Annotated in this window: 116 protein-coding genes, 5 tRNA genes and 10 pseudogenes (1 of these 131 running past the window's edge); 70 read left to right on the plus strand and 61 right to left on the minus strand. The window is 44.4% G+C overall.

Annotation, left to right across the window (positions count from 1 at the left end):
• The first annotated feature begins 847 nt into the window (after positions 1-847).
• From ONZ52_RS08385 to ONZ52_RS08405, 5 genes are all read left to right on the plus strand, one after another.
• Entirely contained in the window at positions 848-1057 is a 210-nt protein-coding gene (locus ONZ52_RS08385) for a cold-shock protein (protein WP_024024079.1), read from the plus strand.
• A gap of 175 nt (positions 1058-1232) precedes the next feature.
• Entirely contained in the window at positions 1233-1745 is a 513-nt protein-coding gene (locus ONZ52_RS08390; RefSeq protein ID WP_265218196.1) for a DUF2058 domain-containing protein, read from the plus strand.
• A 402-nt stretch (positions 1746-2147) separates the two neighbouring features.
• The gene (locus ONZ52_RS08395; protein ID WP_265218197.1) at positions 2148-3086 is read left to right on the plus strand and encodes a porin; all 939 of its coding nucleotides are present in this window, start codon (positions 2148-2150) and stop codon (positions 3084-3086) included.
• Between the two features lie 258 nt (positions 3087-3344).
• Positions 3345-3983, plus strand: coding sequence for a cupin domain-containing protein (locus tag ONZ52_RS08400; RefSeq protein ID WP_265218198.1), 639 nt, complete (start codon positions 3345-3347; stop codon positions 3981-3983).
• A 29-nt stretch (positions 3984-4012) separates the two neighbouring features.
• Positions 4013-4720, plus strand: coding sequence for a fumarylacetoacetate hydrolase family protein (locus ONZ52_RS08405; protein WP_265218199.1), 708 nt, complete (start codon positions 4013-4015; stop codon positions 4718-4720).
• Here the strand turns inward: ONZ52_RS08405 and ONZ52_RS08410 are convergent.
• From ONZ52_RS08410 to ONZ52_RS08420, 3 genes and pseudogenes are all read right to left on the minus strand, one after another.
• Positions 4710-5168: a DTW domain-containing protein gene (locus ONZ52_RS08410; RefSeq protein WP_346433233.1), complete on the minus strand. Its 459-nt coding sequence runs from the start codon at positions 5166-5168 to the stop codon at positions 4710-4712. The genes ONZ52_RS08405 and ONZ52_RS08410 overlap by 11 nt on opposite strands.
• 130 nt (positions 5169-5298) lie before the next feature.
• A pseudogene (locus tag ONZ52_RS08415) lies at positions 5299-6510 on the minus strand (ammonium transporter).
• Positions 6494-6643 (minus strand): hypothetical protein, encoded by a 150-nt coding sequence (locus ONZ52_RS08420; protein ID WP_265218200.1) that lies wholly within the window; start codon positions 6641-6643, stop codon positions 6494-6496. Before ONZ52_RS08420 ends, ONZ52_RS08415 begins: the two are co-directional and overlap by 17 nt.
• A gap of 304 nt (positions 6644-6947) precedes the next feature.
• Between ONZ52_RS08420 and ONZ52_RS08425 the strand changes: the two genes are divergently transcribed.
• Both ONZ52_RS08425 and ONZ52_RS08430 read left to right on the plus strand, forming a co-directional pair.
• Positions 6948-7160, plus strand: a complete 213-nt coding sequence (locus ONZ52_RS08425; protein ID WP_111608974.1) for a cold-shock protein — start codon at positions 6948-6950, stop codon at positions 7158-7160.
• A 121-nt stretch (positions 7161-7281) separates the two neighbouring features.
• A complete protein-coding gene (locus tag ONZ52_RS08430; protein WP_265219369.1) occupies positions 7282-7932 on the plus strand; it encodes a glutathione S-transferase in 651 nt (216 codons plus the stop codon).
• A 10-nt stretch (positions 7933-7942) separates the two neighbouring features.
• Here ONZ52_RS08430 and ONZ52_RS08435 read toward each other — a convergent pair whose 3' ends face one another.
• On the minus strand, positions 7943-8785 hold the full coding sequence (locus ONZ52_RS08435) for an outer membrane protein assembly factor BamD (protein WP_265218201.1): 843 nt from the start codon (positions 8783-8785) through the stop codon (positions 7943-7945).
• Positions 8786-8945: 160 nt separating this feature from the next.
• On the opposite strand from ONZ52_RS08435, the gene rluD reads away from it, so the two are divergent.
• The 3 genes and pseudogenes from rluD (at position 8946) to clpB (ending at position 13460) form a co-directional block, all read left to right on the plus strand.
• The gene (rluD, locus tag ONZ52_RS08440) at positions 8946-9929 is read left to right on the plus strand and encodes a 23S rRNA pseudouridine(1911/1915/1917) synthase RluD (protein ID WP_265218202.1); all 984 of its coding nucleotides are present in this window, start codon (positions 8946-8948) and stop codon (positions 9927-9929) included.
• A gap of 85 nt (positions 9930-10014) precedes the next feature.
• Positions 10015-10761 carry a peptidoglycan editing factor PgeF gene (pgeF, locus tag ONZ52_RS08445; protein ID WP_265218203.1) on the plus strand — a complete coding sequence of 249 codons (747 nt, stop codon included), beginning with the start codon at positions 10015-10017 and terminating at the stop codon, positions 10759-10761.
• Positions 10762-10876: 115 nt separating this feature from the next.
• Positions 10877-13460, plus strand: a pseudogene (gene clpB, locus ONZ52_RS08450) (ATP-dependent chaperone ClpB).
• 95 nt (positions 13461-13555) lie between these two features.
• Here the strand turns inward: clpB and ONZ52_RS08455 are convergent.
• The 14 genes and pseudogenes from ONZ52_RS08455 to ONZ52_RS08520 form a co-directional block, all read right to left on the minus strand.
• Positions 13556-14161, minus strand: coding sequence for a TIGR04219 family outer membrane beta-barrel protein (locus ONZ52_RS08455; RefSeq protein ID WP_265218204.1), 606 nt, complete (start codon positions 14159-14161; stop codon positions 13556-13558).
• A 119-nt stretch (positions 14162-14280) separates the two neighbouring features.
• Positions 14281-14355: transfer RNA gene (locus ONZ52_RS08460), tRNA-Gln, on the minus strand.
• A gap of 13 nt (positions 14356-14368) precedes the next feature.
• A tRNA-Met gene (locus ONZ52_RS08465) sits at positions 14369-14445 on the minus strand.
• 31 nt (positions 14446-14476) lie between these two features.
• Positions 14477-14551 (minus strand) — tRNA-Gln (locus ONZ52_RS08470).
• A 13-nt stretch (positions 14552-14564) separates the two neighbouring features.
• Positions 14565-14641: transfer RNA gene (locus ONZ52_RS08475), tRNA-Met, on the minus strand.
• 10 nt (positions 14642-14651) lie between these two features.
• Positions 14652-14726: transfer RNA gene (locus tag ONZ52_RS08480), tRNA-Gln, on the minus strand.
• A 114-nt stretch (positions 14727-14840) separates the two neighbouring features.
• The gene (gene ychF / locus ONZ52_RS08485; RefSeq protein ID WP_265218205.1) at positions 14841-15932 is read right to left on the minus strand and encodes a redox-regulated ATPase YchF; all 1092 of its coding nucleotides are present in this window, start codon (positions 15930-15932) and stop codon (positions 14841-14843) included.
• A gap of 25 nt (positions 15933-15957) precedes the next feature.
• Positions 15958-16541, minus strand: a pseudogene (pth, locus tag ONZ52_RS08490) (aminoacyl-tRNA hydrolase).
• A gap of 19 nt (positions 16542-16560) precedes the next feature.
• Positions 16561-17139: a 50S ribosomal protein L25/general stress protein Ctc gene (locus tag ONZ52_RS08495; RefSeq protein ID WP_265218206.1), complete on the minus strand. Its 579-nt coding sequence runs from the start codon at positions 17137-17139 to the stop codon at positions 16561-16563.
• Positions 17140-17208: 69 nt separating this feature from the next.
• On the minus strand, positions 17209-18156 hold the full coding sequence (locus ONZ52_RS08500) for a ribose-phosphate diphosphokinase (RefSeq protein WP_265218207.1): 948 nt from the start codon (positions 18154-18156) through the stop codon (positions 17209-17211).
• An 85-nt stretch (positions 18157-18241) separates the two neighbouring features.
• A complete protein-coding gene (gene ispE / locus ONZ52_RS08505; protein WP_265218208.1) occupies positions 18242-19096 on the minus strand; it encodes a 4-(cytidine 5'-diphospho)-2-C-methyl-D-erythritol kinase in 855 nt (284 codons plus the stop codon).
• A 6-nt stretch (positions 19097-19102) separates the two neighbouring features.
• Entirely contained in the window at positions 19103-19681 is a 579-nt protein-coding gene (lolB, locus tag ONZ52_RS08510; RefSeq protein WP_265218209.1) for a lipoprotein insertase outer membrane protein LolB, read from the minus strand.
• The gene (locus tag ONZ52_RS08515; RefSeq protein ID WP_265218210.1) at positions 19678-20295 is read right to left on the minus strand and encodes a tetratricopeptide repeat protein; all 618 of its coding nucleotides are present in this window, start codon (positions 20293-20295) and stop codon (positions 19678-19680) included. Before ONZ52_RS08515 ends, lolB begins: the two co-directional genes overlap by 4 nt.
• Before the next feature lie 44 nt (positions 20296-20339).
• A complete protein-coding gene (locus ONZ52_RS08520) occupies positions 20340-21452 on the minus strand; it encodes a tetratricopeptide repeat protein (protein WP_265218211.1) in 1113 nt (370 codons plus the stop codon).
• Positions 21453-21672: 220 nt separating this feature from the next.
• On the opposite strand from ONZ52_RS08520, the pseudogene hemA reads away from it, so the two are divergent.
• The 4 genes and pseudogenes from hemA to prmC all read left to right on the plus strand — a co-directional run bounded on the left by hemA (position 21673) and on the right by prmC (position 24925).
• A pseudogene (gene hemA / locus ONZ52_RS08525) lies at positions 21673-22940 on the plus strand (glutamyl-tRNA reductase).
• A 3-nt stretch (positions 22941-22943) separates the two neighbouring features.
• Positions 22944-24032: a peptide chain release factor 1 gene (gene prfA, locus ONZ52_RS08530; protein ID WP_265218212.1), complete on the plus strand. Its 1089-nt coding sequence runs from the start codon at positions 22944-22946 to the stop codon at positions 24030-24032.
• Positions 24033-24083: 51 nt separating this feature from the next.
• Positions 24084-24329 carry a class I SAM-dependent methyltransferase gene (locus ONZ52_RS24665; RefSeq protein ID WP_321160289.1) on the plus strand — a complete coding sequence of 82 codons (246 nt, stop codon included), beginning with the start codon at positions 24084-24086 and terminating at the stop codon, positions 24327-24329.
• Positions 24290-24925 carry a peptide chain release factor N(5)-glutamine methyltransferase gene (prmC, locus tag ONZ52_RS08535; RefSeq protein WP_321160330.1) on the plus strand — a complete coding sequence of 212 codons (636 nt, stop codon included), beginning with the start codon at positions 24290-24292 and terminating at the stop codon, positions 24923-24925. The genes ONZ52_RS24665 and prmC overlap by 40 nt, the downstream gene beginning before the upstream one ends.
• Positions 24926-24971: 46 nt before the next feature.
• On the opposite strand, the gene yaaA is transcribed toward prmC, so the two are convergent.
• Complete coding sequence (gene yaaA, locus ONZ52_RS08540) at positions 24972-25754, minus strand: peroxide stress protein YaaA (protein WP_265218213.1); 783 nt, start codon at positions 25752-25754, stop codon at positions 24972-24974.
• Positions 25755-25845: 91 nt separating this feature from the next.
• Between yaaA and ONZ52_RS08545 the strand changes: the two genes are divergently transcribed.
• The 3 genes from ONZ52_RS08545 (at position 25846) to ONZ52_RS08555 (ending at position 28637) form a co-directional block, all read left to right on the plus strand.
• Positions 25846-26031 (plus strand): hypothetical protein, encoded by a 186-nt coding sequence (locus tag ONZ52_RS08545; protein ID WP_111608957.1) that lies wholly within the window; start codon positions 25846-25848, stop codon positions 26029-26031.
• A 54-nt stretch (positions 26032-26085) separates the two neighbouring features.
• On the plus strand, positions 26086-26997 hold the full coding sequence (locus ONZ52_RS08550) for a hypothetical protein (RefSeq protein WP_265218214.1): 912 nt from the start codon (positions 26086-26088) through the stop codon (positions 26995-26997).
• 92 nt (positions 26998-27089) lie between these two features.
• Complete coding sequence (locus ONZ52_RS08555; protein WP_265218215.1) at positions 27090-28637, plus strand: methyl-accepting chemotaxis protein; 1548 nt, start codon at positions 27090-27092, stop codon at positions 28635-28637.
• A 73-nt stretch (positions 28638-28710) separates the two neighbouring features.
• On the opposite strand, the gene ONZ52_RS08560 is transcribed toward ONZ52_RS08555, so the two are convergent.
• The 5 genes and pseudogenes from ONZ52_RS08560 to hemC form a co-directional block, all read right to left on the minus strand.
• On the minus strand, positions 28711-28896 hold the full coding sequence (locus ONZ52_RS08560; protein ID WP_265218216.1) for a hypothetical protein: 186 nt from the start codon (positions 28894-28896) through the stop codon (positions 28711-28713).
• 118 nt (positions 28897-29014) lie between these two features.
• Complete coding sequence (locus ONZ52_RS08565) at positions 29015-29941, minus strand: heme biosynthesis HemY N-terminal domain-containing protein (protein WP_265218217.1); 927 nt, start codon at positions 29939-29941, stop codon at positions 29015-29017.
• A gap of 15 nt (positions 29942-29956) precedes the next feature.
• The gene (locus ONZ52_RS08570; RefSeq protein ID WP_265218218.1) at positions 29957-31192 is read right to left on the minus strand and encodes a uroporphyrinogen-III C-methyltransferase; all 1236 of its coding nucleotides are present in this window, start codon (positions 31190-31192) and stop codon (positions 29957-29959) included.
• 1 nt (position 31193) lies between these two features.
• Positions 31194-31846 (minus strand): annotated as a pseudogene (locus ONZ52_RS08575) (uroporphyrinogen-III synthase).
• 119 nt (positions 31847-31965) lie between these two features.
• Positions 31966-32889: a hydroxymethylbilane synthase gene (gene hemC, locus ONZ52_RS08585; protein ID WP_265218221.1), complete on the minus strand. Its 924-nt coding sequence runs from the start codon at positions 32887-32889 to the stop codon at positions 31966-31968.
• Between the two features lie 156 nt (positions 32890-33045).
• Between hemC and argH the strand changes: the two are divergent.
• Positions 33046-34447, plus strand: a pseudogene (argH, locus tag ONZ52_RS08590) (argininosuccinate lyase).
• Positions 34448-34774: 327 nt separating this feature from the next.
• On the opposite strand, the gene ONZ52_RS08595 reads toward argH, so the two are convergent.
• The gene (locus ONZ52_RS08595) at positions 34775-36397 is read right to left on the minus strand and encodes a methyl-accepting chemotaxis protein (protein WP_265218222.1); all 1623 of its coding nucleotides are present in this window, start codon (positions 36395-36397) and stop codon (positions 34775-34777) included.
• Between the two features lie 314 nt (positions 36398-36711).
• Between ONZ52_RS08595 and ONZ52_RS08600 the strand changes: the two genes are divergently transcribed.
• The 3 genes from ONZ52_RS08600 to ONZ52_RS08610 all read left to right on the plus strand — a co-directional run bounded on the left by ONZ52_RS08600 (position 36712) and on the right by ONZ52_RS08610 (position 39117).
• A complete protein-coding gene (locus tag ONZ52_RS08600; protein WP_265218223.1) occupies positions 36712-36993 on the plus strand; it encodes a hypothetical protein in 282 nt (93 codons plus the stop codon).
• Positions 36974-38374, plus strand: coding sequence for a GNAT family N-acetyltransferase (locus ONZ52_RS08605; RefSeq protein ID WP_265218224.1), 1401 nt, complete (start codon positions 36974-36976; stop codon positions 38372-38374). Before ONZ52_RS08600 ends, ONZ52_RS08605 begins: the two co-directional genes overlap by 20 nt.
• A 257-nt stretch (positions 38375-38631) precedes the next feature.
• Complete coding sequence (locus ONZ52_RS08610) at positions 38632-39117, plus strand: DedA family protein (RefSeq protein ID WP_265218225.1); 486 nt, start codon at positions 38632-38634, stop codon at positions 39115-39117.
• A 20-nt stretch (positions 39118-39137) separates the two neighbouring features.
• Here the strand turns inward: ONZ52_RS08610 and ONZ52_RS08615 are convergent, their stop codons facing one another.
• The 4 genes from ONZ52_RS08615 to ONZ52_RS08625 all read right to left on the minus strand — a co-directional run bounded on the left by ONZ52_RS08615 (position 39138) and on the right by ONZ52_RS08625 (position 43417).
• Entirely contained in the window at positions 39138-40853 is a 1716-nt protein-coding gene (locus tag ONZ52_RS08615) for a SulP family inorganic anion transporter (protein ID WP_265218226.1), read from the minus strand.
• A 12-nt stretch (positions 40854-40865) separates the two neighbouring features.
• Positions 40866-41996 carry an NAD(P)/FAD-dependent oxidoreductase gene (locus tag ONZ52_RS08620; RefSeq protein WP_321160290.1) on the minus strand — a complete coding sequence of 377 codons (1131 nt, stop codon included), beginning with the start codon at positions 41994-41996 and terminating at the stop codon, positions 40866-40868.
• Positions 41932-42462 carry a protein tyrosine phosphatase family protein gene (locus ONZ52_RS24670; RefSeq protein WP_321160291.1) on the minus strand — a complete coding sequence of 177 codons (531 nt, stop codon included), beginning with the start codon at positions 42460-42462 and terminating at the stop codon, positions 41932-41934. The genes ONZ52_RS08620 and ONZ52_RS24670 overlap by 65 nt, the downstream gene beginning before the upstream one ends.
• A 73-nt stretch (positions 42463-42535) precedes the next feature.
• Positions 42536-43417, minus strand: coding sequence for an MBL fold metallo-hydrolase (locus tag ONZ52_RS08625; protein ID WP_265218227.1), 882 nt, complete (start codon positions 43415-43417; stop codon positions 42536-42538).
• 224 nt (positions 43418-43641) lie between these two features.
• On the opposite strand from ONZ52_RS08625, the gene ONZ52_RS08630 reads away from it, so the two are divergent.
• The 4 genes from ONZ52_RS08630 to ONZ52_RS08645 all read left to right on the plus strand — a co-directional run bounded on the left by ONZ52_RS08630 (position 43642) and on the right by ONZ52_RS08645 (position 46463).
• Positions 43642-44850, plus strand: a complete 1209-nt coding sequence (locus ONZ52_RS08630; protein ID WP_265218228.1) for a sigma-54 interaction domain-containing protein — start codon at positions 43642-43644, stop codon at positions 44848-44850.
• Between the two features lie 58 nt (positions 44851-44908).
• Entirely contained in the window at positions 44909-44992 is an 84-nt protein-coding gene (locus ONZ52_RS08635; protein WP_265219371.1) for a hypothetical protein, read from the plus strand.
• A gap of 140 nt (positions 44993-45132) precedes the next feature.
• On the plus strand, positions 45133-45666 hold the full coding sequence (locus ONZ52_RS08640; protein WP_265218229.1) for a YbhB/YbcL family Raf kinase inhibitor-like protein: 534 nt from the start codon (positions 45133-45135) through the stop codon (positions 45664-45666).
• A gap of 23 nt (positions 45667-45689) precedes the next feature.
• Positions 45690-46463, plus strand: a complete 774-nt coding sequence (locus ONZ52_RS08645) for an AraC family transcriptional regulator (protein ID WP_265218230.1) — start codon at positions 45690-45692, stop codon at positions 46461-46463.
• Here the strand turns inward: ONZ52_RS08645 and ONZ52_RS08650 are convergent.
• The 9 genes from ONZ52_RS08650 to ONZ52_RS08690 form a co-directional block, all read right to left on the minus strand.
• Entirely contained in the window at positions 46432-47616 is a 1185-nt protein-coding gene (locus ONZ52_RS08650) for an ABC transporter permease (protein WP_265218231.1), read from the minus strand. The two genes, ONZ52_RS08645 and ONZ52_RS08650, sit on opposite strands and share 32 nt — an antisense overlap.
• Position 47617: 1 nt before the next feature.
• Positions 47618-48559 carry an ABC transporter ATP-binding protein gene (locus ONZ52_RS08655; RefSeq protein WP_265218232.1) on the minus strand — a complete coding sequence of 314 codons (942 nt, stop codon included), beginning with the start codon at positions 48557-48559 and terminating at the stop codon, positions 47618-47620.
• Positions 48556-49503 (minus strand): HlyD family secretion protein, encoded by a 948-nt coding sequence (locus ONZ52_RS08660; protein ID WP_265218233.1) that lies wholly within the window; start codon positions 49501-49503, stop codon positions 48556-48558. The genes ONZ52_RS08655 and ONZ52_RS08660 overlap by 4 nt, the downstream gene beginning before the upstream one ends.
• The gene (locus tag ONZ52_RS08665; protein WP_265218234.1) at positions 49500-50180 is read right to left on the minus strand and encodes a TetR/AcrR family transcriptional regulator; all 681 of its coding nucleotides are present in this window, start codon (positions 50178-50180) and stop codon (positions 49500-49502) included. Before ONZ52_RS08665 ends, ONZ52_RS08660 begins: the two co-directional genes overlap by 4 nt.
• A 225-nt stretch (positions 50181-50405) precedes the next feature.
• Entirely contained in the window at positions 50406-51413 is a 1008-nt protein-coding gene (locus ONZ52_RS08670) for an NADP-dependent oxidoreductase (RefSeq protein ID WP_265218235.1), read from the minus strand.
• Positions 51410-51805: a hypothetical protein gene (locus ONZ52_RS08675; protein WP_265218236.1), complete on the minus strand. Its 396-nt coding sequence runs from the start codon at positions 51803-51805 to the stop codon at positions 51410-51412. Before ONZ52_RS08675 ends, ONZ52_RS08670 begins: the two co-directional genes overlap by 4 nt.
• A gap of 4 nt (positions 51806-51809) precedes the next feature.
• Positions 51810-52628, minus strand: a complete 819-nt coding sequence (locus ONZ52_RS08680) for an oxidoreductase (protein ID WP_265218237.1) — start codon at positions 52626-52628, stop codon at positions 51810-51812.
• Between the two features lie 69 nt (positions 52629-52697).
• Positions 52698-53480 (minus strand): SDR family NAD(P)-dependent oxidoreductase, encoded by a 783-nt coding sequence (locus ONZ52_RS08685; protein WP_265218238.1) that lies wholly within the window; start codon positions 53478-53480, stop codon positions 52698-52700.
• A 96-nt stretch (positions 53481-53576) separates the two neighbouring features.
• Positions 53577-54662: an alkene reductase gene (locus ONZ52_RS08690; protein WP_265218239.1), complete on the minus strand. Its 1086-nt coding sequence runs from the start codon at positions 54660-54662 to the stop codon at positions 53577-53579.
• 243 nt (positions 54663-54905) lie between these two features.
• On the opposite strand from ONZ52_RS08690, the gene ONZ52_RS08695 reads away from it, so the two are divergent.
• A complete protein-coding gene (locus ONZ52_RS08695) occupies positions 54906-55352 on the plus strand; it encodes a TetR family transcriptional regulator (RefSeq protein WP_265218240.1) in 447 nt (148 codons plus the stop codon).
• 115 nt (positions 55353-55467) lie between these two features.
• Here the strand turns inward: ONZ52_RS08695 and ONZ52_RS08700 are convergent, their stop codons facing one another.
• Complete coding sequence (locus tag ONZ52_RS08700) at positions 55468-56505, minus strand: methyl-accepting chemotaxis protein (protein WP_321160331.1); 1038 nt, start codon at positions 56503-56505, stop codon at positions 55468-55470.
• Positions 56408-57091 carry a cache domain-containing protein gene (locus tag ONZ52_RS08705; protein WP_265218241.1) on the minus strand — a complete coding sequence of 228 codons (684 nt, stop codon included), beginning with the start codon at positions 57089-57091 and terminating at the stop codon, positions 56408-56410. Before ONZ52_RS08705 ends, ONZ52_RS08700 begins: the two co-directional genes overlap by 98 nt.
• 309 nt (positions 57092-57400) lie before the next feature.
• Between ONZ52_RS08705 and ONZ52_RS08710 the strand changes: the two genes are divergently transcribed.
• From ONZ52_RS08710 to ONZ52_RS08725, 4 genes are all read left to right on the plus strand, one after another.
• Complete coding sequence (locus ONZ52_RS08710) at positions 57401-57811, plus strand: hypothetical protein (RefSeq protein WP_265218242.1); 411 nt, start codon at positions 57401-57403, stop codon at positions 57809-57811.
• Positions 57774-58535: a methyl-accepting chemotaxis protein gene (locus ONZ52_RS08715; RefSeq protein ID WP_428981172.1), complete on the plus strand. Its 762-nt coding sequence runs from the start codon at positions 57774-57776 to the stop codon at positions 58533-58535. The genes ONZ52_RS08710 and ONZ52_RS08715 overlap by 38 nt, the downstream gene beginning before the upstream one ends.
• Positions 58536-58540: 5 nt before the next feature.
• Complete coding sequence (locus ONZ52_RS08720) at positions 58541-59398, plus strand: nitrate- and nitrite sensing domain-containing protein (protein WP_265218244.1); 858 nt, start codon at positions 58541-58543, stop codon at positions 59396-59398.
• Between the two features lie 68 nt (positions 59399-59466).
• Positions 59467-60300 carry an SDR family NAD(P)-dependent oxidoreductase gene (locus ONZ52_RS08725; protein WP_265218245.1) on the plus strand — a complete coding sequence of 278 codons (834 nt, stop codon included), beginning with the start codon at positions 59467-59469 and terminating at the stop codon, positions 60298-60300.
• Here ONZ52_RS08725 and ONZ52_RS08730 read toward each other — a convergent pair.
• The gene (locus tag ONZ52_RS08730; RefSeq protein WP_265218246.1) at positions 60288-61301 is read right to left on the minus strand and encodes an alpha/beta hydrolase; all 1014 of its coding nucleotides are present in this window, start codon (positions 61299-61301) and stop codon (positions 60288-60290) included. The genes ONZ52_RS08725 and ONZ52_RS08730 overlap by 13 nt on opposite strands.
• Positions 61302-61319: 18 nt before the next feature.
• The gene (locus ONZ52_RS08735; RefSeq protein ID WP_111608575.1) at positions 61320-61607 is read right to left on the minus strand and encodes an HlyU family transcriptional regulator; all 288 of its coding nucleotides are present in this window, start codon (positions 61605-61607) and stop codon (positions 61320-61322) included.
• A gap of 187 nt (positions 61608-61794) precedes the next feature.
• Here ONZ52_RS08735 and ONZ52_RS08740 point away from each other — a divergent pair, with 187 nt between their 5' ends.
• The 12 genes from ONZ52_RS08740 to ONZ52_RS08795 all read left to right on the plus strand — a co-directional run bounded on the left by ONZ52_RS08740 (position 61795) and on the right by ONZ52_RS08795 (position 71606).
• A complete protein-coding gene (locus ONZ52_RS08740) occupies positions 61795-62790 on the plus strand; it encodes a LacI family DNA-binding transcriptional regulator (RefSeq protein WP_265218247.1) in 996 nt (331 codons plus the stop codon).
• Positions 62791-62939: 149 nt separating this feature from the next.
• Positions 62940-63227: a hypothetical protein gene (locus ONZ52_RS08745; RefSeq protein ID WP_265218248.1), complete on the plus strand. Its 288-nt coding sequence runs from the start codon at positions 62940-62942 to the stop codon at positions 63225-63227.
• Positions 63172-64155 (plus strand): ABC transporter substrate-binding protein, encoded by a 984-nt coding sequence (locus ONZ52_RS08750; RefSeq protein WP_265218249.1) that lies wholly within the window; start codon positions 63172-63174, stop codon positions 64153-64155. The genes ONZ52_RS08745 and ONZ52_RS08750 overlap by 56 nt, the downstream gene beginning before the upstream one ends.
• Before the next feature lie 124 nt (positions 64156-64279).
• Positions 64280-65185 (plus strand): carbohydrate ABC transporter permease, encoded by a 906-nt coding sequence (locus ONZ52_RS08755; protein WP_265218250.1) that lies wholly within the window; start codon positions 64280-64282, stop codon positions 65183-65185.
• Positions 65186-65368: 183 nt separating this feature from the next.
• Positions 65369-66088, plus strand: coding sequence for a carbohydrate ABC transporter permease (locus ONZ52_RS08760; RefSeq protein WP_265218251.1), 720 nt, complete (start codon positions 65369-65371; stop codon positions 66086-66088).
• A gap of 3 nt (positions 66089-66091) precedes the next feature.
• On the plus strand, positions 66092-66961 hold the full coding sequence (locus ONZ52_RS08765) for an ABC transporter ATP-binding protein (protein ID WP_265218252.1): 870 nt from the start codon (positions 66092-66094) through the stop codon (positions 66959-66961).
• A complete protein-coding gene (locus tag ONZ52_RS08770) occupies positions 66948-67166 on the plus strand; it encodes a TOBE domain-containing protein (protein WP_265218253.1) in 219 nt (72 codons plus the stop codon). Before ONZ52_RS08765 ends, ONZ52_RS08770 begins: the two co-directional genes overlap by 14 nt.
• A gap of 39 nt (positions 67167-67205) precedes the next feature.
• Positions 67206-67970, plus strand: a complete 765-nt coding sequence (locus ONZ52_RS08775) for a sugar phosphate isomerase/epimerase family protein (protein ID WP_265218254.1) — start codon at positions 67206-67208, stop codon at positions 67968-67970.
• Positions 67967-69106 (plus strand): Gfo/Idh/MocA family protein, encoded by a 1140-nt coding sequence (locus ONZ52_RS08780; RefSeq protein WP_265218255.1) that lies wholly within the window; start codon positions 67967-67969, stop codon positions 69104-69106. The genes ONZ52_RS08775 and ONZ52_RS08780 overlap by 4 nt, the downstream gene beginning before the upstream one ends.
• 9 nt (positions 69107-69115) lie before the next feature.
• Entirely contained in the window at positions 69116-70171 is a 1056-nt protein-coding gene (locus ONZ52_RS08785; protein ID WP_265218256.1) for a sugar phosphate isomerase/epimerase family protein, read from the plus strand.
• Positions 70172-70175: 4 nt separating this feature from the next.
• Positions 70176-71312, plus strand: a complete 1137-nt coding sequence (locus ONZ52_RS08790; RefSeq protein WP_265218257.1) for a Gfo/Idh/MocA family protein — start codon at positions 70176-70178, stop codon at positions 71310-71312.
• Positions 71313-71387: 75 nt separating this feature from the next.
• Positions 71388-71606, plus strand: coding sequence for a VF530 family protein (locus ONZ52_RS08795; protein WP_265218258.1), 219 nt, complete (start codon positions 71388-71390; stop codon positions 71604-71606).
• Here the strand turns inward: ONZ52_RS08795 and ONZ52_RS08800 are convergent.
• The 5 genes and pseudogenes from ONZ52_RS08800 to ONZ52_RS08810 all read right to left on the minus strand — a co-directional run bounded on the left by ONZ52_RS08800 (position 71603) and on the right by ONZ52_RS08810 (position 74246).
• Positions 71603-72325, minus strand: coding sequence for a GGDEF domain-containing protein (locus ONZ52_RS08800; protein WP_265218259.1), 723 nt, complete (start codon positions 72323-72325; stop codon positions 71603-71605). The two genes, ONZ52_RS08795 and ONZ52_RS08800, sit on opposite strands and share 4 nt — an antisense overlap.
• 46 nt (positions 72326-72371) lie before the next feature.
• Positions 72372-72602: pseudogene (locus ONZ52_RS25345) on the minus strand (hypothetical protein); the annotation flags it as partial.
• A 37-nt stretch (positions 72603-72639) separates the two neighbouring features.
• Positions 72640-73173: a GGDEF domain-containing protein gene (locus ONZ52_RS08805; protein ID WP_265219374.1), complete on the minus strand. Its 534-nt coding sequence runs from the start codon at positions 73171-73173 to the stop codon at positions 72640-72642.
• A 65-nt stretch (positions 73174-73238) separates the two neighbouring features.
• A pseudogene (locus tag ONZ52_RS25030) lies at positions 73239-73688 on the minus strand (GGDEF domain-containing protein); the annotation flags it as partial.
• Positions 73689-73769: 81 nt separating this feature from the next.
• Complete coding sequence (locus tag ONZ52_RS08810; RefSeq protein WP_265218260.1) at positions 73770-74246, minus strand: NYN domain-containing protein; 477 nt, start codon at positions 74244-74246, stop codon at positions 73770-73772.
• A gap of 165 nt (positions 74247-74411) precedes the next feature.
• Between ONZ52_RS08810 and ONZ52_RS08815 the strand changes: the two genes are divergently transcribed.
• Positions 74412-74789, plus strand: a complete 378-nt coding sequence (locus ONZ52_RS08815) for a DUF4870 family protein (protein ID WP_265218261.1) — start codon at positions 74412-74414, stop codon at positions 74787-74789.
• Between the two features lie 10 nt (positions 74790-74799).
• Here ONZ52_RS08815 and ONZ52_RS08820 read toward each other — a convergent pair whose 3' ends face one another.
• On the minus strand, positions 74800-75732 hold the full coding sequence (locus ONZ52_RS08820; protein WP_265218262.1) for a hypothetical protein: 933 nt from the start codon (positions 75730-75732) through the stop codon (positions 74800-74802).
• A 60-nt stretch (positions 75733-75792) separates the two neighbouring features.
• On the opposite strand from ONZ52_RS08820, the gene ONZ52_RS08825 reads away from it, so the two are divergent.
• On the plus strand, positions 75793-77223 hold the full coding sequence (locus ONZ52_RS08825; RefSeq protein ID WP_265218263.1) for a ribonuclease J: 1431 nt from the start codon (positions 75793-75795) through the stop codon (positions 77221-77223).
• Positions 77224-77262: 39 nt separating this feature from the next.
• Here ONZ52_RS08825 and ONZ52_RS08830 read toward each other — a convergent pair whose 3' ends face one another.
• Positions 77263-78210: a LysR family transcriptional regulator gene (locus ONZ52_RS08830; protein WP_265218264.1), complete on the minus strand. Its 948-nt coding sequence runs from the start codon at positions 78208-78210 to the stop codon at positions 77263-77265.
• A gap of 125 nt (positions 78211-78335) precedes the next feature.
• Here ONZ52_RS08830 and ONZ52_RS08835 point away from each other — a divergent pair, with 125 nt between their 5' ends.
• From ONZ52_RS08835 to ONZ52_RS25355, 8 genes and pseudogenes are all read left to right on the plus strand, one after another.
• A complete protein-coding gene (locus ONZ52_RS08835) occupies positions 78336-79289 on the plus strand; it encodes a tripartite tricarboxylate transporter substrate binding protein (protein WP_265218265.1) in 954 nt (317 codons plus the stop codon).
• Between the two features lie 219 nt (positions 79290-79508).
• On the plus strand, positions 79509-79751 hold the full coding sequence (locus ONZ52_RS08840; RefSeq protein ID WP_265218266.1) for a hypothetical protein: 243 nt from the start codon (positions 79509-79511) through the stop codon (positions 79749-79751).
• Positions 79752-79775: 24 nt separating this feature from the next.
• Positions 79776-80642, plus strand: a complete 867-nt coding sequence (locus tag ONZ52_RS08845; protein WP_265218267.1) for a tripartite tricarboxylate transporter permease — start codon at positions 79776-79778, stop codon at positions 80640-80642.
• A gap of 40 nt (positions 80643-80682) precedes the next feature.
• Positions 80683-81276: pseudogene (locus ONZ52_RS08850) on the plus strand (tripartite tricarboxylate transporter permease); the annotation flags it as partial.
• Positions 81269-82066 carry an amidohydrolase family protein gene (locus tag ONZ52_RS08855; RefSeq protein ID WP_265218268.1) on the plus strand — a complete coding sequence of 266 codons (798 nt, stop codon included), beginning with the start codon at positions 81269-81271 and terminating at the stop codon, positions 82064-82066. The pseudogene ONZ52_RS08850 and the gene ONZ52_RS08855, both read left to right, overlap by 8 nt.
• Positions 82067-82101: 35 nt before the next feature.
• Complete coding sequence (locus ONZ52_RS08860; RefSeq protein WP_265218269.1) at positions 82102-83199, plus strand: amidohydrolase family protein; 1098 nt, start codon at positions 82102-82104, stop codon at positions 83197-83199.
• Between the two features lie 101 nt (positions 83200-83300).
• Positions 83301-83846: a Bug family tripartite tricarboxylate transporter substrate binding protein gene (locus ONZ52_RS25350; protein ID WP_418138343.1), complete on the plus strand. Its 546-nt coding sequence runs from the start codon at positions 83301-83303 to the stop codon at positions 83844-83846.
• The gene (locus ONZ52_RS25355; protein WP_428981173.1) at positions 83837-84265 is read left to right on the plus strand and encodes a tripartite tricarboxylate transporter substrate-binding protein; all 429 of its coding nucleotides are present in this window, start codon (positions 83837-83839) and stop codon (positions 84263-84265) included. The genes ONZ52_RS25350 and ONZ52_RS25355 overlap by 10 nt, the downstream gene beginning before the upstream one ends.
• 63 nt (positions 84266-84328) lie before the next feature.
• Here the strand turns inward: ONZ52_RS25355 and ONZ52_RS08870 are convergent, their stop codons facing one another.
• Positions 84329-85228 (minus strand): LysR family transcriptional regulator, encoded by a 900-nt coding sequence (locus ONZ52_RS08870; protein ID WP_265218270.1) that lies wholly within the window; start codon positions 85226-85228, stop codon positions 84329-84331.
• 150 nt (positions 85229-85378) lie between these two features.
• On the opposite strand from ONZ52_RS08870, the gene ONZ52_RS08875 reads away from it, so the two are divergent.
• The 9 genes from ONZ52_RS08875 (at position 85379) to ONZ52_RS08915 (ending at position 94050) form a co-directional block, all read left to right on the plus strand.
• The gene (locus ONZ52_RS08875) at positions 85379-86392 is read left to right on the plus strand and encodes a hydroxyacid dehydrogenase (protein WP_265218271.1); all 1014 of its coding nucleotides are present in this window, start codon (positions 85379-85381) and stop codon (positions 86390-86392) included.
• Positions 86393-86395: 3 nt separating this feature from the next.
• Positions 86396-87073 carry an RraA family protein gene (locus ONZ52_RS08880; protein WP_265218272.1) on the plus strand — a complete coding sequence of 226 codons (678 nt, stop codon included), beginning with the start codon at positions 86396-86398 and terminating at the stop codon, positions 87071-87073.
• 126 nt (positions 87074-87199) lie between these two features.
• Positions 87200-88153 (plus strand): Bug family tripartite tricarboxylate transporter substrate binding protein, encoded by a 954-nt coding sequence (locus ONZ52_RS08885; RefSeq protein WP_265218273.1) that lies wholly within the window; start codon positions 87200-87202, stop codon positions 88151-88153.
• A 60-nt stretch (positions 88154-88213) separates the two neighbouring features.
• Positions 88214-88672, plus strand: coding sequence for a tripartite tricarboxylate transporter TctB family protein (locus tag ONZ52_RS08890; RefSeq protein WP_265219376.1), 459 nt, complete (start codon positions 88214-88216; stop codon positions 88670-88672).
• Positions 88673-88684: 12 nt separating this feature from the next.
• A complete protein-coding gene (locus tag ONZ52_RS08895; RefSeq protein ID WP_265218274.1) occupies positions 88685-90184 on the plus strand; it encodes a tripartite tricarboxylate transporter permease in 1500 nt (499 codons plus the stop codon).
• A gap of 123 nt (positions 90185-90307) precedes the next feature.
• Complete coding sequence (gene dctP / locus ONZ52_RS08900; protein WP_265218275.1) at positions 90308-91279, plus strand: TRAP transporter substrate-binding protein DctP; 972 nt, start codon at positions 90308-90310, stop codon at positions 91277-91279.
• Positions 91280-91281: 2 nt separating this feature from the next.
• On the plus strand, positions 91282-91803 hold the full coding sequence (locus ONZ52_RS08905) for a TRAP transporter small permease (RefSeq protein ID WP_265218276.1): 522 nt from the start codon (positions 91282-91284) through the stop codon (positions 91801-91803).
• Positions 91803-93095: a TRAP transporter large permease gene (locus ONZ52_RS08910; RefSeq protein WP_265218277.1), complete on the plus strand. Its 1293-nt coding sequence runs from the start codon at positions 91803-91805 to the stop codon at positions 93093-93095. Before ONZ52_RS08905 ends, ONZ52_RS08910 begins: the two co-directional genes overlap by 1 nt.
• Before the next feature lie 4 nt (positions 93096-93099).
• Positions 93100-94050: an SMP-30/gluconolactonase/LRE family protein gene (locus ONZ52_RS08915; RefSeq protein WP_265218278.1), complete on the plus strand. Its 951-nt coding sequence runs from the start codon at positions 93100-93102 to the stop codon at positions 94048-94050.
• A gap of 90 nt (positions 94051-94140) precedes the next feature.
• On the opposite strand, the gene epmB is transcribed toward ONZ52_RS08915, so the two are convergent.
• Positions 94141-95157 (minus strand): EF-P beta-lysylation protein EpmB, encoded by a 1017-nt coding sequence (gene epmB / locus ONZ52_RS08920; RefSeq protein WP_428981174.1) that lies wholly within the window; start codon positions 95155-95157, stop codon positions 94141-94143.
• Positions 95158-95370: 213 nt separating this feature from the next.
• Between epmB and efp the strand changes: the two genes are divergently transcribed.
• Both efp and ONZ52_RS08930 read left to right on the plus strand, forming a co-directional pair.
• On the plus strand, positions 95371-95946 hold the full coding sequence (gene efp / locus ONZ52_RS08925) for an elongation factor P (protein WP_265218280.1): 576 nt from the start codon (positions 95371-95373) through the stop codon (positions 95944-95946).
• 162 nt (positions 95947-96108) lie between these two features.
• Entirely contained in the window at positions 96109-97779 is a 1671-nt protein-coding gene (locus tag ONZ52_RS08930; protein ID WP_265218281.1) for a diguanylate cyclase, read from the plus strand.
• A gap of 127 nt (positions 97780-97906) precedes the next feature.
• Here ONZ52_RS08930 and ONZ52_RS08935 read toward each other — a convergent pair whose 3' ends face one another.
• Positions 97907-98344 carry a DoxX family protein gene (locus ONZ52_RS08935; protein ID WP_265218282.1) on the minus strand — a complete coding sequence of 146 codons (438 nt, stop codon included), beginning with the start codon at positions 98342-98344 and terminating at the stop codon, positions 97907-97909.
• Between the two features lie 254 nt (positions 98345-98598).
• On the opposite strand from ONZ52_RS08935, the gene ONZ52_RS08940 reads away from it, so the two are divergent.
• Positions 98599-99327: an SDR family oxidoreductase gene (locus tag ONZ52_RS08940; protein ID WP_111607087.1), complete on the plus strand. Its 729-nt coding sequence runs from the start codon at positions 98599-98601 to the stop codon at positions 99325-99327.
• A gap of 175 nt (positions 99328-99502) precedes the next feature.
• Here ONZ52_RS08940 and ONZ52_RS08945 read toward each other — a convergent pair whose 3' ends face one another.
• From ONZ52_RS08945 to ONZ52_RS08950, 3 genes are all read right to left on the minus strand, one after another.
• Positions 99503-100210 carry an NADP-dependent oxidoreductase gene (locus ONZ52_RS08945; protein WP_321160292.1) on the minus strand — a complete coding sequence of 236 codons (708 nt, stop codon included), beginning with the start codon at positions 100208-100210 and terminating at the stop codon, positions 99503-99505.
• An 8-nt stretch (positions 100211-100218) separates the two neighbouring features.
• Positions 100219-100419, minus strand: a complete 201-nt coding sequence (locus ONZ52_RS24675; RefSeq protein WP_321160293.1) for a hypothetical protein — start codon at positions 100417-100419, stop codon at positions 100219-100221.
• Positions 100420-100524: 105 nt separating this feature from the next.
• Complete coding sequence (locus ONZ52_RS08950) at positions 100525-101949, minus strand: aminotransferase-like domain-containing protein (RefSeq protein ID WP_265218283.1); 1425 nt, start codon at positions 101947-101949, stop codon at positions 100525-100527.
• 208 nt (positions 101950-102157) lie between these two features.
• Between ONZ52_RS08950 and ONZ52_RS08955 the strand changes: the two genes are divergently transcribed.
• From ONZ52_RS08955 to ONZ52_RS08980, 6 genes and pseudogenes are all read left to right on the plus strand, one after another.
• Complete coding sequence (locus ONZ52_RS08955) at positions 102158-103072, plus strand: EamA family transporter (protein ID WP_265218284.1); 915 nt, start codon at positions 102158-102160, stop codon at positions 103070-103072.
• Positions 103048-103689 (plus strand): LysE family translocator, encoded by a 642-nt coding sequence (locus ONZ52_RS08960; RefSeq protein WP_265218285.1) that lies wholly within the window; start codon positions 103048-103050, stop codon positions 103687-103689. The genes ONZ52_RS08955 and ONZ52_RS08960 overlap by 25 nt, the downstream gene beginning before the upstream one ends.
• A gap of 45 nt (positions 103690-103734) precedes the next feature.
• On the plus strand, positions 103735-104712 hold the full coding sequence (epmA, locus tag ONZ52_RS08965) for an EF-P lysine aminoacylase EpmA (protein ID WP_265218286.1): 978 nt from the start codon (positions 103735-103737) through the stop codon (positions 104710-104712).
• Positions 104713-105815: 1103 nt separating this feature from the next.
• A pseudogene (locus ONZ52_RS25595) lies at positions 105816-107059 on the plus strand (PAS domain-containing sensor histidine kinase).
• Positions 107059-108417 (plus strand): sigma-54-dependent transcriptional regulator, encoded by a 1359-nt coding sequence (locus ONZ52_RS08975; protein ID WP_111638879.1) that lies wholly within the window; start codon positions 107059-107061, stop codon positions 108415-108417. Before ONZ52_RS25595 ends, ONZ52_RS08975 begins: the two are co-directional and overlap by 1 nt.
• 145 nt (positions 108418-108562) lie before the next feature.
• Positions 108563-109291 carry a sulfite exporter TauE/SafE family protein gene (locus ONZ52_RS08980; RefSeq protein WP_265219377.1) on the plus strand — a complete coding sequence of 243 codons (729 nt, stop codon included), beginning with the start codon at positions 108563-108565 and terminating at the stop codon, positions 109289-109291.
• Between the two features lie 26 nt (positions 109292-109317).
• Here the strand turns inward: ONZ52_RS08980 and ggt are convergent, their stop codons facing one another.
• From ggt to ONZ52_RS09010, 6 genes are all read right to left on the minus strand, one after another.
• On the minus strand, positions 109318-110793 hold the full coding sequence (gene ggt / locus ONZ52_RS08985) for a gamma-glutamyltransferase (protein ID WP_265218287.1): 1476 nt from the start codon (positions 110791-110793) through the stop codon (positions 109318-109320).
• Positions 110762-111076 (minus strand): hypothetical protein, encoded by a 315-nt coding sequence (locus tag ONZ52_RS08990; RefSeq protein ID WP_265218288.1) that lies wholly within the window; start codon positions 111074-111076, stop codon positions 110762-110764. Before ONZ52_RS08990 ends, ggt begins: the two co-directional genes overlap by 32 nt.
• Positions 111077-111303: 227 nt before the next feature.
• Entirely contained in the window at positions 111304-112917 is a 1614-nt protein-coding gene (locus tag ONZ52_RS08995) for a TRAP transporter large permease (protein WP_265218289.1), read from the minus strand.
• 15 nt (positions 112918-112932) lie between these two features.
• Positions 112933-113610 carry a TRAP transporter small permease gene (locus ONZ52_RS09000; protein WP_265218290.1) on the minus strand — a complete coding sequence of 226 codons (678 nt, stop codon included), beginning with the start codon at positions 113608-113610 and terminating at the stop codon, positions 112933-112935.
• 156 nt (positions 113611-113766) lie between these two features.
• Positions 113767-114759: a TRAP transporter substrate-binding protein gene (locus tag ONZ52_RS09005; RefSeq protein ID WP_265218291.1), complete on the minus strand. Its 993-nt coding sequence runs from the start codon at positions 114757-114759 to the stop codon at positions 113767-113769.
• A gap of 271 nt (positions 114760-115030) precedes the next feature.
• Positions 115031-115343 carry the 3' portion of a hypothetical protein gene (locus ONZ52_RS09010; RefSeq protein WP_265218292.1) on the minus strand. Its footprint extends 5 nt past the window's final position, so the window shows 313 of its 318 coding nt (coding positions 6-318); its start codon lies off the right edge, out of view — the gene reads right to left on this strand; it ends in the stop codon at positions 115031-115033.

Below are 115343 nucleotides of genomic sequence, written 5' to 3' on the forward strand. Positions count from 1 at the left end.
CCTACACTTGGTTCAGGTTTTTGTAGGTCGTGGCTTTAGCTCGACAAGACGTGATGTGTTGTCGCGAGCTTTTTTGACGGCCTGAAGACCGACCTACAGGGGTTTAACTATATATCACCCTGGTATTCGCTTCGCTTGCGCCTGTTTCGTAGGCTCACAACGTGGCAGAGCGATTCCAACCTAAGGCAATTGTTATATATTTTTTCAAAATTTTGATTTATATAGTTTTTGTCGATCGTGGCTTTAGCCCGACGCAGCATGAGATGCCTTTTTGTCGAGACCGAGACATATTATCTTATCCAAGATAACTGACTATCTTCTGCCTACAACATAGCAACAGTGGTTTTGCAGTTTAGTTAGCGAACTTGTAAATCTTGGTTCTGTGGGTCTCTTGAGGGAGGCCTAATCATGATCAGGCATGCTCTATAGCTTGCGAATGTTTTATACACATAACACTTAACGTAACTCTAAATTTAACTATGTAATAGCTAATGGTGATACTTTTGAAGTCAAGTAGCATTTATGTTTTTTGAAATTATTATTCTTCAATTTTTAACCTATAAAACCATTAAATACAATGAGATAGGATCGACTTTTGGAGATTTAAGGGCATTCTTTGTGCTGTTTTATTAAAAATTGTTCAAAACTTGATTGACCCAGCGACTGAAAGCGGACTACAATCAGTTTCGTTTAAAAGAGTTGGCAATATTTATGTCCAGAGTTGCGAATATTACGTCATGTATGTTCGGTCCTGTTAAGTCATAAGTAATACCGAGTTTTTTTAGCACTATAACGTAGGCGACTAGCGCCTGCGTATAAATTAACTTAACCTACAGGATAAACAGACATGTCTGACGTAGTAACTGGTACAGTAAAATTTTTCAACGAAACTAAAGGTTTCGGTTTCATCACTCAGGATTCTGGTCCTGATGTTTTTGTTCATTTCTCTGCAATCAACACTTCTGGTTTCAAAACTTTGGCTGAAGGCCAAAAAGTTGAATTCCAAGTAGCTCAAGGCAAAAAAGGCCCAGAAGCTCAAAACGTTACACCTTTATAAGGTAACGTTGCTGAGGTTATACTCAGCAGTGCGAATGCTAAAAAGCGACTTCTAAGTCGCTTTTTTTGTTTTTGTAGGCTGAACTTTTTAAGTACAGTATTGATTTGAACTATTGATTTTAGAAACGTGAGGTGACGTTTTATGGCTGTTAAGTCATTGCAAGAGCAGTTATTGGGTGTTGGATTTCGTTGATAAAAAGAAAGTTAAAAAGCTAAAAGCTGAGACGCTTCAACAGAAGCAAAAAATTAAAAAAGGCAAGATGCTTGCCACTGATGATACTGAGCGACAGGAGTCTCTAAAGCAACAAAGACTTGAGAAAGCAGAGAAAGATAGAGCATTAAATTTAGAGCGCCAAAAACTTGCTGAGCATAAGGCAATTCAAGGTCAGATTAGACAGATGATAGAGCAAAACCGTATTCGGAAAGAGGACGGTGACATTGCCTATCATTTTACAGACAGTAAAAAAGTGAAGCAGTTATATATAAGCCAGTCAATGCATGATGATTTAAGTCGGGGTCGTTTGGCTATTGTTAAGCTTGAACAGCAGTATGAGATTGTCCCTGAGCCTGTGGCTGTCAAGATTAATGAGCGTGATGCTTCTTACGTACTTGTTTGTAATAACCGTGTTGAAAGTGTTGATGATGACCCTTACGCTGACTTTAAAATTCCTGATGATTTAATGTGGTAACAGCGTTTTTTTCCTCTAAGAGGGTTTTTTTGCCCTCTTTGCCCTTATTTTTCCGGTCCTTATTCATCTTAATTTTCTCTTAAAGCAAGATTTCCCTTCTGTATTGACGAAAAATTTTCGAACTGATTTGATTTTTTTGTTTCTTCATATGCACATTATCTCGCGCTTTTTTATAAATCATTGTTATTTAATGGTTTTTTAATTTGTCTGGTATGAAATAGTGATGGGAAATCCTTTTTATATGTAATATTTCACAAAAATAGCACACATAGCGGATACTTGATGCAATTAGCTTGCACTAGGTTGTCAATTTCTGTGGAAAGTTTAGATTGTTTGACTGTTGCTTGCACATATCAAGCGCCTACAAGAAAAAGCGTACAAACATTTAAAAGGGAAACGAGAATGAAAAAATCGATTATTGCTATTGCTGTATCTAGCGCAGCTCTTGCGTCTGTATCTGCTTATGCTGCTGAAGGTTCTACAGTAGATGTTTACGGTAACATTCAATACGCCTATGCAGATAAAGATGCTGGCGGCAACTTTGAAGATAACGGTTCTACTATTGGTTTAAAAGGCGAGACTAAAATCAATGATGATTTGACCGCTTTCTTCAAGTACGAACTAGAATTTGATGCAGACCAAAAATCGGGTGCTGAAGACAATGGTAAAGCTGACTTAGACCAAGCTTTTGTTGGCTTGCAAGGTAACTTTGGTAAAGTTCAAATTGGTTCATTCGACACAATCTACAACAATGCGATTCAAGATGCGGTTGATCAATATGAATACCTAGGCTTTACAAATGCGGCAAAAACGTCTGAAGGCGATACCATTGCTTACTTCTCTCCTTCTGTAAACGGTTTTGAAGTGCAAGCGGCGGTGCAAGTTAAAGGCGACGCAAGCGAAGGTCAAGCTACGAATGCTAATTATGACAAATCTTCTTCTATGATGGTTGTTAAGTATTCTACTGGTATCGTGTCTGCTGCATTGGGTTACGATACTCGTGACAATACTGCTGATGCAGAAGCGACTACAGGCCTAGCTATTACAGTGACTCCTTTGGAAAACTTGTCTGTTACAGCTAAATACGAAACCACAGAAGATACTCGAGACATTCTTGGTTTAGCAGCACGTTACGGTTACGGTGCTGGTGATGTGTACGCTTCTTACCAAAATGTTGATCCTGATGCAGCAGGTTCTGATGACTTCAATGAATACGCGGCAGGCGTGACTTACAGCCTAGCATCAAATATCTATGTGTTTGGTGAAGTTGGTAAGTTTGAAAGTGCTACTAGCAGCGACACTGATACTCAAACAGCTGTTGGTGTTTACTACGGTTTCTAAGATCTTCTCATAGACGATTTTATTTACTCTAAGGCTCCTTCCTACCCAATAAGGTGGGAGCCTTATGTTAAGTACGATCATTCAAGGTTCCATATATCTCTCTTGTAGGCGGATTGTTGGAACATTTTTGGCACCAGGTGGCAGCACCCGGTGCTTTTTTTTGCTTTGTATTTGTAGCTTAATGAATTTACGAAAAACTTGATTGTTATTTGACCAAACCGTTACACTTATTTTTCAATTATTTGGTGGCGGTTAATCATGCTTAATATGAACTTTGCTCAAGCGGTATTTATTGAAACAGATAAGGTCGATTGGGTTGCCAGTCCTATGTCTGGTGTTCATAGAAAACCATTAGCTAGAGAAGAGGCTGAACGTGGCCATGCGACTAGCTTGGTCCGCTACGATGCTGGTTCAGTTTTTCGGCCACATCCACATCCTCTAGGAGAAGAGATCCTTGTCCTAAAAGGTATTTTTTCTGATGAAAAAGGCGATTTTAAAGCCGGCAGTTACTTTCGTAATCCACCAGGTAGTAGCCATGCCCCACACAGTATTGATGGTTGTCTTTTGTTAGTGAAGTTGCACCAGTTTCAAACTTCAGATCTTAATCAGGTATATATTAGTACGCCTAAGATTTGGTCTTCTACAGCGTCTGAAATATTCCCTCTTTATCAATTTGGTAATGAGCGGGTTTGGCTTGTTCGTATTCAGAATAGTGAGAATCTGTTAAGTGAATTAGACTTATCTGATTCGGTTGAGTTATTTATGATATCGGGCCAAGCTAATTACGACGGCTTGTTAATCTCCTCAGAGGGGTGGTTGCGAGAGCCTAATTTTTTGCTGAGCCATTGGCGTGTCGAATCCGATTGTTTTATTTGGATTAAATCAGGACATTTTTAGTTTTTATTAAGCGGTATATTGGGGTTTCTGTGAAGCATATTGTACCCGAACAAAAGCGAGTATTTTTACCTGTAGTAGACAGCAATCAGCTGTTTCCTGTCGGCCGAGTTTATTGTGTTGGTCGTAATTATGCGGAGCATTCTAAAGAAATGGGAGACGATCCAGAAAGAGATCCACCTTTCTTTTTCAAGAAGGATGCATCGTGTGTCGTGCCTGTTACTTATTCAAATGTTACGCCTATCTCTTACCCGATGGCCACGTCACAGTTTGAATATGAAGTTGAGTTAGTTGTTGCTATCGGTAAAGGTGGTCGCCATTTAACGATGCAGCAAGCGAATGATGCCATTTTAGGTTATGCCGTTGGGTTAGACATGACTCGTCGTGATTTACAAGCACAAGCCAAAAAGAAAAGTCGTCCATGGGAGGTAGGTAAATCTTTTGATGAGTCCGCTCCGATAGGTCCTATTTCCTTAAAAAATGCTCAACTTACTGGTGATATATCAAAAGCGGAAATTGGCTTAAAAGTAAACGGGGGTACCAAGCAAATTAGTCATATTTCTAATTTAACTTGGTCTATTGAAGAAGTGATTTGCAAAATATCTGAGGTCTTTGAGTTACGTCCAGGTGATTTAATTATGACAGGCACACCCGAGAATGTCGGTGCTGTTGTTATGGGTGACATCATGCAGGCTTGGGTTACACATTTGGGAGAAATCCGAGTAAGTATTACTGATTAAATACAGTAAACTTTTCTAATAGGCTTGATGCTGCTGGGTGTTTGTATTCGGTTAGCAAGTGAATGGCTACTTCAGCAGTGCATAAGCCTATATTTTTTTGATTACGACGCTTTTGGTACAAAGATGTGATGCCTTTAATTTCGTAATGTGCGAATGCTTTTAAGTAAGGCGATTGGTTGTATATTTTCTTAGCTTGTTGCCAAGTGCCATCAATAATAATGATGTTGTCGACTGTTAGTGTCAGGTCAATTAAAGATGTCTGTTGCTGGTTTTCACATGGATATACCAGTATGGTGTTAGCGGGTGGTAGAGCTAATATTGCTGTGCTTGGATCCACTCTGGACCACACAATAATTTCGCACTCGCTTTCTAACGTCTCTTTTACTATTTTGCCTGTTCCAGATGTTTTTTTTAGTTCTTCACTGTGTGTCAGTAGCCAAATCTTCATGTTTATTTTTGCTTCAATTGAGTGAGTGCGAATGCTTTGGTTATTATACTGCTACTGACATGAACAAAAAATAAAAAAGCCTAACGCCAATTTTACAGTGTGGCGTCAGGCTTTTTTGAATGGTAGAAGGTTATTCTTTACCAATAGAGCCTATTTTATGGATGGCTAAATCCGCTCCGTTAAACTCATCTTCCTCACTTAGTCTTAGGCCGCTCACCGCCTTGACTATTCCATATACGATGAATCCACTCAGTGTTGCTATTATAATACCACCTAAGCTTCCTAGCAGCTGAGAGATAAGACTTACGCCACCTAGTCCACCAAGTGCTTCGGAACCAAAGATACCGGCTGCAATGCCCCCCAAGCTCCGCAGACGCCATGAAGTGGCCAAACGCCAAGTACATCGTCAGTATGCTTAAATTTCTGCTGAATAACGGTAAACAAGATTGTGAAGATCATCCCCGCAATGGCCCCCGTGGCTAGCGCCCCAATGGGGTGCATGATGTCGGAGCCTGCGCATACGGCGACTAAGCCTGCTAGTGGGCCGTTGTGTATGAAGCCTGGGTCATTTTTTCCAAATAGCATAGCAGCGATGATTCCTCCTACCATCGCCATCAAGGAATTAACCGCAACTAGTCCACTAATGCCTTCTAATGTTTGAGCAGACATGACGTTAAAGCCAAACCAACCTATGCATAAGATCCAAGCTCCTAACGCTAAAAAGGGGATGTTTGATGGTGCAAAGGCGACAAGTTTGCCATTTCTAAAACGTCCTTTTCGAGTGCCTAGTAATAAAATGGCCGTTAAGGCGACCCAGCCCCCAAATGCGTGGACAACAACAGACCCAGCAAAATCATGAAAGCGGCTCACCATATTGTGTTTCTAGCCAGCCCTGTATTCCATAATTACCATTCCAAACTATGCCTTCAAAGAGTGGGTAGGCGACACCAACAATCACAGCGGCAGAGATTAGCATGGGATAAAATTTTGCTCGTTCAGCCACGCCACCAGATATGATGGCAGGGATAGCGGCTGCAAAAGTCATTAAAAAGAAAAACTTCACGAGACTGTAACCGTGTTCCTGAGACAGCACTGCGGCGCTGTCAAAGAAGTTAACCCCATAGGCTATTTGATAGCCGATAAAGAAATAAACAAGGGCTGATATGGCGAAATCAGTCATTATTTTGACTAAGGCGTTGACTTGGTTTTTATGGCGAACGGTACCGACTTCTAAAAAAGCAAACCCAGCGTGCATGGCAAATACCATGATAGCTCCGAGTAAGATGAAGAGGGTGTTTGAGCTAGATACTAGCATTTCTACTGCACTATTTGAGGGTGTCACGGATTACTCCTAATGGTTTTTCTGCACCAAAATGGTTTTGTTTGTTTGTTTTTTTGCCCAATAGTTGGGCTATTTTATGTATTTTCTTTGTTAAAAATCCGTTTGCTCCATTTTCTAGCAATAAATGTTCCATTTTTGCTTTTTTTTGGTGCTTTCTTTTGCTTTTGTGTATTAGTGCACCATTGTGGTGTTTGAGTGGGGTTATTATTGCTTCAAGAGAGATTTTTATTGACTCTGGTTATCTATGGGGAATATTACTTTTTTTAACAATACTTGCTTTTCATCTGCTTTCTATTTTACTTTCTAAGACATATTATATTTAGAAGTGTGTTTTTTATGCTAACGCGAATTAATATACTTAACGTTAAGTCCTTGCTTATTTAAGCTTAGTTATAAAGACTGCTCATTAAGAGCAGCAAAAATAAAATGAGGTTGTTATGTCAGGTCAATTAGTATCAGGTATTGTTAAATGGTTTAATGACGAAAAAGGATTTGGTTTCATTGCTCGTGAAGGCGGTCCTGATGTTTTTGTTCATTTTCGTTCTATAAATGGCAATGGTCGTCGTACTCTACAAGAAGGTCAGAAAGTGACATTTGAAGTGACTCAAGGCCAGAAAGGTCCTCAAGCTGAGAATGTTACACCAGTGTAACTGGTGCTTTAATTGGCTAAAAACCATGCGTTTAACTGCTTATTTTAGGTAAGATGTTAATGATGAGCATGGTTTTTTTATGTCTATTGTTTTTCATTTATAGGAGGGTGTTTTGTTACCTGTGTTGTACTCGTTTCGGCGTTGCCCTTACGCTATTAGAGTCAGATATACACTTGCTTTTTTAAACGTGTCTGTCTATCTGCGAGAAGTGATTTTAAAGGCAAAACCGGACGCACTCTTATCATTAGGTGGTCGATCCACCGTCCCTCAGTTGATTGATGTTGATGGTGCGAGATATGCGGAGAGTTCCGATATTATTTTTTGGGCGCTTTCGAAGTCCAGTATAAAAAATAGATCTCAGCAGTTGTGGCCATCAGAAATAAAGCAAAGAAATAACATGCAGGCGTGGATTGCTTATAATGACCACTTTTTTAAATATTGGCTTGATCGTTATAAATACGCAGATAGGTATCCTGATTTTTCGGAAGTATATTACCGCTCTAAGGGGGAAATATTCTTACAAAGACTAGAAAATCGTTTAAAAAAGCGAAGTTATTTGTTTGGGGAGAGCGAAACCTTGCCTGACATTATGATTTTTCCATTTGTTCGTCAGTTTGTGGCCGTAAACCAAAGTTGGTTTGATATTTCTCAATATAATAACGTAAAAGTCTGGCTGGCCAGATTTATCAATTCTGCTTTGTTTCAATCTGTCGTAATGATTAAACACTCGGCTTGGCAAGCGGGGCAGGCGGAAGTGCCTTTCCCCGCTTAAACCGTAAGCTTTACTCTATCAAGCCAAAGGTTACCCAGTATAAGAAGCTAGGATCAGCATCATTAGGTTGTTGTATTGGAACGAACTGACCTTGCTTGCTAATATAGGAAGAATTGGGGAAGTTTTGTTTTAACACGGAAAAATTGGTTTCAGCTAGATCGGTTTTTTCCAAGTCATTATAAGACTGTACGCTTATTGCTAGAGCCTCTTCCACAGACTGTGAACTTGGATAATTTTGAATGACCTCTTGGCTACGACGGAGTGCAGAAAGCGGTGCTTTTCTTTTTAGGTAGTAGTGAGCCACTTGTAATTCATGACGAGCGACCATTTCACGTAAATAGTACATACGCGCTTTTCCGTCTGGTGCATAGGCGCTGTTTGGAAAACGAGAGGTAAAATCCGCTAATTCGTTGAAGGCCTTAGACAGTTCTTTCGAGTCTCTTTCACTGGGGTCTAAGTTTAAGTAGCGAGACATTAGACTTTCTGCCCCCTTGTAAGTAGATAAGGCACGCATGTAGTAAGCGTAATCAATCGAATCATGCTCAGGGTGGTTTTTGATAAAGCGTTCCGCTGCCGCGTGAGCAGCAATGAAGTCGCTTGCTTCCATTTGGGCATAGATGAGATCTAATTCTGCGCGTGTGCTGAATTCGCCAAATGGATAGCGTGAATCCAAGTCTTTGAGGTGTTTTATTGCAGTGGATGGCAAGTTTTCTTTCAGTGCCTGTTGCGCTTTATCATAATAAACGCGTTCAGGCAGGTCTGGTTCTTGTACTTGCTTACTTGAACAAGCCACAATTAATAAAGAAAAACCAACTATTCCAGAGAATCGGAGCAACGAGTGATGAAATCCCATGTATAATCAAAACCTTGATATGGTAGTAGATTAGCCTCAATCGGCATTTTGTAGCGTTAAATTGCGAAAGATGATGAAGTGCAAGGCGCTACACGTTTTTTCACTTTCAGACTCTATGATAAATTTAATGAGCTGAAAACAACAGATTAAAGTACATTGTATGGCAGAGCGCATAGTAAAAGAAGCCCAAGTTCCTTTCGATTTGGGTGGTAATCGATTTGATCAGATCGCAACAGAGCTGTTTAGTGACTATTCTCGCTCACGAATTCAGAGCTGGATTAAAGAAGGTGCCTTAACGGTTGATGGTAAACTGACTAAACCGAAAGAAAAATTGTTTGGTGGTGAGTTGGTGTCATTGGACATAGTGATCGAAGCTCAAGAAGAGCATGAAGCGCAAGAAATGGCGCTAGATGTCGTTTATGAAGATGACGACATTATGATCATCAACAAGCCTGCTGGATTGGTTGTGCATCCAGCTGTGGGTAATCGCGATGGTACCTTGATGAATGCGATCCTTCACCATGCGCCTGAAACAGCTCATCTGCCTCGCGCGGGTATTGTACATCGCTTAGATAAAGAAACCACAGGGTTGATGGTCGTGGCTAAAACATTGGCAGCGCAGACCGATTTGGTTATGCAGCTGCAAGAACGCAGCATGGGACGTGAATATGAAGCCGTTTCGATTGGCGTGATGACCGGTGGTGGCGTTGTTGATCAGCCTATCGGCCGTCACCCACACAATCGTCAAAAACAAGCGGTTGAGCCTGTTAATGGTAAGGAAGCTGTGACCCATTATCGCTTGGTGGAACGTTTTAAAAACCATACGCATATTCGCTTGAAGTTGGAAACGGGTCGTACCCATCAAATTCGTGTGCACATGGCATTTATTCAGTATCCATTGGTCGGTGATCCTCAATATGGTGGTCGTCTAAAAATGCCAAAGGCTTGTTCCCCTGAATTACAAGACGAGTTGAGACACTTTCGTCGTCAGGCGTTGCATGCAAAAAAACTCGAGCTTGCTCATCCTATTACCAGGAAATGGATGGAATGGGAAATTGATTTACCCGACGATATGAAAAAATTGTTGGATGCGCTTCGAAAAGATACGGTGGAGTCCGGTAGTAACGATTCTGAGTATTTTTAATGCGATACGATTAAAAAAAGGCAGCCTAGGCTGCCTTTTTATTTAAAAGATAGTGGTTTTAAACAAAGCGGTTTTGGAGATTTTTATGGTGTCTCATAGTGATTCTTTCATTTGTCCAAATTGGCCTGCGCCTTCTTCGGTACGGGCTTATGTGTCGACTCGCATGGGTGGTGTGAGTGAACGGCCATTTAATGAGCTTAACCTCGGGGCGCATGTTGGTGACGACATGAATCATGTGACCGAAAATCGTCGTTTGTTTGCGAATGCCATCGGCATGCCTCAGTCGGTTCAATGGCTCAATCAAATCCACGGCACTGATGTTGTGTGCTTGCCTTGTCGTGATTTGCCTGACAGTGGTGATGCCGCGGTGTCTGAGCAACTGAATCAGGTGTGTGCGGTTTTAACGGCAGATTGCTTGCCAGTCTTTTTTTGTGATAAAGCAGGTACAAAAGTAGCGGTTGCCCATGCTGGCTGGCGCGGTTTATGCGCTGGAATTTTAGAGACAACGTTAAAACAGTTTGATGAACCAGAAAATGTCTTAGTGTGGTTGGGGCCTGCCATTGGTCCTAATGCGTTTGAAGTGGGCGATGATGTTCGTGAGGCATTTATGGCTGAGCGGCAAGAGGCGCAATTGGCTTTTGTGGCGACAAAGAAAGGCAAATGGCTTTGTAACTTATACCTGCTTGCAAGGCAGCGATTACTGGCCAAAGGCGTGGTTGATATCTCTGGTGGTCAGTATTGTACCTTGACTGACAAAGATCGTTTTTATTCGTATCGCCGTGACGGAAAAACCGGACGTATGGTGTCTGTTATCTGGCTAGAGAATAAATAAAGTAAGTTTTATTGACCGGTGTCAAAAAAATGACACCCGTCTATTGAAAAGCGACTAAGCGCACTTATTAAGTGGGAAGTGTCTGTGTTTTATTATTTTTGGTCAGGAGGTTCCTATGCGAATCGATCGTTTAACCAGTAAATTACAACTTGCTCTTTCTGATGCGCAATCTATCGCGCTTGGCCACGATCATTCTTATATCGAGTCATTGCATTTAATGATGGCATTGCTCGATCAGCAAGGCGGCAGTACTCGACCGATTTTGCAGCAAGCGGGGGTTCAGGTTGCTAAGTTTCGTGAGGGTTTAAATAATCTTTTGACTAAGCTGGCGACGGTCAAAGATCATGATGGCAACGTGCAAATGTCACCAGAGTTAGGGCGTTTGCTAAACTTGGCCGATAAAGAAGCGCAAAAACGTAAAGACCAATATATTTCTTCCGAATTGGTTTTGATGGCAATGTTTGACGGTAAGGATGACTTAGCAAAGGCACTTAAAACGACTGGTGTTACAAAAGCCGATATTGCTACCGTGATTGATCAGGTGCGCGGTGGGGAGTCAGTGAATGATCCAAATGCCGAAGAAAGTCGCCAAGCATTGGATAAATATACGGTTGATCTCACCGCAAGAGCGGCACAAGGTAAGCTTGACCCTGTTATAGGTAGAGACGATGAAATACGTCGAACAATTCAGGTTTTACAGCGTCGCCGTAAGAATAACCCCGTTTTGATTGGTGAACCTGGGGTGGGAAAAACCGCCATTGTAGAAGGTACTCGCTCAACGAATTATTAATGGTGAAGTGCCTGAGGGGCTAAAGAATAAGCGGGTATTATCACTTGATATGGGCGCTTTAATTGCTGGGGCGAAGTATCGTGGAGAGTTTGAAGAGCGTCTAAAGGCTTTGCTGAATGAGCTTTCTAAGCAAGAAGGTCAGGTGATTTTATTTATTGATGAAATTCATACCATGGTTGGCGCAGGCAAATCGGAAGGTTCGATGGATGCTGGCAATATGCTCAAGCCAGCCCTTGCACGTGGTGAATTGCATTGTGTTGGTGCGACAACACTTAATGAATATCGTCAATACATTGAAAAAGATGCTGCGTTAGAGCGCCGCTTTCAAAAAGTGCTGGTGGAAGAGCCTAGCGTACTCGATTCTGTCGCTATTTTGCGTGGTTTGAAGGAGCGTTACGAAGTTCATCATGGTGTTGATATTACCGATTCGGCCATTATTGCCGCTGCCAAGCTGTCGCAACGTTACATTACAGACCGCCAGTTACCAGACAAAGCGATCGATTTGATTGATGAAGCTGCAAGCCGTATTCGTATGGAGATGGATTCAAAGCCTGAAGATATGGATCGTTTAGAGCGTCGTTTGATTCAATTGAAAATTGAAAAAGAAGCGCTTAAGAAAGAAAAAGACAAGGCGTCTAAGCTAAGACTTGATGAATTGGACAGTGAAATAAACACCCTGCAAAAGCAGTTTTCTGACTTAGAGGAAATCTGGAATGCAGAAAAAGCAGCAGTTCAAGGTGCGCAAAAGCTTAAAGAGGATTTAGAAGCGGTTCGCCATGAAATGGAAGAGGCGCGTCGTAGTGGTAATTTGGCGAAAATGTCTGAGTTGCAATACGGTGTGATTCCTATGCTTGAGACGGAAATAGAAAAAGCCAGTCAAGCAGAAGAAAACACCGCGACGCGTCTATTGAAGCGACGCGTTACGGAAGAAGAGATCGCTACCGTTGTGTCTCGTTGGACTGGAATCCCTGTGGATAAGATGCTGGAGGGAGAGCGGGATAAACTGTTGAGAATGGAAGACGCACTCCATGAATCTGTCATGGGGCAGAATGAAGCCGTCTCAGCCGTCTCTAACGCGGTTCGCCGTTCCCGATCAGGCTTAGCGGACCCGAATAGACCAAACGGCTCTTTTCTTTTCCTAGGCCCCACAGGCGTTGGTAAAACAGAACTTTGTAAGTCTTTGGCGAGGTTTTTGTTTGATACCGAGCAGGCAATGGTGCGTATCGATATGTCGGAGTTTATGGAGAAGCACTCTGTTGCTCGTTTGATTGGGGCACCACCGGGTTATGTTGGGTATGAGGAGGGAGGTTATCTAACGGAAGCGGTTAGGCGTCGACCTTACTCCGTTCTGCTGCTTGATGAGGTGGAAAAGGCACATCCTGATGTGTTTAATATTCTTCTCCAAGTATTAGACGATGGTCGTTTAACGGATGGCCAAGGTCGCACGGTAGACTTTAAAAATACCGTTATTGTTATGACCTCTAATTTGGCTTCGGATTTGATTCAGGAGTATCAATCTGCAGATCAATATGAAGAAATTAAAGCCAAAGTGATGGAAGTGGTTGGCATGCATTTTCGGCCAGAGTTTATCAACCGAATTGATGAGGCCGTGGTGTTTCATCCGCTGATGAAATCTCAAATTAAAGGCATTGCAACGGTCCAACTTTCTCATTTGAATGAGCGATTGGCAGAGATGGGGATGTCTTTAGTGTTAACAGAGGCCGCATCAGATCAATTGGTTGAGGTGGGCTATGATCCGATCTACGGGGCTCGCCCATTAAAACGTGCCATACAGCGATGGATTGAAAACCCTTTGGCAAATGAGTTGTTGGCCGGACATTTTGTTACTGGAGATCGTATTGTGGCGGATGTCTCTAACGGTGAAATTACTTTCTCAAAAGTCAGTTAGCTTTCGAGGCGTCAGGTTCATATATAAAGCAGAAAAGCCCGCTAAAGTATCGCGGGCTTTTCGTTTTTTTGGAGATTAGCTCTTAAAATCAGTGCTTAAAAATCGACGAAAGCACCAATGAACACACCTGTAAACTCAACATCAAAACTTGAGTTGTCGATGTCGTCAATATCTTCACTTACTTTGCGGTAACCTGCTTCGATACCAGTGAAGTAAAATGGCTGATATTTAACCTTGAAAGTTGAGTCTGTGATGCTAGCATCGCTACCGCCACCACTTTTGAATTCACCACCTACGGATAGGCTTGTTCCTGGAAATGTCACATAAGCTGATAAGTAGCCAAGTGGGTAAGAGTCGCTTACATCCGTTGAACCAATAGAGCCATCGATACTGCGTAGTGTAAGACCAGCATCTAGATCTAACCACAAAAGACCGTCTAAGAATTCGTAGTATAGCGTGTAGTCATTATAAGACGTGTCTATTTTAGTATTAGAGCTATAAAATTTGCCTTCTAGATCTTGGTGTTGGATGCGAAAATTCGGGATAAGTGGAATGGGGTGTTCTACTGCGACACCGTAGTAGGTATTGAAATCTTCGCCATCATTAGTGATGTACGAGCCTGCTTCTGCTGTTAAACCAAGTACATCAGCGTGGGCAGCGCTTGCTAGCAAAGCAGTCGAGAGTAAAAGAGCTGATTTCATAATTAGTTTCCATATATCATCATGTATAGTAAATTTTGTCTGATTATAAGTTGAAGAGAGACAAAAACCAATGAAATAAGGAGAAGATATGGAGTAATGTGTAGAATATTTACAATAGATGGCTGGGGTAGCTGGATTCGAACCAACGCATGACGGGATCAAAACCCGTTGCCTTACCGCTTGGCGATACCCCAATATGTCGAATTATGGTGGCTATAACTAGATTCGAACTAGTGACCCCATCATTATGAGTGATGTGCTCTAACCAACTGAGCTATATAGCCTTGCATATATGTTTTTGCTAAGAAGCATCGATGGCTGGGGTAGCTGGATTCGAACCAACGCATGACGGGATCAAAACCCGTTGCCTTACCGCTTGGCGATACCCCAACATATCGAATTATGGTGGCTATAACTAGATTCGAACTAGTGACCCCATCATTATGAGTGATGTGCTCTAACCAACTGAGCTATATAGCCATTTGTCTGTTGGCTGGGGTAGCTGGATTCGAACCAACGCATGACGGGATCAAAACCCGTTGCCTTACCGCTTGGCGATACCCCAACAGACTAACAAAAAAACAGTTTACATAAAATGATCGACTGCCTCTGTGGCGCGATATTATTCATATAACTTGTTAATGGGTCAAGTCTTTTTCTTAAAATGTTTTATTATCTCTTAAACATTAAAGCGGAAATGCATCACATCGCCGTCTTTTACGACGTAATCTTTCCCTTCTAAGCGCCATTTTCCAGCTTCTTTGGCACCACTTTCACCCTTATATTGAATGAAATCATTGTAACTGATTACTTCAGCACGGATGAAACCTTTTTCAAAGTCTGTGTGGATCACACCTGCAGCTTGTGGGCCTGTTGCGCCTTTTTTGATGGTCCAAGCACGGACTTCTTTGACGCCTGCTGTAAAGTAGGTCTGAAGGCCTAGTAATTCATAGCCGGCGCGAATGACTCGATCCAATCCAGGCTCTTCCATACCCATTTCATCTAGGAATTCTTGCATCTCTTCTGCGTCTAGCTCAGAGATTTCTGCTTCAAGCTGATTACAGATAGGAACGACCATGGCACCTTCTGCCTCTGCAATGGCGCGTACTTGGTCAAGATGTGGATTATTTTCAAAGCCATCTTCTGCTACGTTTGCGATGTACATGGTTGGTTTTGTGGTTAAGAGATGAAGTGAGCGAACTTCTTTTTTCTCTTCATCAGACATGTCCATAGCGCGAACGGGCAAGCCATTTTCTAAATGTTCTTTGATGCGCTCAAGAAATGCTTTATGGGCGATGGCATCTTTGTTGCCACTTTTCGCATTTTTGGCTGTACGGAAAAGTTGTTTTTCGATGGATTCGATATCGGCAAAGATTAACTCAAGATTGATGACTTCAATATCTAGTTTTGGGTTAACGTGATTTGAAACGTGAATAACATTGTCGTCTTCAAAGCAACGAACAACGTGAGCAATGGCATCGGTTTCACGAATGTTGGCAAGGAACTTGTTGCCAAGGCCTTCGCCTTTTGAAGCGCCTTCTACTAGGCCTGCAATGTCAACAAACTCCATCGTTGTTGCCAATACACGCTCTGGTTTCACTATGGCAGCTAAAGCGTCTAGACGTGGGTCTGGCATGGCAACCACACCAGCATTTGGCTCTATGGTACAGAAGGGGAAGTTTTCTGCGCCAATACCTGCTTTGGTTAATGCATTAAATAGAGTCGATTTACCAACGTTAGGTAGCCCAACGATGCCGCAATTAAAACCCATAGTGAGATTCCTAATAATTAAATGATTATGCTTTGAAGCTATGAAGCTGATTCATGACGGCATTTAACTTGCCGCATACAATGTCATCAACATAACGTAATGATTCGTCGATTGTTTGTTCTATTTTTGCATAGTCGTCTGGCGCCGCTTTTTTTAACACGTAATTGGCGACTTGGCTTGCATGGCCAGGATGCCCTATGCCAATTCTTAGGCGGCCGAATTCTCTATTATTTGACAGCTTTGCAATAATATCTTTTAGTCCGTTGTGCCCACCATGTCCACCACCTTGCTTTAATTTAACTGTGCCCTGGGGAATATCAAGTTCATCGTGAATCACAAGGATTTCTTCAGGAGGGATTTTATAGAATTGACATACGGCCTGAACCGCTTTACCGCTTAAATTCATATAGGTGGTGGGAATCAGGAGATAGCACTCTTCACCAGCTATATAAACTTTACCAAATTGGCCAAAAAACTTTTTTCTAGGCGAAGAGCGCATTGGCTCTGACGAGCCAATGCCTCAATCCACTGAGCGCCTGCATTGTGGCGAGTATTCTCGTACTCGCTGCCTGGATTTCCCAAGCCGACTAATAATCTAAAACCTGCCACAATGCTGCCTTCAATGATCTTAACGTTTAGACTTACCGATACGAGCGATAGGTTGGTCATGATCTTCGCCTTTAAGCAAAGACACAAGCTCTACGCCTTCTGGAAGGATAACATCAGACAAGTGGAAAATTTGATCAAGTTGGCCTTTGATCACGTCTACAACCAATACTTCAGGAAGGTTAGCTGGCAAACAACGCACTTCAGCTAGCTTAGATTCGATAGTCAAACGACCACCTTGGCTCTTAACACCTTCACTTTGTGCCGCGTTGATGAAGCTTAAAGGAACACGAGTAGTGATCACTTTGTCAGCTTGAGCGCGTTGTAGGTCCATGTGCATTATAGCACCGCTTGATGGGTGGCGTTGCAATGCTTTAACAAGAACTTGTTCAGTTTTACCTTCAACTGTTACTTCAACTAGGCCAGTTAAGAAGCCTGGAGTAGCAACGGCTTTAAGTAGCTCGTTGTCTTTGAAAGAGATAGATACTGGAGCAGTATCACCGCCATAAATAACAGCTGGCACTAGGCCTTCGTTACGAAGGCGGCGGCTCGCACCTTTACCTTCTTGAGTACGTGCTGCGGCATTAATAGATAATGACATGGTATTTTCCTAATAATTAATAAAGTTTGTGCCCAGAAATGCGACCCGTTCCGAGCGTTAGTGTTTGGCTTAGGCCCCAAACATGGCGCTGATAGACTCTTCATTGCATACGCGACGAACAGCCTCCGCCATAATGTCAGACATCGACAATTGGCGTATTTGAGGGCAATTAAGCGCCTCTTGTGTCAATGGGATGGTATCAGTCACGACCAACTCATCAAGCACGGAATTTCGGATGTTTTCAATGGCTTTGCCAGACAGTACTGGGTGAGTACAGTAAGCCAATACTTTTGCGGCACCGTGTTCTTTTAGCGCTTTAGCGGCAGCGCATAATGTGCCACCTGTGTCACACATGTCATCCACTAAAACACAAGTTTTGCCTTCTACGTCACCGATCAAGTGCATGATTTGGGCTTCGTTAGCGCGAGGGCGTCGCTTGTCTATGATGGCTAAATCCGCATCATCTAGTAATTTTGCAAAAGCGCGAGCACGAACAACACCGCCAACATCAGGAGAAACCACCGTAATGTTTTCATGGCCTTGGCGCTGCAAATCGTCAAGCAGCAAAGGTGTGGCGTAGACGTTATCAACTGGGATATCGAAAAATCCTTGGATTTGGTCTGCGTGTAAATCCACCGTTAACACACGGTTGATGCCCACGGCAGAAATCATGTCGGCAACCACTTTTGCTGTAATAGGTACCCGTGCAGAACGCACACGACGATCTTGGCGAGCATAACCAAAATATGGAATAACGGCTGTTACTCGAGTCGCAGAGGCGCGACGTAAAGCGTCGGCCATGACGATCAATTCCATTAAATTGTCATTGCTAGGGGCGCATGTCGATTGAATAATAAAAACGTCTTTACCTCGAACGTTTTCATTGATCTCGACCGTAATTTCACCGTCGCTAAATTTACCTACGGTCGCGTTGCCAATAGGTAACCCTAGGCGGCGTACCACCCTGCGAGCGAGTTCAGGGTTTGCATTACCGGTAAAAACCATCAACTTGGACACTGTATATACCCTTTGTATTTTATAGCGATGACTATTGATTAGCCAAGAAAAGACTGGCTGGGAAAAGTGTGTTTATACAGGCACACTAGCTCCTATTTTGCTCAATCCACTGGTTTAGCACATCGTGTGTTGGAGAAGTGTTACAGCCACGGCAAATCCAACTTTGCCACTTTGTCGGTGTAGACGATCTTACTCGCTCAGCGTCGTGCATATTATCGAAGGCGAGAAAGAGACAAGCGCCTGTCCCTGTTAGCTTTGCGTCACCATGGTCTTTCAACCACGAATACGCTTCACTTACTTCAGGATAGTGCTTTATCACCACGTCCAAGCAATCATTATGCCCACCCAGCTTCAAGGCGTGCGATATTCTGAGGGGAGGGGTGTCTCTTGTCAAATATTTATCGGTAAAAATTTGACCAGTTGAGACATGGCAATTGGGCTTAACAAGCAAAAAATAGGGCGTATCTAGCTCGACTTTTTGCAGTTTTTCTCCAACCCCTTCAGCAAAGGCTGAAAAACCCATAACAAATACCGGGATGTCGGCACCTAGTTTGACACCAAGTATCGCTAGTTCTTCTAATGATAAATGGCATTCCCAAAGGACATTTAAAGCCAGTAAAGTTGTGGCTGCGTTTGAGCTGCCACCGCCGATTCCTCCTCCCATAGGTAATTGTTTTGTCAGAGTAATATCTATACCGAAAGAGGGATCTTTTTTATATGGTGTGAGCAATTTTGCTGCCTTATAAACAAGGTTATCTTCGGTAGGTAATTGCTCAATAATAGGTGAAATAGTGATCTGGTTGTTGTGTGTTAAGGCAAAGTCGAGTGTGTCACATAAATCAATAAACTGAAATACGGTTTGCAGCTCATGGTAGCCGTCTTCTCGTCGCCCTGTAATGTGTAAAAATAAATTTAATTTCGCAGGAGAAGGTAGTTGCATTTTTAGTTACTGAATAGTCCATTGATTGATAATTAAATTGACCCTAAAAGGCGGATTCGATACCTGCATTCTTTGAGGTAAGGATAAACCGTCGATTTTTGTAAAGTTATTATAGGTGATTAACCAGCCATCTTGTTGAATAGTGTTGGGCAATTTGCTGATTGGGTCTTGAGATATGCGTGATGGTGAATTGGGTGCCGCCAGACCTCTAATCCAATAAGTAACCTGCTCAACTGGGAACTCCCAACCAAGTTCTTGTTGTAACAAGGTAGCAGGGTCAGTGCCTGTTACGACCGTATCTTCGTAGGCCAAGGTGACAACACCATCTTGATTTTTGTCTAGCTTAGTGGCCCCTTGGCCAAAGGGTCCTACAATACTTAGGGCGAAAGTCTTTGGGTCTTTTTGCCAATTAAAATTACCTGACACTGCGTCTTCTTTAGTTCGTATACCCACTCGACCGGATGTTTCCCATTTTGAAATAGCGGCCACACTATCCGGTGGCGGTATAACCGGTCCTGTTGGTCTGGAGCTACAGGCACTGATAAGGATAGTAAGAGCGAAAAGGCTGAGTAAGCGATAGTTCATGATGGTGTATCCTGTTGTGATTCTTCAAGTAGTGACGGTGAAAGTCGCTTAATTGTATCAAGTAAAAGTGGTGTATCTGGTGATGCCTCTAAAGCGGTTTTCCAAATTTCTAGGGCTTCCTTGTAATGTCTTTGCTTCCATAATGATTCACCATAGTGTGCGGCAATTTCAGCATCAGGTAAAATAGACCATGCTTTTTTTAGATAGTAAGAAGATTGCTCTAATTCGCCTTTCAGGAAAAAGCCCCAGCCAAGACTGTCAATAATGGCAGGATCGCTGTCCGCTTTTTCATAAGCAGATTCTATATAAATCATGGCTTCATCAATGCGCTGTGTACGGACCAGTAACGTGTAACCAAGAGCGTTAAGGTATTGAGGGTTTTCAGGGTCTTTTTCTAATAGCGTTTTAAGTTCGCTTTCTGTCACATCCCATTGACCAAGCGCGTCTGCCAATAATGCTTTTTGATAGCGCAATGCATCAGAGTCCGGAAATAAAAGCAGTGCTTCGCTGAGTAATTCATAGGATAAATGAGTGTTTCCATTCTCTTCGTGAATTTGACTGATTGCAGCAATTTGCTCAGGAATATCTTCTCGGTGTGTTCGATTTAACACCATAGTGTTGATGTCTGCTTCCTTGCCTTGTTCGTAAAGCCATAATGCTATTTGGTTGGTCGCATTTGTGCGTAAGGTTCCCCCACCTTTTGCATGACATTTATGGCTTGCGAGTTTTTCCCTAGCTGAGCAAGCGCAATGGCCCTTAAAAATTCAACCTGATCAGATAAGCCGAGCTGTTCTTTGGGAAGATTGTTCGCAATGTTGATGGCTAATTGCGGCTTTTCATACTCTAGTAAAGTGCGCATTAAGTTGATGCCAACTTGTAGCTTTTCTGGTGTCTCCAAATTGGCTTGCTGAAATGTATCGACGGCGCTTTTAGTCTGATTATTGTCAACAAGGAAATCCATCAAAGGTACTAATATTCTGCTGTTCTGCGGGAAACGCTGAGCAGCCGCTTGTAACGTTTTAACGGCGTTATCAATTTGCCCTAGGTTTTTTTGACTGAATGCCAGTATCAAATAGAGTGCTTCGGTTTTTTCACTGTTGACACGGATTAGTAAACGCTCTGCGGTTTCAATGGCTGCTTCATATTCACCAGATAGTAATAATATGTGCGCATGGCTTAGCTGCACATATTGGTTGTTTTTTGACTCGGGCGGTAGTTCTGCTATGGCTGCTTCTATGGTACTTACTTGATCGTTGTCGCGAACGTTATCTTCAAGGTAGGCTGGAAGAAAACGCAAAGAAACCTTATATCTTATGGCGTTTGTTAGAAGTGTCGCGACCTCTTCTGTACGATTTCCTTTGATCAACACTTGTAGTTTTAGTGCATAGGCGGCTTCTGCTGTAGGCGCTTCGGAGAGCCATAAATTTGCACTTCGCTCTATATTTAGGTCATTTTGTGAAACAACAGCGATGTAGGTGAGTCTCTTAATTAGTGCAGTGTCACCTGATTGTTGGGCCAGTTCATAAAAAGGCTCAAAAGCTTTATTTGGGCCTTCCCGTTGTAGAATAAACTCCGCATTCAGCAATTCTTTTATCTTACTGTTACTTGAGTCTGTTTCGTCAGAGGCTGATTGTGTATTTAAGGGGGTAGAGGATTGTTGTATTGTGTTGTAACTACAGGCACTTATCAAAGGAAGACCAATAAGCGCCAAAAGGGTAAAGAGCTTTTTTGTGTATGATGCTGTTTGTGTATGGCCTAAAACAGAAGGCATGTGTTTTCTCGATGCTAAATTCATATAACCCTTATGGTATCGCTAGCGACTCGTTATGTTAGTCATAACTATAAACTAATCCTATTACTTTTATTGCTTATATGGGGTGCGCAAAAAGTGAATTTCTCGTATAATATGTCTTCTTTATGTAAAGAGTCATGTTAGGGCAATGGATGCTCCTGTCATTACCTTAAATCTCGATCTTTGAGAAGAGCCTTTAATGCCGCTAATTACCGTAGGTGTCAATCACAAAACCGCGCCCGTTTCGATACGCGAGCGTGTGGCTTTTGCGCCTGAAAAAATGATCGATGCCTTGTCTTCCTTGATCTCTGAGAAGAGAGCTAATGAAGCTGTTATTGTCTCGACCTGTAATCGAACAGAACTCTACTGTTCTGTTGAAGATTTTAGTAAGGTTGATGACGTCATCGCATGGCTTAGTGAATATCATGGTATTGCTTTGCCTGAGTTGCAGCAATATTGCTATACACATGCAAATGATGACAGTGTACGCCACATTATGCGAGTGGCTTCGGAACCGACTCTCTTATTCTTGGTGAGCCGCAGATTCTTGGTCAGGTGAAGTCTGCTTATGCCGTATCGCAGGAAGGGGCTTGCATAGGGCCTGAATTAGAGTCCTTATTTCAGCGTACCTTTTCGGTTGCTAAACGTGTTCGTACCGATACCGCGATTGGTGAAAATCCCGTGTCTATTGCCTTTGCGGCTGTGAGTTTGGCTCAACGTATTTTTGCGGATATCAGAAACAGTACCGCATTATTGATTGGGGCTGGACAAACCATTGAGCTGGTCGCAAGACACCTTAAAGAAAATGGTATCAAGCGTATTATAGTGGCCAACCGAACCTTGGCTCGAGCACAGGTTCTAGCAAATGAGCTGAATGCAGAAGCCATTATGCTAGGAGAGATTGGGGATTACTTGTCGCAAGCGGATATAGTGATTTCTTCTACGGCTAGCCAATTACCTATTATTGGTAAAGGTATGGTTGAGCGTGCTACGTCAAAGCGTCGACATTCTCCTATGCTGTTAATTGACATCGCCGTCCCTAGGGACATTGAGCCAGAAGTGGACGAGGTTAACGATGCCTACCTCTACACGGTGGATGATCTTCATTCAGTGATTGAAGAAAACGTCAGAGCAAGGCAAGATGCAGCGAAAGCGGCAGAACAAATGATTGAAGAAGGCGTCGAGTCTTATCGTCGTGTGGTGGAATCCAGAAAAGTCTCTGATTTGATTGTTAATTTTAGGCAATCTGCTGAAGCGATTAAAAATACAGAATTAGAAAAAGCACTCAAGGGTCTTGAGATGGGACAGTCACCAGAGCAGGTGTTGAATAAACTCGCTCATGGTTTAATGAATAAGCTCATTCATGCTCCGACGCGCTATTTGCGTGATGCTGGCGCAGAGGCCGATCAACACGCATTAACCATTGCCTCAAATGTATTGGGCATTTACGAAGAAAAAGATAACTAAAAAATGAAAGAATCCATTAAGTTAAAGTTAGAAAGTTTATCCGATCGTTATGACGAACTGTCAGCGCTATTAGGCGTGGCAGAAGTGATCATGGATCAAGACTTGTTTCGCGCTTATTCAAAAGAGTATGCGGAACTTGAGCCGGTGGTGAAATGTTTTAATGACTTTCAGCAAATAGACGAAAACATCGCTGAAGCGGAGTTGATGATGACAGACTCCGACCCAGATATTAAAGAAATGGGTGTGGAAGAGTACAAAGCTGGACAAGCACAAAAAGAGGCATTGCAACTGGTTTTGCAAAAACTGCTGTTGCCTAAAGATCCAAATGATTCACGTAACGTTTTTTTAGAGGTGCGTGCTGGTACGGGTGGTGACGAAGCATCAATTTTCTCGGGTGATTTGTTCCGCATGTATTCACGTTATGCAGAAACTCAAGGCTGGAAAGTGGAAATCGTCAGCGCCAGCGATGGTGAGCATGGTGGTTATAAAGAGGTCATTGCTCGTATTGTGGGCGATGGCGCTTATTCTAAGCTGAAATTTGAGTCCGGCGCTCATCGTGTACAACGTGTTCCTGCGACGGAGTCTCAAGGTCGTATCCATACCTCTGCTTGTACTGTTGCTGTGATGCCTGAGATGGACGAGGTCGATGATATTATTATCAATAAATCAGACCTACGTATTGATACATTCCGTGCTTCAGGAGCGGGTGGTCAGCACGTTAACAAAACGGACTCAGCGATTCGTCTGACGCACATACCAACCGGTGTGGTGGTAGAATGCCAAGAAGAGCGTTCGCAACATAAAAACCGCGCAAAGGCTATGTCATTGCTGGCGTCTCGTTTATTGGCTGCTGAACAAGAAAAAGCTGCCAGCGAGCAATCTGAAACCCGTAAATCCTTAGTGGGAACGGGTGACCGTTCGGAACGTATTCGTACCTATAACTACCCTCAAGGGCGTGTTACGGATCATCGTATCAATTTAACGCTCTATAAATTAGACGAAATCGTGGCAGGTGACTTGGATTCGTTGATTAACCCGTTAGTCAACGAATTCCAAGCTGAGCAGCTCGCTGCGCTAAGTGGTGATAATTAATCGGTGGCGTAATGAGTCCCCACTGTTTCTAACTTAAGGTAATCATCGCTCATGCGAATTGATGAACTACTAAAAGGCGCTTATGAGCGCCTTACTTTTGTCTCTGATACAGCTCAGTTGGATGCCCAGCTATTGCTAGCTCATGTGTTGAAGGTATCGACATCGTATTTTTATACTTGGCCAGATAAGACGGTAGAGTCTGCTAATATTGAGCGATTTGATGTTTTATTGGTGCGTCGAGAGCGTGGTGAAGTCCCATTGCTTATTTACTTGGACATCAAGCATTTTGGACTGTAGACCTAGAAGTCGCGCCCTGTACTCTGATTCCTCGTGCCGATACGGAAAGGCTAGTCGAAGTCGCTTTGTCTGTACTGGATATTAACAAAGCAAATCGAATTCTAGATCTTGGTACAGGCACGGGGGCGATTGCTTTAGCGTTGGCGGCTGAATTACCTAACGCAAATGTAGTTGGTGTGGACTTGATCGAAGACGCGGTCGCCCTAGCTAAGCGTAATGCATCACGCAATCACATTAGCAATGTAAGATTTGTTCAGAGTAGCTGGTTTGATGTTTTGGATACGAGTGAGTCATTCGACTTGATTGTATCGAATCCGCCCTACATTGACTCTAATGATGAGCATTTGTCACAAGGCGATGTGCGTTTTGAGCCAAAAAGTGCCTTAGTGGCAGATAAACAGGGTATGGCTGACATTGAGCACATCATTCAGCAGGCACCTGATTATATGGCACCAAATGCTTATCTAGTGTTCGAGCATGGTTATGATCAAGCTTTAGCCGTTCAGCAGCGATTGCGCGAAGCAGGGTTTGTCTCAATAAAAAGCTTCCAAGATCTTGGTGGGAATGACCGAGTCACGATAGGCCAATATAAATAACGAAGTGAGTGCTTACTGTATTGCACACACTTCGTTTGTTGGGTCGCTATTTTTTTGGTTGCGCGCTTTCAGGGCGAATAAATACAGGGCTGTCTTTGGTTGACTGTTGTGGATCGTAGCGGTAACCCGCAAGGTCAAATGCCTTGAGCTCATCCAACGTCTCACAACGGTTTTCGATCAGATAGCGAGCCATCAAACCGCGAGCCTTTTTGGCGTAAAAGCTAATAACCTTAAATTTGCCATTTTTTTCATCAAGAAAGTTTGGCGTAATGAGCGGGGAAATCAGCTTTTTCTTATTAACCGCTTTAAAGTACTCGTTTGAAGCCAGATTGACCAGCAACTCGTCTTTATCAAGTAGGTCATTGATCTTATTCACTAAGATGTCCCCCCAAAATTGATAAAGATTCTCACCTCTAGGGTTTTTTAGGCTGGTGCCCATTTCCAGGCGATAAGCTTGCATGAGATCCAATGGTTTCAACAGCCCATATAGACCGCTTAAAATACGTAAAGATTGTTGTGCGTATGCCATGTCGTTCTCATTTAAAGAATAAGCGTCGAGTCCGGTGTAGACATCGCCCATAAAGGTATAGATAGCAGGTCGGCTATTGTCTTGTGTGTGTTCTTGTTGCCACTCTTGATAGCGCGATACATTTAAGGTGGCTAGTTTATCGCTAAGCTTCATCAGTGAAGCGATATCCGCAGGTGAATAGGGTTTGATGGTATTTATGAGTGTTTGAGACTCGTCTAGCAGCTCTGGTTGGCTGAATAGATCAATACTGGGGGTTGAGGTCAGATCCAGTGTTTTAGCGGGGGATATTAAAAACTTCATAAGGATTCCATTTGCTTCATCATTGCGTTTGTTAAAGATTATCCATAGAGTGCCGATAAATATCCAGACAATGCGCTAATAGAGAGAATTTATGAAGAATAATCTGATACCATTCCCTTCCCCTCGTCGTGGTGGTGACGAAAAAGAGGTTTCTCTTGCCTCCAGTGATGAGTTAATGGCTCTTAGGGCTGCGTTTGATGAAGCACGTGCTGATTGGGTGTTGGAGCTTGCTGAGTTGCCTGAAAATAATAAAATCTACAGTGGCTCAAAAAAATAATGAGATAAACTTTTGTTGTTTTTATTCTGGGCTGCCCAATAAGGGGTTTAACCCATGTTAGTGTTCCTTGTTCGTCACTCCCTGCCTTGTATGTTTGTGTTTGCTATACTGGGTTTCTTGCTTCCCACTGTATCGTTAGCGTTTTTCCCTTTCTTACCTATCGTGCTGTTTACGCTGATGTCTCTAACCTTATTAGGGATGAAGCAGAATGAATTAATTAAACGGTTAAGCAGTCGTCAAATATGGCTCTACGCTGTGTTGCATTCAGCTGTGTGTATGGGGGTTGTCAGTGTGATTGGCTGGTGGCTGTCACTTGATGCGGATCTCTTGTTGGCGATGGTTGCTGTTGCTGCGACGGGCTCTTTGTTTGCTACGCCAGCCATTGTAAGAGCGCTAGGTTTCGACAGTATGCAGGCGATGGCCATGACAATTGCAACGACATTGGTTTTACCCATCTCTATTTTTATTGCCTTAGTGTTTTTCCAAACACAAAGTGTTGCATTAGATTGGACAAATTATTTTGTTCGCTTAGTGGTGTTTATATTTGGCCCTATGTTGTTTTCTTTTTTAGTTCATCGATTTTGCCCTGAAATAGCACTCAATCAATTTCTTATGAAAATATCGCCTTATACTATTTTGTTGGTATTTGCGTTTCCTTTTGGGCTTGTAGGGAGTTTCCGTGTCTTATTTGATCATGATCCTATGCTGGCACTGAATTATTTCATTATAGCGAGTGCTTTGTGCGCTTTGTTTTTTGCTCTGTCTTATTTTGTGTATAGAAAACAAGGCAAGGCGATAGCATTAACCGCTGCGATTACATCTGGGAACAGGAACGTGTTACTGACTTACAGTATTGCAGGAATACTCTTGGGGCCTGCCTTTCTTCCCCTCGCTGGGGCCTTACAAATACCTACATATTTGTTACCAGTCTTTACTCGCTGGTTAAATAAAACCTTACTAAAATAAAATTGAAGATTCTATTTTCTAGTCTTATTTAGACTCTCGCCTACAATTAAAAATACATACGCCCAGAGGGTTTGCTTAAGGATAATGGTGCAATGCGTAAAAATACTCCCGTTACGAATCAAGAAAAGACGTTTTCCAAAGAGGAAAAGCTGGTTTCCACCACTGATTTACAGGGCAATATTGTTCATTGTAATGAGGCTTTTATTAGAATCAGCGGTTTTGAAAAAAAGGAATTAATTGGTAGTCCTCACAATATTGTACGCCACCCTGATATGCCTGAAGAAGCATTTCGAGTCATGTGGGAAACGTTAAAACAAGGAAAAGCTTGGATGGGACTGGTCAAAAACCGCTGTAAAAACGGGGATTTTTATTGGGTTGATGCCTACGTTACACCTGTGACTGATTCTGGAAAAGTAGTGGGATATGAGTCCGTAAGAACGGTTCCTAAACGCGAAGATGTTGCAAGAGCTGAGAAGGTATATAAACGCATTACCCTTGGAAAGCGTGTCATGCCAAGCGTATTTACTTCTTGGAAATTTGTTTTACCTGTTATCAGTCTTGTGGTCGCAGGGGCTTTCGCGAGCGTTAATATTGCCTATGGTGCTATTGTGTTAGGCGTTGCGAGTTTACTTGCCAACGGTCTATTTTGGTTTGACTATTCTCGGTTGCAGGCGGTATTGAGGAAACGTCTATCGACATCGTTTTTGCACCCTTTGGCTGGGGTGACTTACTCTGACCGAACGCTGGATATTGCAACATTAGACGTTGGTGTGAAAAGTTTGTTGTCTAGGATGGATGCAATACGTACACGTTTTGAGGATGAGTCTTCGAAAGTATCTGAACAGTCTAAAATTGGTTTGCAGCTTACTCTTGAGACAACAAAAGGCATGGTTAGTCAGCAACACGAAACACAGGATGTTGCTGCTGCGATGCAGCAAATGACCACGACAATTAATGATGTTGCCCAGCATGTTCAGATGACAGCAGACAGCGCGAAGTCTTCTTTTGAATCGGCAAAGGTTGGCCAAAAAGTTGTGCAAGAAACGCGCCTTTCGATTCGGCAATTAAGTGAAACCGTGACGGATATTAGCGCCACCGTACAGGAGCTTGCCAATCACTCCGAGAAAATAGCTCAAGTGGCACAAATGATCGATCAGATTGCCGAGCAAACTAACTTATTAGCGTTGAATGCAGCCATAGAAGCGGCTCGTGCTGGTGAGCATGGGCGTGGTTTTGCCGTCGTCGCGGATGAGGTTCGTCAGTTAGCACAAAGAACCCAAGGATCGACAAAAGATATTCATCATATTATAGAAACGTTACGTAGTGGCGCTCAAAATTCGGTAGTCATTGCGAATCAAGGCAAGCAAGACGCCGTAGAAGGCTTAGGCAAGATAACAGAAATGGAACTTTCGTTTGAAAGCATTGTTGGAGCGGTATCCAATATTAGCGATATGGCGATGCAAATGTCAGCAGCAGTAGAAGAGCAGGCTCATGTTTCAGAGGATATTAATCGTCAGGTAGTACGTATTTCTGATTTGGCAATAGAAAGCTCAGAGAAATCTAATTTATCCAGTGAAAGTATTCGTGAATTGTTGAATGTCGCTGAAAATATGCACGAATTAGTTGTCCGGTTTAAATAATATAAGAGTAATATGCTAAAAAAACGCGATTATTGTATTAATCGCGTTTTTTATTGCAGGTATTTTATTAACGTTAAGGAAGTGGCAGCGGTTTTAGCTGATTACTGGCATACCGTAAGTTAATCATCATTAATTCTTGGCTTGCCTTGGTATCTCCCATCGCTTTTAGCAAACGGCTTAATTCTGCCAGCGCTTCGCTTTGTGTATTCAATGACAACGCCTGTTCGTAGTAATCTCTCGCTTTACCCCATAACATCATAGATTGACTTAGGCGGCCGCAAACAAGATATAAATTGGCACTGGCAGGCTCTTTTTTGAGCCAGTTTTCACAGTTACTTAATAATTTTTTTATGCTGTCCTGTTTGATATTACCGTATTCATAAACGAGGCTCTTCAGACCATTTATGATTTAAGCTATGACGAATAAAGCTTTCGGCCTTTGTGTCATCACCAAAATGAATTAAGGTTTGAGCGTATAATTGTCGCATTCTATCGTCTTGCGATAAGGTGTCTAGTTTGTTCCATAGACTTTCCACTTCAGCCACTAATTCGTTTTTATTTTGCCCTAGCTTGTTGCGGAATTTGATTTTATCAAGCAGAGCCAAAAAAGCATTTCGTTCTAGTTCTAGCATATTGTCGTCGTCAAAAATGCCGTCTTTTTTGAGTGTGGGTGTCAGAGACAGTAAGGCATCCCAGTCTTTGAGTTGGGTATATACCGTGACGAGCATTTTTAAGACTTGCTTGTGCTTTGGTTTTAGCTTTTGCAAACGCAAAAGAGAGGCGAGTGCCCCTTCATAGTGCTGCTGCTTTATTTGAATTTGGCTTTGTGCAAAGCCAATTGCAAACTCCGCTTCAGGTGTGGATTGATGTGCTAAACGCAATAAAGCCTTGGAACGTTCTGGTTCGTCTTGTTCGCTGGCAGCGTAGGCGGCACTGATATAATTTATTAATGGGTAAGGTACTTTTTCAGCGCTGTTGGTCAGTAATTTCTCGGCTTTATTCCAGTTTCCTCCCACCAGTTCTAGCATGCCTCGAATCGTGTTTCGAGACGCTCTTTTTTGCGCTAAATTACCGGTGACTTTGGCTAAGGAGTTACTGGGTCTTAGCAGAATAAATAAAATTCGCTTTATCCAGCTCATAACAAATAGCGTGATGACCATAGCGGTAATCAAAACCCATAAGCTGGTTTCAATGGTAACGCCGTTATAAGCGATAAGGACATAACCACTGTCTTGACGCATTAGCAGCCCTAAGACACTGCCTATCGCCATCATGATAACCAGTAGAAAGAGAAGTTTTCTCATAACTTGTCTCCGGATTCAATTGGCGTTGTGATGGGGGACTTCTACCCCTGTTTGAGACTGTGTGTTTTCAGCTGAAGAGTCATTATTTCCGCGTTGATTCCACGCTTTCATTAATGCTTTCATGGTTATTAATGAGTCTCTCGGCAAGGGTAAATCAGGGGATGGATTTAACTCTTGTAGTGCCGTTAAGTTAGCCAGAAATGAAACGACATTGTTAGATTGGGTGTCAAAGTGCTCTGTGGTGGCGTTGGCAACACGAGACAATGCCTGTTGGTAAATAACGGGTTCACCTTTTATGAGGGCGACTTGAGCGATGTCCAATTGCAGCTGAATGCCTGTCACAAGTTGCTGGTATTGTGCAGGAGGAAGTAGTGCGGTGATGGGTTTGTGATGGTAGTTAATCACCACTAAGGAGCGAATAGACTGCCAAAAGCTACTCAATGCAGAGGCGATTTTTCCTGTTGCTGTGTCGATAGCTGAATTATCTGTGGCACTGTTTTCTGCCGCATTGGCTTGCCACTCTTTCGATGGCTCCCGCTGAGGCAAGGTTTTCACATTGTCGTACAAAGCATTCAGTTTGAGATAAGCACCTTCTAGGTCAAATTGACTGAGAGACTTTAAGGCTTGAATGTCTTTGGCAAGGGCTTTGCGTGTTGCAAAAACAATAGGGTCTTCTAATTCATTAAGAATGTCGTCCGCGTTGCTAAGCAGTGTGACGGCACCATTGTTGTCTGACTCAAGTAATAGGCGCTGATTGGCAAGACGAATCAGATATTCTGCTTCTGCTAATTTCCAATCTTCTTTGGTGGTGTTATTAATTTGGTTTAGCTTACTCTCAAACGAGGTCAGTTTGTCATCTTGTTGCCGTTGTGTCGCAGAGAATTGCTCTGTCTGTTTTTGGATGCTTTGTTCTGACTGAGAAACCTGCTCAATAAGCTGATTAAGTTGCGCTTTATTAACCGTGTTTGTGCTGATTGTATTTTCTAGGTTGGATTGAGACGCCACCAACATAGCGATTTCATTTTGCAGCGTGCTTTGTGTGCTTTGATAATACAGCCATCCGCTTGTCGCCAAAGCAATAAGCGAAATGCCGAGCGAGACGGAGGCAAACACAGTGTTTGAAGACAAGGGTTGCGTGCTTGTGTCAGAGGGCGTTTTCGTTTCACTGGACGCAGATTCTGTCTCGGCCGTTGTCTGAATAGCTTCAATAGCGCCGTCTACCTGTTGATCTTGCTTGTTGTTTTCAGTCATTCTATTTTCCTATGTGAAATTCCGTCGCTTTGATCAAGCTATTATCGTCAGCGCCATCTGCGCATGAGGCATGTATCCAGCCCATTTCTTTTGCTTGCTGATTTACTCTACTACTCGGTGTCAATATAGGGAGCGTTTTCCACTCAGGCTTATGTTTTGTTGCGTATTCTGAAAGGTGATGTAAGCCTTCTCCACTGGTTACCCATATTAAATGTATATCGGGCAACATGAAGAAAGTTTGAGCCGTGTAGTGTGGCTTTTTTCTTTCATAGAGTGACAGATAATGGACTTTTGCCCCTCTTTCTTCCAGTTTATCACCTAATTCTGGCCGACCACCGAGACCTCGAATAATTAGTACTTTTTGGTCTTTCATTTTGGCCGGTTTCAGCCATTCAAGTAAGGCTTCTGTTGTATGTCCGGATTCGAAATAGCTGGAATCCCGGCTTCCAGAAGCGCTTGCGTTGTGCCTTGTCCGATGCCAATCCAATGTACGCCGACAGGTAACATGGGCCAACAGGTATCCAGCCAATCCGCTGCCAGTCGTGCCGCATTTTTACTGACAAAAATGACATATTGAAACGTATCAATATCAAAAATCTGTGACCGTATGGCCGCTCGTTGTTGCGCGTCTTCTATGGGCGCTATGTCCAGCATAGGTAAAGGAACCGCTGTCCAGCCATGGGTAACAATACGCTCACAGCTAAGCGTGTTTTCTGGTTCTGGTCGAGTGATAAGAATATGACAGTCTTGCACCAATGTTTCGCCTATTTCATCTATTTATATAAGGCGTCAAGAATGACGTCAGCGCCACGTGCCAGTAAGTCGTCAGCTAATTGTACGCCAAGTGACTTGGCATCGTCTTTGTGACCACGGATTTCGCCTTCAATCATGGTTTTACCATCGGGGCTACCCACTAATCCCCTTAGCCAAATAATGTCATCCTCTAAGACGGCAAAACAAGCAATAGGGGCTTGGCAACCACCATTGAGACGTTCGTTTACGGCGCGCTCTGCGGTAACACGAATGGCCGTTTCTTCATGTTGTAAAGGAGTAAGTAATTGAATGGTCTGCACATCGTCAGAACGGCACTCTATGCCCATGGCACCTTGTCCACCTGCTGGCAAACTGACTTCTGCAGGAATTCTTTGGCGAATTCGGTCAAACATTTCTAAGCGCACCAATCCCGCTGTGGCCAAAATAATGGCATCGTACTCGCCATCATCCATTTTTCTTAGACGCGTATTCACATTGCCACGCAGGTCTTTGATAATTAGGTCTGGGCGGTTCATGCGCAACTGACAAGAGCGGCGTAAGCTTGATGTGCCAACAACAGCACCTTGTGGCAGTTCTTCTAGAGAGGCGACTTTATTAGATACAAAGGCATCGCTTGGGTCTTCGCGTTCGCAGATGACAGCTAAGCCTAGTCCTTCAGGAAAAGCCATGGGAACGTCTTTCATAGAGTGCACTGCAATGTCGGCGCGGCCGTCCATAAGAGCGCTTTCGAGTTCTTTGACAAAGAGGCCTTTGCCGCCAATTTTGGAAAGTGGAGAGTCTAAAATCTGATCGCCTTTTGTCGTCATACCAAGCAACTCAACTGTCATCTCTGGGTAGAGGCTTTCTAGTTGCGCCTTGACGTTATTGGCTTGCCAAAGGGCTAGCTGGCTTTCTCTGGTCGCGATCACAATTTTATCTTTCACTGCATCTCCTCATGACGTGTCGATGGATAAATATCTTAACATTGTTTGTGCTAATGATACTCGCTAAGGCGTACTCCGTCATCTTTCAATGCTTTATAAGTCGAAGCGCTTAATGTACTCTTGGCAACTGTTTGAATTTGTGTGGGAACCAACCGAATGACTGATACTAATAAAACCACGAACCAGCAATGGGGTGGTCGTTTTTCTGAACCTGTCGATGCTTTTGTGGCACGTTTTACCGCGTCCGTTGAGTTTGATCAACGTATGGCGAAACAGGATATTCAAGGGTCGATTGCCCATGGCAAAATGCTCGCGAGCGTTGGCGTTTTAACCGCAGAAGAACGAGATCAGATCATTCAGGGATTGACTGAAATCGAGGGCGAAATTGCCCGAGGTGAGTTTGAATGGTCAGTTGAGCTTGAAGATGTTCACATGAATATTGAAGCGCGTTTGACACAAAAAATTGGTATTACAGGCAAAAAACTCCACACCGGTCGCTCTCGTAATGACCAAGTGGCGACGGACATTCGTCTTTACATGCGTGACGAAGTGGATTTCTTACTTGAGGAAATTACTCGTTTACAACAAGGTATTTTGAGCCTAGCGGAAAAAGAAGCACACACTATTATGCCTGGCTTCACGCATTTACAGACAGCACAGCCAGTGACTTTTGGTCACCATTTAATGGCTTGGTACGAAATGATGCAGCGTGATTACGAGCGTTTGGTGGATTGTCGTAAGCGTATTAATATTTTGCCACTTGGTGCGGCCGCGCTGGCTGGTACGACTTATCCCATTGACCGCCATATGACAGCAGAATTGTTAGGATTTGAACGTCCGACTTATAACTCTTTAGATTCGGTAAGCGATCGAGATTTTGCCATCGAATTCACCGCCACGGCTTCCATTATCATGATGCACATGTCTCGTTGGGCAGAAGAAATGGTGATGTGGGTGTCGGCTCAGTTTAACTTTATTTATCTGCCAGACCGTTTCTGCACGGGACTCATCTATCATGCCGCAGAAGAAAAACCCGGACGTGCCAGAATTGGTGCGTGGTAAAACAGGTCGTGTTTATGGACATTTAATGGGCCTGTTAACCCTGATGAAGTCACAATGCTTGGCTTACAACAAAGACAATCAAGAAGACAAAGAGCCATTATTTGATACCGTCGATACGCTAAAAGGTTCTTTACGTGCCTTTGCGGATATGATCCCTGCCATTGAATCTCGTAAAGAGCACATGTACGAAGCGGCGCGTCGTGGATTTTCGACAGCAACCGATTTGGCTGATTACTTAGTTCGTCATGGCGTGGCGTTCCGCGATGCTCATGAAGTGGTCGGTAAAGCCGTCGGTTACGGTGTAAAAACGGGCAAAGATTTGTCTGAAATGACTTTGGAAGAACTGCAGTCTTTCGGTAGCATGATTGAAGCGGACGTGTTTGACGTCTTGACGCTTGAAGGCTCCGTTGCCGCTCGTAATCACATCGGTGGAACCGCCCCTGCGCAAGTACTGCAAGCGGTTGAACGCGCCAAAGTGGATCTTGCGACAAGATAAATACGCCTCAGGTGTTGCTCTAAGTCGTAAATGATGTAGACATGTGAACAAAAAAGCGAGCTTCGGTTCGCTTTTTTGTTTTTGTAGGTGGGCCTTTAGAGCAATAACTTCAGATAGAGCAGGTTCGGATCGTCATCTTGGACGCTGGCAAGCAGGGATTGATTTACTTGAGAACTTTAGTGTTTAGTGTCCACTGTATGGAAGTAAAAAGACTCGTTAGCTTGATGCATGATCTTTTCGTCGTCTGCAAAAGAAAAGGTGCGCATCGGCACACCTTTTTGATTCTACTTTATATTGTGAAATTAAGCGCTGTGACATTAAACCAGATTAAGCAAAACGAAATTTTTTGATTTGATCGCTCAAGGCGTCTGTCATGTCAGTGATCATTTTACTGCTCTGCGAAACTTGACGAGAGTCTTCCAAAACTTTTTCTGAGACGGTTCGGATTCCCATTAAACTGTGGTTTATTTCTTCTGCCACAGCACCTTGTTGTTCCGCCGCGGAGGCAATTTGCATGCTACGGCCTGAAACATCATCAATTTGCTCTAAGATGGTCTTGAGGTTCTCAACGGCAACACCTAGGCTCTCTGCGCCTTGGCCTGCTTGTTGGGTGCTGGCAGACATGGAGGATGAAGCGGATTTCGATTGCTCTTGCAGCTTTTCGATAATGGCTCGGATTTCAACCGTTGATCCTTGAGTACGACTAGCAAGAGTACGGACTTCATCCGCGACGACTGCAAAGCCGCGTCCAGTTTCGCCCGCACGAGCTGCTTCAATGGCGGCGTTTAATGCTAATAAATTGGTTTGCTCTGAAATGGCGCCAATCACACCGAGCACAGAATCAATGTCGTTTGTTTGTGCGAGTAATTGGTTAATGACCTCGTTTGCACTGATCATTTTTTGCGTCAAATCTTGAATATTGTTGTTGGTTGTATTGATGTCTCGATTGCTTTTTAGCGTTGTATTATGTGCTGATTGAGACAGGTCGGCCGTATCTTTAGCGTGTTGTGCCACTTGATTAATCGACTGAGACATTTCATTCATGGCAGAAGAAAGTTGCTCAACTTCGAGGAATTGTTGATTCATGCCTTGTTGCGTGTGCATAGAATTACTGTGCATAGTGACACAAACCGTTTGTAGTTCAACAATGGCATGGGCCACTCTTGTTAATGTGGTGTTTAGTGATGCAGAGACGGTATTGGCAGCGCTGGCCAGTAAGCCAATTTCATCACCACGGGCCAAATTCAGCTGCTTGGTCATATCGCCCTCAGCAATATGTTGCAGGTGAGTCGTCACCAGTTTTAGTGGGCGAGTAATGTTTCTCACCGTAATCACGCTTAATATCAAGGCGAGTAGAATTAAGCTTGATTCAATGACCGCAGACTGAGTAAATGTCGACCAAAAATCCGACTTTACATCACTGTAAAAAACACCACTACCAATCAGCCACCCCCAAGGTTGATAACCTTTGACATAGGATACTTTTTCTTCTGGTGTTGTCACATTAGGACCTATGTAGGCATATTCCACATAGCCTTCGTTCTGTTTTTTAACCACATCAACCATGGCTTGCCACTGATGTTTGCCATTGGGGTCGGTCACATTCTTCATGTTTTTGCCGTTTAAATCAGGCTTTAAAGGGTGCATGACTAAGTTTGTATCCATGTCATTTACCCAAAAGTATCCACCGTCACCAAAACGCAATGCAGATAAGGCTGCTAAGGCTTGTTTTTTGGCTTCTTCTTCACCTAGGATCGGGGCTTGTGTTGCATAGTAGACGAGTAATGAATGGGCGTTACTTACTTGTTCTTTAACTTGCAGTTTACGATTGTCGAGTTGCTCCTTATACAAACCGCTATATGCGATACCTTCAAATACAATCAGAAGAGCCACCAGCGTACTGATCAATATCCACAATTTCTGACTTACTTTAAGATTGGTAAGAGTCATATTGTTTCATCCTAGTCATATGTTTTTGAATTACATGGGGATTCAAGCAAGATATTAGCCAAGGTGTGTGACTGGCTGATGAAAAATGAATACTGAGTTAAATGGCCTGTTTGGGCCTTACTTTTTATGATTTGCAAACTCTTAACATCTATATCGCAGCAGTAAAAATGCTTCTCAATGCCTTGTTTTAGTGCGTGATGACATTTGTGGTTTTATGGCGCATTATTATTTAATGCTTGACGCTCATTGGGATAATTTCGACTTATTCATCCTGATTTACCTATTTTTACTTACCTATTTTCAAAGGCCCAACCATGCAATCTGTTGATGAGTTAATCGCGTTACGTAAAACCCTTCATCAGAACCCTGAGCTATCTAATCAAGAGCAAGCCACGGCGGTTCGAATTTTCAATGAGTTTCAAGCTTTCTTGCCAGATGAAGTTATTACCGATCTCGGCGGAACGGGGCTAGCGTTTGTCTTCAATGGGGCTGAAAGTGGACCGACGACTTTGATCCGTAGTGAGGCTCGATGCACTGCCCATCCAAGAAACCAACAGTTTTGCGCATCGCTCACAAGTGAAAGGCGTTTCTCATAAATGCGGTCACGATGGACATATGAGTATCGTAACGGCGTTGGGTGCGGAGTTGGCGAAACATCGTCCTAAGAAGGGACGTGTTGTGCTGTGTTTTCAACCGGCAGAAGAAACCGGTATGGGAGCGATTCAAGTCGTAAACGATGCGCGTTTTGCGGCTGTCATTCCTGATTATGCATTTGCTCTGCATAATTACCCTGGCTTAGAGCTGGGCAAGGTTGCGGTACGAGCGGGGACGTTTAATTGTGCGTCTCGGGGCATGATTATCCATCTAAAAGGCAAAACTTCCCACGCGGCGCATCCTGAAAATGGTGTCAGTCCTGCCAATGCCATGTGCCAAATTATCCAAGAGCTAAACTCACTGCCAGCAAAGATTTCGCATCAAGCAGGCGTTGGTCGAAACTGGGTAACGGTTATCCACGCCAAATTAGGCGAAATTGCCTTTGGTACAGCACCGGGCGATGCGGTGGTCATGGTGACGTTGCGCAGTGAAAGCAATGAAGGCATGCAAACTTTAATAGAAGAAGCCGAGCAATTTTCTCAAGCCGTGGCAAAGAGTGAAAACCTAAGCATTTCGTTTGAATACGATGATGTGTTTCAAGCCAGCGTTAACTCTCAACTAGGTTGTGATTTAGTGGTCAATGCGTGTGAAACAACGCAAACGCCTTTTGTACTATTGGATGAGCCGATGCGTTGGTCAGAAGACTTTGGTCAGTTTACCGCGACAGCAAAAGAAGGCGCCATGTTTGCCTTAGGCGCTGGGCAAGCAAGCCCACAATTGCACAACCCTGACTACGACTTTCCTGATGGTTTGATTCCCGTGGGTCGAGATCTATTTTTGGATATTATTCATCAAATAAATGGTTTGGAGGTTTTTAGCATGATCGTGTTTCGACCGGCTGCTGTAGAAGAACTTGCCGATGTGAAAGCGTTACTTTGGGATCAAGGTCCTAATAAATGGAATTACTTAACCGAAGAGAGTGTTGAGACTGAATTCGCTCTGGTTGAGCAAGGTTCGGCGATGGTTATGGTTGCCGTGGATAATGAGCAGATTGTCGGCTTTGCTGTGTTGATGGACGGTGAGGTGAGTCCCGATTATTTAGCTAAATATTACGCTTTGGATGACATTTGTTATATCGGTGATGTTGTGGTTTCTAGTGCGTATTCTGGTCAAGGTATTGCTACGAAATTGCTTGAGTGCTGTATAGAAAGCTCCAAAGAAAAGCGAGCTAGTGTTGTATTAATTGAGCGACACGAAGAGAACTTAGCCTCTGCTGGCATGATGAGAAAAGCCGGTTTCCAAGTTGTTGACACCTTTTCTGATCCAGGCAAACGATCCGTAGGCTCAAGAAAAACAGCTATTTTAGAATACAAATTAGAGTAGTCGTTGTCTAAGGTTGGGTAGGTTCACACTAAGTCTCATTATTCAAAAAGCAACCGCCCAAGGATGTTGAATTGCGTTAAATCTTAATCATTTCCTGAACTCTACACCTTACTTTGTGTCTCATGTCTTTCCAAAGTCATCATGGGACAAATTCAATAAAAAGGGTATGTAATGGATGTTTTGCTCAATCTACTCGACGAATATGGGCACCTTGCTTATGTTTTGCTTTTTTATATTGCTCGATGAAGAGCGGTGCTTTGCCATTATTTGCAGGGATGGCTGCGCAATATGGGTACTTAGATTTATCGTTGGTGATGTTGGTGGTGTTTTGTGGTGGCTACCTAGGGGATGAGTTGCGTTTTTACTGGGTGCGACGCTATGGCGAAGGCTTTATTATTACTCGACCTAGGCTGGCTAAACTCGCCAGTAATGCAAAGCTTTTGCTTGATCGTTATGGGCTAATTTACATGTTTATCTATCGTTACCCAAAGGGCATGAGAACGATTGGCGCCATACCCGTGGCCTTGACCGAGATAAAATGGATTAAGTTTACTTGCCTCAATGCCGCATCCGCGGCCCTGTGGACAGCCATATTAACCGGAGCTGGCTTCCTTTTTGGTCGAACGTTAGAAAACCTTGTCAGCCAGCAGTGGGGCATGTTTAGTGTTGTGCTGTTATTTATCTTTGTTGCATTGTCGTATTTGGGGTGGCGGACAGTAAAAATGCCAGCTGCGTCTAAGTAAACTTGTCATACCAAGTTTACTTACTTTGTCGCTCGGGTAATATCTTGATACGCTTGGAATTGTGATAAATACACTCTGCCATTGAGGTGTTGCAGGAATCCGCTGCATTCAAGGTGATCCATCACTGGGCCTTTCACCTCCGAAAGCGAGAGTGTAATGTTCAAGCTTTTCAATTGCAGGTTAAGAGCTTCTAGCATTTCTAAGGCGCTGAAATCAATTTCATTCACCGCGCTGCATTGAATCACCACATGATTAATCTCTTTGCGTTGGCTTATGGTGTCGATGATGTGATCTTCCAAAAAGGTCGCGTTGGCAAAGAACAGGCTTTCGTCTGGTCGCAAACAAAGCAGCTGAGGTGAGGTTTCTACCTCATAGCGTTTTACGTTACGAAAGTGCTCTGAACCCTTGATTAAGCCAACTTCGGCCACGTGCGGTTTGGATGTGCGATACAAATGCAAGGCAATGGACAGCGCTACGCCAGAAGCTACGCCAACTTCCACACCCAGCAACAAAGTAATCACAATAGTCGCGAGCACGGCATAGAAATCACTGCGAGAAAACAGCCAGGTTTTTTTCAAGATAGAGAAATCGATCAGGGTTGTGACGGCCACAATGATGGTTGCCGCGAGTGTGGCTTTGGGCAAAAAGTACAGCATGGGCGTTAAGAATAAAGACGCGATCATAATGCCGAGCGCTGTCATGATGCTGGCAAGTTGAGTCACCGCGCCGGCATCGAAGTTCACTACAGAACGCGAAAATCCACCTGTCACCGGAAAACCACCAGATACACCCGATGCGATGTTGGCCGCACCTAAACCGATGAGTTCTTGGTTGGGTTTGACTTTTTCACGTCGTTTAGCGCCTAACGTTTTGCCAACTGAAATGGACTCGACGTAGCCAATGATCGAAATCATCAACGCAGGCAAAGCCAGTGCTTTGATCAATTCCAGCGATGGCAAGGTGAATACCAAATTCGGTAACCCAGCCGGAATGTGGCCTGTAATGGCGACACCATGGGATTGCAGATCATACAGATAGACAACCGCAAGGCTAGAAAGCACGCCAAGAATCGGTGCGGTTTTCGCCAATGATGCCGCGGATGCTTCGGGAACCTTTAGCATGATCAAAAAGCGTTTCGCGTGACGACGAGCCAACAGCAAAAAGGCGATGACAGAAACGCCAATCACAAAGGTCATGGGTTTAAATTGACCGATGTTTTCCAGCATAGACAGCAATTGCATAACAACATTATCACCATGGGCTTGGATGCCCAGAATGTGCTTTAACTGGCTGAGCGCAATGATGATTCCTGAAGCGGAAATAAAGCCAGAAATCACGGAGTGAGACAGCAGGTTAGTGACCATGCCGAGCTTCATGACGCCCATAATAATCAACATGGCGCCAGACAATAGTGCGAGAGTGATCGCGCCCGTTAAATAGCTAGCCGTGCCTTGTTCAGCAATCACCGCAAGAGATGTCGCCGTCATGAGTGACGCCACGGCAACTGGGCCAACCGACAATGATGTGCTGGTGCCAAACAAAGCGTACAAAACCAAAGGTAAGATACTGGAATATAAGCCGACTTCTGGTGGCACCCCAGCCAACATGGCGTAAGCCAGTGACTGAGGGATCAGCAACATGGTGACGATAAACGCCGCCGTGGCATCTTGGCTAAACTGCCCACGGTGATAGGTTTTTAGCCAAGACAGAGCGGGAATGAAACGTTCAATAATCATTGTGAGCTCTCGTTATTTGCGCATGGTTGGTTTAACAAACCATTCATAGCCTTTAAGCATGCCGTGCCAGTAGAAAGGAGGTAGCAAGTCTTCTTTCAGCACCCAAGCGAGATAGGTCGGTTTGGTACCATCGTTAAGCCATTTTGGAAAGGTGGGTAATAGCTTTCCGCCATAACCAAATTCCGCCAAAACAATTTTACCGCGCTCAACCGTGAGCGGGCAGGAACCATAGCCGTCGTAGAGGGCGTGTATTGTCTTTCCGTCTATAGCGTCGGCAATATTTTGTGCTACGACAGGCGCTTGCTTACGAGCCGCCGCCATGGTTTTGGCATTGGGTGTGTTACTGACATCACCCAATGACCAAATGTTTTTGAACGTGACGTGTTGAAGGGTTTCTTTATCCACATCGACCCAACCCGCTGCGTCGACCAATGGACTATTACGGATGAAGTCTGGTGCCGTCTGTGGTGGGCAAACATGCAGCATATCGAACTCGGTCTCCACGATGCTTTTCTCACCATCTTTGTTTGTGGTGGCAAAATAGGCGCGTTTATTTGGACCGTCCACTTTGACTAGGTTGTGAGTGAAGTGAGTATTTACTTGGTATTTCTGAATATAACTTTCCAACGCGGGAACGTAATTGGCAATGCCAAATAATACCGCACCAGCGTTGTAAAACGAGACATGGATGTCTTTCAGTTTGTCGTTCTTTAGCCAATGATCACAAGACAAATACATGGCTTTTTGTGGCGCGCCTGCGCATTTAATCGGCATGGGCGGTTGGCTGAATACGGCTTTACCGCCGTTTAGGTTTTTCACCAATTCCCATGTGTAAGGCGCCAAGTCGTAACGATAGTTCGAGGTCACGCCGTTGCTGCCTAATGTCGCGGATAAACCTTCAATGGCGTCCCAGTTAAGCTTGATGCCGGCCGCGACGACTAAGTACTGATAAGCGATTTTTTGGCCGTTTTCGAGCACGACGTGGTTTTCATCCGGCAAGAAAGCTTTTACCGCTTCTTTCAGCCATTTTGTATGGGCTGGAATCACATCCGCCATGTTACGGCGTGTGCTGGCCGCTTTAAAAACACCACCGCCAACCAATGTCCAACCTAGGTTGATAAAAATGACTTTCAGCTGGATCAATCAAACAAATTTTCAAGCTAGGTTTGCGTTTTAATAAACTGGCGGCGGTGGCAATCCCCGCTGAGCCTGCACCGACTACGACCACATCGTATTGGGCTGTTGCTTTGTTGTCTTGAGCAATAGACGCTGTTTCAGGAAAAGATTCTTGCGCCGCTTGCCAAATTTGGCTTGAGCGATTACCTGTGCGGCAATAGGCATGGACATTTTCATCACTTTTCAAGGCCAATCTGAATGCCTCTACATCGGATGGCTGCATTTGTCCGCCAGCAAACGGAATGTGTTCGGTTTTGATGTTTTTCGTTTTTGCGTAAGCGGCAACATCGGCAAAAGACAGTTGACCTTCTTCTTCGTCATTTGGGCGGTTACAAATGATAAGCGTGACACCGGATTCTGCTAAAGCGTCTACATCGTCTAAACGGATTTGCTCAGATACGGAATAATGGTCTGTGATTATTTTGCGTAACATGGTGGTTCTCTCTTTTATCATGTCACCGACTAACGTGAGGTGACTTATTGTTTTTGTTGATGATAGTTACGATTTATTTAAACGCATTCAATGGAACCTTTAAGTAAGACAAACCGTTCTCTTCTGGCTCCGGCATGTGGCCTGCTCGCATATTGATTTGCAGAGAAGGCAAAATCAGGCGAGGCATGGCCAGTGTTTTGTCGCGGGTTTCACGTAGAGTAACGAAGGCTTCTTTGCTCATACCCTGTTTGACATGAATGTTTTGTTCTTTTTGTATTTTTACTGTGGTTTGGTATTCCAGCGCGCGACCATTCGGGCAATAGTCATGACACATGAAAATGCGATGATCTTCTGGTAACGCTAAGATTTTTTGAACAGAATCGAATAAAACCTCTGCATTGCCGCCGGGAAAATCGGCACGAGCCGTACCAGCATCAGGCATAAATAAAGTATCGCCAACAAAGACGGCATCCCCTAAAACATGGGTGAAGCAGGCTGGTGTATGGCCTGGTGTGTGCATGGCAACACATTGCATACCACCCACCATGTAGCGTTCGCCGTCATGGAACAGATGATCGAATTGGGAGCCATCGTGAAGGAAATCTGTATTTTCATTAAATACCTTAGCAAAGGTGTCTTGTACTATGGTGATGTGTTCGCCAATGCCAATTTTACCGCCCACTTTACTTTGTATGTAAGGTGCCGCAGATAAGTGGTCTGCATGAACATGGGTTTCAATTAACCATTCCACTGTCAATTGGTTGTGAGTGACATAGTCAATAATCTCATCAGCGCTCTTATGAGAAGTGCCACCTGATGCGTAATCAAAGTCTAAAACACTGTCGACAATCGCGCAGCTGGATGAATTAGGGTCTTTTACAACATAGGAAAAGGTGCTGGAATCCTTGTCAAAAAAAGTCGTTACCTTAGGCTGTAGAATAGGATTTGTGGTCATTTTTTTGCCTCACTGTGTTGTTTTGTGCCGAGTAGATGGTCCACTTAACGGCTCGTTAATCTAGTTAAGGCAGAAAGTGTGCCAATACTTTTATAATTTATTAAAGTATTGATATTTATTGTTTTTTTAATTTTTATTGGTTTTGCTTATAGAATTAGCTTTGACTAATGTATTGGGTTTTGTCATATTTGTCTTTTAATTTTGCCAAATATGACAACGCCTGTATGAACATTATCGCTTCAGATTCACCCATTTATGAAGGGCTAGCAAACATGCTAGAGGGCTATGATTGCCCAGCCATTTTGGTTTCTGTCGATTACCAAATTCTTGCCATCAATCAGCTCTATCGAGAAGAGTTTGGGGACGTTCCGTTACAAAAAAAACGCCGCTGTTTTGAGGTTTCCCATGGTTATAGTGTGCCTTGTGATGAAGCGGGGGAAGATTGTCCTCTTTCCGCTACTTTACAGTCTGGTCATAAAGAGCGTGTTTTGCATATCCATCAAACCCCAAGAGGCAAAGAACACGTCGCAGTTGAAATGCTGCCAATTCATGATAGCCAAGGGAAACTCTTGTTCTTTGTTGAGCTATTGCGTGCTATTTCAGTGGCGAGTACGGGAAAGGCAAACAACAAGTTAGTGGGGGCAAGTAAATCGTTTAACCAGATGCTGGAGAAGGTTACTAGAGTGAGTCCAAGCGATGCGTCGGTGCTGCTATTGGGTGAATCTGGTAGTGGTAAAGAACTGGTGGCAAACGCGATTCATCAGGGTAGTAGTCGGGCAGGGAATGCTTTGGTGACTTTAGAATGCTCAGGTCTGACGGATTCGCTATTTGAAAGTGAATTGTTTGGTCACATCAAAGGCTCTTTTACGGGGGCGCATAGTAGTCGTACTGGGTTGGTTGAGCTTGCCAATGGTGGCACATTGTTTTTGGATGAGATCGGCGATGTGCCCTTGTCTATGCAGGTTAAATTATTGCGTCTGATCGAAACGCGATCGTTTCGCCCCGTAGGTTCTTCTACTATTAAACACAGCCATTTTCGTTTGGTGTGCGCGACCCATAAAAACCTCGCACAAATGGTAAAGGCAGGAGAGTTTCGCCAAGACTTGTATTATCGTATTAATGTGTTTCCTATCTATGTGCCCTCATTACGTGAACGGCAGGATGATTTGGCGTTGTTGATATCAACGTTGTTAAAACGCCTAAGCGAGCGAAAAGAGTACCATTTAACCGACTCAGCGTTGCAAATTTTAAAGCGTCATGACTTCCCCGGAAACATTCGTGAGCTGAGTAATATTCTAAACCGAGCGATTCTATTGAGCGACACCAACCTTATTGATCGGCACACGATCCAAGAGAGCTTGAATATTGATCATGAACTGCATCAGCAAAGTGATCGAACAAGTTCAACCCAGGAGCCTCAATTCTTCTGCTAACACTAAAATGGCGTGGGTGGACTTAAAAACAGCGGAACAGCGTTATCTTTCAGACCTTATGGCGTTTTATGATAACGACAAGGAGAAAGTTGCCAAGATTGCCGGAATCAGCCTACGTTCTTTGTATCGGAAATTGGAGTAAGTAGACCGTTCTAAAATATTATGGCATAAAGTATCAAAAGCTGAGTTAAATTTATTAAATAAGATACTTATAGTTGAGTCAGCGTTGCCTTGAATCCTTACTATAAAGACTCATAAGGTTAAAACAGTAAGGTGATAAGCATGAGTAAAGTATTTATTATGGCGGCAGCGTTAAGCAGCTTAGTGTCAATGAATAGCAATGCATTTGAGCTAACAAGTCAAGATATTCAAGAGGGGAAGAAAATACCACAAGCGTTTGAGTTTAATGGTTTTGGTTGTTCAGGATCGAATAAATCCCCACAACTGCAGTGGACAGATGTGCCAAAAGGTACAAAGAGTTTTGCTATTACCGCATACGATCCGGACGCACCGTCTGGAAGTGGTTGGTGGCATTGGTCAGCGTTTAATATCCCGGCTTCTGTTACGTCCTTGGCTCAAGGGGCAGATTTAACTAAGCTTGGTGCAACGGAGCTGAAGTCAGATTATGGTAGTGTTGGCTTTGGCGGTGTTTGTCCTCCACGAGGCGATAATATGCACCGTTATCAGTTTACTGTTTGGGCGTTACCAGTAGAAAAACTGGATTTAAGTGCTGACGTATCTGCTGCATTAGCTGGCTTTACCGTTCGTAGCATGGCAATTGGCAAAGCTATGTTAGTCGCACCTTATAATCGTTAATCAAACATCTATTAGGAGTAAAAATGCGCCCCACATTTAAAGTCAGTCAAGTGTATGGTTTACAAACACAGCGACTGCGCAATGTGGCCATTCTTACTCCTAGTCTTTTCAAAATTCGTTCAGGACGGAAGCGTTTGTTTTGGCAGGATGATGTGTTGGATTTTGATGCCTCAACATTATTGCTAACGAAAGCAGGGCAACAACTGACGTTTGAAAATGAGCCAACCAAAGAACGTTTCTTGTCAGTGCAGATGAGTTTTTTATTGCCGCCTGCAGAAGACATGATAGAGACGAGTATCAAGATGGCTGATAATGAATGCTCGCCACGCTTCAAGCCTAATCGTTCAGTGATGGCAAGTCTCGATTTTTTGCTGGAATTAGATACACAAAGTGTGAGTGAAACGTCTCAGGCGTATTGGTTAAATGGCTTTTATCAACAATTGGCTGAAGCGGGCAAGCTTCATCTTATCTTTGAAGGACATTCTGTTTCTTTTGAGCAAAAAATCACGGAGTTTTTACAACAAGCACCATGGCAAGATTATCAATTGGATCAAGTCGCTACGCATTTTTCGATGAGTCGGGCGACCTTGATTCGCCGTTTGAAAGAAGAAAATACGCAGTTTAGAACTTTGTTAACTCGAGTGCGTATGAATCATGCGATTAGCCTGATGCAACAAGGTTACCGCCAGCAAATAGACATTGCGGTGCGCTGTGGTTATCAGTCGCAAGAACGTTTTAGTCAGCGCTTTTATAAGTCGTTTGGGATTACGCCAGGTCAATATATAAAAACACTTTAAGACGTCTCTTTAAATTAAAAGTTACCCCAGTTTCTTCTTGAAGCGTAATGACGCAATGAGGATTCCGCCGATAGTAAAGAGCCTCTAGCCATAATGCGTCTTTGCCTAATAAAAGCAGGCTGGCATCTCGTAATGCAATGGCGCGGATCATACGCATAAAGTGAGTGACAGGCAGGGCTTCGGCAATCCATTGGGCGGCGACTGGCATGGCATCGTAAGGAAACATAAATCCTGATAGTAATATCGATGGCAGTAGAATAAATATCGTCATCTGCATTGCCTGCAATTGCGTTTTGGCAATGGTGGAAAGTACCAATCCAAGGGTTAAGCTGGCAAAGATAAACAGAATGGAGCCACCAAGCAGTGACAGTAAACTGCCTTGAATCGGCACTGAAAACACCCAATGCCCCACGCTTAAAATAATGGCGACTTGTAATAGCCCGACTAAAACATAAGGCGCTATTTTTCCTATCATCAGTTCCATTGGGCGTACTGGCGTGGTGATGAGAAATTCCATATTGCCATGTTCGTGTTCCCGAACGATGGCCGCCGAGGTAAATAAAATCATCGTCATGGTCAAAATCACCGCTACCAAGCCTGGCACGATATTCACCACGGTTCTTTGTTCTGGGTTGAAGTATTGCACGACTTCAAAGCTGGGCGAGGTACGTATAGCCGTATGGTTGGCCACTTCGTCTAAGGGCATATCGCGTAAGGCTCTAATGGTTGAGGCAATGACGGTATCTGAGCCATCAACTATCCATTGCCCTATTGGCTGAGTGAGTGGTGAATCTATTTGTTTATGATCGTAGAGCGGATGATTGAATAGACGGCGTGTCATATCGGCGGGTAAATACAGTACGGCTCTGATCTCGCCTTTGGTAATGGCGACTTCGGCGTCTTTTATGGAGCGATAACGGGCAATAAAATCGACGGATTGCGTCGCTACCAGTGCGTGTTCCACGGCTCGACTTTCCGAGGTCTGACTGAGGTCGACAAGGCCAACGGGTATGTGTCTGGCATCGGTGTTAATCGCATAACCAAACAGCATGAGTTGTACCAGAGGTATCATGATGATCATGCCAAAGGTCATTCTGTCTCGGGAGAGCTGCTTTAATTCTTTGACGAAAATGGCATACACTCTAATCCACATACTAATCCCCATGACGTCCTCCGGTGCAGGTAACAAACACGTCTTCAAGGCTAGGGCGAGCTAATATTGTTTCTCGGCTATCACTAAGTTCAGAGATAAAGCCCAGAGGATCTAGTACTTTTTTCTTTACCAATACTCTAAGATGAGCACCAATTTGTGCCGCAGAGAGAATTTCTGGGTGCTGGGTTAGTGTCTGTTTGAGTTGTCTTAATTTATTACCGCTGACTTCCACCACGGTGGCAGGCATGGCGTCCATTAGAGCTTGAGGTGAGCCGTCTGCGCGTTTATTCCCGTCTTCCATAATCGCCAAAGCATGGCAGCGTTCAGCTTCATCCATGTAATGGGTGGACACTAGAATAGTGGTGCCAGCGGCGCAGAGATCGAACAATCTTTCCCAGAACTCTCGACGGTTTTCAGGGTCGACTGCTGACGTTGGCTCGTCTAGAAAGAGTAATTCTGGAGAATGGAGCGTGGCGCAGGCCAAAGCAAGGCGCTGTTTTTGTCCACCGCTCATGGAACCTGCAAACTGCTTGGTTTGTTTTTCTAAATCGTATAAAGCCAGTAATTCTTCGAGGCGGGCTTTTTTGCGCTTTCCCGCAAAACCATAAATAGCACCGACAAAATTGAGGTTCTCTCGCACGGTTAGGTTGTCGTACAAGGAAAATTTCTGCGTCATGTAGCCGATGCGTTTCTTAAGGGATTCTTCATGACCTAACAGCGGTTTGCCTAAAATAGTGACGTCACCTTCGCTGGCTTCTAATAACCCAGTGAGCAGGCGAATGCTGGTGGATTTTCCGCAACCATTGGGACCAAGAAAGCCATAAATGCTGCCTTTAGGGATGTTTAAATCCAGTTTATTTACCGCAATGTTATCGCCAAAACGTTTGGTTAATCCTTTGGCTTCAATGGCGTATTCTACTTGATCTGATCCGCTGAAAATCATGGTAAACGCACCTCAACAGCAAGTCCTGTAGGTAGCTTGTCCGCATCAATTAGATCAATATCGGTCAGATACATCAGACGAGCTCTGTCTCGTTCGTTGAGCGCATAAAAGGGAGTGTAAGCGGGTTGTGAGCGGATATTTCGCACACGACCTTGAATAGGCGATTCGATACCATCAGCAAACACCTCAATTGCGTCGCCAGCTTTGATCTTGGTTAACGCGCTGGCAGGCAAATAAACTCTTGCATAAGGATGACCAGAAGACAGCAAGCTAATTAACTGAGTGCCTGCGGTAACACGATCTCCTTCGTGCCAAGGCAGTGTGTCAATCGTACCATCAATTGGCGCTTTGATGGTGAGGTCTTCACGGGCTTTGGTTTGCCATTCAAGGGCGGCCTTTGCGGCTTGCACCTTGGCATTGGATTGGGCAATGTCTTCTTCACGGGCGCCATTTTTTAACTCTAACCATTGATCATGAGCTTGCTGTGCTTTGGCTTTACTACTGTCTCTGTTAGCTTTCGCAGCATCAAAATCGGCTTTGCCAACGACTTTGCTTTTATAGAGTTTGTCGTAACGTTGGAACTTTAGCTCCGCTTCTTTACTGGCGGCTTGAGTGGCTTCTAGTGCGGCTAATGATGCACTTAATTGTTCTGGGCGTGTGCCAGCAGTAAGCTCACTGAGGGCGGCATTGGCTTGAGCAAGCTCGGCTTCGCGCTGCGCTACAAGTGAGTCGGCACTGCGAGTGTCTAAGCGTAACAATGTGTCGCCTTGGGAGACTTGTTGTCCTTCGTTGACCTTTACTAAAACAATTTGTTCTGCCGCTGGGGCCGATAAGGTGATTCTATCGCGTTCAATATTGCCCATGGCGTAAGTTGACTCTTCTGACTGGCAAGCGGTAAGCAAAGTCAGCACAAGTACGGATAGTAGACTATGGCGTGTTTTCATTTTTGCTCACCTTTGGTGTCGTTGGATGATAGCTGTGGTGATGGAAAGGTGAAAAGTCCTTGTTCTAACAATGTTTGATTGTGATCCGCTAGATTTAATAACCAGTCTTCTTTGAGTTCGACCCCAAGTTGTTGCTGAAGGTATTTTGGCGCTAATACAGGAAAAATCATTAAGCTGACAAAGCTCAGGCGAATCCATGCTGGATTAAGGTTGGGATTAATTTGCTTTTGCTTTTCAAACGCCTCGATCCATTTTTCTGATCGTTTCAAGATGTTGTCGATAATGCCCGTCAAAATACCAAACGCTTCGGGGTTATCTTGTTGGTTTATCACCTGCAAAATCAATTTTGGTAGCATGGGGTTTTTGGCAATCATGCGATAGTAGGTTTGCATCAATAACAATGGATTAGGCGGTGTATTGGGGTCAATATCGGCTTGGAATTGTTCGATAATCGGAGCCAAGGTTTCTTGTATTGTTGCTTCGAATAAACCTGCTTTTGAACCGAAGTAATAGCGAATCATCGCCGCATCCACGCCTGCCGAAAGCGCTATTTTTCGCGTTGATACTTTATCAAAACCCTGTTCAGAGAAGCAGCGTTTGGCGGCGGCAATCAAACTGCTGCGAGCGGAATCTTGATCGCTATTAGACTGCTTGGGACGTCCCATTTTAGTGGTCATGCAAAGGTCTCTATTAATTCATCTAGTGATGAATATAGGCCATATATCCACAATAGGTTACTAAGATAATTCCTCATAGATTGAATCAATGAGGAATTATCTTAGTAGGTGCCGATCCTCTAAGGTTTACTAGAGAAATTTGGCTGTGTTTTTTTAAGTTAATTGAACTAGATCAATACTGGTAGTCTTCAATGTCTAGGTTTGTCCGATATCGAAGTCAAACCATTATTTATTCATTGTAATGACGACCTTTCCTTTTGCACGCCCTTGAGCAAGATATGCCAGCGCATCTTTTGTTTGTTCAAACGGAAACACCTTATCGATCACTGGTTTAATGTGTTCAGCTTCGAGCAGTTTGCTGATTTCACTCAGTTGAGCGCCATTTGGGCGAACAAATAGAAAGGAATAATCCACTTTTTGCTTTTTCGAAAGTTTATTAATTTTTCGACTCATCAAACCAAATACAAAGGTTAAAATCCCATTCAGTTTTCGAACTCGGGCAAAAGGCGCATCCAACGGACCAACAAGAGAAAGGATCTTGCTCCCTGGCTTAAGGATGCCAATAGATTTCTCAATCGCGTCACCTTTGGTCGTCCCTAACACGAGATCGTAGTTGTGCAGTACTTTGTCAAACTCTTGTTTCTTATAATCAACTACAGTGTCCGCACCCAATTTACGAACGAAATCAACATTCCCAGTACTTGTCGTCGTTGCCACTGTTGCGCCAAGGTATTTTGCTAACTGGATGGCAAAAGTACCAATACCACCCGAGCCTGCAGGAATAAACACTTTCTGACCCGCTTTAAGATTGCCGCGCTCTTTCAAGGCTTGCCAAGAGGTTAGACCGACCATTGGGATTGAAGCCGCTTGTACGAAGTCAAGATTTGTTGGTTTCAGCGCCGCTGTGTTTTCAGGCACCACAGCAAACTCTGCAAGCGAGCCAATACCCAGATCAAATATACTGGCAAATACCGCATCGCCTGGCTTAAAGCGTGTTACTTGGCTACCCACTTCCGTCACAACACCTGCTAAATCGCTGCCCAGCGTTGCGGGCAATTGAAAGTGCAAAACCGGCTTAAATGTGCCTGTTGGAATGATGTTGTCAATGGGATTTAAACCTACGGCATGAACCTGAACGAGCATTTCATTGGGTTTGATTTTGGGTTTAATGACGTCGCTAAACTCAATGATGGGGGATGATTTACTGTACTTTTTAAGGGTAAGTGCTTTCATTTTTGTATTCTCGAATGATTGATAATCTTATGTTTCTTGCCCGATGTACGCCAAGCGTAAATGAACGCTAGCCCTAAAATAGCTTCTATTAAAACGGCAGCCAGAATCTTGTCGCTCGCATGACCCACTGAAAGCTCATAAACGCCAAGTAAGATCAGGACTGTACAGATTGTTATCATTCCCTGAATAAGAGCCATTCGGGCCGCTGAATGCTCGGTATTTCTTGCCATAAAAAACATAACAGCAACCCCAAGATAAAATACGGCTCCACGGCGACTAACAAGTCCTGCGCCGCCCCATTGAGTTAGCATTTGCTCAGGGAAAAACATCCATGCGACTGCTAAGACCAGAAACAAAAAGGACGTCAGTATTGCTACATGTCGAAAGGTCATTGCCTTATCCCCTTGTATCAAGCTTTAAGCTTTTACGAATGCCTTTATCTAATACTGAGGCTGGGGCGAAGCGACGTAGAAATTTAAACAAGCGAGCGGTTTTGCCTGCTGTATAGCGTAATTTTGGCTGTGACGCTTGAGCCGCCTCGAGTATGACACTGGCAGCGACTTCAGGTTCATCAGCGGTAGCCATGGCTTCGCTGACAACGCCGACTAGCTTCGCTCGAATCCCATCGTACTCGCTAATTTTTGAATCGAGTTCAATATTATTTGTTTCAAATTTGGTTTTCACATAAGCCGGCTCAATCACGGACACTCTGATGCCTTGTGTGCGTAGTTCATGATCTAATGCTTCAGAGTACCCCTCAACAGCATGCTTACTGGCACAATAAAGTGCTGCATAAGGAACAGGAACGACACCAAGAATTGAGCCAATATTGATAATTCTACCTCTGCCTTGACGACGCATATGTGGCACGACAGCACGTGTCATTCTGACAACACCATGAAAGTTGGTGTCGAACATGGCTTTAGATTGCTCTATGGAACTCTCTTCTGCTGCCGCAGGAGAGAAACCAAAACCCGCATTATTGACTAAAAGATCGATGCGTCCTTCAAGCCGAATCAGTTCCGCAACGGCCGCTTCGACAGAGGAATCGTCTGTTACATCCAGTGCCAGCATAGGAAAGCCAGTTTGATTCGATATTGCCCCACGACGGCTAGTGCCATAGACGCGGTAGCCTGCCGTTAGCAATTTTTTGGCCGTGGCCTCGCCAATGCCTGATGACGCGCCCGTCACCAACGCGACAAGTTTATTGGTCATTATGTAACTCCTTAAGCAAGTTGTTTTTCAATGTCTTTGTGAGGCAATGAATCAAGGTTTTATGGCTGTTTATGCTGTTTTATAACGCGCAGCGGCATTTGACATCTCGATGTCAGAAAGCAACCCTTGTCGCGCCTTGTCTAGATCATTCCAACGAGTCTCTTTATGCAGTGGTGGAATGGTGACCAGCTCTCGGCGATCAAAGCCAACCAAAGCCGCATCAACCAGTTCATTCACTTCCATCATTGGCGAAGAGTTGCTGATATCGATGCCTGCGCGATCCCAGATTTCGGTATAAGTGCCCGCTGGCAGTAGCGCTTGCACGTAAATGCCTTTAGAGGACAATTCTAGATTCATCCCTTGAGATAAGAACAAAACGAATGCCTTGCTCGCACCGTAGACAGTCATTTGGTATTCAGGCGCAAGACCTACAACAGAAGACACATTGACGATAGAACCTTTGCCTGCTTTGACGAGTCGTGGCGTTACCGCATTAGCAAGTCTGGTTAACGCCGTGATGTTTAATGCGATCAGCTTTTCAATTGAATCTGGTGTTTGTTCAACAAAGCGACCAGATTGGGCAATACCCGCGTTGTTAATTAATGTGTCGATGCGATCGTCTTCTTGTAGGCGTTTTTCGACAAGAGCAAGATCACTGGATTTGGTTAGGTCTGCTGGCAATACATTGACATTGACGTTGTATTCTTGGCGTAAACGAGTTGCCAGTGTTTCAAGTTTTGCACCATCACGGGCAACGATAACCAAATCGTGACCACGACGCGCAAAGCGATCCGCATAGACAGCGCCAATACCAGTAGAAGCGCCAGTGATAAGAACGGTAGAATTTGTCATGATATTTTTCTCTTTAAATAATTTTCTGAATAATGTTTAAAAAGCGGCGACACACAAACAGCATGTCGCCACGTTATTCGCTCAGCGTCAGCGTTATTACGCGTTCGCCAGTGTTGGGTAATCGGTATAGCCTTTGGCACCACCGCCATAAAGCGTTGAACCATCTAGTTCGTTTAGCGCGGCGCCTGTTTCTAATCGTTCAACAAGATCAGGGTTGGAAATAAAAGGGCGTCCAAGGGCAAACAAATCCACCTTGCCTTCTGCTAGCTGAGCAGAAGCCAGCTCAGTGTTATAACCGTTGTTGCCCATGTAAGTGTTTTTGAAGCGTTGGCGCAGAGAATCATAGTCAAACGGGGCGATATCACGTGGGCCACCTGTTGCGCCTTCCACAACATGAAGGTACACAATGCCAAGCGCATTCAACTTATCTGCCACATAATCGTACTGTTCTTGTGGATTGCTGATGGAAATAGCGTTTGCTGGTGAAACGGGAGAAATACGCACGCCGGTGCGATCCGCGCCAATTTCTTTACTAACCGCTTCCGTCACTTCTAAAAGCAATCGTGCGCGATTTTCAACAGAACCACCGTAGGAATCAGTACGCTGATTCGCGCCATCTTTTAGAAACTGTTCCAACAGGTAACCATTGGCACTGTGGATTTCCACACCATCAAACCCTGCTTTCATGGCATTGGCCGCCGCTTGGCGGAAGTCTTCAACAATGGCGGGGATTTCATCAATGTCTAATGCACGAGGTTCAGACGTATCGGCGAAGCCATTATTGACGAACACTTTGGTTTCCGCACGAATGGCAGAAGGCGCGACAGGTGCATCACCATTTGGTTGCAAATCCACATGAGAAATACGACCAACGTGCCATAGTTGAACAAAAATCTTTCCGCCCTTGGCGTGTACCGCATCGGTCACTTTTCGCCATCCATCGATTTGGTCCTGAGTGAATAATCCAGGTGTGTCTTGGTAGCCTTGCGCTTGTGCTGAGATTTGAGTGGCTTCCGTGATGATTAAACCAGCGGATGCACGCTGCCCATAATAGGTCGCAGCCAATTCACTCGGTACTAAACCTGCACCAGCACGGTTGCGCGTCAATGGTGCCATGACGAAGCGATTAGATAACGTGAGTGAGCCAAGGGTATAGGGTTGAAATAGTGTGTGATCAGTCATTTTTTTCGTTTTCCGTTTTTCATCTGTGGAGAATTTGTTAATGATGACGATCGTAATCTAAAATGTCAATACTTTGATTATGATCATAATCAAAGTATACTGAGTCATGATTTTTGCAATGAGGTGTAGTAGAGATGAAAGTGACAAAGGCGCAGGTTCAAGAAAATCGAGAGCATATCGTTAAGACGGCTTCGGTGTTGTTTCGCGAACGTGGTTACGACGGTGTGGGTATCGCAGAGACTCATGTCTACGGCAGGGTTTACTCACGGCGGTTTTTACAAACATTTTAAATCGAAAGCGGATTTGATGGCGGAGGCGGCGGCTTTTAGTTTTGCGAAGTCAGCTGCAGAAACGTCCGATTTAGATATGGCGACTTTTGCAAAGCAATATTTGTCCCGAAAGCATCGTGATTCGTTTGGTAATGGCTGTACTATGGCGGCTCTTTGTACAGATGCGGGGCGTCAATCGGAGTCCATTAAAGAAACATTTTTGGCTGGAATTGAAGGCCAGCTGGAAACTTTGGCAAATGGAGAAGAGGCAACTGGAGAAGACCGAGTAAGAAGAATCAATGCCATTGCTCAAGCCGTTGGGGCGCTTATATTATCGCGCGCTTGCCCTGATGACTCTCCATTGGCGGATGAAATTCTACAGGTGTGTTTAGAACAAATTTTGAGTCAGCATGGGGCGTAGAATAAAACGATAGGCGATGTTGTTTCTATGGTCTAGTGGTTGAATTCATAAAATGATACAAGCTTGGCGAGATGATTGATCATTGCCAAGCCTATGTGTTCTTTAGTTAAAAGACTCAAGCAAACTGGAATTGTTTGATTTTTCGGCTCAGTTCGTTGGTCATTTGTGCAATCATGGCGCTGCCTTCCGACACCTGTTGAGAGTCCTCTAATACTTTTTCGGATACTTCTCGAATGCCCATGATGTTGCGATTAATTTCTTCCGCCACGGTGCCTTGTTGTTCTGCTGCGGAGGCGATTTGATGGCTGCGAGCCGATACATCGTCCACTTGTCTTAACATATTTTGTAAGTTCTCGGCGGCCACGTGCATTCTGTCAGCACCCCGCTCAGCTTGGCGTGTGCTGGTGGCCATAGATGTGGACGCTTCTTTGGATTGATGTTGAAGCTTTTCGATAATCGAGCGGATTTCGACAGTTGATCCTTGAGTGCGGCTGGCCAGTGAGCGAACTTCATCAGCCACAACCGCAAAGCCGCGGCCCAGTTCTCCGGCTCGTGCCGCTTCAATGGCGGCATTCAAGGCCAGAAGGTTGGTTTGTTCTGAAATATCACCTATAACACCCAAAACAGAGTCGATATCGCTTGTTTGCTCAAGTAGTTTAACAATGACGTCGTTTGCACCTTCTATGTTCTTGGTTAAACTTTGGATGTCTTCGTTAGTCGCATCCAAATCCTGACTACTTTGGCGTGTGATAGTTTGCACCATTTGGGTTGCATCAGCGGTATCTTTGGCATGTTGCGCTACGTCTCGAATGGAGTAAGACATTTCATTCATGGCGGTGGCAAGCAATTCGACCTCTTGGAATTGGTTATCCATACCTTGTTTCGTATGCAGGCTATTGCCTTGCAGTTGTACGCAGACAGCTTGTAATTCTGTAATAGCGTGATCCACTTCCAGTAATGTGTCATTTAATGAGTTGGATACATGATTGGCTGCATTAGCTAACATACCAATTTCATCGTCTCGTTGCATATCCAGCTGTTTTGTTAAATCGCCATCAGAGATGTGTTGTAAATGTTCTGTTACCGTTTTTAATGGACGGGTGATGTTGCGAACAATGGTTACACTGCTGATAAGGGCGATTAATATTAGAATGAGTCTCGATACTGGCTGATTGCTTGATAGTAGCCCAGAAAATATCCGTTACACTGCTATACAATACGCCGCTACCAATAACCCATCCCCAAGGTTGATAGCCTTTAACATAAGACACCTTGTCTTCTGAATGCGAGACCTGTGGTCCTTTATAAGCGTATTCTACATAACCTTCACCGTGCTTTTTTACCTCAGCCACCATGGCTTGCCAGTGCGTAAAGCCATTCGCGTCCGTGACGTCCGCCATGTTTTTGCCTTCGTCTTGAGGTTTATAAGGATGCATGAGCAGTTTGGTTTGCATGTCATTCACCCAAAAGTACCCATCATCGCCAAAACGCAATGCAGATAAGGCGGCTAGAGCGGATTGTTTGGCTTTATCTTCGCCAATAACAGAGGCTTGGTCACCGTAGTATTTGACGAGAGAGTAAGCACTGTCTACTTGCTCTTTGACTTGCAGTTGTCTTGCGTTTAAGAGTTCACTGTGCAGTTCACTGTAGGCAATGGCACTAAAGACGATAAGTAATGTGACTAAGGTGCTAATAAGCCCCCAAAGTTTGTAGCTTACTTTTATTGAGCTGAGCTTCATATGACATCCCTTCAAGGTGTTAGTTTGTTTTATAAGCAGAGATTATGGGCCTGAGTCATGAAAAGAATTGTGATCGAAATCAATACAAAGGCACTTTGCTTAACATTTCTCCAATATCCCCAGCACTATGATATTTTCCTATTGAGTAAATGCTTATGAATTCCTATGGCATCATTATTGCTTAATTTGCTCTACGATAGATCAAATTGGCAGGACTTCTTCCTGTTAGGCAAAGGCGCCTGAATCTGCAGCAATGAAGCTGTTGTGGATTCAGGCGCTTTTTTTGTACTGCATTGGGGAGACAGGAATATGAAGTGGCTTACTTATCCGGCATTTTTGCTGTTGCACACACTGGGTATCATCGGCATGCTTCGAGCATTATTGGTCATTACCCTAATCTGTGGTGCTATTCGATTCGTAATACCGTCGCAGTCTGTGGAGTGGCTGTGGGTTGTGGTGGTGTATTTAGCGATGGCCAGCCTGTGGCTTATTTTACAGGAGATCGGTCAGTTGCAACGTTACTGTGAAACAACTGCTCCGCATCGCCACAAAGACCTTGTACACGCGGGGCAATGGCGGCTTCTTCAGTCGGTGAGTCGCGGGTTTCAGCAGTGGCTGAACCATGAGCAGCGTCAACAACAACTATTGCAACAGCGTTTGGATGAAATATCCCATTCATCTCATGAGACTCGAACAAAGTGCCGCTTTAGTCACTCGTAATGCCGAAGGGCAAAGTGATTCGGCCACGGTTGCGGCAGCGGCCGTTGAAGAATTGAATGTGAGCATTGTGCAAGTAGCGTCATTGGCTGCGGATTCACGGCAGAGTAGCGTAGTTGCTAGTGAGCAACTGGCTGATGGCATTGCGCAGCTCACCAATCTGGTGCAACAGCTGTCTGATATGGCGCAGCAAGCGACCATCACCGATGTGCTTATCCGCCAACTGAGTAGCAATTCGCACACCATCAATGAAATGTCTGGCACCATTCGTAGTATTGCAGACCAGACTAACTTACTGGCTCTGAATGCCGCCATCGAAGCCGCGCGTGCGGGCGAAAGTGGCCGTGGCTTTGCCGTGGTAGCCGATGAAGTGCGGCGTTTGGCCATGCACAGTCAAGAGTCAGCCACGGAAATCAGTCGCAACATTGAATCCGTTCAGCGCCATATTCAACAGGCCGCGGTTCAGGTGTCTGATTTGGCAGAATTGGCGAACCAAAATGCGGAGCGCTCAGAAAAGGTGCGCACTTTGCTTACCCAGGTCCAGCAGCACACGCAGCAACTAACAACGCAAGTTGATCAAGTGGCAAGTAGTACCGAACAGCAGGGGCAAGCGGTAGCCGAAATTGCTGAACTGGCCGATCGCGTTCGTCGCGGTAATGCTGCCAATCTGCACGCTGCCGATCAAGCCCGCACCATTGCCCATCATCTGGCTCATTTGACAGGATAATTTGTATGAACAGTATCGACTATGCACTCCCGCTCTTGTTCACTGTTTTTATCATCATGGCGTTGCTGTTTTATGGCTTACACTGGCGTCTGCAACTAAAAAAACGCTTACATATCCAACTGAACATTCGTCAATTGACGTTACTAAGGGTGCTGATAGCCGAGTTTCAGCGTCATCGTGGTCTGAGTAATGGTGTGCTGTGTGGCGACGCCAGCTTAAATGAGGATCTTGTTCGTACTCGAGAAAAGCTGGATCAGCATATTCTCACGGCGCAAGAGTTTGATGGCACTCATCAGAAAGCTTGGAGCGGTTTGATTGATCATTGGTCACGTATGCGCGAAGGAAGAACGAGTGATCAAGCTAATAATCTCATTCAGCATCATCTCATTATTCGTAACAGCATCTTTTTGATGGAAGATGTGGCTAACGAAATCGATTTGACGAAAGGTCTACCAGAATTGAGCTATTTGTCTTGTATCTGGCGTGAGGTGATTCAGGCGGCCGAATGGGCGGGGCAAGCGCGTGCCCTGGGAACAGGGATCGCGGCGGCCGGACACAGTAGTGTCGAACAGCGCGTAAGAATGCATTTTCTCTATCAAAAAATTGAATTGTTGGCGGATCAGGCTTTTACCACATTGCAGCACCATGCTAAAGAGCATCCGCAGATGACGGCGTTTCGTTTGTCGCATGGCGAGCAAGTGGTAACAGATTTTCTGCGTTGTATAAAGCAGGAGCTACTCGGTTCAGAAGTCCCAACGATTACCGCTAAAACCTATTTTCAGCATGCTACACAGGCCATCGATGAATTGTTGGCTTTGGTGGATAAGGCATTGGAGCAGCTGCAACAATATGGAAAAGAATGATAATGCTTACGTCCTTGCAAGGCATTTTGCTACTATCTTAGGAACGATGATTTTCATAAGGAAGCGTTATGCAATATTCGGTTCTTATTACAGGTTGTTCGTCAGGTATTGGCTTAGAGGCCGCCAAAATGCTTCAAGAGCGTGATTTTCTGGTGGTGGCGAGTTGTCGCAAACAAGAAGACATCGCCGCGTTACAGGCACAGGGCATTAAACATGTTGTACAGCTGGATTTAGCTGACTCGGCTTCAATAGAAAAGGGCTTGCAAGAAACCTTAGCCATTACTCACGGTGAGCTTTTTGCCTTGTTTAACAACGGCGCTTACGGTCAGCCTGGTGCGGTGGAAGATTTGCCTGTGGAGGCGTTGCGTGCGCAGTTCGAATGTAATGTCTTCGGTACGCATGAACTGACAACCAAGGTACTGAAAGTGATGCTGGCTCAAGGATACGGACGCATTGTCAATAACAGTTCGGTACTTGGCTTGGTGGCCGCGCCGTTCCGCGGAGCTTACAATGCCAGTAAGTTTGCCTTAGAGGGTTTGACCGATACCTTGCGTTTAGAATTATTTGATACGCCGATCAAGGTGAGTTTGATCGAACCCGGTCCGATAGAAAGCCGCTTTCGAGCCAATGCGTTGCTGGCGTTGCAAAACAATATCGATATGGAAAACAGCCGCCATAAAAAGGGTTATGAAGACGCAATAGCAAGGTTAAGTAAAGAAGGCGTGACGTCATCACAAACTTTGCCTGCCAGTGCGGTGGTGAATAAGCTGATTCATGCCTTGGAATCAACGCGCCCAAAAGCTCGCTATTATGTGACTATGCCAACGTATGGCGCGGTGTTGATGAAACGCATACTCCCAACCTGTTTGTTGGATTGGGTGATGCGTCGTCAAGGTGCGTGAGGAAGTGTTTTAAGCCAGTCGGACATGGCAGACAGATAAGTAGTGCGAGCCGTCTCATGGGATAGATACAAGTCATGAAAGCCTTGTGCAATACTTACTTGAGTGAGATTTGTGAAGGTTTTCTTGGCAGCTTGTACCATGCTCTCAACATCCAAAACACCATCGCCTTGCTGGACGTCTTCGACTGTCAGTTTACCTATGGTACTGGCAGCCGAGTGGCATAACAGTGTCGGGATTTTGATCCGCTGATTGGCTAGATTGCGCTGCGCATGAATGACTTCTCTTAGCCAATGAAAAGACAAATCAAAACCTTGGGCAGGTTTCCAATCTAATCGGTAATCCCACTCGCCACCAAAAACACAATGTATGGTTTTCGCGTAGAGAGAGATTTTTTTAGCGCGTAAATACGAAAACGGTAGCAAAGAAACCAATACGCGAATAGGCCAGCTAACGCGATTGAGTATCTTAGGTGGAAAGGGTAAGGCAAGAAATGGGCTATTGAGCATCAGGCCAATTACTTTAGGAAACGCCTTGTTGTAATGGCTTTCGCGTTCGGGCAAAGCATAAGGTTGCGCCAGATAAGTGGACACTACTAAGCCACCAGTGGAATGTCCGAGTATGACAACCTGATTGACACCATCTTGTTTCATTGTCGCTAGGGCAATGTCCAAATCTTGACCGTACTGTTCAAGCGACTCACACCAATTTGGTGGGGTTGAGGGGCGAATAGAGCGTCCGTAGCCCTGCAGATCGAGTGCGTAAAAACGATAGCCCAAATTGATAAAGTGCTCTGCTAAACCAGTTTGAAAAAAATAATCCGTATAACCATGCACATACAAAATGGCGTTGGTCGCGTCAGGATTACCAATATGGTGAATGAGTGTCGTGTGGACTTGAGTTTTGGGGCCTGCGAAAGAAAAAGTGCGAGCACGGAAATTGGCACCCAATAGGTCTTCACCATCGTTAACTTGTTGCCAGTCTTGTCCTATTGGTGTGCTCATGGTGCTGGTCTCGAGTGGTTAATTAAACAGGTTGTCACCAAGTTGGTCGATGGTTAGCTTGGCTTTACGCAAGGTTATCTCAATGCACTCATCACGATTTGGCATTAAATCTGAACGAATAAAGTTATGTGTTTTTTGTTCTTCACCTTCTCCTTTGGTGATGGTGGCGGCGACGCGATATTGCCCACCGTCTTTCATCGGAGCGGGTATAATTGAAAACCCCTTGTGTTCTATTGCGTCTTCCGTTTTTTCAGGGGCGCTTTCGCCTCCAGCAAATAGCCCTTTTAGGCTAGATAAGATACCCATGGATGTTCTCTCCTACTGATTTTGCTCTATTTTTCGGGGATTTGTTGTAATAGTCAAATCTCGACGTATGATTTATTTTTCAACGTTAACAGAATTACCACAGGATAAGTATTCTGTCGAAGGAAAGTCCCATTATAATGTGTTGCTAGCGTTTACGTTTAATCAGGATATGGGTTTGAGCAAAATCATGAGCACTATTACTCAAGTAGCGACCTTGGCAGGGGTTTCTAAAGCAACCGTTTCTCGCGTGTTAAGCGGTGTGACGCCGGTTAAAGAAGAAACTCGAGCTCGAGTGTTGGCCGCGATTGAAACCTTATCTTATAGCCCAAATCAGGCCGCTCGATCGTTAGCGAGTAACAAAACCTATACCATAGGTTTGGTAGCATCGCGCATTGATACAGCCTATTACGGACCTGCCGCGAGTGGGGTTGAAAGAGCATTACGCGGTGGTGACCGTCATGTCATTATTGCGAGTGGTAATGGTTCTTTGGAAGGGGAACGAGAGGCGGTTGACTTCCTAATCAAACGACAAGTAGACGCGCTGGTATTAGTGACGAACTTTTTATCAGAAGAGGAAGTTGCACAGATTAATGAACGCTGTCCCGTGTTTGTGTTGAACCAGCAATTTCCTGGCGGAGAAGGGCATAGTATTGCATTTGATAACTTTGCAGGGGGCGAAATGGCTACCCAATACCTTATTGATAAAGGGCATCAAAAGATTGCCACGGTGACGGGGCCACTGTGGAAGCATGATGCTTATCAGCGTTATTTAGGCTGTCAAAAAGCACTGCAAAATGCCGATCTTCCTCTACATTGTCAGTATGAAGGTAATTTCAGTGCAAATTCTGGCATGACTCAGATGGCCTCTATTCTAGCGCTTAAAGATCGGCCCACAGCGATCTTTTTTGCTAATGATATTATGGCGATGGGGGCGCTTCATGTGTGCGCAGAACAAGGTATCAAAGTCCCCGATGATATCGCTATTATAGGATTTGATGATCTTGATATGTCCAAATATTATGCGCCTAGCATAACGACCATAAAACTGCCTTTGTACGATATGGCGGAAGCTGCTGCCTATCTGCTTTTAAATACCATTTACGCTACCAAACATCCGATCAAACATATCTTTTCCCCCGAGTTTCGTTGTTCGCCAGTCGGCGTGATAATAATCTTCTGTTAGTCAAAAAATGCGTAAAAAATATTGACGAGGTTATTTTATTGGCTAATATTTGTTCATGAAAGCGGTTTCATTTCAAGTTTTACCGTTTCAGCTTAAGTCTCTTGAGAGGGAGATTTGAGGACAAAAACCCAATAGAGGATAAAAATAATATGATGGGTAAAAAACTGTTTACTGCCACATTAGGGGCAGGTTTTATGAGTGTATCGGTGCAAGCCGCAGATTTAGAGGTGATTCATTGGTGGACATCGGGCGGGGAACAAAAAGCCGTGACAGTGTTAGCGGAAGAGTTCGATAAACTGGGCAATGATAAGTGGGTCGATACTGCCGTCGCGCTGGGAGAAAATGCACGAGCATTAACTATGCAGCGTATTTTAGGTGGTGATGCCCCAGTGTGCCGCACAATTCAATACCTCTCGTCAGTTCGAAGAATTGATTGAAGAGGGTCTGCTTCTTGATCTCACTCCGGTAGCTGAAAAAGAAGGTTGGACCAGCTTTATTCGTCCTTCTAGTATTTTAAATCCCTGTATGAAAGACGGCGGCATTTATTGTGTGCCAGTCAATATACATTCTGCACAGTGGCTTTGGACAAATAAGAAAGTTTTTGCCGAGGTGGGGGTGAAAGAACCCAACACATGGGAAGAGTTTTTGAGTGTTGCTCCTAAAATTCGTGAGGCAGGTTACATTCCTTTAGCCTTTGGTGGTCAAGGCTGGCAGGAACGCCACGTCTTTGATGTGGTACTGATTGGGGTGACAGATGAAGCCTTTTGGAATCGTCTGTGGAAAGACAAAAGTGTGGACGCTGCGGGAAGCGCGCAAATGCGTAAAGTCTTCGAGACTTTTGGTGCTCTAAGGCAATTTACCGATGCGGGAGCACCGGGTCGAAATTGGAATGATGCCACCAACATGGTGATCACGGGCAAAGCAGCGGCGCAGGTCATGGGCGACTGGGCACGTGGTGAATTCGCCGCAGCGGATAAGGTTGCTGAGGTGGATTACGGTTGTATTCCTGGTCCCTCCAAACGCCCTTATCTTACTCTGGGGGGCGATGCGTTTATTTTTCCAAAATCTTCCGATAAAAATCTTGAAGCAGCGCAAATGAAGTTGGCTTCGATGATGTTAAGCCCTTACATTCAAGCAAAATTCAATAACACCAAAGGGTCTTTGCCAGTGCGTGCGGATGTCGATTTAAGTGTGGCAGATGCGTGTATGAAAAAAGGCTTAGCCCTGTTGGATGACCCTAAGGCGTCCATCACGCCAGCGAATGCCTATATTACGGAAGATACCAATGGGCAGATACAAGATTTAGTCTCCACTTTTTGGAATGGTTCCCAGTATGTCTGTCGACAATGCCCTGGCTGTTTTTAAAGGCATTATTGAAGACGCTGAGTAATCGCTTGCGTCGATGAATGATCACCCGTTTTTTCTGCAACGCCATGCTTAGCAGGTGGTACTGGTGGTCAATTCTTGCGTTCCAAAAGGAGTATAAACTATGACTACTTCAACAAAAGTATCGATACCGCGACGCGCTAAACGCGTGCAAATTTCGTCTTTGCTGGCCAGTACGCCGATGGCGATTGTGGCGATTGGTGTGTTCGTTGTGTGTGTTGGTTATTCCGTGATGTTGTCATTCACAAAATCACGTCTGTTTCCCAACTTTAACTGGGTTGGGTTAGATCAATATGAACGCCTGTGGGGGACCTCCCGTTGGGTCGTGTCTGTCGAAAATTTATTGATTTACGGTGTATTGTTTATTGCTTTTTGTCTCATTTCTGGCTTTTTTATGGCGGTCTTTCTTGATCAGAAAGTGCGTTTTGAAAGCGGTTTTCGCACTTTATTCCTTTATCCCTATGCCATGTCTTTGGTGGTGACCGGCCTAGTCTGGCAATGGATGATGGAGCCTTCTCTGGGGATTCAAAATGTCGTTCAGCGTATGGGGTGGGAGTCCTTTGAGTTTGCCCCCTTGGTTGATCCTCAGTACGCCATTTATGGGGTGCTGATCGCGGCGGTATGGCAATCTTCTGGTCTGGTTATGGCGTTAATGCTAGCCGGTTTACGCGGTATCGATGGGGAAATCTGGAAAGCGGCGCGTGTGGATGGCATACCGACATGGCGAACCTATTTGTTTATTGTTCTACCCATGATGCGACCTGTGATGATCACGTCTGTGGTGTTACTGGCCGTGGGTGTGGTGCGGGTTTATGACCTGATTGTTGCACAAACCGGCGGTGGCCCGGGTATGTCGACAGAGATGCCTGCCAAGTTTGTGATTGATCACATTACTGCCCGTGGCAATGTGGGCTTGGGGATGGCGGCGGCGACCATGATGCTACTTCCTGTGCTGTTGGTCATTGGTCCTTGGATTTATCGCGAATATGTTCGTCCAACGAAGCATTAGGAGTCGATCATGGAACAGATTCAGTTAACGAGCCACAGGGGCCTAAACCAAAGCAAACCTCTGTTTCTCGGGTTGGGGTGTATGTGTTTTTAGTGAGCGCGGCGATTTTCTTTTGTATTCCTTTGTACGTGATGTTGATTACATCGTTAAAAGGCATGCCAGAAATTCGTTTAGGAGAGCTTTTTGCGCTACCGGAGCGACCCAAGCTTCGCGGCTTGGGTAAAAGCTTGGAGTGAAGCGTGCTCCGGTGTCGAATGCAATGGTATTCAAACGGGGTTTTGGAACTCGGTAAAGATCACTATTCCGAGCGTCGCCATCTCTATCATTCTTGGGTCTATTAATGGCTATGCCTTGTCGTTTTGGCGTTTTAAAGGTTCAAACCTGCTGTTTGGCTTATTGCTATTTGGTGCATTTGTGCCTTTTCAGGTGGTGATTTTTCCGCTGATTATCTTTCTTCGGGAGGTAGGGTTATACGGTTCATTAACGGGAATTATTTTGATCCACACTATTTTCGGCATGCCGATCATGACCTTGTTGTTCCGTAATTACTTTGCCTCGTTGCCAGATGAATTGTTCAAAGCAGCACGAGTCGATGGGGCAAACTTTTGGCAGATCTTTTTTCAAATCATGATGCCACTCTCTATTCCAGTGACCGTGGTGGCGGTGATTCTGCAAACCACAGGGATTTGGAATGATTATTTATTGGGGCTGATTTTTGCGGGTCGAGACAATTTACCAATGACGGTGCAGTTGAACAACATTGTGGCCACCACTTTTGGGGTGCGTGAGTACAACGTGAACATGGCAGCGACCATTCTGACAGCAATCGTGCCGTTGGCGATTTACTTGTTGTCCGGTAAATATTTTGTGCGTGGCATCGCCGCTGGCGCGGTTAAGGGGTAAGTGATGAACAGTGTCTCAATTAAAAAATTGGATCTTAAGTATCAAGATGCGCATGTGTTAAAGCATCTAAATCTAGACATTCAAAAGGGCGAATTTTTGGTGCTCTTGGGGTCATCCGGTTGCGGTAAATCCACCTTGCTCAATTGCATTGCGGGTTTATTGGATATTACGGCCGGTCAAATTTGGATTAATGATCGCAATGTGACCTGGGAAGAACCCAAAGATCGCGGTATAGGCATGGTGTTTCAATCTTATGCCTTGTATCCGCAAATGACCGTGGAAAAGAATTTATCCTTTGGTCTAAAAGTGAAAGGCATGGCGAAAGAGGAGATTCGCCAACGCGTGGACCGTGCGGCGAAAATCCTGCAAATAGAGCCACTATTGCAGCGTAAACCGTCTGAACTATCGGGTGGACAGCGTCAACGTGTCGCGATAGGACGAGCCTTAGTGCGAGATGTAGAGGTGTTTTTATTTGATGAGCCTTTGTCGAATCTGGACGCCAAGTTGCGTGCAGATTTGCGGGTAGAAATTAAGCGCCTGCATCAAAAATTAAAAAACACCATGGTGTATGTAACGCACGATCAAGTAGAGGCGCTTACGTTGGCGGATCGTATTGCCATTATGAAAGACGGTGAGATTCAGCAACTGAGTACACCAGCCAATATTTACCATAAGCCCTGTAATCTCTTTGTAGCGCAGTTTATTGGCTCGCCAAGCATGAATTTGTTGGAAGGCCGCATCGTAGGCGAAAATTTTGTCTATCAAGATTATCGTGTTCACTTAATGGGCTATGAATTTATCGATCAAGGCGATCACGACACGTCTGCGTATTTAGGCATTCGTCCTGAGCATTTGGCGCTTGAAGTCCCGTGAGGGTTATGTGCAATTGGCCACGGCCACGATAGATATCTTGGAACCAATGGGCGATGAAACCATCGTGTGGTTTGATTTTATGAACCGCAAGTGGTCCGTTAAAGTCCATGGCGATCATCAACTGACATGGGGCGCTGACATCGACATTTATCTCGATCCTAAGAAAGCCCACCTGTTCTCTAAGCAAAGTGAAGTACGGCTTTAACGTCACCAATCGTAAACATAACAATAAAAAGGAAGACACATGAACGAATTTTCATTTCAGCTTTACAGCGCTCGCAATACACCGTCTCTTGATGACGTGTTCGCTCTTTTACACCAAGCAGGTTATCAGCAGGTGGAAGGATATGGTGGTTTATACGCGCAGTTGGATGAGTTGAAGCACTTATTAGCCAAACATGATCTGACCATGCCAACTGGACACTTTGATTTGGGTATGTTGGAAAACAACATCGCCCAAGCGTTATACATTGCGAAAACCTTGAATATGCACACCATTATTTGCCCTTTCATCATGCCAGAGAAACGTCCCGACAGCGCGCAAGGCTGGTTTGAATTAGGGCAGCGTTTAGAGGCGATCAGAGAAAGAACGGTGAACGCGGGATTTGAATTTGCTTGGCACAATCACCACTTTGAGTTTGAACCTTTGGCCGATGGTAGATTGCCGATGACTTGTATCCTCGAAGGTGGTCCAAATATCAAATGGGAAATGGATGTGTCATGGGTGGTCAAAGGTGGGCAAGATCCCGTTGAGTGGATGACGAAATATCGAGATCGTATTTGTGCCGTGCATTTAAAAGACATTGCGCCAGAAGGGGAGTGTTTAGATGAAGACGGTTGGGCGGATTTTACTCATGGCACTTTGCCATGGAAAGAATGGTGGCCTGTGGTGCGTTCCACTCCGGCGAATGCCTTTGTGATGGAGCATGATAACCCTAACGATTTATCACGTTTTGCCACTCGTGCGTTAAGCGGTGCAAAAGCCTTAGTAAAAGGAGCAGCAGCATGAAAACCATTTTGAATGTCGGTCTAATTGGCTGTGGCAATATTTCGGACAGTTATTTGTCTTTAGCACCACAATTTCGTGGTTTCAAAATAGTCGCTTGTGCGGATTTAAACGCTGAATTAGCGGCAGCCAAAGCACAGAAATATGGCATTGAATCGCGCAGTGTGGATGCTTTATTAGCGTCTGAAGATATTGATATTGTTGTTAATTTAACCATTCCAGCTGCGCACTGTGCGGTAAGTATGCAAGCACTGGAAGCGAGTAAGCATGTTTACTCGGAGAAGCCTTTGGTTTTGAGCCTAGAAGAAGGGCAAAAAATGAAAGCGCTTTCACTAAAAAAAGGACTCAAAGTGGGCAGTGCGCCCGATACCTTTATGGGCGGTTCTCACCAGTTTGCTCGACATTTATTAGACAGGGGAGAGATTGGTGAGGTGTATTCGGGTACCTGCCATGTGATGAGTGCAGGCATGGAAAGTTGGCATCCTAACCCGGATTTTTTCTTTAAAGCGGGTGGTGGCCCAATCTTAGATTTAGGGCCGTATTACATTGCCAATTTGATCCAGCTGTTAGGGCCAGTAGCGTCTGTGATTGCCAAAACGTCGATTCCACGTAAGCAACGTAAAATCACCAGTCAGCCAAGGTCTGGCGAGATGATAGAGGTTGAAACACCGACAACGATTCATGGCATTCTGACCTTCCAAAATGGCGCGGTTATTACCTTGGGTGCCAGTTGGGATGTGCACGCTCATCAGCACTCCCATATGGAGTTATATGGCAGCAAGGGTTCTATGTATTTGCCCGACCCTAATTTTTTTGGTGGGAAAGTGTCGTTGATCCAAGAAGGCCGTGAAACCCCTGTGGCAATGTGGAATCACCCATTTGGGACGCCAAATCAAATCCATGGCGAGTTAGCTAAGGCAAATTATCGCACGGCGGGTTTAGCGGAAATGGTGATGGCCATTCATATGGGTCGCGATCACATGTGTTCGCTCGACCGAGCGTTACACGGTGTCGAGGTGATGACGGCTATTTTAGCGTCAGGTGAGAGCGGTCAAGCCATCAATATGACGACTCATTGTGATCGCCCTCGCGCACTTGACCCTGAGGCAGCTAAAGCCTTGCTTGCAGCTTGTTTTTAGGAGGACATTATGAAGACGATAAAAGGACCGGCGATTTTTTTGGCGCAGTTTGTCGGTGATGACGCGCCTTTTAATAGTTTCGATACGATTTGTGGCTGGGTGGCTTCTTTGGGTTACAAGGGGGTACAAGTCCCCACTTGGGACAAACGCCTGATGGATTTAGAACGTGCCGCAAACAGCCAAGAGTATTGTAACGAACTGATCGCAACGGCGGCAAAACATGGCGTGGTGATATCAGAGTTATCAACGCATTTACAAGGTCAACTGGTGGCAGTGCATCCTGCTTATGACGAAGCGTTTGATGGCTTTGCCGATCCGAGTGTGCGGGGGAATCCGAGAACTCGACAGGCTTGGGCCGTTGAACAATTAAAAATGGCCGCTAAGGCGTCAAAACGTCTTGGTCTTAATGCTCATGCGACCTTTTCCGGCGCATTAGCATGGCCGTATTTTTACCCTTGGCCACAGCGCCCAGCGGGCTTAGTTAAAGAAGCGTTTGCAGAGTTGGGTCGACGTTGGAAGCCCATTCTAGATGCTTTTGATGCGGCTGGCGTGGATCTTTGTTATGAAATTCATCCCGGTGAAGACCTTCACGATGGCGTGACTTTTGAGCGTTTTCTAGAGGAAGTCGGTCATCATCCTAGGGCGAATATTCTCTATGATCCGAGCCATTTCGTGCTACAGCATTTGGACTACTTGGCCTTTATTGATCATTACCATGAGCGCATCAAGATGTTCCATGTCAAAGACGCGGAGCTAAATTTGAATGGTAAATGCGGTGTCTATGGTGGTTTTCAAAACTGGGTCGATCGTCCGGGGCGTTTTCGTTCTATTGGTGATGGTCAGGTGGATTTCAAAGCGATTTTCGCCAAGCTTACCGCCTATGATTTTGCGGGTTGGGCGGTATTGGAGTGGGAATGTTGTTTGAAGCATCCTGAAGACGGTGCCCGTGAAGGCGCGCAACATATCCAAGACTTTATTATCCGTGTGACGGACAAAGCCTTTGATGATTTTGCTGACAGTGGCGTTGACGCGCAAGCGAATCGCCGCATGCTGGGATTGGAGTAATACCATGAGTGAAATAACAAAACGTCGCTTACGTCTTGGTATGGTAGGTGGTGGTGAAGGGGCATTTATCGGTGAAGTACATCGCTTTGCGGCGCGTCTAGATGACCATTATGAGCTGGTGGCGGGGGCGTTATCGAGTCAGCATGACAAGGCTGAGCGTTCGGCCAAGGCGCTTGGTATTGCGCGGTCCTACGTGGATTTTGAAGCCATGGCGCAACAAGAAAGCGAGCGTGAAGACGGCATTGAAGTGGTGTCTATTGTGACCCCCAATCATTTGCATGCACCGGTGGCAATGGCGTTTCTACAACGAGACATTCATGTCATTTGCGATAAACCTCTCACAGCAACCCTTGCTGAGGCAAAAGCGTTGTCTCAAGTGGCAGAAGCAAGTCAAGCGCAGTTTTTATTAACTCATAATTATTCTGCCTATCCCATGGTGCGCGAAGCACGTGCCATGGTGAAAGAAGGCAAGCTAGGTAACATTCGTTCTATTCAAGTGGAATATGCGCAGGATTGGTTAACGCATTCATTAGAGCAAACGGGCAACAAGCAAGCGGTTTGGCGTTCGGACCCGGCGCAAGCGGGGTTGGCTGGCTGTGTAGGGGACATTGGTAGTCATGCCTATCAGCTAGCCTGTTTTGTGGCGAATACACAGGCAAAAGAAGTGTTAGCGGACTTATCCAGTTGGGTTGACGGAAGATTGTTGGATGATGAAGCGAATATTCTGCTGCGTTTTGAAAATGGCGCAAAAGGGCATCTTTGGGCCAGCCAAGTCGCACCTGGCAATGAGAATGCGTTGACGCTACGGGTTTATGGCGATCAAGCGGGGATAGAGTGGCATCAGGAGACGCCGAATGAATTGATATATTCTGTGTTAGGAGAACCAAGCCAACGTCTTAGACGCGGCAATGGTTATTTGAGTGACGCGGCGGCGTCGGTGTCGCGTATTCCTTCCGGTCATCCCGAAGGTTATTTAGAGGCGTTCGCGAATCTATATTGTGAATTTGCCGAGCAACTGCTGACCGCCACGACTAATCCCCATTTACCTACTCTGGCGACCGGGTTGCACGGCATGCGCTTTATCACGGCCAGTGTGTATTCGAGCCAAAACAATGGTCTCTGGGTTCCGATTGGTCATTAGGTTTATATGCGGCTTTTCTTAGCTTGCTGTATACTCTCAGTTACATTGCTAATTGAGTCATAGGAACACATTAATATGGTCGGAACACAAGTAAATAACCCTTTGCATGGCGTGAAACTGGAGAAGATAGTGACGGATCTAGTGGCGCATTATGGTTGGGAAGAGCTGGCGATTCGCATCAATATTAATTGTTTTAAAAGTGACCCATCGGTTAAGTCGAGTTTGAAGTTTTTGCGTAAAACGCCGTGGGCGAGAGACAAAGTGGAGGCGCTCTTTCTAGAGACATTTCATTAGAAGCACACTTTGTTTCGGCCTTCGCGCTTGGCTTGATAAAGTTTTTCGTCTGCAGCCCGAAGAAAGTCATTGAACTCCTGTTCGGGTTGCAGTGAACTGATGCCGATACTAACAGTAAGCTTGATGTCTTCTTGGTGGCTATGGAAGGTTTCATCCTCGATCGCTTGCCTTATTTTTTCCGCTTCTTCACTCACTTGTTGATGATCCATGTTTTTCAATAAGATAATAAACTCTTCACCGCCTAGGCGGTAGACTTCTTGGACTTGCTTAGATTGGCCAAGGATGTTCGCTACTGTGATCAGCACGGCGTCACCAATATCATGGCCGAATTTGTCATTGATGTTTTTGAAACGATCAATGTCAATGAGTAGCATATGTATATGGATAAACTGCTTTTGGATGAGAGCAAAGTCGTTTTCGAGTGCGTGACGATTACACACTCCCGTTAAAGCATCTTGTAAGGCAAGAGAGTGCAGAAAAGAACTGACTTTTCGACGTTGTACTTCGTAGAGATGGCACACCAGCCAGATGGCAATGTAGACCAAGCTAAAATTAAACAAAGTTCGATAGGGCATGTAGAGGTTGGTGTCTGCACGTGTAAACAATATTGCTGCCGATAGCGCCATTACAAGCGCACTGAAGTAAAAGCCTTTTCTTAAACCAAATAAACTGTAATACCAGATGGGTAACGCCATACACCAAAAAATAGAAGCCCGCAACCAGATCCATCATCGATGCTGAGAGTAAAATATTAACGGTTAATATCACCATTAAGGCGTATCTATGCCAAGATCTGTATTGCTGTTTCAAGGAAGCGTAAAAACAATAACCACCAAATAGCGCAGCAAAAAGCTGAATAACCCCAAGGTCTAGCTTTTGCATTAACAGCATATTGAGCAAAAAATAAACACTGTGCAGTGCACAGAGAAGGGCGCTGAGCCATTTATGTAATACTTCTGGAGGGACTGAAGTGTGTGGGTACTGCCTAGCACTCATGGATAGACTCGTTCAAAAAAGTAGAATTGACAAAGCACTAAATGGCCTCAGTAATACTCATCGATCCATAATGAACTAAATTACGCCCTTTATTTTTTGCCGAGTAAAGGTTTTTATCTGCGGTACGTAAAAATTCTCGGAAAGTCTGTCCTTTTTTAAGCTGAGCGATACCAATGCTGACTGTGATTTTGATATTTTGTTGGTACGTCCTAAATACCGCATTTTCAACACTTTTACGGATGGACTCGGCAAAGTCGAAAGCTTGTGTAGCGGAATGGCCTTTAAGAACAATAAGAAACTCTTCCCCACCAATACGATAAACATTGTGGCTTTGAATACAATCTTGCAGTAATTCGGCAATTTCAACCAATACTTGGTCGCCAATATCATGCCCAAATTCATCGTTTACGCTTTTAAAATGATCGATATCAAGGATTAATAAGCGTGTTTCTTCTTGTTTCGTTTGAAACGAGTCGTCTGATTGTTTATTGAACCCGTCAAAAAAATCTTTAACGCATGGCGATTTTGTGTGCCAGTTAGAGGGTCTTGAAAAGCCATCTTGTAGAGTAATAAGCTACTTTTTGTGTACTGAGTTTCGTATAAATAGCAAATGGCATAAGAAAAGAAATAGGCAAGTACGAAGTTAAGAACCGAACGATATGGAATATAATTTTCTGTTTCAGATTTTACAAATAGCATCATCAGTATGGGAAACGACAAGAGTATGGTGAAGACTAATCCCTGTTTGGCTCCAACTAATAAGCAGTACAAGGGCGGTAATAGTAGCAGCCAGTAGATGGATCCAGCTCTTAAATCAGCCAAGTAAAAGGTGGAGAATGTTGTCACGGTCAGTGAAAGGATCAGTGAAAAACGGTGCCATTTTTCGATCTTTTTTTGGTGGGCAGCGGCAAAAAAATAAAGACTCAAGGCTCCGAAAATACCATCCACCATACCGATGATGATTTGGTTTAACAGGGCAATGTTCAGAAAACAGAAGAAAAACATGAGACCGCTACTGGTTAGACTTAACCATTTGTGCAGGGTGTCTCTGGTTTCCAACAGTAAGAAGTTTGTTTGAGTCGTCATATTGCCATTTTCTGCATATAAAATAATCAGTAAAGGATTTTGAGCGACATATTCTCTCTCAAAAATATAGACGAGTTAGATTTATTTAAGTAACAATTTGTTACCGATCGGGGTGAACTCATTGGCAGCATGAATCAAAGATTGCGCAGTTAACATTTCAACACCATACACTTCGACTTTGGTGTGATATTTGTCTCTGAGAGTTTTAGCAAGAATGTCAAAATCGCCATCGCCAGACAACAAAACCAATACATCACTATCTTTGCCATACTCTATGCCATCAATAGCGATACCCACATCCCAATCGCCTTTGGCAGAGCCATCAGAGCGCTGGATAAACGGCTTTAATTTTACCTCGAAGCCAATGGCTCTAAGAATGTTTTGAAACTGACGCTGTTTGTCATCTCCTCTATCTATGGCATAGGCGATGGCTTTAGTGACATTTCTTCCTTCCGTCGCCTGTTGCCAAAAAGCGTTGTAGTCAAAAGAGCGCCCAAAGGCTTGTCTTGTTGTGTAATAGACATTTTGAACATCGACTAAAATAGTCACATTGGTCATGGTATTCCTATGGCTGTATGAGTAAAAAAGAGAAGAAAGTAACACGTTACAAGTATTTGTATTGAAAAGAAATCATAAAACGAGATAGGGCAGGGGCGATAAATCTAAAAATATCCCCACTATGCTCATTAGACTCATTTTTATTGAATAACGGAGTGACGCATTATGTCTGGATTTGACCCCGATCATCAGTTTGGGTCCCTTACGCCAAGGGAAGAGAACGCCAAAAGCAATGTGGTGATCGCTTATATTTTTATGCTGTTAGGTATCTTTACTGGTATATTTTGGCTGATTGGTGCTATCTGGGCCATGGTAAAAGTAAGCGACGCTCGCAGCACAAAGTTTGAAGACCATTACGCCAATATTATCAGTACTTTTTGGTGGGGGATTTTCTGGGGGATTATTGGGGTAGTACTCGCCTTATTTTTTATTGGTTACATTATCTTATTTGCTGTCTGGGTTTGGTCGATTTTTAGAATGGTAAAAGGGATTGCCAGAGCCACATCGAATCAGTCATACCGTGACATGTTCAATCCCTTTTAAGCTAAGCGAATCATTGGTGGCTTTGTATGGTGATTCGGCTATTTTTATAAAGCGAGCCTTCGTTTGCCAATAAGGTCAGCTCTTTCACACTGGTGGGAGTAGAAGGCAACAAAGACAGGGTTAGTTGCTTAGGGGTCTCTATAAAAGTTTGTAAAGACGTTGCAATCTGTTTGGCTTCTGGTGAGTTGGCAGGCGCGAATCCTACGGTTTGACTGGCTAATAGCAAGGCATCTTCTAGGTTGATCCGATTTTTTTGATTAGAAGAAGATAGAGAAAACAAGCGATGGATTAAACCAGACTCTTCGTATTTTATATCTAAAGAACGCAATTCAATGGCTTCACCATAAATAATCGGTAGCGCTTCTGGTTGACCCAATGCGAAAGAGGCGAGTATGTCAGAACGAAGGTCTGATAGCGTAAAATGCTGATCTAAAAGTCGAATGTTAGACATTAACGTTAGCTTGCCTGCATCCTTTATATCTAGTTTGAGTTCAGAGACAATGCCTTCGTCTTGAATCGTTGAAGAAAAAGAGCCTTTACCCAATAGCGTGTTCATTCCTGCTGAACGCATTAATGTGCCCGTTTTTCTTGATAGGCTATCAATGGGGCTTTCCTGTATCCAAAAATCTATGTCTAAGTTCGGATGTTTAACAAGGTAGCTATTGAAGGAAATACGCGCGAAGATAAGGAGTGGTGAATCTTCAGCGCCAACTTTAACGCCTTCAAGCGACGGTGTTAGAGTGAAAGGGTTAAAATAGACTTGCTGATAATGCACAAACTCTGTCAGTCCAGAGTGTTCTAATTGTTCCTGGATTTTTTGTTCGGCGTATTGTGCTCCGAAGCGCTGAACCGCATACAGCCCTAGTATTGCAAAACAAGACAGTAAGATAAAATACGTTAGGAACTTGCCTAAAATAGTTTGAAACTTTGAAGTTCTATTCAATGTCATAGTCCAGTCAGAAAGTTAACGGGCGAAGCGGGTCAACCAATCCATGATAGTGATTTGTCGTTAGGCAAGATTCTAACGGAAAATGCGTATCATGGACAAAATTTACTCTTATTTATTCACAAGGAGTGCGTTATTTCATCTTTGATTCCCTCACAAGAGGATTTATGGTTTCTGCCGTTAGGTGGTACGGGCGAGATCGGCATGAACATGAATCTGTATGGCCATGATGGTCAATGGTTAATGGTTGATTGTGGCGTGTCATTTAATGAACCGTTGACCCCTGATGATCTGCGCACATCCGAAATAGTGTGTGCTGATCCGCGTTTTATTAGCGAGCAGAAAGAGCGTTTGGTTGGCATCGTTATTACGCACGCCCATGAAGATCATGTGGGCGCTTTGCCATTTTTGTGGCGACGTTTCAAATGTCCCGTTTATACCACTGCGTTTACGGCCGAAGTGTTGCGACGTAAATTGGTTCAAGTGGGCTTAACGGATCAAGTCCCCATTATTGAAGTGGCAGAAAATGAGAGCAAAAAAATCGGTGTATTCAACGTCAAATGGTTGGGGCTGACTCACTCGATACCAGAACCTTTCGGTATGACGATAGCAACGTCAGCGGGCAAGGTATTTCATACAGGGGATTGGAAGATTGATAAAAAGCCCCTGTTGGGTGACGCTTTCTCCCCCACTGCATTTAAAGCCTTGGCTAAAGATAATATTCTTGCCATGGTCTGTGATTCAACGAATGCTTTAAAAGAAGGCTTTTCGCCCTCTGAAAGTGATTGTTACGATGGCTTGCTAAACACCATCGCCGCAGAAAAGAACCGCGTGGTAGTCGGGTGTTTCAGTAGTAACGTGGCACGTTTGGTCGCACTGGGTCGCGTGGCAAAAGAAACTGGTCGTTATCTTGCCTTAATAGGACGCTCTCTCACCAACATGGTCAGTGCCGCACGTGTCACAGGGCATTGGCCGGATGACTTGCCTATTATCGAGGCGGCTCATCTTGGTTATTTGCCAAAAGAAGAAGTATTGGCGGTGGTGACTGGAAGTCAAGGTGAGCCAAGAGCCACCTTAAATCGTTTGGCAGCAGACAATTGTTTTGATCTAAGCTTGGACGCGGATGACTTGGTGATTTTCAGCGCCATGCGTATTCCTGGTAATGAACAAGCGATCGATAGATTAGTGGCGCAATTCAAGGGGCGAAAAATACGCACATTACAGGCCCATGAAACAAACTTAATGATCCATGTAAGTGGTCATCCATGCCGTGAAGAGCTTAAGCAACTTTATGCTTGGGTTCAGCCACAAATTGCCATTCCAGTCCATGGCGAGCCAAAACATTTGGACGCCAATGCAGACGTGGCGAGACTTAGCCATGTTCCTCAACAGCTTGTTGGTCGCAATGGCGATTTGTATCAACTAGCGCCAAGCGTTAGTGTACGTCGTCAGCAAGTAAAAGTGGGACGTATTGCATTGCTTAGATAGAAGGTGCCTGATTATATTTTCGTGCTGATATCGTGCCAATTATAAAAAAGTTTCTGCCTGGCCTTGGCTTTCGAAAATAGAGGCACCTTGTTCTACCAATAGATTTTTTAGGTTCTTGACGGGCAGAGATAAGTAACTGTCTTTGCGGCTAATGACATTATATTGCCTTTGCATGTTTAGCTCTTTGATTGGGACTTCTTTTAGGTATTGTCCTGATGTATCTGGAAAGCTTAAATTACGTCTTGATATGAAGCTGAGTAGATCTGTTTGCATGATGACGGATGGAATCATCAAGAGTAAATTGGTTTCAATCTGTACTTCTGGTTTGGGTAAGCCGTTTAATTCAAAGGCTCGGTCTAACCATTGCCTACTCATAACAGATGGCGGCGCTAACACCCATTTATGCTGACTGAGTTTATTTAAACTAACTTTTTCTTGAAATACTTTGTGGGAACTATTGGCTACAACAACCATGGTGTCTTGGTAGAAAGGTATCCACTCAAAGTTTTCGTGTAAATCAGCGTTTAGTCCAATCACTAAATCAATTTCGCGTTTTTCTAGTTGTTCATATAGAACGTCTGTTTGTCCTATTACGGCTTTCAACTGCACATCAGGAAAGTTTTTTGTCAGTATTTTGGTGATCGGTAATATGAGGTGGTGTGCTGCGGTAGGCACCACGCCAAGTCTAATTTGTCCATGCTCGTTACTATCGAACTCCTTAATTTCCTTAACGATATCGTTGGCGTTGTTGAGTATTTTGTGGGACCTAAGGAGCAGCAGTTCCCCAGAAGGGCTGAGTTTTATGTTTCTTCCATTTTTAATAAATAGTTGTGTATTTAGGCTTCTTTCTAGGCGACGAATGCTTTCTGTTAAGGCGGGTTGTGTTTTGTGGAGCTGAGCAGCGGCCTTGCCAACATGACCTAATGTCGCAATACATTGAAAGTAATAAAGGTCTCGTAAATCTAATTGATCAAATATATTTATCATTTATTAAAAAATAACGATTAGTATTTATCGATGATATCTAATATTAATTCTTTAAGACAGCTTAAAGAGATATTTCTCTTTACTGTTAAACTTATAAAAATAATGTTTAAAAAGGTCACACCATTATGTCATTGCTTAAAACTGTCCTCACAGGAGCAGTCATTTCGTCTATGTTTGTCTCCTTAGGCGCTAATGCTGTAGATTATCCAACACATCCTATCACTATGGTTGTTCCTTACGGCGCTGGCGGAACTACGGATATTTCTGCCCGTAAGCTTTCCAGTTTGGCGGAAGCCGAATTAGGGCAACCTATCGTTATTGAGAACCGCCCAGGTGGCAGTGGTACTAACGCTATGCGTGCTGTTACTAAAGCCAAAAAAGATGGTTATACGCTGATCGCAACAACCTCTTCTCCTTTGTTTGTTACACCTGCTGTTCGTCCTGTTGGCTATGACTCTGTTAAAGATTTTACACCAATCCTCAATTACTCAGGCCCATATCATGGTGTGTTAGTGCAAGCTGATAGTCCGTACCAATCTTTTGATGAATTAATGGCCGCTGCTAAGTCTGGCACATCTATTAGCTATGGTACGGCTGGCGCTATGGGCGGACCGCATCTGTCCTTTGAATTAATTGCCCGTGAAACCAGAGCCAAACTTAAACATGTCCCTTTTAACGGTGCGGGATCGGCAACAGCCGCATTGCTTGGTGGTCATGTTGATGTGGCACTAGTACCTGCTTATCGGGATCTGGTCTTAGATTCAAAGCTCAGATTGTTAGGTGTGTTAGATGATAGTCGTGACCCAGACTTTGCATCCGTTCCAACTCTAAAAGAGGCTGGATATGATGTCGAGTTTCCGTCTGTGGTTGGTGTGATGGCACCAGCTGGAACAGATCCTAAAATCGTAGCCAAGCTTGAAGCGACGTTTACGAAAGTAGCTAACTCTGACGAATTTAAAGAGTTTATGACGAAGTTAAATCAGCCAGTTAGGGTGATGACGGGTAAGAAACTCGGGGAAACCATTAAGATGAACCTTGAGAATTTTCGTGAAGTTGCTAAAGAGTTGAGTCAGAAGTAATGAATTTGTACATGTCAAAGCTATTGGCAAGAAGTGGATTGCAGTCTCTTATTTGTCTGATGTTAGCTGTTTTCGCTGGGGTTGGACTTTGCTTGCTTGATTCACAAGTGCAAGTCTTTGGCTTTGGTGATTCCTTATTCGATGCGCGGTTTTTCCGCGCATCGTGCTTGTTTTCATTTTGGTTTTAGCTTTGTTGTCAGGCATGGCTAGAGCGAAAAAATGGATGAGCCAATTGGCTCTCTTGTTGGATGGGGACGGGTGTTTCTTGTTGTTGGGGTTATTAGCTTGGTATTATGGTTTATGCTGAGTGTTGGTTTTTTACTTAGCTCATTTGTGGTCGCTAGTGTGACAGCGTTTATCCTTGGTGAGCGAGATATTAAGCTATGTGTCGGCCTCCCTCTTCTTATTGCTGCAATCATAACCTTTGGTGCCCAATATGGGCTGATCATTCCTTTACCATAATCCTGTAAGTGGAGTTTTCTTAACATGTTACTTGATGCTTTGAATGCATTAATGGATATCTGGGTATTGGTTGCGGCTGTTGTCGGAATAGTAACGGGTATTATTATTGGCGCGATTCCAGGACTTGGGCCGACAATGGCCATAGCTCTTTTGATTCCAGTTACTTTTACTATGCCTCCCATACCAGCGATTACCTTGTTACTTGGAGTCTATCAAGGCGCCATCTTTGGTGGTTCCATCTCTGCTATTTTGTTAAATGTACCAGGCACACCTTCTTCTGCTGCGACCGCCATTGATGGCCATGCTATGGCCAAAAGAGGTGAGGGCGGACGTGCTTTACGTATTGCGCTTTATGCCAGTGTAGCGGGCAATATATTTAGTTGTCTTGTTTTGATTGTATTGGCGGAGCCACTTGCCTCCATGGCTTTGAACTTTGGCCCAGCTGAAATGGCCGCGCTGATGTTTTTTGCCCTTCTTGTCATTGTCTTGTTTGGTGGTGGGGTTCGTTTAGATGCGGCCTTGATGGTGTTACTAGGCGTGTTTGCTGGCATCGTAGGGTTAGACCCAATTGAAGGTACACCACGTTTTACCTTTGATAGTTTTGCGATGGAGAACGGTTTGCAGCTAATTCCTGTATTGGTTGGGCTGTTTGCTATGTCGGAGGTGTTTCTGAAGTTATTTGAGCGTCGCAGTGCAAATCAAGGGGACATGGACATACCGGAAATCTTGCCAAGCAAGGTGCGCTTTATTGATATGTGGCGCATGCGTGCAACCTTGCTTTGGTCTTCAGTAATAGGAACCTTTGTGGGAATTTTGCCTGGGATAGGTTCAACGGTACCTGCATTTATGAGCTATAGCTTAGCACGAGACTCGTTCAAAGGAACCGAATAAATTTGGTGAAGGGGCGGACGAAGGTGTTGCGGCTCCAGAAGCAGCCAATAATGCGGTTACGGGTGGTGCGCTGATACCAACATTGGCTTTGGGTATTCCAGGTGATGCAGTGACAGCGGTTATTCTTGGGGCTTTTATGTTGCAAGGGTTGGCGCCAGGACCATTTTTATTCCGTGATTATGGGATTGAAGTGTATGCCATCTTCGAAGCTCTGATCTTGTCTTCAATTCCAACCATTATATTTGGTTTGTTGCTGTTTAAAATTGCCGTGCATGTAATACGAATTCAGCCACGCCATTTGTTTCCAACCATCACCATATTGGCTTTATTGGGCGCCTTTTCCGTGAATAATAGTCTAGTTGATGTTTGGGTTATGTTAGGGGCAGGTTTTGTTGGATTCCTATTGCGTCGAGGTGGTTTTCCATTGCCTCCTCTTCTTATAGGTTTGATTCTTGGTACACCTCTTGAACGGAGTGTTCGTCAGGCATTGCTAACGAGTAATGGTAGTTTGGATATTTTCTGGCACTCAAATATTGCTTTATCAATATTTGGTTTAACCACAATCTGTATAGTGATCAGTGTGGCGATTTCAGTATTTAAAAATAAGCCTCAAAAAGGATCGTCTGATGTCTGATGCTGATTTCATCCTATGCGATAGCCACATGCATGTTTTTAGTCATGACGAAGTGATCCAATCTTCCAAGTATGTCGCACCTGCTAAAGATCTGTCTGATTTCATTGTAGAGGCAACCACAAAAGACATTGGTCGAGCCGTGGTAATACAAGCTTCTATCGATGGGACGGATAATTCTAGGTTACTGGAGACGCTGTTACATCACGATCAGTTGTCGTTACGTGGTGTCGCTATGATTGATGAGCAAAGCGGCGATCTTGAGACACTTGCCCATGCCGGAGTGCGGGCGCTGAGGATTCAGGATAGGACACGGCTTGGTATTAATGATCTAGACCGCTTGCCAGAGCTTGCTGCAAAAGGGGCTGAAGTAGATTGGCATGTGGAGATTAATACCGAACCAGCTCGTTACGAACGCTTGAGATCACTTTTGAACACGCTTCCTACTGGTCAATCGGTCATACTCGATCATTTTGGACATTGCGATCCGTATAACCTCGAGCAACGCATTCAGCTATGTCGTTTGCTAGATACGGGGCGCGTATGGATCAAGCTGGCGCCGACTCGGGTGAGTCAGCAAGTTGGTCACTACCAAGATTTAACCTCCATCGTTCAGACTTTAGCGGGACAGTATACGGAACGTTGTCTGTGGGGCAGTGACTGGCCTCATGTGATGACGGCGGAACCCTTGCCAAAAACCACTGATATGCTGAATTTTTATAAAGATGTGCTGACGACTGAGCAGTTTGTTGCCTGTTTTAGTCGCAATCCAGCAAGGCTTTATCGATTTTAGTCAGCTGAAAGCGCGGTTGCGTTTAAAGGAATCGAATGTCTCATTCTTCTAATTCAACTTATCAAGACAAAATGTTGGAAGCTTGGCAGCAACGAATGTTGGTTAACTCGCCAAACCCTAATCCTAATAAAGAATGGCTGTCACAAGTGGAAGAAGCGCCATTATTTCCTGAATTAGCGATTGTCGATGCGCATCATCATCTATGGGATCGTTCTGGTTTTCGGTATTTATTGGAAGAATACGCGGATGACATTGGTTTTAGTGGCCGCAATGTGGTGGCTTCTGTCTTTGTGCAATGCCGCTCCATGTATCGCCAAGATGGGCCAGAAATGATGAGGCCTGTTGGGGAAGTGGAATTTGTCCGTGGCATAGCAGCGCAAGCTCGCAGTGGATATTACGGCAAAACAAAGGTTGCGGCGGCCATTGTGGGTGGTGCTGATTTGTTATTAGGGCGAGAAGTCGCGTCCGTATTGGATGCCATGCAAGAGGCCGGAGGGCGTTTGTTTAAAGGGGTGCGAACGCCAGTTGCCGCCCACCCTGACCCTGTTATTCGCTCCAACCCTGTGCCAGTGTCCGAAGGGCTTATGCTCACAAAGGCGTTTATTGCAGGGGCGGAGCAGTTAGTACAGCGAGGCCTGTTATTGGATTTGTGGGTGTATCAAACCCAGCTGATGGAAGTGGCTAGGCTAGCACAAGCCCTGCCTAACCTACGGATTGTCATCAACCATGCGGGTGGCCCGTTAGGTCTTGGAGCTTATCAATTTGATCGAGAGCGCCACTTTGCTGATTGGCGAGCCGCTCTTACTGCATTGGCGGATTGCCCTAATGTGTTTATTAAATTAGGTGGGTTCGGTATGCCGATAATGGGATTCGAACTCTACTCAAAATCGCAGCCACCCACTTCTGCTGAGTTGGCTCGTTGTATCTCTCCTTATATCAATACCTGTATTGAGCTGTTTGGTTATGAGCGTTGTATGTTTGAGAGTAATTTTCCTGTTGATAAAGGCAGTTATTCCTATGGCGTGCTGTGGAATGCATTTTGTCGAGTAGCTGAATACTGGACTGCTCAAGATCGCGATCAAGTGTTTCATGCAACGGCAAGTCGCCTGTATCAAATCGATAGGGAAAAGTGACTCAAAAAGTGTTTTGTAACAAGGTAAAACTGCAAAAAAAGGCGTGAATGAAGTCATTTATAGCCTAGTTATTCACATAAAATAAATCTAAAAGGTGAAAAATGAAAAAACGGAAACCAACCTCAATAATCTCTGCAATAGTATTGGCCACCTCGCTCTCTGCATCTTTGAGTGTTGCGAGCGAATACCCTGAAAAATCGGTGGAAGTGATGGTGGGCTATTCTGCTGGCGGTGGAACCGATGTCATGGCACGAACCATTGCTACGCATTTGGAGAGTTATCTTGGCAAAGACGCGGCATTGGTGGTGAAAAATTACCCTGGTGCAGGTGGTCAAATCGGTTTCACAAAAGTGGCGACAGCAGATGCCGATGGTTATACCTTGAGTACGATGAATCTACCGGCGGCATTGGCTCTAACCTATGACCGCAAGGCTGATTACAATGCTGACAGTTTTACTTGGTTGGCGAATCTTGTCTCCGACCCTAATACCTTGGTGGTTAGTAAAGACTCTGGCATCACTTCGGTTGAGCAGTTAATTCAAGTTGCGCAGAAAAAGCAGGGGGCGATGACAGTCGGCTTGGCCGCATTGGGGGGAACGATCATTTTTCAGCAATCCAATTTGCTAAAGCTGCTAACATTAAGTTAACACATGTTCCTTTTAAAGGGGCCGCCATGGCTCGTACTTCGATCATGGGTGAGCATGTGGATATGGGAACCATGGCATTTAGTCAAACGGTGGGTTTTGATGACGAGCTACGTGTATTGGCAATCCTGTCTGATAAGCGTTTGCCTCAAGCACCAAATGTTCCAACAGCTAAGGAACTTGGTTACAACGTGGTCATGGGGTCGTACCGTGGCTTGGTAGCTCCTGCTGGTTTACCAGAAGCTACCCTGAAAAAGTTAAAAGTAGCGCTTGATAAACTTTCAGAGGACCCTGATTTTCTTGAGGATATGAAGAACCGCGGCACGCCTGTTCAGTACAATAGTGGTGTTGCTTATGAATTTTTAGCGCAAGAGCAAAATGAAATCGCTAAAAAGATTTGGCAAGAAACGCCTTGGAAATAATTAACCGTTAAAGCTAGACGAGGGGTTTTATCTAAAGCCCTCGTTGTGCAATTCAGCTCTTTTTTAAGCTGTCCCTTTGACTCGAGGAATGCCATGCGAGCCGCACTGTTCGGCTAGATGATTGTGTAATTCTTCGATAATAACTTTTCGAGGGTTATTGATGCGCTCCACAATGCCTATTTTTCGTGAAATCTGAGGGGAGCCAAACTCAATTTTTTTTAGGCTGGCCATTTCTGGTTCCTGAAGAAACATATGTGGAACAATGGTGATGCCTAAGCCGCTACGAACACAGGTTATGAGAGCATTGATAGTATCCACTTCTGCGACATCACTGGTAATGACTCCCAAAGATGAAAGTTCCGTATCAATCACATTTGCTAAGGGAACGGCGCTTTTAAAGCGAATGAAAGGGTACTCATTGAGCATTTCTTTCAGTGGAAGTACTTCCATGTCTTCTGGTAAAACCACCCAAAGCGGTTCATCTAAAAATGGTTGCCAATTTAAATGCTGAGGAATGCTAATGTGCTCAGCGATGATAGCGGCGTCCAAATGTCCTGATGCCACATCCGACACTAATTGTGAAGACAGTCCGATACGCAGGTTTGTTTTTAAATCTGGGTATTTTGAACGCATTTTGACCATAGCACCCGGTACGACATTGACCGCGCTTGAGCGCACAGAGCCAATCATCAAGGTCCCAGAGATTAAATCTCCTCGTAAAGAGAGTTTAGTGTCCTCTTCCAATCGTATGATCTTGTTTGCCATCTCAACCACTTGCAAGCCTTGTGGTGTGAAAGTGGGTGGCCGAGTGCTTCGATCAAATAACTCTGTTCTAAGTTCTTGTTCTAAAGAAACAACTTGTTGTCCAACCGCCGCGGCCGTCAAATTTACTTTCTCTGCAGCTTGAGAAAAAGTGCCGTACTTGTGGATAGCAAGCAAAGTTTTCAGATGTCTTGTGTTCATATATAAAGAAAATCTTTATTAAATGTAAATAATTATTCGATATATTAAAGCAAATCTTTTTTGTAGTCTATTTGTATAAATTTTAAAGCGTTTTTACATAACGTTCTGACGTTTTCTCTAATAGCTTTTCTATACGATGATAAAAACAATATGACAAAGAAAAATATTCTTGTTACAGGTCCTAGCTTGGCGCCTAGTGCGATAAAATTTTTAGAGGAAAAGGGTTATAGCCCTATTCATACTCCTCCTTATGCGGACAGCGAAGTGATTGCTGGTCTACTCCGTGAAACGCAAGCGGTCGGTATTATCTCCCGGATGGGACGACTAGATGCTGATACTCTCGATGCGGGTCTTCCTCACTTAAAAGTCATTGCCAAACATGGTGTCGGTGTAGACAACATCGATATTGAAGCCGCTGCGCAACGCAACATTCCTGTAGTGGTGGCAACGGGGGCAAATGCCGTATCGGTAGCTGAACATACCATCGCCTTAATGTTTTCTACCGTTAAACGCGTGTTGTCTCTTGATAGTAGTCTTCGTGCTGGCCGCTGGGAAAAGCCTGGGTTCTCTGGGGTTGAGCTGGCGAATAAAAACATGGGCTTGTTCGGCATGGGAGCGATTGCTCAAGCGACAGCCAAAATGGCGAAAGGCTTTGGTTTGAACTTATTTGGTTATGACCCATACGCGAGTGATACCGTGTTTGCAGAGTATGGCGTTACTCGTTGCGACAGTATCGAAGCTTTGTTGGCGAAGAGCCATGTGTTAAGTCTACATTGCCCTCTAACCGAGCAAACTCGCGAGATTATTAATGCCGAAAATATTGCTCGTATGCCAAAGGGCAGTTACATCGTGAATACCGCTCGTGGTGGTTTGATTGATGAAGCGGCCTTAGTTGTAGCCATTCAATCAGGTCATCTTGCTGGTGCAGGACTTGATACCTTTGCGGTAGAGCCACCAACAGCTGATCACCCATTCCTAAAAGAAGACACTATAGTTGTGACCCCACATATTGGTGGCGTAACCACGGAAGGTAGTACTCGTGTCAGTGAAGATGCCGTTGCTGGTGTCGTGGCTATTGTTGAAGGTGAGCGCCTACCTGCACATCGCATTATTAACCGCAAATTGTTAGCAGACCCAGCACAGTTTGTGCAGCAAGGAGAATAAAAAATGTCCATTGGTTTTCAAATATTAAAACGCCAACGCAAAGCGTCAGAGGAAATGATTAAAGCCTTTACAGGCCTTCCTGTAGCAAACGTTTCAGACTCAATGAATCGTGTTTTTGCGGCGGGTCCGACACTTCGTCCAATGCACGCGTCTGGTGCCATGATTGGTTCCGCAATTACGGTCAAATCTCGTCCTGGCGATAACTTGATGCTGCATAAAGCCATTGATATGGCAGAACCAGGTGATGTGATTGTTGTGGATGCGGGTGGTGATTTAAGTAATGCCTTAATGGGTGAACTTATGTTGGCACATGCCATTAACCGTGGTGTTGCTGGTTTTGTTTTGAACGGTGCTATTCGTGATTTGGATGCTTTCGTGGCAACCAACCTACCTACATTCGCAGCAGGTGTAACCCACCGTGGGCCGTACAAAGATGGTCCTGGCGAAATCAATGTGCCGATCAGTATTGATGGCATGGTAATTAACCCAGGCGACATCGTGATTGGTGATTGTGATGGTGTTTTAGCGGTGCCACTTGAGCACGCTGAAGCGATTCTAGCCAGCACAATGGAAAAACAAGACAAAGAAGTGAAGCAAATGGCCGCAATCAAAGCGGGTACGAATGATCGTAGCTGGGTTGATGTTGCTCTAAAAGAAAAAGGCTGCAAATTCCCAGAATAAGCAGCAAGTATTTAGCCAGTCGTTTGTATTTAAATGGCTGGTTATCGACGTGTTTGAACTTTAGTCGAGGTTCAAACATACAGGGGGATCGCTCCTAATTAAATTTATAAATCTCGGAGAAGACGCATGTTCAATTATAAAAAGAAAGTTGCGCTTATGGGTGCATTGTTATTCGCATCGGGTGCTGCATTGGCTGATTACCCAGAAAAACCTATCACATTAATCGTTGGTTTTTCTGCGGGTGGTGGCACTGATGTGATGGCCCGTAATATTGCCCCGTACATTGAAAAATATCTTGGAAATGATGCCAGTATTGTCGTTAAAAACGTTCCTGGTGCTAGTGGACAGATTGGTATTACCGAAGTCGCACATTCAGATCCAGATGGTTACACCATAGGTACGTATAATCTTCCAGGTATGATGGCGCGCACATTAGATAGAGAGGCTAAATATTCAGTAGACAGTTTTACTTACCTTGCCAATATCGTTAGCGATCCAAACGTTATCGTGACGTCTAAAAAATCTGGGATTACCAATGCCAATGAATTTATCGAAGCGGCTAAAAAAGCGCCTAAATCTATTACCGTTGGCATGTCAAGTCTAGGGGGTGATGATCATCTTGGTCTAACTAAGTTTCAAAATATCACCGATACAGAATACACCATCATTCCTTTTAAAGGCTCTTCTGGAGCACGTACCGCGGTAATGGGTGGACATGTTGCGGCTGCCGTTTTGAATATTTCTGAAGTGGCGGCTTTTAAAGATGAGTTGAATGTTATTGGTGTTGCTCAGGCAAAACGTTCTGAATTTGCTCCAGATGTTGAAACCTTTAAAGAACAAGGCGTGGAGTTTTTCAACGGCGCATTGCGTGGTTTTGTTGCACCGGCAGGTTTACCAAAAGAGGTAGAGTTAAAACTTCTAGAGGCGTTTAACCGTGCCGCTAACGATCCTGAATTGTTGGCGAAAATGAAGGCAACCGCGAACCCTGTTGAGGCGTCTATCGGATCTGATTTTAAACAGTTAAATGATGAATTGTATAAATTGGCGAAACAAGTGTGGGAAACCACGCCTTGGAAATAACGTACAGAGTGCGGAGGATTGCCTCCGCACCATAATTTACCTAATAGGTAGTGGCTTGTGATGAATAATAACAATACAAATCCATTGTTGCGGCCGATGATAGTAATTGCATTTTGCATTTTTATCGCATCAGCTGCGTTCCTCCTTCCAGCGTTGGAACTGACAGGTAATGCTTCCTTGTTACCCGTTGCTATGCTTATTGCGCTGATGGTGTTGTCGGTTATTTTAGTTATAACAGATATTAAAAAGGCTAGAACGAATAAAGCGCTTACTAAACCTGCTCTTCAATCCCCAGGACGTGTATTTGGTGCACTACTATCGGTTTTTGTATTCGTCGTCAGTGTCGATCTTTTCGGATTTTATTTCGCTACCGCTATTTTTGTTCCTGTGGCAGCGTATCTTTTTGGTTGTCGAAGTCTAAAAGTTTTGGTGGTTGCTGATGTGATCGTTGTAGCCGGTATTTATTTAATCTTTGGCATGGCGATGGCTAAAGATTTTCCTATGGGCTCCATTTGGTAGAGGTGACAGATTATGTATATGGATCTAATTTCAGCTCTTCCGAGCGTACTCACGTTTGATAATTTTTTTGCCGTTGTTATTGGTGTGCTATCTGGTATTGCTGTAGGGGCTATGCCAGGCCTTAGTGCAACGATGGCTATCTCTGTTTTGGTGCCTTTTACATTTGGCCTAGATCCATTAGTGGCATTGGGATTGATGGCCGGTATTTACAATGGTGCTATGTACGGTGGTGCGATTCCAGCCGTATTACTGCGTATACCAGGCACACCTGCTGCGGTAGCGACCAGCTTTGATGGATACCCTATGGCTCAACAAGGTCGTGGCGGTTTTGCTTTACAGGTTGCGGTAGTTTCTTCCGCCATTGGTGGTATTGCTAGTGCTCTAGCTTTGATGTTGCTTGCACCACCACTGGCAAAAGTCACATTACTATTTGGGCCATCAGAAGTATTTTGGATCGCTGTGTTCGGTCTATGCAGTATTATCTTTTTGCTAGGTGAAAGCCCAATAAAAGGTTTGATTAGTGCTTGTTTCGGTATTTTTGTCTCCATGGTGGGGGCTGATCCTATTACCAGTGAAGACCGTTTTACTTTCGGGCAGCTTGAGTTGCTAGATGGTATCAACATGGTTATCTTGTTGGTTGGTCTTTATGCTATGCCGCCGGTAATAGATTTGCTTGAGCAGCCATTAGAAACGAAAGAAGCGGGTAAAGCGCTAAAAACAGAGTCCTTGTTACGTAGCTTGCCGAAGATGTTCCGCTTTTGGAAAACTTGGCTTCGTTCCTCTTTCATTGGAATCTGGATTGGTATTTTGCCAGGTGCTGGCGGTTCAATGGCAGCCTTCATGGCTTACAATGAAGCACGCCGTACCAGCAACAATCCAAGCGAGTGGGGACAAGGTGAACCTGAAGGCGTTGCCGCAGCTGAAACGGCGAATAATGCTGATACGGCATCGGCACTTATTCCTGCATTAACGCTAGGTATTCCTGGTACTGCAGTAGCTGCAGTCATGCTCGGTGGTCTATTAGTGCATGGTTTGCAACCTGGACCAATGTTATTCCGCGATAATCCGGATATTGTTTTCGGTTTTATGTGGCAGTTCTTGTTCGGCGCTATTTTGTTGATTTTCCTTGGAGGATCATTAGCAACCAATAGCTTCTCCCATCTATTAAAACTTCCTCGTCCAGTATTGGGATCTATCATCATTGTGTTGATGTTTATCGGAGTGTATTCGATTAACGAACGGATGTTCGATGTCTACCTAATGTTGGGATTTGGCTTAATTGGCTATGTCATGGACAAGTTCAAATTTCCATTACCTCCTGTGGTATTGGGTTTGATCTTAGGTGGCTTTGCTGAAGAAAACCTACGCTTAACTCTGTTGATTGGTCAGGGGCAATGGTCTGCATTATTTGCTAACACTACAAGCTTAGTGTTGGTGGCTATGACTATTGCGGTTGTGGTTGGCCCTATGATCAAACGCCGTCTTGTCAAAAATCGTCAATCTAAGGGGTAATGAACATTGAACTGGTAAGGGCTAGCTTCTAAGTGAGGTAGCCCTTTCTTTAGTAAGTGGTCAAGCACCTTTCCTAGTTTTGTTAACAATAATAAATAGAGCGAAAATGCTACGGAGACTTATATGACTTTAAAAATGATTGTTGCCAGTGCCATTATGGCTTGTACAGTTGTCGTACATGCAACTAGTTGGACTGGTTATACTTATTCTTCAGTATCTACGACGGCAGCGGTGAAAGGTATGTACCGTATTAGTGAGCGCGTTGCTGCCGAAACCAATGGTGATGTAGATATCAAAATTCACCTTGGTAAAACCTTGCAAATTAAATCCTCTGATATTACTCAAGCAGTAGGTGACGGTATTGTTGATTTCGCCGCGGATTTCTTCTTTTCTGGTAACGTACCGATTGCTCGGGTACTGAATCTGCCAATGTTAATTAATAATGATCAAGAGTGGCAAAAAGCCTACGCAGCTATGCAACCTATGCTTGAAGACGCCTTTGCACGGCAAGATGTTGTGTTGTTAGGGGGCTACCGTTATCCACAACAGGTCTTTTTTACCACTTTTCCGGTTAATCAACTGAGTGACATCAAAGGTCATAAAATCCGTGTAACTTCCCCTGAGCAAGGTCACTTTGTTGAGGCCTTTGGTGGTTTACCTATCACGCTTTCTGGTAGTGAAGTACCAACTGCGCTTGAACGTGGTGTGATTGATGGGGTGTTAACGGCCAGTGCTGGTGGGGCGAAGAAGTGGCATGAATTTTTGCCAAACAATTATCGCTTTGCGGTGAACTATGGTAACTCCATGATCATTGCGAACATAGATTCGTTTGAAGATTTAGATAAGAAAGATCAAGCAACACTTCGTGCCATTGTTTCTGAAGAAGGCGAGAATATCTCAGCTGAATTCATTGAAGATGAAAAAGCACAAATGGCTTTTCAGCAATCGAAAGGTATGACCATCGCCATGCCTGCTGAGAGCGATGCTAAAAAGGCCAATGATTTACTTCGCCCTTACTGGTTTGAGTGGGCAAAAGACAATGGTCCTGAATACGAAGAAGCATTGGCATTAGTCCTAAAAGCGATTGGTAAGTAATTATGCACTCTGAGCAACCTTTGAAAGGTGTGGCGCCCGCTGCACCTCTTTTTAATTTTTTGGGTAAAAGCATCGGCGTACTTTCATCCGTTATGTTGTGTGCGTTAGTCACTTTTGTGTCATTAGAAGTTTTCTTGCGATCGGCATTTGGCTACTCACTTGGTTTTGTTGAAGAAGTGACGGGGTATTTAGTGGTTGCACTCACCTTATTTGGGGCGGCAATGGCTGTGCGAGCAAATTCTTTATTCCAAGTACAAGTGGTGTTTGATGTTTTACCGCTTAAGTTAAGAAGGTTGCTTGGCACGCTATTCACTCTCGTTGCCATTGTTATTTGTGTTGTGTTGGCTTGGAAAACCTTTAGCTTAGTCGAAAGCTCTTTTGGTCGTGGGAAGTTTGCGCCAACCGTATTGCGTACGCCTTTATGGATACCACAAACGCTTTTACCTTTAGGTTTTATTGTCATTGGGGTGTTCCTAATGGAGCATCTCCTTATTCTGTTACGCATGAAAGAAGGCCATAACTAATGGAAGGCATTTTAATATTTGGTCTTCTTGTAGGACTTATTATTGGTGGGATGTGGGTGCAGTTTGCTGTTGCCAGTGCTGGGCTTGCATACCTGTGGGCAATAAAGGGCTTTGCTGGTTGGAAAGCTTTAGGCATAGTAAGTTGGAATTCTGCGAATAGCTTTACTCTTGCTGCTATTCCCTTATTTATTTTAATGGCGGAAATCTTATTAGGGTCAGGATTAAGTTCTCGACTTTACAACGGTGTTTCGCCATTCGTGCGTCGCTTACCCGGTGGTTTGTTGCATACTAATATTGCTGGTAGCGGTATATTCGCTGCCATTTCAGGAGGTAGTGCACCAACAGCGGCGGCGATGTCAACTGTCGCGTTACCAGAGTTGTCATCACGTGGCTATAACGTCCGTTTGGTTTCTGGATCTTTGGCAGCAGGGGGGACCTTAGGGATTTTGATTCCGCCTTCGATCACAATGATCATTTATTCAACCTTTACTGAAACATCCATCGCGCAACTATTTTCCGCAGGTTTATTGCCAGGGATTTTGTTGGCTGTGTTTTATATGGGCTTGATTATGATTCGTTGCATTATGAATCCAAGCTTTGCGCCAGCTGATAAAAGTACGTTAACTTTTAAAGAGCTTTATACCGCCGCGCTGGATGTGCTGCCGTTCTTAATGCTGATCTTTATTGTTTTGGGCAGTATTTATGGTGGTATTGCCACACCAACAGAAGCAGGAGCAGTAGGCGTTTTGGGTGCCATGTTAATTGCGGGCATATACAAACGTTTGAATCTTGCTCTGCTGCAGAATGCGCTATCCCGCACGATCAAAATGAGCGGTAATATCCTGTTCATCGTTTTCACTTCGATGATTTTTGCTTACGCCACAGCCTTGTCTGGAGCGGGTGAAACCTTGGTGAACTACTTACAAGATGCTGATGTTTCACGTATTGCGTTTCTCATTATTGTTATGGTGATCTTTGCTATCTTAGGTTGCTTTATGGAAGGTCTAGGGATGATAGCGATTATTGTACCCGTGATTTTCCCTGCTTTGATCGCATTGGATATTAACCTTATTTGGTTCGGTGTGTTTGTTGTTATTTTGGTAGAGCTGGGGCAGCTCACGCCACCATTGGGGGTGATCTTGTTTGTGGTCGCCAGTTCATCCGAAAAGGTAAAAGTAGAAGATGTCGTTCTAGGGACGCTGCCATTTTTTATTGTGATAGTAGGGTTTCTTTTCCTATTAATGGCGTTTCCTGAGATTGCTTTGTATTTACCCTCATTAACAACAGGTTGATAACATGACGTATCCTCTTCCAGAACCCGCGGTATTTGATGCCGAAGTTTTTACTCAGTTACCTGAATCCTTACGTCGTCCAAATGTGACTTCTTATTGGGCGGCTCGTAATAAACGTGGTGCTACGGTAGATAGTTTCATTGAAGGTCCATCATTTGATCGAGATGGAAATTTATATTTTGTTGATATTCCGTTTGGACGCATTATGCGGGCAGATCTCGCTGGAAATGTTTCGCAAATTGCGGAATACGATGGTCAGCCTAACGGCTTAAAAATCCACAAAGATGGCCGCATTTTTATCGCTGATTTTCAGAATGGCATCATGCAACTTGATCCGAAGACGGGGGACGTTAAGTCTGTCTTGAAGGACTGTGATTCTGAAGGTTTTAAAGGCTGCAATGATTTGCACTTTGGCCCTGATGGTACCCTTTACTTTACGGATCAAGGCCAGACGGGACTGCATGACCCCACTGGTCGAGTATATCGCTGGCAGCCTGATACAGGTGAGTTGACTTGTCTAATTGATACGGCTCCTAGTCCAAATGGCTTGGTATTAGATGTAAACAGTCATGTTTTATATTTGGCGGTAACACGAGCGAATGCTGTATGGCGTTTACCTTTGTCGGAAAGTGGTCGTGTTAACAAAGCAGGCTTATTTTTGCAGTTTAATGGTGGCTGGGCAGGTCCAGATGGTTTAGCTTTGACAGCACAAAATGGTGTCGTTGTTTGTCAAACTGGCATGGGCTTGGTTTGGGTTCACGATAATCTTGGTCGTCCAATTGCCATTGTTCGATCTCCGAAAGGTTTGGGGACGACTAACTGTGCTTTCGGCGGCAAAGATTTACGAACTTTGTTTATTACTGAATCAGATACAGGAACTATCCTGAAAGTGGAGTTTCCACAAGAGTTGAATATTTCAGGACACCCCCTGTATTCAGGTTATATGGGCAGTTAATCATGTGAGCGGTGTGATTTGTACGGGCAAATAACCGTCAAATTGGCCGCTCATGTAGTTGAGCCACCCGTAGGTGATGTTTGGTTTTCATCAAAGATTAAACGTCGGCGCAAATACGGTTTTACCCGGTTTCCATGGGATCTCTTTGGCGAGCCTTGGCACCAAATAACCTGGTAGTTCTGCGGCGACTTTTCCCATGAGTCGCTGGGCATCTTCGATATGGATATCAAAATGCGCTGCACCTTCTACAGGGTCTAGTGTGAACATGTAGTAGGGCAGAATGCCGGCTGCAAAGACCGTTTCACTTAGATTCACTTGGGCTTCTACTGAGTCGTTGATGCCTTTTAATAGGACACCTTGGTTAAGTAAGGTGACCCCCGCTTGCTTGAGCTTAGCCGCCGCTAGAGTGAGCTCATGGTCGACTTCATTGGCATGATTGATGTGCCACACCATCACAATATCGAGCCGAGAGGCTTGAATCCAGTCAATCATCTCTGTGCAGACACGCTCAGGAATCACCACAGGTAAACGGGAATGAATACGCAGTCGTTTGATTTGCGGCAAAGCTTCGAGTTTGCGTACTTTGTTAGCGAGCAGTGCGTCTTTCATCATCAAAGGGTCGCCACCACTTAGGATGATCTCGTTGATTTCAGGGTGATGTTTGACGTAGTCAATGACCGATTGCCATTCTGCCTGGGCCAACTGATTGTCGCCATAAGGAAAGTGACGACGGAAGCAATAGCGGCAATTGACTGCACAGGTCCCTGTAGTGATGACTAACAAGCGACGCTTGTATTTATGCACGATGGCTTTTTGCGGGTTATGATCGGCTTCTTCAAGTGGGTCTTTCGTGTATCCGATGACTTTTTGCATTTCAGCAGCGCTGGGTAGAATCTGCAATAGCAGGGGATCCTGAGGATTACCATATTCCATGCGAGACAAATAAGGGCGAGGCACCAATAATTTGAAACTCTGGTGTGCCTCTACGCCTTGTTGAGCAAGACTTTTTGGCAAGCCTAAATGCTCAACCAGCTCGGGTAATGAGGTGAGCGCCTGTGATAGGTGTTGGGACCAGCTTAAATTCTGATTAGTTTGAATGGGTATCACGTCAAATATCTGCAAAATTATGTTCTTTTGGGTTATGATTGCGCCAACTTATTTTGGCCAATTAGGCCAGTGGCTCTCAGAGATCTTTGCAAACTCTCTTTTTATTGCCCATTAGGGCGTTGAAAAGATGCTAAAAAGAAGTTTGCAGAGATCTTGGGACTGACATGATACGCCAGTCAGAGCTTTTTCTCTAAAAATATACTGTGAGGATGTATGGCTAATATTTCTACCAGCGAAATGCGCAGCGGTTCTAAAGTAATGGTCGACGGTGATCCATGTGCGATTATTGACAACGAACACGTTAAACCAGGAAAAGGCCAAGCCTTTAACCGCATTAAGCTGCGTAACCTAAAAACCGGTCGTGTTTGGGAACGTACTTTTAAATCTGGCGACAGCTTAGAAACCGCGGATGTAATGGACACCGATATGGAGTACTTGTACACCGATGGTGAGTTCTGGCACTTCATGGCAGTAGACGGTTCTTTCGAACAACACGCGGCGGATGAAACCGCTGTGGGAGAGGCTATGAAATGGCTTAAAGAGCAAGAAAAATACGTTGTTACATTGTACAACGGTGCGCCATTGGCTGTGTCTGCGCCTAACTTCATTGAGCTTGAAGTAAAAGAAACGGATCCAGGTGTCAAAGGCGATACGGCTAACGGTGGCTCTAAACCAGCTACTTTAGTAACCGGTGCGGTTGTAAAAGTGCCGTTATTTATCAATATTGGTGAAGTATTGCGTATTGATACGCGTACAGGTGAATACGTTTCTCGCGCCACCGGTAAGTAATTCCTAATTTAGCGCCATCAACATAAAAAAACCTCCGACGGGAAACTATCGGAGGTTTTTTTATGTTGAGTGTTAAGAATATTATTGTTTTGTTTTATGTAAAATAAACCAATAAGCTGATAATGTTTAGTTCCTTAAGTATTTTCATTTTGAGGCTTCTGCGTGACGTTGCAAAGAATTCACACCTTCCGAAGTCGAATCACTATATTAACGGGAGGATTGTTACTGTCTCTCAGTTTAGTACTGGTTACCTCTTCTTATTATGTGGCGTCGACACGCCTCTCTAATGCCAGTGGCGAGTATCTGGTTGGCATTAGCCAGTCTATTTCGAACATGCTTACGGCGAATTTAATAGAGCGTGAGCGAGAGATCATTTTGCTTAGTAAGCGGCTTTCCTTATACCAAAGTGACAACCTGAGTGAATTACAGCAGACCATTGACCAAATAAAAAACTCTTATAAACATTATGCTTGGATAGGCTTTGCCAATGCCGATGGGGTTGTATTGGCGTCGAGTGATGGTTTATTGAAAGGGGCGGATGTTAGTCAACGTCCTTGGTTCATCAATGGACGATCTGGTCCTTTTATTGGAGACCTCCATAAAGCATTATTATTAGAAAGTTTGTTACCAAAACCGGAAGATGGTTCAGCCATTCGTTTTGTGGATTTTTCAGCGCCTGTAATCAATGAAGATGGTAAATTAGAAGGCGTTGTGGCCACCCATGCGAATTGGCTCTGGGCAAAAGAAGTGCTGTCTTCTTCTTTTACTGAAGCGTCTAAAACAAAAGAAATTGACATGTACATTGTTAATAATGATGGTGATGTCTTGTATCCAGACAATCATCTAGGTGATATTTCTGTTCCTACAACATTACCTAAAGATGGCCAATTTGAATCACTTATTTGGCAGGATGGAAAAGATTATCTCACCAGCACAGCGTTTGTTGACTCACCTGAATCGACACATCTGGGCTGGCGTATTGTGGTTCGTCAACCTGTCGCTATCGCCATGTCAACGGTTAACGAGTTGCATAAGCTATTACTAACGCTCGGTATTATATCAACTCTATTTTGTATGATTTTGGCGTATCGGTTAGCTGGGATGTTGAGTTTTCCTTTGGAGCGATTGGCTGGAACGGCAAAGCGTATTCAACAAGGTGATAAAAATGTTACCTTTCAAGAAGATAATCAGTTGCATGAAGTCACCAGTTTGAGCCGTTCACTACAAGACATGATGTTGTCGTTATTGGATCGTGAGCAGACACTGTTGCAATTGAACAGTACTTTAGAAGCTAAAGTACAATCTAGAACGGCGCAATTAGAAGCAACCAATCAATCTTTAAAGGCAATTGTGCGTCAGGATCGCCTTACTCAAGTATATAACCGATTAGCATTAGACGAAGAACTGATAAAGCATTATGAATTAGCACGAGAATCAGGTAACCAATTTGCGATTATCATGGTGGATGCGGACCATTTTAAAAAGATAAATGATCAATATGGACACACTATCGGCGATAAAGTACTTAAGAGAATGGCCGCGGTATTGAAAAATTTGGTTGATAATAGCGGAATAGTTGCACGATTTGGTGGAGAAGAATTTACCGTTTTACTGCCTAATACAGATGTTGAAAACGCTCAGAAAATGGCTGAAATACTGCGCGAACATATAGAAAAAACAGAGATGGCAGATGGTTTATACATTACTGCGAGCTTTGGTGTTGCCATGTACAGCGCAGATGATGACCATTATGAGCAAGTATTAAATCGTGCGGATGCAGCACTGTATAAGGCTAAAGAAACAGGGCGAAACAAAGTTGTTTTTAGTTATTGATGTTGTTCATCCTTACTTGATGGCAAAACGCCTCGATATGTTTGTATCGAGGCGTTTTGATTGTTTTGGGAAAAGGTCATCCACATAAGGGTAAGGTGACGCGTTTGCCCCTCTCTTGAGCAAGTGACTATTTAGTAGAAATTACTTTATCAACTGATAAGGCACCTGCACCGCTGAATAGCAAAGATACAGCGATCACCAAAAGCGTTAACGCGTATTCATAACCGTTGTTTGCCATGAACAAGCCATTTGAAAAATGCACAGAGAAAATGGCTATAAGCATAGTAAAAGCAACCACCGCAGCCGCTGGGCGAACCAGCAAACCGATAACGAGTGCTAAGCCGCCAAAGAATTCGGCGCTACCGGCTAAAAGTGCCATCAAGTAACCCGGCTCTAAACCGATAGAGGCCATCCACTGACCAGTGCCCTCCAAACCATAACCGCCAAAAGACCCAAACAATTTTTGTGCGCCATGTGCCATTAGGATTAAACCTACGGGAATACGCAGAATGGTGCTAGCGATGCCAGACGTTGTGTTAGTAGTTTTTTGAATGAAAGATGCCATATTTATTTACCTCGGTGTGAGTGATGCTCTGCTTAAGTTGTGTGTACTATATATAAAAAAAGAAATAGAGTAACGGAGCTTTTTGAGGTAATTGATCAAAAAAATTGAACATTCACTGAAATGCTGCCTCGGATGCGCTTTTTATTGGTAAATCTCCCTATTTGGTTTAGTTATAAGCAAAAAAGTAGCAGAACTTTCCGTGGTTAGAGTGATAGCGTGTTGATACCTTTCAATAACAATAAGCAGGATAAAACATGTCTCAAACATTAACAGGGAAAGTCGCCGTAGTGACGGGTGGCGCATCCGGAATCGGTCTTGCTAGTGCCGAAGCCATGATGGCCGAAGGCGCACAGGTAGTTATTGTTGACCGAGATGAGTCGGCACTAAAGGCGTTGCAAGACAAACATGGCAGTGCGGTTGTGACCTTAGTGGTGGATTTATTGGATCCTGCCGCGTGCGCAGCCTTGATACCAAACATTTTAGCAAAAACCAACGTCATTGATATTTTTCACGCTAATGCGGGCTTGTATGTGGGCGGAGATCTTGTTGATGCCGAAAATGATGCGATAGATCGTATGCTCAATTTAAACATTAACGTGGTGATGAAAAATGTCCGTGATGTTTTGCCGCATATGATGGAACGAGGCGTGGGCGATATATTAGTCACCAGCTCTTTGGCGGGGCACTATCCGACGCCTTGGGAGCCGGTTTATGCGTCATCGAAGTGGGCGATGAATTGCTTCGTGCAAACCGTACGTCGTCAAGTGGGTCAGCATGGTATTCGTGTTGGCTCGGTATCGCCTGGTCCAGTGATCACGTCGTTATTATCTGATTGGCCAGCAGAGAAACTTGCAGAGGCGAAAGCGAAAGGCAGCTTGATGGATGCCAGCGATGTGGCAGAAGCTTTGATCTTTATGTTAACGCGTCCTCGTCATGTGACGATTCGGGATGTGGTGATGTTGCCGTCGCAATTTGACCTATAACTCGCCATTCGGCTTATGACACTGATCTAAAAGAAAAAGGGAATGACCCACTTGGTCATTCCCTTTTTCGTTTTTACGAAACCGCATGCGAGAAAGTTACAGCTTAACGATCAATTTGCCGGTATTTTTCCCTTCAAATAACAGGTTAATGCCAGTGGTGGCGCTTTCAATGCCTTCAATCACATGAGACTCGATATTTTAATTCGCCTTTGCCTAACATAGCGCCCAGTGCTTGGCCGTATTCTGGAATACGATGGAAATGGTCCGGCATGGTGAAGCCTTGAATAGACAAGCGGCGTTTAATAATGCCGACCCAGCTTGGTCCAGGCGCTGGTTCTGCTTTTTGGTAGTCTGCAATCATACCACATACGGCAATACGTCCATGGGCATTCATGCGTTCAAAAATTGGTCCCTGCGCGGCACCGCCAGTGTTTTCGAAGAACAGGTCAATGCCATTTGGTGTGGCTTGGGTCAGTTGTTCGACAAAATCGGCGTCTTTGTAATTAATCGCATGATCAAAGCCCAGCTCTTTGGTCAACCATTGGCATTTTTCATCCGAACCTGCGACACCAACCACGGTTAAACCAAGGTTTTTCGCCATTTGACCAACAAGAGAACCGACAGATCCTGCCGCGGCAGTGACGATCAGCGTTTGCCCCGCTTCTGGTTTAAGTACTTCAAACACACCGTGATAGGCGGTAATGCCGGGTAGAGCAATAACAGATAAAATCGCTTCGGCAGGCAATTCTTTTGGAATGACGTTTAAACCATTGCCATCACTAATGGCATATTCTGTTAACCCCATTAGCCCCATGACACGAGCACCAACGGGGAATTTTTCATTATTGGAGGCAACCACTTCACCTATGCCACTGGCGCGCATGGTATCGCCTAATTTAACGGGTGGAATATAGCTGTTTTCATCTGGAGATCCATCCAACCACGCATAGCCGGATCGAGAGAAAGATGGGACAGCTTTACCAAGACTTCGCCTGCTGCTGGGCTTGGGATATCTTGAGTGACCATGTCAAAGATATCGGGTGTTATTTCTAATTCAGGGCGTTTTATTAATTTTACGGAACGATATGACATTGTAACGACTCCTTTTCCTAACCAAGTTAGAACCATGTTTTGGGGTGTTTTTCTTGAACTAAAGGTTAGGATTGAAGGAGTAAATGTGCAATTGCTCCAATCTTATTAAGTCTTTGCTTTTATTAAACGGTTGATTATTTCGCATAAGCTGATCAATTGTTGATAAGTACTGTGTTTATCCCCAGTATTTTCCAACGGCCAACCGCAGTTGATGCGGAAGCAATCGTGGTAGAAGTCATGGGTACTGAAGCACGCGCCGCTGCGGATGTCGATGCCCTGTTTATTGGCTTCTTTTTCAAGCTGTACCGCATTTAGGCTGGGGATTTGCACCCACAGTACGATACCGCCTTGTGGTGCGCTGATTTTGGCTTGTTCAGGTAAATGCTCAATCAAACATTGCTGATAATGGTGGATGTGTTGGTTCAAAACCGTACGAATTTTATTCACATGAGAGCGATATTCGCCAGTGTTAATAAACTCCGCCATGCAGGACTGTATCAGCCCGTTCACCCCAAAGCTGGTTAAGGCGTGTTGTTTGAGATAAGGCGTTAAATATCGTCCCGGAATGCACCAACCAAGTCGCAGGCCTGCCGCTAAGGTTTTTGAAAAAGACCCGCACCAAATCACATAACCTTCCTTGTCCCAATATTTGGCGGGTAGTGTTTGCTGTTTTTGGTGGCTTAATTCGAAATACACATCGTCTTCTATCATAGGCGTTTTGTATTGTGCAGCGAGTTTGGCTAAAGCTTGTTTTTGCTCAACGGGCAGCGTCATACCCGTTGGATTCATATTTGAGGTGCTAAACAGTGAGGCTTTAATCAATCCTTCTTGCATTAAGGTTTCTAGATGGTCCAAATCCAAGCCTTGGTCACTAATAGGAATTTCAATTACGTTGCGAGACAGGGCGCTGAGCAAATCGAGTAAACCACTAAAACAGGGCGAACTAATGGCAATGGTGTCGCCTTCTTTGGTCACGCTTTCTATCGCCAGTCTTACCGCATCGATACAGCCATTGGTAATGACAAAGTCTGCGGCTGAAAAGGCGAGATTGTGATGACGAAAATGCTCGGCTAGCGCACTTCTTAACCCCTTGTCGCCTTGTGTCTCTGGATATTGAAACAGATGTTTTTCGGCTCTTTGGGTGACACGTTTAATGCTGCGTTGCAGTGCGACGCTCGGTTGTAACTCTGGCGCAATCATTGAGGTACCGAGCGGACTAAAAAGCGCCGAGGCTGGGTTATAGCCATTGAGTGGCGCGAAGCGTTTTGGGTCCCGTTGTTCAATACTTCTGATGTCTAGGCTGGGGAATGTTGTGGCTTCGAGTTGATTGGCAACAAAATAGCCAGACTGAGGCTGCGCATAAATCCAACCAGTTTGCTGCAGGTAATCGTAGGTTTTAGTCGCTGTTGTCATGCTCACTTGATGCTGCTTTGCCATGGTTCGTAACGCTGGCAAACGACTTCCGGCAGGCAGTCGTTGTGCTTGTATGTCGTCGATATAATGCTGAGCAAGTGTTTCGTAAAGCGCCATAACCTCTCCAAAAGTGTTTCCCTTCTCTAAATTGTACTCTTATTTTTATGAAAAATTGAATCTGTGTTCTTTTTTGTTTCCTAGTGATACTAGCGGCAATGTTGAGTCAGTGTGGTGCTTCTTCTCGAAACTAGCGCTTACCGCATCGAAACATGGTGTTTATTGGAATGTTGCGATACGCATAATTTACTAGAAAATTTAGGAACGAATGATGAAACTACGAGACTTTGGGTTGCTGTTTGCCTTGATGGCGTTATGGGGATTGAATTTCAGTGTGATCAAGCTGGGTGTGAACAGTGTTCATCCTTTAGTGCTCACTGCGTTAAGATTCAGCTTTGCGGTTTTTCCGCTGATCTTTTTTATTAAAAAGCCAGATGCGCCGTGGCGTTATTTGATCGCTTATGGTTTATCTTTTGGTGTCGGCGTATGGGGATTAACGACCTTATCAATTGGTGCGGGTGTTTCGGCTGGAATGGCGTCTTTGTTATTGGATATGAGTGTTGTCAGTAGCTTGCTGGTGGGTTGGCTATTTTTAAACGAAACCATTACTCGCAATAAGCTACTGGGCGCTGGATTGGCATTACTTGGATTGGCTTTGATTATGCAAGCTGATGGTGGCTCGGTGACAGGTAAAGGTTTGGTGTTGGTATTGATGGCGTCGGTTTTTTGGAGTGTGAATGGCTTGATTGTAAAGCGCGCAAACACCAAAGCGATTTTTGCTTTTAACATCTGGGGAATGGTGTTTGCACCTTTGCCTCTATTGTTTCTGGCAGTAATTTCTGAAGGTGCACACGTGATTACTGAATTGCCGAATCAATTTACATCTTGGACGTTATTTTCGGTGCTGTTCCAAGCTTACCCGACAACATTATTGGGTTACTGGTTTTGGAATAAAATGATCATGACATACTCGGTTTCGAGTGTCGCGCCGATGACATTATTAGTACCTGTGTTTGGTATCTTAGGTGGCTATTGGTTTTACAATGAGCCTATTGAACCGAGTCAGGTAATAGCGGCGGTGTTGATTTTATTGGGGTTGTTTGTGGGGCAAATGGCAATGCCGAAATTGAGTTTCTTGAAAAGACTGAGAGGTGATTCATGCAAGAAATCCACTATGTTTTGATATTAATTGGTGCTTTTGTCGCTATGGCTAGTCCTGGGCCTGCGACCTTGTCGATTGCATCGACATCAATGAATCAAGGGCGATTGCAAGGTTTAGCGTTGGCATCTGGAATACTAACAGGCTCGGTATTTTGGTCTTGTTCAGCGGCCTTTGGTTTAGGTGCTGTGCTGTACGCGAATGTCTGGCTATTCGAAAGCTTACGGTATGTTGGCGCAGTCTATTTATTATTCTTAGCGTACAAATCTTGCCGTTCAGCAATGACGAATAAATCGGATACGAGCAAAATGTTGGCCACGCTAGAAACCAAACCAATGTCTTCGCGCGCTGCTTATTTTCGTGGTTTAGCCATTCATTTAACCAATCCTAAAGCTATTTTGTTTTTAGGATCGCTATTCGCTATGGGAATGCCGAGTTCGGTTTCCACCCAAGGTTTGTTGTCTGTGATTGTCCTATTAACGATTCAAAGTGCCTGCATAAATTTGGGCTACGCTGTGTTGTTTTCGAACCCAAGAATTCGCCAAGGCTATTTCAAAATGAAACGCGGCTTTGATGCTGCCTTCGCGCTGATGTTTGGCACAGCGGGCATTAAAATATTGTTGAGTAAAGTGAATATGTAACACCGTATTTGTTATCATGTACTTTATTTTTCAGAGTGCTTTTCTATGTACGACGCTTCTTTGTGGCAACCCAGCGCGGATCTCTCGATTTTGCAAAAGCGTGCGCAGTTACTAAAAGCCATTCGCGCTTTTTTCGATTCTCGTGAAGTGATGGAGGTGGATACTCAGTGTCTGTCTCTGGGCAGTATTACGGATCCACACATTGAAGTATTAACCAGTCACACGCGTTCCCAAGGTCAAGATCTGACCTATTACCTACAAACCTCGCCGGAGTTCGCGATGAAGCGGTTATTGTGCGCGGGTTCTGGTTCTATTTATCAATTAGGGAAGGTGTTTCGCGCGGAAGAAATCGGCCGCCGCCACAGCATTGAATTTACTATGTTAGAATGGTACCGAGTCGGTTTTGATCATTGGCAGTTGATGGATGAGATCCAAAATCTGCTGTCTGTGTTATTGGGTGATGCTTCGTTGACTTGTGAACGACTCAGTTATCAAATGGCATTTTTACGTCACACGGGATTGGATCCTTTCACCGCGACATTGTTCCAGTTACAAGAATGTGCTCATGAACACACAGAATACGGCTTACAGGAAGATGATCGCGATACCTTGCTTGAGTTACTTTTTTCTAGTGTAGTTGAGCCTGCTATTGGTAAATACGTCCCTTGTTTTATTCACAGTTATCCCGCTTCGCAGGCGGCACTTGCCAAAACTCATTTTGATGAAAAAGGGCAGTTGGTCGCAGCGCGATTTGAACTTTATTGGCAAGGAATGGAGCTGGCAAATGGCTATCATGAACTAACCGATGCTAAAGAGCAGGCAAGACGTTTTGCAGAAGACAAAGCAACACGTCAGGAAATGCGTTTGTCGCCCCGACAGTTTGATGAACGATTGATTACGGCTTTAGGTAAAGGTTTACCGGATTGTGCGGGCGTGGCGTTAGGTGTGGATCGTTTGTTGATGTTAATGTGTCATAAGTCACATATTGCTGAGGTCTTGCCCTTTGCTCACGCGAGAGCCTAATCATGTTGCGACAAGCTGAGAGCGCTAATAACAATAAGGTATTTTAGGTGAGAGTCTTGAAAGAACAGTACGCTTTTAGAATGAGATGGCTTTTTTCATCTAAGCAGTTAATTTGGCTTTATCTAAGTGCTTTTTTGATTGTCGTTTTGTTGATTTGGAAAGGTGGCGAAGCTCTACGTAACCAGCAAATTAAAGCCTTACGTATCGACTCTTTCGAGCAATTGAATCAGCTTGCTAGTGTGCTTGAGAGTGCCATTGCTAAGTATCAGCACATGCCAACTCTGTTGGCCTCGAACGATAGGGTAAAAAAGGCGCTGCGTGATGGCCTGGAATCTGACATTAATCAGCTTAATCGTGAACTTGAGCAAATCAACCGCATCACCGAAGCCTCAGACAGCTATATTTTAAACACAGATGGCTTAACCATTGCGGCGTCGAATTATCGAGAAGAGACCAGCTTTGTTGGCGGCAATTTCTCTTTCCGTCCTTATTTTAAAGACGCTATTCAAGGCAAACCAGGGCGTTATTATGCGCTTGGCACCACGTCTAACCGTCGTGGTTATTATTTTTCTTATCCTGTTTATGAAGGCAGTTCGATCATTGGTATTGCAGTTGTTAAAGTAGATTTAACGCAATTTGAAAAACGTTTTACCAACCAAAACTTCGAGTTTTTACTGTTAGATCCCGACAATATTGTGTTCAGTAGCTCTCGTCCTAATTGGCTGTATCGAGTGTTAGGGGAGCTATCCCACATTGAGTTACAACGTATTGCTGATTCACAGCGTTACTTTGGACAGTCGATTGAAAAGCTAGCCATCGTTTACCAAAAGCCGTTTGATGAAAAGTCACAGATTGTTGATGTGTTGGAAAACACCGTAACGGACGGTAAAGAGGAATTGCAGCGGCTATCTTTTTTAAGAATGAGTCGTCCTATTCGGTTGTTGGATTTCCAAATATCCATTTTGGCGCCGCTGAAAATTATCAACGAGGAAATTTCTCTATGGCGGACGATTTTCGCGGGTGGCGTCACTATTACGGCCTTATTGTTTGGTCTGGCAATGCTGCGTCGTCGAATGCTCAGAGAACGTTCCGATGCCAATGAAATGACACGCCATAACCAAGCGTACATTCGTGAAGTCATCCAAAATACGCAAGCGGGCTTGGTGACCTTGGATGAACATCACAAAATAGAATCTTTTAATCCGGCGGTAGAAAAGTTAGTAGGTCGCCCATTAGCTCCCTTAGTCGGGCAGCCACTGGGGAGATTATTTCAACCTGATGAACAAGATTCTACCGTACTCTCTTCTCATGTAGACTTTTGGGATGCTGCTAATGATTTGGGTATTAAAGTGCTGACTCGGGAAGGACATTTATGCTACTCCGATCAGACCGTTCCTGTGGAAATGACCTTGTGTAAAATGCAGTTACCAAATCGGTTGAGTTATTTGGTCACTTTTCATGATATGACCGAGCGTAAACGGTACGAGCAAGACATTACCCAAGCGCGAATAGAATTAGAAGAGCGAGTAAAAGAACGTACTGTTGAATTAGAGGGGGCCAATACTCGATTGCGACATGAGATAGAAGAGCATAAAGGTACGCAACGGGAGTTGATTCAAACCGCGAAGTTAGCGGTATTAGGACAATTAAGTGCCGGGCTAAATCATGAGTTGAACCAGCCTTTGACGGCGATTCGAGCCTTTGCCGGAAACGGTTTGAAGTTTTTAGATCGTGGTCAATACGAACAAGCCCACACGAATTTGCAGCACATTAGTCAATTAGGTCATCACATGGGAGATATTATCGCGCGTTTTAAAGTCTTTGCGCGCAAAGGTGATGTTCATCAAGGGCCTATTGCTGTGCAAACTGCGATAATGGGCGCATTGAAAATTATGGGTCCACGTTACAAAGAAGTGGGTATCGAGTTGTTGGTGACAGAAGATCAGGGCTTTATCGTCAATGGTGATATGGTTTTTTTAGAGCAAGTCTTAGTGAATTTATTAGCCAATGCCGCTGATGCGATCTTAGAGGCATCGGACAGCCCAAAATGTGTTTGTATCGAGCAAACATGCGAGGAAAACCAAGTTGTTATTTGCGTTCAAGATTCGGGTAACGGTTTGAGTGATGAGGCGATTCGACACCTGTTCGAGTCCTTTTTACGTCTAAATCGTCCGGTTTAGGATTGGGATTAGGCTTGTCGATTAGCCAACGTATTGTTGAAGCAATGGGTGGGCAAATTAGTGCCAAAAATCGAGACTCAGGAGGCGCTGAGTTTTGTGTTAGGCTACCTCGTTTTAATCACCAATCGTCCCAGTCTCTTCCTAGAGAGTGTAAAGAGGAAATCTAATGCCGGACAGCAAGCAAGTACTTTTAATTGATGATGAGCAAGCGGTTCGTATGGCCATTTCTCAGACCTTGCAGCTTGAAGATTTTCAAGTTCTTGAGTTTGCTTCGGCACAAGGTGTGGTGGAAAGGTTGTCTTTAGATTGGTCTGGCGTGATTGTTAGTGATATTAACCTGCCGGGCAAAAGTGGCTTGGAATTGTTTGAAGAAGTTAAAAAGATTGACGCAGAAATCCCTTTTATTTTGATCACAGGTCACGGTGATATTAGCATGGCGGTGAGTGCTATTCGTGATGGCGCTTATGATTTTATTGAAAAGCCCTTTTCCAATGAAGATTTCCTTGAGGTGGTACGTCGCGCTTCAGAAAAACGTCGCTTAACTTTAGAAAACCGTAATTTACGTTTAGAACTGGTGGCGCAGAATGCCCCTGGCCCACGGATTATCGGCAATACACCGGGAATACATCGCTTGCGTCAGGCGCTATTGCATGTGGCGGATACCGGTGCGGATATTTTGATTCAAGGAGAAACGGGTACAGGCAAAGAATTGGTAGCGCGTTACATTCATGAACACAGTTCTCGTCGAGGTCGAACATTTGTGGCAATCAACTGTGGTGCTGTGCCGGATTCGATTATGGAGTCAGAACTCTTTGGTCATGAAAAAGGTGCCTTTACCGACGCTAAAGCCCAACGTATTGGTAAACTTGAGCATGCTAATGGCGGCACGCTTTTCTTAGATGAAATTGAAAGCATGCCCATGTCTATGCAAATTCGTTTATTGCGGGTTTTGGAAGAGCGTCGCTTAGAGCGTTTGGGTTCTAACACAGCGATTGATCTGGACCTGCGCATTTTAGCCGCCACTAAAGTGGATTTAAAACAACTGAGCGAAAGTGGAACGTTTCGTGAAGACTTGTATTACCGGCTTAATGTTGTGCGTGTTGACATTCCTCCTCTACGGGAGCGCAAAGATGATATTTCTCTGTTGTGGCAACATTTCTGTCTGGTCGCTATTGCGCAATACAAACGTGAATCGGAACCACTGTCTGCTGCGCGTATGCACAGTTTGTTAAGTTATGATTGGCCAGGAAATGTGCGGGAGCTACGTAACCTTGCTGAGCGTTATGTGCTGATGGGTGAGGCGGGTTCGTTTGAGTTTGACCAGATCATTATCAATGAAAACAATCCTGGTGTAATGACGCTACCAGAACAGATAGAACGCTTTGAAAAAACCTTATTGGAACAAGAACTGCTGCGTCAAAAAGGCTCCATCAAAGATACTATGGATGCGCTTGGGCTACCGCGCAAAACCCTCTACGATAAAATGCGTAAATACGGTTTGGATAAAGATATTTATAAACAATAATAGACGCTTTGGTATAGTCTATATTACTAAGACTAATGGGCTTGTTGAGATTTCTACGGCCCATTTTGTTATTCTATCAGCCGCCCCATTTTGCTGACTTTTTTGCCGATTGTATGACTTTATCTGCGCTATTGTTTGAGCAAGTATCGCCACCTATCTTTTTCTTCTTGTTCTTGTTTCTGGAATGACCTCTTTTTTTACGGCGAGCTTTGGTGCTGGTGGTGGGGTGATGTTACTAGGGGTAATGGCGCAGGTCTTGCCACCGCAATTCATTATTCCTCTGCATGGTGTCGCGCAGTTAGGATCGAACGCTGGACGCGCTGCCATGAGTTGGCGGCATATTGATTGGAAGCTGATAGGGGCTTTTTTACCTGGTGCCTTGCTGGGAGCTTTTATTGGCAGCTTGGTTTTAGTAGCGTTACCCGCCGCCATCATGTATTTGACCATTGCCTTATTTATTCTGTATCTGTGTTGGGGACCTAAGTTGCCTAAGATGGTGTTGGGAACATGGGGAAGCATGATTGCGGGTAGTGTGACGACCTTTATTACGCTTTTTGCTGGAGCAACAGGGCCTTTAGTCGCAGCGTTTGTTAAACAAATTCACGCGGATCGCTTTCGGACTGTGGCAACGTTTGCCATGGCGATGTCGTTACAGCATATTTTAAAGGTCGCCGTGTTTGAAGCTGCTGGTTTTCCTCTTGGTGCGTGGTTACCTCTATTAGCTTGTATGATTCTGAGTGGCGCTTTGGGTACTTGGATCGGGCTGAAATTACTAAAACGCATGCCTGATCGTTATTTTCATCGTATTTTTAATCTAGTGTTGACGCTCATGGCGTTAAGGTTAATCTGGCAGTCCTTTGCCTTAATGATATAACGAGCTTAGTGCTAATCTCCTGGTGCTCAATCTCCCAGTACTAGGCCTTCTCGTCTTGGGTCGGCGCCGCCGAGCAAGGTATTATTATCGATGACGATTCCTTGTATCCCAGAGTTCAAATCTTGTATCGATACTTTGAAGCCCATATCGGTAAGGGGGTTTTCTAACGCCGTCGCTTGAGTACCCTTTTCAAGATTGAAGGTGCCAAATTGATTAAGCATATTAGGCAGTGAAATCGCTTCTTGTATGTCCATTCCCCATTCAAGGTGTGCGATCAATGTTTTAGCCACGTAACCTATTATGCGAGAACCGCCGGGAGAACCAACGACCAAGTAAGGTTTATCATCTTTCATGACTATGGTAGGAGACATGGAAGAACGAGGGCGTTTACCAGGTTCCAAACGGTTGGCAATGGGATAGCCATCTTGGTAGGTTTTAAAAGAAAAATCGGTTAATTCGTTGTTTAGCAAAAAGCCGTTTGCCATCAGATGGGAGCCAAAACCATTTTCAATGGTGGTTGTGACGGAGACCGCGTTGCCTTCTTTGTCGACAATAGAAATATGACTGGTTGAAGGCAACTCAAGCGATATATCGTCTGCTTGTTTAATAGGGTGTCGCCATTCAGGCTCCCCAGCAGACACAGAGGTTAAGGCTTTTCCTGGGGTGATTAATTTCGCCCGTTCGGCAAGGTAGCTTTTATCTAATAAACCTTGTGGCATGGGCACAAAATCAGTGTCTGCTATGTAACGGCCACGATCGGCAAAGGCAAGACGAGAGGCATCGCCGATAATCTGCCACGCTTCAGGCGAATTGGCCCCTAATTTAGCAAGATCAAATTGCTCGGTAATCCCCAATATTTGCCCAACCGTTAAGGCGCCGGAACTTGGTGGTCCCATGCCGCAAATGTCATACTCTTTGTAAGGCAAGCACACTGGAGCACGCTCTTTTACGCGATAGCTGGTAAAGTCTTTTTCTGATAACACACCGGGATTATCTAAAGCCCCGCGCACTTGAGAAATAATATTTTGGGCAATTTGTCCATTATAAAACTCATCAGCACCATAGGTGGCTAAGGTCCGTAAAGTTGTATAGTACTGGGTGTTTTGTAAACGGCTACCTGCTTCGACAGGTGTATCATCAAGATTAAAGAAATACGCTTTGGTTTCTGGGTAGCGTGATAAGCGCTCTGCACTTTCTTTGATGGCACCGGCTAAGCGTGGTGAGACAATAAAGCCTTCTTGAGCGAGTTTTTCCGCTGGGGCCAGCAGATCAGCCCATGGCATTTTGCCATAGCGAGTGTGAAGTTCTCCCATCAGTTTGACTGTACCAGGAGTTCCGACAGAACGACCACCTACAACCGCGTCGTAGAATGCAAGTGGTTTACCGTTTTCATCTTGAAAAAGCTCTGGTGTCGCTTCTTGTGGTGCAGTTTCTCGACCATCAAAGGTGGTGAGTTTTTTATTTGCCGCATCATAATAAACGACAAACGCGCCGCCGCCCAAGCCTGAAGATTGTACTGACTAGCCCTAGTACCATTTGTACAGCAACCAATGCATCAATTGCTGAGCCTCCTGCTTTTAGTACGTCGTAACCCGCTTTACTTGCCTCTGGATTGGCTGTGGCGACCATGAACTCTTTCGCTTTGGTCAGTGTTTTCTCTTCTATTCCACTGGCGCTCTCCGGGGCCATTGGGTCGACTGCCTGTGCCTCAGCAAGCAGGTCTTGGCTTGCTATAAAAAGAGGGATTGAGCATAAGATGTGTAACCAGCGTTTCTTAGGCGTCATAAAAATCCTTATTGATGAGAATGAAAGATAAATAGCGTATTTTCATCAGAACAAAAAAATTCAACTTAGTGAAGCCATAAAATCAATAGTGCTGTGATTTTAGCGAAAAGAAAGCGAAATGTTCGCGTATCTACGAGTCTGTAAAGCAAAAAAAACGCCCCGAAGGGCGCTAAACTTTGTAAGCTTTTCGCGTACATTACGAAGTACGCTGAGAAATTCAGAGAGGTTTATTGAATAATCTCTGGTCCCATTATGCTGTATGGCAGAGCGGTAGACAGTGCTGGAATGTAAGTGACCATTATCAAGAATACCATCAAGACCAACACGAACGGCATAGCGGCTTTTACTACGCGAGCTAAACTCATGCCGGTGATACTCGAGGTCACAAATAGGTTTAGACCAATAGGTGGCGTGATCATACCGATTTCCATGTTTACCACCATGATGATACCTAGATGAATAGGGTCTACGCCTAGCTCCATCGCAATCGGGAAGACGATAGGGGCCACGATAACCAATAGGCCTGACGGCTCCATGAACTGACCACCAATTAACAACAAGATGTTAACGGCGATTAGGAAGGTAAACCAGTTAAAGCCAACGTCGAGCATCCACTCAGTGATGGCTTGCGGAATACGTTCTGCTGATAAGGTGTGGGCAAACAACAAGGCGTTAGCGATGATAAACATCAGCATCACAGTTGTTTTTGTGCCTTCAAGCATGACTTTACGAGATTCTTCACCGAACAAAGAAGGGAAAAAACCACGTAGCATCATAGACAAGTTACGTCCCCAAATTGGCGTTCCAGCGGCCAAACAAGCTCCGACTGATTCTTCCAATTTGCTGGAGCGTTTGTAGACATAAAAAATCGCGATGATAACGGACATAATCGCGCCCCAAAGTGCCCGGTCACCACCTGTCACGGTTTCACTGCTTGCGAACGCAAAGAAAGACATGATTTCCCACACTAGGAAGAAAGATACCCCATAGACCATGCCGTTAAAGCCAACACGTGCATGAGGAGCGTCTTCGTCGTTCGTCCACGTTTTACCTTTCAATGGTCCCATGTCGCGATAAACAAACAAAGCGATAAACATGGAATAAACAGCAGCCACAACAGCGGCTTCTGTTGGTGTAAAGACACCACCGTAAATACCACCCATGATAATCACAACTAGGAATAAGCCCCAGCCTGCTTCTTTGCCACCTTTAACGATATGACTGAAGCCTTTCCATTCTTCTGCTGGTAGATTTTTTATGCGAGCGACTACATAAATTGCCAGCATCAGCATACCGCCTGCGATTAGGCCTGGAATCACCCCTGCTAAGAACATACGTCCAACAGAAACGTTAACAGACGCCGCATAAACCACCATAACGATAGAGGGCGGAATCAAAATCCCTAATGTACCCGCGTTGGCAATAATACCGGCCGCAAAGTCTTTTGAGTAACCCACTTGTACCATGCCTGCGATGGCAATGGTACCAATGGCAACCACTGTGGCTGGAGAAGAGCCAGATAAGGCTGCGAACATCATACAAGCCAATACCGACGCCATGGCTAAACCACCGCGGAAGTGACCAACGCTGGCGATTGCAAAGTTGATGAGTCGCTTAGCCACGCCCCCCGTCGACATATAAGACGAGGCAATGATGAAAAACGGGATAGCCAACAAGGTATAATGCTGACCAACCCCAAACAGAGAAATTGCTACGGATGACAGTGAATCGTGTGAGAAAAAAGCAATAAATAGTATGGACGATAAGCCCAATGAGATACCAACCGGCAAGCCGATAAACAGCAGGACGATTACCAATAAAAAGAGAATAAGTGATTCCACAATGAAGCTCCTGCGCTAGTCTTTCAAGACGTTTTGGTTTTCTTTAACAAGATCTTGTGCCTCATGGCCACTGATCAGCATGCTGCGTTTGTCTCGCGCAATATCAATAAATGCTTGTAAAGAACGATAAGAAAGTAACGCTAAACTGATAGGCAGAACAACCAGCACAAGCCAACGATGTACGCGAGGTCGCAAACCAAATAACTCTTGTACGAACTCTGGATAACGCAACTCCTCAGAGCCTATGCCAATTTTGAACATCTTCAACCAGTATTCGATAGCGCCACCGCTAACATTGACGCCAAGCATTGCCAACCAAGTTGAATCAAGCAGGATTAAGCCATATAGCATCGCAGCTGCAGCACCGATTAAAGACAAAGTTTTTGCTGTACGCTTAGGAACAGCATTCAGCACAATGTCGACACCAAGGTGAAGATTGGTTTTGATGCCGTAACTCATGCCTAATAAAATGAGCCAAGAGAAAGCCACCATATTAAATTCTAACGCAGCATCCCAGCCGGTATTAAACCCATAACGAGCAATGACCTGGCCAAAAGAGACAGCCATAATAGACGAAATCACTAGGACCAAAAGGTTTTCTTCTGCTCGTTCCATGACTTTGGGGAAGCGTTTTTCTAGTACCCAAAGAATGAATATAAAAATAAGTAAATAAAGGTGCGGCCAATATGCCATGGGGGTCTCCTAGTATTAAGTGGACCAGTACAAAATAGTAAGCAGTGTGTTGGTGTGCTTTGCGTCAGCGTTGGCTAGCGATAGGTATTTAAAAGTACGCAACACAACCACAAAAGCTGACCCGTTAGGGTCAGCTGGATTGCTGGAAAAAAGTGATTATGCGCCGGCAGCAGCGTCGATCAAATCTTTACCAATGTAGCTTTCAAATTGTTGCCAAACAGGTTTCATCGTGTTCACCCACTCTTGGCGTTGCTCAGGCGTTAAGTAGTTAATTTTACCGCCAGCTTTAACGATATTATCGCGATTTTCTTCTTCTGCCGCTTTCACACTTAGGTTTGCTTCTTGAGTGACTTCGTCCGCAATTTGCACGAATTGCTCACGGTCTTCAGGAGAAAGGCTCTTTAGGAATTCAGAGGACGTCATAAATAAGTAAGCAAGCAACTGATGGTTTGTATCGGTTGTGCTGTCTTGTACTTCATAGAACTTTTGTGTGTAGATATTTGACCAAGTGTTCTCTTGACCATCTACAACACCAGTTTGTAACGCGCCGTATACTTCTGAAAATGCCATCGCTTGTGGTGATGCGCCCATTGCCGCAATCATTTGCTTCGCAACATCAGAGGTTTGTACACGGAACTTCATGCCTTTCGCGTCGCTAGGAACCAATAGAGGCTTCTTAGCGGAGAAATATTTCATGCCTGACATCCAGTAACCCAAACCAACAAAACCCGCATACTCGTCCATTTCGGTTAATAGCGCTTTGCCTTCTTTGGTTTTTGTAAAGCGAATGGCATGGTCCATGTCTTTAAAAATAAACGGAAGATCGAATACACCGTATTTGTCTGTATAAGAACCGAATTTAGAAAGAGAAGGGGCAAGCAGTTGTACGTCGCCTAATAGTAGGGCTTCCAATTCTTTAGAGTCACCAAATAGTGTGGAGTTCGGGAAAACTTCAACACACAATTTGCCATTCATTTCTTTGTTTACGCGGTCTGCGAAATTATTTGCAGCAACCACTTTAGGGTGAGTTGTACCGCCAGTTACATGGCTGAATTTTACAACGCGTTCACCTGGATCGCAGTTTGCAATTGCAGTACTAGCAGAAAGTGCAAGTGCCAAAGAGGTAAGAGCAAGGCTGATTTTTTTCATTGTTATGAGACTCCAAAAACTGAATTATTATTGTTTACCTGGTTTTTAGCCTGATATTCATCTCACTTTTTACGTAAGAAACAGGCAGAGCAAAACAGGTGACGCTAACCATACTCTTTACACAATCTATGCCAAGTCTTTATTTTTTTGTAGGCTAATGATTTTTATGGTTATTTTATTTTATTTTGGATATTTTTATTACTGTGAAGTCATTAAGTAGGTGGAATTACGCACATGATAGAAAAACGAATGGGTGGAATATCGCCTATTTTTAAAACAGTTTCTTTTGTAAAAGGCTTTTGAAGCTTTGGTGCATGGCTTTTTTGCCTGATAATTGCGCATTTTGCAGCGTTGGTTTGGTTTCACGTCCTAACGCCACTTCTAGAGCCAGTTTTTCGGTTGGGTTATTAGGGCTGAGTAGACCCTTAAGGGTAAGAAACAGCATTGCTTTTAGAAAAACGGCACGAATGCTATCGAATGGACGATGGTGCTCTACAAATAGCACAATATCCTGTAAATCCTGTTCTGATAGTTGGGCTAAAGCGGGAAGGTTTTCCCGTAAGTCACATTTTGGGGTCAAAATA

Source organism: Marinomonas rhodophyticola, assembly GCF_026113935.1.
GTDB classification, from domain to species: domain Bacteria; phylum Pseudomonadota; class Gammaproteobacteria; order Pseudomonadales; family Marinomonadaceae; genus Marinomonas; species Marinomonas rhodophyticola.

Coding starts and splice junctions, on each gene's coding strand:
- ONZ52_RS08385 (WP_024024079.1), top strand. CDS start 848: ATGTCTGACGTAGTAACTGGTACAGTAAAATTTTTCAACGAAACTAAA.
- ONZ52_RS08395 (WP_265218197.1), top strand. CDS start 2,148: ATGAAAAAATCGATTATTGCTATTGCTGTATCTAGCGCAGCTCTTGCG.
- ONZ52_RS08400 (WP_265218198.1), top strand. CDS start 3,345: ATGCTTAATATGAACTTTGCTCAAGCGGTATTTATTGAAACAGATAAG.
- ONZ52_RS08410 (WP_346433233.1), bottom strand. CDS start 5,168: ATGAAGATTTGGCTACTGACACACAGTGAAGAACTAAAAAAAACATCT.
- ONZ52_RS08420 (WP_265218200.1), bottom strand. CDS start 6,643: ATGGAACATTTATTGCTAGAAAATGGAGCAAACGGATTTTTAACAAAG.
- ONZ52_RS08425 (WP_111608974.1), top strand. CDS start 6,948: ATGTCAGGTCAATTAGTATCAGGTATTGTTAAATGGTTTAATGACGAA.
- ONZ52_RS08435 (WP_265218201.1), bottom strand. CDS start 8,785: ATGGGATTTCATCACTCGTTGCTCCGATTCTCTGGAATAGTTGGTTTT.
- rluD (WP_265218202.1), top strand. CDS start 8,946: ATGGCAGAGCGCATAGTAAAAGAAGCCCAAGTTCCTTTCGATTTGGGT.
- pgeF (WP_265218203.1), top strand. CDS start 10,015: ATGGTGTCTCATAGTGATTCTTTCATTTGTCCAAATTGGCCTGCGCCT.
- ONZ52_RS08455 (WP_265218204.1), bottom strand. CDS start 14,161: ATGAAATCAGCTCTTTTACTCTCGACTGCTTTGCTAGCAAGCGCTGCC.
- ychF (WP_265218205.1), bottom strand. CDS start 15,932: ATGGGTTTTAATTGCGGCATCGTTGGGCTACCTAACGTTGGTAAATCG.
- ONZ52_RS08495 (WP_265218206.1), bottom strand. CDS start 17,139: ATGTCATTATCTATTAATGCCGCAGCACGTACTCAAGAAGGTAAAGGT.
- ispE (WP_265218208.1), bottom strand. CDS start 19,096: ATGCAACTACCTTCTCCTGCGAAATTAAATTTATTTTTACACATTACA.
- lolB (WP_265218209.1), bottom strand. CDS start 19,681: ATGAACTATCGCTTACTCAGCCTTTTCGCTCTTACTATCCTTATCAGT.
- ONZ52_RS08515 (WP_265218210.1), bottom strand. CDS start 20,295: ATGGTGTTAAATCGAACACACCGAGAAGATATTCCTGAGCAAATTGCT.
- ONZ52_RS08520 (WP_265218211.1), bottom strand. CDS start 21,452: ATGCCTTCTGTTTTAGGCCATACACAAACAGCATCATACACAAAAAAG.
- prfA (WP_265218212.1), top strand. CDS start 22,944: ATGAAAGAATCCATTAAGTTAAAGTTAGAAAGTTTATCCGATCGTTAT.
- ONZ52_RS24665 (WP_321160289.1), top strand. CDS start 24,084: ATGCGAATTGATGAACTACTAAAAGGCGCTTATGAGCGCCTTACTTTT.
- yaaA (WP_265218213.1), bottom strand. CDS start 25,754: ATGAAGTTTTTAATATCCCCCGCTAAAACACTGGATCTGACCTCAACC.
- ONZ52_RS08545 (WP_111608957.1), top strand. CDS start 25,846: ATGAAGAATAATCTGATACCATTCCCTTCCCCTCGTCGTGGTGGTGAC.
- ONZ52_RS08550 (WP_265218214.1), top strand. CDS start 26,086: ATGTTAGTGTTCCTTGTTCGTCACTCCCTGCCTTGTATGTTTGTGTTT.
- ONZ52_RS08555 (WP_265218215.1), top strand. CDS start 27,090: ATGCGTAAAAATACTCCCGTTACGAATCAAGAAAAGACGTTTTCCAAA.
- ONZ52_RS08560 (WP_265218216.1), bottom strand. CDS start 28,896: ATGATGTTATGGGGTAAAGCGAGAGATTACTACGAACAGGCGTTGTCA.
- ONZ52_RS08565 (WP_265218217.1), bottom strand. CDS start 29,941: ATGAGAAAACTTCTCTTTCTACTGGTTATCATGATGGCGATAGGCAGT.
- ONZ52_RS08570 (WP_265218218.1), bottom strand. CDS start 31,192: ATGACTGAAAACAACAAGCAAGATCAACAGGTAGACGGCGCTATTGAA.
- ONZ52_RS08595 (WP_265218222.1), bottom strand. CDS start 36,397: ATGACTCTTACCAATCTTAAAGTAAGTCAGAAATTGTGGATATTGATC.
- ONZ52_RS08600 (WP_265218223.1), top strand. CDS start 36,712: ATGCAATCTGTTGATGAGTTAATCGCGTTACGTAAAACCCTTCATCAG.
- ONZ52_RS08615 (WP_265218226.1), bottom strand. CDS start 40,853: ATGATTATTGAACGTTTCATTCCCGCTCTGTCTTGGCTAAAAACCTAT.
- ONZ52_RS24670 (WP_321160291.1), bottom strand. CDS start 42,462: ATGTTACGCAAAATAATCACAGACCATTATTCCGTATCTGAGCAAATC.
- ONZ52_RS08625 (WP_265218227.1), bottom strand. CDS start 43,417: ATGACCACAAATCCTATTCTACAGCCTAAGGTAACGACTTTTTTTGAC.
- ONZ52_RS08630 (WP_265218228.1), top strand. CDS start 43,642: ATGAACATTATCGCTTCAGATTCACCCATTTATGAAGGGCTAGCAAAC.
- ONZ52_RS08635 (WP_265219371.1), top strand. CDS start 44,909: ATGGCGTTTTATGATAACGACAAGGAGAAAGTTGCCAAGATTGCCGGA.
- ONZ52_RS08640 (WP_265218229.1), top strand. CDS start 45,133: ATGAGTAAAGTATTTATTATGGCGGCAGCGTTAAGCAGCTTAGTGTCA.
- ONZ52_RS08645 (WP_265218230.1), top strand. CDS start 45,690: ATGCGCCCCACATTTAAAGTCAGTCAAGTGTATGGTTTACAAACACAG.
- ONZ52_RS08650 (WP_265218231.1), bottom strand. CDS start 47,616: ATGTGGATTAGAGTGTATGCCATTTTCGTCAAAGAATTAAAGCAGCTC.
- ONZ52_RS08655 (WP_265218232.1), bottom strand. CDS start 48,559: ATGATTTTCAGCGGATCAGATCAAGTAGAATACGCCATTGAAGCCAAA.
- ONZ52_RS08660 (WP_265218233.1), bottom strand. CDS start 49,503: ATGAAAACACGCCATAGTCTACTATCCGTACTTGTGCTGACTTTGCTT.
- ONZ52_RS08665 (WP_265218234.1), bottom strand. CDS start 50,180: ATGACCACTAAAATGGGACGTCCCAAGCAGTCTAATAGCGATCAAGAT.
- ONZ52_RS08670 (WP_265218235.1), bottom strand. CDS start 51,413: ATGAAAGCACTTACCCTTAAAAAGTACAGTAAATCATCCCCCATCATT.
- ONZ52_RS08675 (WP_265218236.1), bottom strand. CDS start 51,805: ATGACCTTTCGACATGTAGCAATACTGACGTCCTTTTTGTTTCTGGTC.
- ONZ52_RS08680 (WP_265218237.1), bottom strand. CDS start 52,628: ATGACCAATAAACTTGTCGCGTTGGTGACGGGCGCGTCATCAGGCATT.
- ONZ52_RS08685 (WP_265218238.1), bottom strand. CDS start 53,480: ATGACAAATTCTACCGTTCTTATCACTGGCGCTTCTACTGGTATTGGC.
- ONZ52_RS08690 (WP_265218239.1), bottom strand. CDS start 54,662: ATGACTGATCACACACTATTTCAACCCTATACCCTTGGCTCACTCACG.
- ONZ52_RS08695 (WP_265218240.1), top strand. CDS start 54,906: ATGTCTACGGCAGGGTTTACTCACGGCGGTTTTTACAAACATTTTAAA.
- ONZ52_RS08705 (WP_265218241.1), bottom strand. CDS start 57,091: ATGAAGCTCAGCTCAATAAAAGTAAGCTACAAACTTTGGGGGCTTATT.
- ONZ52_RS08710 (WP_265218242.1), top strand. CDS start 57,401: ATGAAGTGGCTTACTTATCCGGCATTTTTGCTGTTGCACACACTGGGT.
- ONZ52_RS08715 (WP_428981172.1), top strand. CDS start 57,774: ATGAGACTCGAACAAAGTGCCGCTTTAGTCACTCGTAATGCCGAAGGG.
- ONZ52_RS08720 (WP_265218244.1), top strand. CDS start 58,541: ATGAACAGTATCGACTATGCACTCCCGCTCTTGTTCACTGTTTTTATC.
- ONZ52_RS08725 (WP_265218245.1), top strand. CDS start 59,467: ATGCAATATTCGGTTCTTATTACAGGTTGTTCGTCAGGTATTGGCTTA.
- ONZ52_RS08730 (WP_265218246.1), bottom strand. CDS start 61,301: ATGAGCACACCAATAGGACAAGACTGGCAACAAGTTAACGATGGTGAA.
- ONZ52_RS08735 (WP_111608575.1), bottom strand. CDS start 61,607: ATGGGTATCTTATCTAGCCTAAAAGGGCTATTTGCTGGAGGCGAAAGC.
- ONZ52_RS08740 (WP_265218247.1), top strand. CDS start 61,795: ATGAGCACTATTACTCAAGTAGCGACCTTGGCAGGGGTTTCTAAAGCA.
- ONZ52_RS08745 (WP_265218248.1), top strand. CDS start 62,940: ATGATGGGTAAAAAACTGTTTACTGCCACATTAGGGGCAGGTTTTATG.
- ONZ52_RS08750 (WP_265218249.1), top strand. CDS start 63,172: ATGCCCCAGTGTGCCGCACAATTCAATACCTCTCGTCAGTTCGAAGAA.
- ONZ52_RS08755 (WP_265218250.1), top strand. CDS start 64,280: ATGACTACTTCAACAAAAGTATCGATACCGCGACGCGCTAAACGCGTG.
- ONZ52_RS08765 (WP_265218252.1), top strand. CDS start 66,092: ATGAACAGTGTCTCAATTAAAAAATTGGATCTTAAGTATCAAGATGCG.
- ONZ52_RS08775 (WP_265218254.1), top strand. CDS start 67,206: ATGAACGAATTTTCATTTCAGCTTTACAGCGCTCGCAATACACCGTCT.
- ONZ52_RS08780 (WP_265218255.1), top strand. CDS start 67,967: ATGAAAACCATTTTGAATGTCGGTCTAATTGGCTGTGGCAATATTTCG.
- ONZ52_RS08785 (WP_265218256.1), top strand. CDS start 69,116: ATGAAGACGATAAAAGGACCGGCGATTTTTTTGGCGCAGTTTGTCGGT.
- ONZ52_RS08790 (WP_265218257.1), top strand. CDS start 70,176: ATGAGTGAAATAACAAAACGTCGCTTACGTCTTGGTATGGTAGGTGGT.
- ONZ52_RS08795 (WP_265218258.1), top strand. CDS start 71,388: ATGGTCGGAACACAAGTAAATAACCCTTTGCATGGCGTGAAACTGGAG.
- ONZ52_RS08810 (WP_265218260.1), bottom strand. CDS start 74,246: ATGACCAATGTGACTATTTTAGTCGATGTTCAAAATGTCTATTACACA.
- ONZ52_RS08815 (WP_265218261.1), top strand. CDS start 74,412: ATGTCTGGATTTGACCCCGATCATCAGTTTGGGTCCCTTACGCCAAGG.
- ONZ52_RS08830 (WP_265218264.1), bottom strand. CDS start 78,210: ATGATAAATATATTTGATCAATTAGATTTACGAGACCTTTATTACTTT.
- ONZ52_RS08835 (WP_265218265.1), top strand. CDS start 78,336: ATGTCATTGCTTAAAACTGTCCTCACAGGAGCAGTCATTTCGTCTATG.
- ONZ52_RS08840 (WP_265218266.1), top strand. CDS start 79,509: ATGGATGAGCCAATTGGCTCTCTTGTTGGATGGGGACGGGTGTTTCTT.
- ONZ52_RS08845 (WP_265218267.1), top strand. CDS start 79,776: ATGTTACTTGATGCTTTGAATGCATTAATGGATATCTGGGTATTGGTT.
- ONZ52_RS08855 (WP_265218268.1), top strand. CDS start 81,269: ATGTCTGATGCTGATTTCATCCTATGCGATAGCCACATGCATGTTTTT.
- ONZ52_RS08860 (WP_265218269.1), top strand. CDS start 82,102: ATGTCTCATTCTTCTAATTCAACTTATCAAGACAAAATGTTGGAAGCT.
- ONZ52_RS25350 (WP_418138343.1), top strand. CDS start 83,301: ATGAAAAAACGGAAACCAACCTCAATAATCTCTGCAATAGTATTGGCC.
- ONZ52_RS08870 (WP_265218270.1), bottom strand. CDS start 85,228: ATGAACACAAGACATCTGAAAACTTTGCTTGCTATCCACAAGTACGGC.
- ONZ52_RS08875 (WP_265218271.1), top strand. CDS start 85,379: ATGACAAAGAAAAATATTCTTGTTACAGGTCCTAGCTTGGCGCCTAGT.
- ONZ52_RS08880 (WP_265218272.1), top strand. CDS start 86,396: ATGTCCATTGGTTTTCAAATATTAAAACGCCAACGCAAAGCGTCAGAG.
- ONZ52_RS08885 (WP_265218273.1), top strand. CDS start 87,200: ATGTTCAATTATAAAAAGAAAGTTGCGCTTATGGGTGCATTGTTATTC.
- ONZ52_RS08890 (WP_265219376.1), top strand. CDS start 88,214: ATGAATAATAACAATACAAATCCATTGTTGCGGCCGATGATAGTAATT.
- ONZ52_RS08895 (WP_265218274.1), top strand. CDS start 88,685: ATGTATATGGATCTAATTTCAGCTCTTCCGAGCGTACTCACGTTTGAT.
- dctP (WP_265218275.1), top strand. CDS start 90,308: ATGACTTTAAAAATGATTGTTGCCAGTGCCATTATGGCTTGTACAGTT.
- ONZ52_RS08905 (WP_265218276.1), top strand. CDS start 91,282: ATGCACTCTGAGCAACCTTTGAAAGGTGTGGCGCCCGCTGCACCTCTT.
- ONZ52_RS08910 (WP_265218277.1), top strand. CDS start 91,803: ATGGAAGGCATTTTAATATTTGGTCTTCTTGTAGGACTTATTATTGGT.
- ONZ52_RS08915 (WP_265218278.1), top strand. CDS start 93,100: ATGACGTATCCTCTTCCAGAACCCGCGGTATTTGATGCCGAAGTTTTT.
- efp (WP_265218280.1), top strand. CDS start 95,371: ATGGCTAATATTTCTACCAGCGAAATGCGCAGCGGTTCTAAAGTAATG.
- ONZ52_RS08935 (WP_265218282.1), bottom strand. CDS start 98,344: ATGGCATCTTTCATTCAAAAAACTACTAACACAACGTCTGGCATCGCT.
- ONZ52_RS08940 (WP_111607087.1), top strand. CDS start 98,599: ATGTCTCAAACATTAACAGGGAAAGTCGCCGTAGTGACGGGTGGCGCA.
- ONZ52_RS08945 (WP_321160292.1), bottom strand. CDS start 100,210: ATGCGCGCCAGTGGCATAGGTGAAGTGGTTGCCTCCAATAATGAAAAA.
- ONZ52_RS24675 (WP_321160293.1), bottom strand. CDS start 100,419: ATGTCATATCGTTCCGTAAAATTAATAAAACGCCCTGAATTAGAAATA.
- ONZ52_RS08950 (WP_265218283.1), bottom strand. CDS start 101,949: ATGGCGCTTTACGAAACACTTGCTCAGCATTATATCGACGACATACAA.
- ONZ52_RS08955 (WP_265218284.1), top strand. CDS start 102,158: ATGATGAAACTACGAGACTTTGGGTTGCTGTTTGCCTTGATGGCGTTA.
- ONZ52_RS08960 (WP_265218285.1), top strand. CDS start 103,048: ATGCAAGAAATCCACTATGTTTTGATATTAATTGGTGCTTTTGTCGCT.
- epmA (WP_265218286.1), top strand. CDS start 103,735: ATGTACGACGCTTCTTTGTGGCAACCCAGCGCGGATCTCTCGATTTTG.
- ONZ52_RS08975 (WP_111638879.1), top strand. CDS start 107,059: ATGCCGGACAGCAAGCAAGTACTTTTAATTGATGATGAGCAAGCGGTT.
- ONZ52_RS08990 (WP_265218288.1), bottom strand. CDS start 111,076: ATGACGCCTAAGAAACGCTGGTTACACATCTTATGCTCAATCCCTCTT.
- ONZ52_RS09000 (WP_265218290.1), bottom strand. CDS start 113,610: ATGGCATATTGGCCGCACCTTTATTTACTTATTTTTATATTCATTCTT.
- ONZ52_RS09005 (WP_265218291.1), bottom strand. CDS start 114,759: ATGAAAAAAATCAGCCTTGCTCTTACCTCTTTGGCACTTGCACTTTCT.